Source organism: Brevibacillus sp. NRS-1366, from assembly GCF_050467985.1.
Genome location: NZ_JBITPN010000011.1, coordinates 114,851 through 230,193, shown reverse-complemented (window position 1 = coordinate 230,193; position 115,343 = coordinate 114,851). Strand labels below are relative to the sequence as shown.

General features: G+C 48.5%; 96 protein-coding genes and 1 riboswitch (2 of these 97 running past the window's edge). Of the genes, 73 read left to right on the top strand and 23 right to left on the bottom strand.

The annotated features are described in order from the left end of the window. The 4 genes from ACIFQN_RS06610 to ACIFQN_RS06595 form a co-directional block, all read left to right on the top strand. A protein-coding gene (locus tag ACIFQN_RS06610; RefSeq protein WP_429832254.1) for an efflux RND transporter permease subunit crosses the window boundary here: on the top strand, positions 1-135 show its 3' end. Its footprint begins 2,958 nt before the window's first position; 135 of the gene's 3,093 nt are visible here — the last part of the coding sequence; its start codon lies beyond the left edge, outside the window; it ends in the stop codon at positions 133-135. 120 nt (positions 136-255) lie between these two features. Then, entirely contained in the window at positions 256-1,350 is a 1,095-nt protein-coding gene (locus ACIFQN_RS06605) for a nitric oxide synthase oxygenase (RefSeq protein WP_429832283.1), read from the top strand. Positions 1,351-1,473: 123 nt separating this feature from the next. After that, complete coding sequence (locus ACIFQN_RS06600) at positions 1,474-2,061, top strand: RNA polymerase sigma factor (protein WP_429832253.1); 588 nt, start codon at positions 1,474-1,476, stop codon at positions 2,059-2,061. Continuing rightward, positions 2,027-2,962, top strand: coding sequence for a hypothetical protein (locus ACIFQN_RS06595; RefSeq protein WP_429832252.1), 936 nt, complete (start codon positions 2,027-2,029; stop codon positions 2,960-2,962). Before ACIFQN_RS06600 ends, ACIFQN_RS06595 begins: the two co-directional genes overlap by 35 nt. A gap of 60 nt (positions 2,963-3,022) precedes the next feature. Here ACIFQN_RS06595 and ACIFQN_RS06590 read toward each other — a convergent pair whose 3' ends face one another. Continuing rightward, on the bottom strand, positions 3,023-4,675 hold the full coding sequence (locus tag ACIFQN_RS06590; protein WP_429832251.1) for a family 10 glycosylhydrolase: 1,653 nt from the start codon (positions 4,673-4,675) through the stop codon (positions 3,023-3,025). A gap of 192 nt (positions 4,676-4,867) precedes the next feature. Here ACIFQN_RS06590 and ACIFQN_RS06585 point away from each other — a divergent pair, with 192 nt between their 5' ends. Next, entirely contained in the window at positions 4,868-5,821 is a 954-nt protein-coding gene (locus ACIFQN_RS06585) for a lipase/acyltransferase domain-containing protein (protein WP_429832250.1), read from the top strand. Positions 5,822-5,885: 64 nt separating this feature from the next. Here ACIFQN_RS06585 and ACIFQN_RS06580 read toward each other — a convergent pair whose 3' ends face one another. From ACIFQN_RS06580 to ACIFQN_RS06565, 4 genes are all read right to left on the bottom strand, one after another. After that, positions 5,886-6,527 carry a YHYH domain-containing protein gene (locus ACIFQN_RS06580; RefSeq protein WP_429832249.1) on the bottom strand — a complete coding sequence of 214 codons (642 nt, stop codon included), beginning with the start codon at positions 6,525-6,527 and terminating at the stop codon, positions 5,886-5,888. 119 nt (positions 6,528-6,646) lie between these two features. Further along, on the bottom strand, positions 6,647-8,386 hold the full coding sequence (locus tag ACIFQN_RS06575) for an SH3 domain-containing protein (RefSeq protein ID WP_429832248.1): 1,740 nt from the start codon (positions 8,384-8,386) through the stop codon (positions 6,647-6,649). A gap of 14 nt (positions 8,387-8,400) precedes the next feature. After that, complete coding sequence (locus ACIFQN_RS06570) at positions 8,401-9,336, bottom strand: hypothetical protein (protein ID WP_429832247.1); 936 nt, start codon at positions 9,334-9,336, stop codon at positions 8,401-8,403. Further along, entirely contained in the window at positions 9,333-9,482 is a 150-nt protein-coding gene (locus ACIFQN_RS06565) for a hypothetical protein (RefSeq protein ID WP_429832246.1), read from the bottom strand. Before ACIFQN_RS06565 ends, ACIFQN_RS06570 begins: the two co-directional genes overlap by 4 nt. A gap of 186 nt (positions 9,483-9,668) precedes the next feature. Here ACIFQN_RS06565 and ACIFQN_RS06560 point away from each other — a divergent pair, with 186 nt between their 5' ends. The 11 genes from ACIFQN_RS06560 to ACIFQN_RS06510 all read left to right on the top strand — a co-directional run bounded on the left by ACIFQN_RS06560 (position 9,669) and on the right by ACIFQN_RS06510 (position 29,422). Beyond that, positions 9,669-11,462: a vWA domain-containing protein gene (locus ACIFQN_RS06560; protein WP_429832245.1), complete on the top strand. Its 1,794-nt coding sequence runs from the start codon at positions 9,669-9,671 to the stop codon at positions 11,460-11,462. Between the two features lie 13 nt (positions 11,463-11,475). Next, a complete protein-coding gene (locus tag ACIFQN_RS06555) occupies positions 11,476-14,865 on the top strand; it encodes a tubulin-like doman-containing protein (protein ID WP_429832244.1) in 3,390 nt (1,129 codons plus the stop codon). Between the two features lie 13 nt (positions 14,866-14,878). Next, positions 14,879-17,227, top strand: coding sequence for a hypothetical protein (locus tag ACIFQN_RS06550; protein ID WP_429832242.1), 2,349 nt, complete (start codon positions 14,879-14,881; stop codon positions 17,225-17,227). After that, positions 17,224-18,504 carry a vWA domain-containing protein gene (locus ACIFQN_RS06545; protein ID WP_429832240.1) on the top strand — a complete coding sequence of 427 codons (1,281 nt, stop codon included), beginning with the start codon at positions 17,224-17,226 and terminating at the stop codon, positions 18,502-18,504. The genes ACIFQN_RS06550 and ACIFQN_RS06545 overlap by 4 nt, the downstream gene beginning before the upstream one ends. 16 nt (positions 18,505-18,520) lie before the next feature. Beyond that, the gene (locus ACIFQN_RS06540) at positions 18,521-19,156 is read left to right on the top strand and encodes a beta-mannanase (RefSeq protein WP_429832239.1); all 636 of its coding nucleotides are present in this window, start codon (positions 18,521-18,523) and stop codon (positions 19,154-19,156) included. Positions 19,157-19,168: 12 nt separating this feature from the next. Further along, on the top strand, positions 19,169-20,434 hold the full coding sequence (locus tag ACIFQN_RS06535; protein WP_429832238.1) for a TRAFAC clade GTPase domain-containing protein: 1,266 nt from the start codon (positions 19,169-19,171) through the stop codon (positions 20,432-20,434). After that, on the top strand, positions 20,434-22,944 hold the full coding sequence (locus tag ACIFQN_RS06530; protein ID WP_429832237.1) for a hypothetical protein: 2,511 nt from the start codon (positions 20,434-20,436) through the stop codon (positions 22,942-22,944). The genes ACIFQN_RS06535 and ACIFQN_RS06530 overlap by 1 nt, the downstream gene beginning before the upstream one ends. A gap of 268 nt (positions 22,945-23,212) precedes the next feature. After that, positions 23,213-24,970: a hypothetical protein gene (locus tag ACIFQN_RS06525; RefSeq protein ID WP_429832236.1), complete on the top strand. Its 1,758-nt coding sequence runs from the start codon at positions 23,213-23,215 to the stop codon at positions 24,968-24,970. Beyond that, positions 24,951-28,295: a hypothetical protein gene (locus ACIFQN_RS06520; RefSeq protein ID WP_429832235.1), complete on the top strand. Its 3,345-nt coding sequence runs from the start codon at positions 24,951-24,953 to the stop codon at positions 28,293-28,295. The genes ACIFQN_RS06525 and ACIFQN_RS06520 overlap by 20 nt, the downstream gene beginning before the upstream one ends. Positions 28,296-28,323: 28 nt before the next feature. Beyond that, positions 28,324-29,202, top strand: a complete 879-nt coding sequence (locus ACIFQN_RS06515; RefSeq protein ID WP_429832234.1) for a macro domain-containing protein — start codon at positions 28,324-28,326, stop codon at positions 29,200-29,202. A 76-nt stretch (positions 29,203-29,278) separates the two neighbouring features. Then, the gene (locus ACIFQN_RS06510; RefSeq protein WP_429832233.1) at positions 29,279-29,422 is read left to right on the top strand and encodes a hypothetical protein; all 144 of its coding nucleotides are present in this window, start codon (positions 29,279-29,281) and stop codon (positions 29,420-29,422) included. A gap of 183 nt (positions 29,423-29,605) precedes the next feature. Here ACIFQN_RS06510 and ACIFQN_RS06505 read toward each other — a convergent pair whose 3' ends face one another. Next, positions 29,606-30,418: a helix-turn-helix domain-containing protein gene (locus ACIFQN_RS06505; RefSeq protein ID WP_429832232.1), complete on the bottom strand. Its 813-nt coding sequence runs from the start codon at positions 30,416-30,418 to the stop codon at positions 29,606-29,608. Positions 30,419-30,581: 163 nt separating this feature from the next. On the opposite strand from ACIFQN_RS06505, the gene tynA reads away from it, so the two are divergent. The 6 genes from tynA (at position 30,582) to ACIFQN_RS06475 (ending at position 38,930) form a co-directional block, all read left to right on the top strand. Then, complete coding sequence (tynA, locus tag ACIFQN_RS06500; protein ID WP_429832231.1) at positions 30,582-32,888, top strand: primary-amine oxidase; 2,307 nt, start codon at positions 30,582-30,584, stop codon at positions 32,886-32,888. A gap of 39 nt (positions 32,889-32,927) precedes the next feature. Continuing rightward, positions 32,928-34,400, top strand: a complete 1,473-nt coding sequence (locus ACIFQN_RS06495) for an aldehyde dehydrogenase family protein (protein ID WP_429832230.1) — start codon at positions 32,928-32,930, stop codon at positions 34,398-34,400. A 521-nt stretch (positions 34,401-34,921) separates the two neighbouring features. Further along, complete coding sequence (locus ACIFQN_RS06490; protein WP_429832229.1) at positions 34,922-35,500, top strand: sigma-70 family RNA polymerase sigma factor; 579 nt, start codon at positions 34,922-34,924, stop codon at positions 35,498-35,500. Then, entirely contained in the window at positions 35,490-36,461 is a 972-nt protein-coding gene (locus tag ACIFQN_RS06485; protein ID WP_429832228.1) for a hypothetical protein, read from the top strand. Before ACIFQN_RS06490 ends, ACIFQN_RS06485 begins: the two co-directional genes overlap by 11 nt. 206 nt (positions 36,462-36,667) lie before the next feature. Further along, positions 36,668-38,038 carry an MATE family efflux transporter gene (locus ACIFQN_RS06480; RefSeq protein WP_429832227.1) on the top strand — a complete coding sequence of 457 codons (1,371 nt, stop codon included), beginning with the start codon at positions 36,668-36,670 and terminating at the stop codon, positions 38,036-38,038. A 145-nt stretch (positions 38,039-38,183) separates the two neighbouring features. Continuing rightward, complete coding sequence (locus ACIFQN_RS06475) at positions 38,184-38,930, top strand: DUF4097 family beta strand repeat-containing protein (protein WP_429832226.1); 747 nt, start codon at positions 38,184-38,186, stop codon at positions 38,928-38,930. Here the strand turns inward: ACIFQN_RS06475 and ACIFQN_RS06470 are convergent. Then, positions 38,917-39,648 carry an ABC transporter transmembrane domain-containing protein gene (locus tag ACIFQN_RS06470; protein ID WP_429832225.1) on the bottom strand — a complete coding sequence of 244 codons (732 nt, stop codon included), beginning with the start codon at positions 39,646-39,648 and terminating at the stop codon, positions 38,917-38,919. The two genes, ACIFQN_RS06475 and ACIFQN_RS06470, sit on opposite strands and share 14 nt — an antisense overlap. Before the next feature lie 901 nt (positions 39,649-40,549). Here ACIFQN_RS06470 and ACIFQN_RS06465 point away from each other — a divergent pair. The 15 genes from ACIFQN_RS06465 (at position 40,550) to ACIFQN_RS06395 (ending at position 55,868) form a co-directional block, all read left to right on the top strand. Further along, complete coding sequence (locus ACIFQN_RS06465) at positions 40,550-40,720, top strand: hypothetical protein (protein WP_429832224.1); 171 nt, start codon at positions 40,550-40,552, stop codon at positions 40,718-40,720. A 231-nt stretch (positions 40,721-40,951) separates the two neighbouring features. After that, a complete protein-coding gene (locus ACIFQN_RS06460; RefSeq protein WP_429832223.1) occupies positions 40,952-42,556 on the top strand; it encodes an ABC transporter substrate-binding protein in 1,605 nt (534 codons plus the stop codon). Positions 42,557-42,642: 86 nt separating this feature from the next. Then, on the top strand, positions 42,643-43,575 hold the full coding sequence (locus ACIFQN_RS06455; protein WP_429832222.1) for an ABC transporter permease: 933 nt from the start codon (positions 42,643-42,645) through the stop codon (positions 43,573-43,575). Between the two features lie 17 nt (positions 43,576-43,592). Next, complete coding sequence (locus ACIFQN_RS06450) at positions 43,593-44,444, top strand: ABC transporter permease (protein ID WP_429832221.1); 852 nt, start codon at positions 43,593-43,595, stop codon at positions 44,442-44,444. Further along, the gene (locus ACIFQN_RS06445; protein WP_429832220.1) at positions 44,441-45,412 is read left to right on the top strand and encodes an ABC transporter ATP-binding protein; all 972 of its coding nucleotides are present in this window, start codon (positions 44,441-44,443) and stop codon (positions 45,410-45,412) included. The genes ACIFQN_RS06450 and ACIFQN_RS06445 overlap by 4 nt, the downstream gene beginning before the upstream one ends. Continuing rightward, a complete protein-coding gene (locus ACIFQN_RS06440; RefSeq protein ID WP_429832219.1) occupies positions 45,409-46,404 on the top strand; it encodes an ABC transporter ATP-binding protein in 996 nt (331 codons plus the stop codon). Before ACIFQN_RS06445 ends, ACIFQN_RS06440 begins: the two co-directional genes overlap by 4 nt. 119 nt (positions 46,405-46,523) lie before the next feature. After that, the gene (locus ACIFQN_RS06435; RefSeq protein ID WP_429832218.1) at positions 46,524-47,936 is read left to right on the top strand and encodes an MmgE/PrpD family protein; all 1,413 of its coding nucleotides are present in this window, start codon (positions 46,524-46,526) and stop codon (positions 47,934-47,936) included. After that, a complete protein-coding gene (locus ACIFQN_RS06430) occupies positions 47,906-49,183 on the top strand; it encodes an aconitase/3-isopropylmalate dehydratase large subunit family protein (RefSeq protein ID WP_429832217.1) in 1,278 nt (425 codons plus the stop codon). Before ACIFQN_RS06435 ends, ACIFQN_RS06430 begins: the two co-directional genes overlap by 31 nt. Further along, positions 49,183-49,683: a 3-isopropylmalate dehydratase gene (locus tag ACIFQN_RS06425; protein WP_429832282.1), complete on the top strand. Its 501-nt coding sequence runs from the start codon at positions 49,183-49,185 to the stop codon at positions 49,681-49,683. Before ACIFQN_RS06430 ends, ACIFQN_RS06425 begins: the two co-directional genes overlap by 1 nt. Before the next feature lie 125 nt (positions 49,684-49,808). After that, entirely contained in the window at positions 49,809-50,564 is a 756-nt protein-coding gene (locus tag ACIFQN_RS06420) for a purine-nucleoside phosphorylase (protein ID WP_429832216.1), read from the top strand. A gap of 59 nt (positions 50,565-50,623) precedes the next feature. Next, entirely contained in the window at positions 50,624-51,703 is a 1,080-nt protein-coding gene (locus ACIFQN_RS06415; RefSeq protein ID WP_429832215.1) for an isocitrate/isopropylmalate family dehydrogenase, read from the top strand. After that, positions 51,700-52,752, top strand: a complete 1,053-nt coding sequence (locus ACIFQN_RS06410) for a s-methyl-5-thioribose-1-phosphate isomerase (protein WP_429832214.1) — start codon at positions 51,700-51,702, stop codon at positions 52,750-52,752. Before ACIFQN_RS06415 ends, ACIFQN_RS06410 begins: the two co-directional genes overlap by 4 nt. Positions 52,753-52,754: 2 nt before the next feature. Continuing rightward, positions 52,755-53,465, top strand: coding sequence for a class II aldolase/adducin family protein (locus ACIFQN_RS06405; RefSeq protein WP_429832213.1), 711 nt, complete (start codon positions 52,755-52,757; stop codon positions 53,463-53,465). A 50-nt stretch (positions 53,466-53,515) separates the two neighbouring features. Beyond that, a complete protein-coding gene (locus ACIFQN_RS06400; protein WP_429832212.1) occupies positions 53,516-54,367 on the top strand; it encodes a MurR/RpiR family transcriptional regulator in 852 nt (283 codons plus the stop codon). Continuing rightward, a complete protein-coding gene (locus tag ACIFQN_RS06395; protein WP_429832211.1) occupies positions 54,354-55,868 on the top strand; it encodes an aldehyde dehydrogenase (NADP(+)) in 1,515 nt (504 codons plus the stop codon). Before ACIFQN_RS06400 ends, ACIFQN_RS06395 begins: the two co-directional genes overlap by 14 nt. A gap of 424 nt (positions 55,869-56,292) precedes the next feature. Here the strand turns inward: ACIFQN_RS06395 and ACIFQN_RS06390 are convergent, their stop codons facing one another. After that, complete coding sequence (locus ACIFQN_RS06390; RefSeq protein WP_429832210.1) at positions 56,293-56,886, bottom strand: PadR family transcriptional regulator; 594 nt, start codon at positions 56,884-56,886, stop codon at positions 56,293-56,295. Positions 56,887-57,153: 267 nt separating this feature from the next. On the opposite strand from ACIFQN_RS06390, the gene ACIFQN_RS06385 reads away from it, so the two are divergent. The 4 genes from ACIFQN_RS06385 (at position 57,154) to ACIFQN_RS06370 (ending at position 60,910) form a co-directional block, all read left to right on the top strand. Next, the gene (locus ACIFQN_RS06385) at positions 57,154-58,107 is read left to right on the top strand and encodes an ABC transporter permease (RefSeq protein WP_429832209.1); all 954 of its coding nucleotides are present in this window, start codon (positions 57,154-57,156) and stop codon (positions 58,105-58,107) included. Beyond that, positions 58,104-59,048 carry an iron chelate uptake ABC transporter family permease subunit gene (locus ACIFQN_RS06380; RefSeq protein WP_429832208.1) on the top strand — a complete coding sequence of 315 codons (945 nt, stop codon included), beginning with the start codon at positions 58,104-58,106 and terminating at the stop codon, positions 59,046-59,048. Before ACIFQN_RS06385 ends, ACIFQN_RS06380 begins: the two co-directional genes overlap by 4 nt. Then, positions 59,042-59,800: an ABC transporter ATP-binding protein gene (locus ACIFQN_RS06375; protein WP_429832207.1), complete on the top strand. Its 759-nt coding sequence runs from the start codon at positions 59,042-59,044 to the stop codon at positions 59,798-59,800. The genes ACIFQN_RS06380 and ACIFQN_RS06375 overlap by 7 nt, the downstream gene beginning before the upstream one ends. A gap of 111 nt (positions 59,801-59,911) precedes the next feature. Beyond that, positions 59,912-60,910 (top strand): siderophore ABC transporter substrate-binding protein, encoded by a 999-nt coding sequence (locus ACIFQN_RS06370; protein ID WP_429832206.1) that lies wholly within the window; start codon positions 59,912-59,914, stop codon positions 60,908-60,910. 195 nt (positions 60,911-61,105) lie between these two features. Here ACIFQN_RS06370 and ACIFQN_RS06365 read toward each other — a convergent pair whose 3' ends face one another. From ACIFQN_RS06365 to ACIFQN_RS06335, 7 genes are all read right to left on the bottom strand, one after another. After that, positions 61,106-61,981, bottom strand: coding sequence for an ABC transporter ATP-binding protein (locus tag ACIFQN_RS06365; protein WP_429832205.1), 876 nt, complete (start codon positions 61,979-61,981; stop codon positions 61,106-61,108). 585 nt (positions 61,982-62,566) lie between these two features. Further along, positions 62,567-62,866, bottom strand: coding sequence for a YxcD family protein (locus ACIFQN_RS06360; RefSeq protein ID WP_429832204.1), 300 nt, complete (start codon positions 62,864-62,866; stop codon positions 62,567-62,569). Further along, positions 62,854-63,303 carry a hypothetical protein gene (locus ACIFQN_RS06355; protein WP_429832203.1) on the bottom strand — a complete coding sequence of 150 codons (450 nt, stop codon included), beginning with the start codon at positions 63,301-63,303 and terminating at the stop codon, positions 62,854-62,856. Before ACIFQN_RS06355 ends, ACIFQN_RS06360 begins: the two co-directional genes overlap by 13 nt. Before the next feature lie 117 nt (positions 63,304-63,420). Then, positions 63,421-64,755 (bottom strand): FAD-binding oxidoreductase, encoded by a 1,335-nt coding sequence (locus tag ACIFQN_RS06350; RefSeq protein WP_429832281.1) that lies wholly within the window; start codon positions 64,753-64,755, stop codon positions 63,421-63,423. A 129-nt stretch (positions 64,756-64,884) separates the two neighbouring features. Continuing rightward, complete coding sequence (locus ACIFQN_RS06345) at positions 64,885-65,547, bottom strand: methionine ABC transporter permease (RefSeq protein WP_429832202.1); 663 nt, start codon at positions 65,545-65,547, stop codon at positions 64,885-64,887. Continuing rightward, positions 65,547-66,584: a methionine ABC transporter ATP-binding protein gene (locus tag ACIFQN_RS06340; RefSeq protein WP_429832201.1), complete on the bottom strand. Its 1,038-nt coding sequence runs from the start codon at positions 66,582-66,584 to the stop codon at positions 65,547-65,549. Before ACIFQN_RS06340 ends, ACIFQN_RS06345 begins: the two co-directional genes overlap by 1 nt. A 70-nt stretch (positions 66,585-66,654) precedes the next feature. After that, positions 66,655-67,485, bottom strand: coding sequence for a MetQ/NlpA family ABC transporter substrate-binding protein (locus ACIFQN_RS06335; RefSeq protein ID WP_429832200.1), 831 nt, complete (start codon positions 67,483-67,485; stop codon positions 66,655-66,657). A 127-nt stretch (positions 67,486-67,612) separates the two neighbouring features. Further along, a riboswitch (SAM riboswitch) is annotated at positions 67,613-67,715 on the bottom strand. Between the two features lie 210 nt (positions 67,716-67,925). On the opposite strand from ACIFQN_RS06335, the gene ACIFQN_RS06330 reads away from it, so the two are divergent. The 20 genes from ACIFQN_RS06330 (at position 67,926) to ACIFQN_RS06235 (ending at position 89,414) form a co-directional block, all read left to right on the top strand. Continuing rightward, positions 67,926-68,282 carry a DUF2294 domain-containing protein gene (locus ACIFQN_RS06330; protein WP_429832199.1) on the top strand — a complete coding sequence of 119 codons (357 nt, stop codon included), beginning with the start codon at positions 67,926-67,928 and terminating at the stop codon, positions 68,280-68,282. 320 nt (positions 68,283-68,602) lie between these two features. Then, positions 68,603-69,676: an ABC transporter substrate-binding protein gene (locus tag ACIFQN_RS06325; protein WP_429832198.1), complete on the top strand. Its 1,074-nt coding sequence runs from the start codon at positions 68,603-68,605 to the stop codon at positions 69,674-69,676. Positions 69,677-69,760: 84 nt separating this feature from the next. After that, positions 69,761-70,693, top strand: coding sequence for a nucleoside hydrolase (locus ACIFQN_RS06320; RefSeq protein ID WP_429832197.1), 933 nt, complete (start codon positions 69,761-69,763; stop codon positions 70,691-70,693). Between the two features lie 26 nt (positions 70,694-70,719). After that, the gene (locus ACIFQN_RS06315; RefSeq protein ID WP_429832196.1) at positions 70,720-71,541 is read left to right on the top strand and encodes an ABC transporter permease; all 822 of its coding nucleotides are present in this window, start codon (positions 70,720-70,722) and stop codon (positions 71,539-71,541) included. Positions 71,542-71,546: 5 nt separating this feature from the next. Next, positions 71,547-72,335 carry an ABC transporter permease gene (locus ACIFQN_RS06310; protein WP_429832195.1) on the top strand — a complete coding sequence of 263 codons (789 nt, stop codon included), beginning with the start codon at positions 71,547-71,549 and terminating at the stop codon, positions 72,333-72,335. Positions 72,336-72,350: 15 nt separating this feature from the next. Then, positions 72,351-73,412: an ABC transporter ATP-binding protein gene (locus tag ACIFQN_RS06305; protein WP_429832194.1), complete on the top strand. Its 1,062-nt coding sequence runs from the start codon at positions 72,351-72,353 to the stop codon at positions 73,410-73,412. Between the two features lie 17 nt (positions 73,413-73,429). Next, complete coding sequence (locus tag ACIFQN_RS06300; protein ID WP_429832193.1) at positions 73,430-75,139, top strand: adenine deaminase C-terminal domain-containing protein; 1,710 nt, start codon at positions 73,430-73,432, stop codon at positions 75,137-75,139. A 465-nt stretch (positions 75,140-75,604) separates the two neighbouring features. After that, positions 75,605-76,960: an MATE family efflux transporter gene (locus tag ACIFQN_RS06295; protein WP_429832192.1), complete on the top strand. Its 1,356-nt coding sequence runs from the start codon at positions 75,605-75,607 to the stop codon at positions 76,958-76,960. Positions 76,961-77,204: 244 nt separating this feature from the next. Further along, positions 77,205-77,882: an MgtC/SapB family protein gene (locus ACIFQN_RS06290; protein WP_429832191.1), complete on the top strand. Its 678-nt coding sequence runs from the start codon at positions 77,205-77,207 to the stop codon at positions 77,880-77,882. Between the two features lie 20 nt (positions 77,883-77,902). Beyond that, on the top strand, positions 77,903-78,127 hold the full coding sequence (locus ACIFQN_RS06285) for a hypothetical protein (protein WP_429832190.1): 225 nt from the start codon (positions 77,903-77,905) through the stop codon (positions 78,125-78,127). A gap of 13 nt (positions 78,128-78,140) precedes the next feature. Then, positions 78,141-79,529 (top strand): class II fumarate hydratase, encoded by a 1,389-nt coding sequence (gene fumC, locus ACIFQN_RS06280; RefSeq protein ID WP_429832189.1) that lies wholly within the window; start codon positions 78,141-78,143, stop codon positions 79,527-79,529. Between the two features lie 343 nt (positions 79,530-79,872). Continuing rightward, positions 79,873-80,001: a hypothetical protein gene (locus ACIFQN_RS06275; protein ID WP_429832188.1), complete on the top strand. Its 129-nt coding sequence runs from the start codon at positions 79,873-79,875 to the stop codon at positions 79,999-80,001. Further along, positions 80,002-80,874 (top strand): hypothetical protein, encoded by an 873-nt coding sequence (locus tag ACIFQN_RS06270; protein ID WP_429832187.1) that lies wholly within the window; start codon positions 80,002-80,004, stop codon positions 80,872-80,874. It begins immediately after the preceding gene. Between the two features lie 47 nt (positions 80,875-80,921). Continuing rightward, the gene (locus ACIFQN_RS06265) at positions 80,922-81,491 is read left to right on the top strand and encodes a hypothetical protein (RefSeq protein WP_429832186.1); all 570 of its coding nucleotides are present in this window, start codon (positions 80,922-80,924) and stop codon (positions 81,489-81,491) included. Between the two features lie 182 nt (positions 81,492-81,673). Then, complete coding sequence (locus ACIFQN_RS06260; RefSeq protein ID WP_429832185.1) at positions 81,674-82,366, top strand: response regulator transcription factor; 693 nt, start codon at positions 81,674-81,676, stop codon at positions 82,364-82,366. Next, complete coding sequence (locus tag ACIFQN_RS06255; RefSeq protein ID WP_429832184.1) at positions 82,356-83,468, top strand: sensor histidine kinase; 1,113 nt, start codon at positions 82,356-82,358, stop codon at positions 83,466-83,468. The genes ACIFQN_RS06260 and ACIFQN_RS06255 overlap by 11 nt, the downstream gene beginning before the upstream one ends. Positions 83,469-83,579: 111 nt before the next feature. After that, positions 83,580-84,473, top strand: a complete 894-nt coding sequence (locus ACIFQN_RS06250) for a D-alanyl-D-alanine carboxypeptidase family protein (protein ID WP_429832183.1) — start codon at positions 83,580-83,582, stop codon at positions 84,471-84,473. Then, positions 84,466-85,026: a VanZ family protein gene (locus ACIFQN_RS06245; protein WP_429832182.1), complete on the top strand. Its 561-nt coding sequence runs from the start codon at positions 84,466-84,468 to the stop codon at positions 85,024-85,026. The genes ACIFQN_RS06250 and ACIFQN_RS06245 overlap by 8 nt, the downstream gene beginning before the upstream one ends. Before the next feature lie 422 nt (positions 85,027-85,448). Next, entirely contained in the window at positions 85,449-87,224 is a 1,776-nt protein-coding gene (recQ, locus tag ACIFQN_RS06240) for a DNA helicase RecQ (protein WP_429832181.1), read from the top strand. A 213-nt stretch (positions 87,225-87,437) separates the two neighbouring features. Next, positions 87,438-89,414, top strand: a complete 1,977-nt coding sequence (locus ACIFQN_RS06235) for a bifunctional metallophosphatase/5'-nucleotidase (RefSeq protein WP_429832180.1) — start codon at positions 87,438-87,440, stop codon at positions 89,412-89,414. A gap of 79 nt (positions 89,415-89,493) precedes the next feature. Here ACIFQN_RS06235 and lplT read toward each other — a convergent pair whose 3' ends face one another. The 4 genes from lplT to ACIFQN_RS06215 form a co-directional block, all read right to left on the bottom strand. Next, on the bottom strand, positions 89,494-90,684 hold the full coding sequence (gene lplT / locus ACIFQN_RS06230; protein WP_429832179.1) for a lysophospholipid transporter LplT: 1,191 nt from the start codon (positions 90,682-90,684) through the stop codon (positions 89,494-89,496). A 1-nt stretch (position 90,685) separates the two neighbouring features. Further along, the gene (locus tag ACIFQN_RS06225; RefSeq protein WP_429832178.1) at positions 90,686-92,797 is read right to left on the bottom strand and encodes an AMP-binding protein; all 2,112 of its coding nucleotides are present in this window, start codon (positions 92,795-92,797) and stop codon (positions 90,686-90,688) included. Positions 92,798-92,905: 108 nt separating this feature from the next. Next, complete coding sequence (locus tag ACIFQN_RS06220) at positions 92,906-93,544, bottom strand: response regulator (RefSeq protein WP_429832177.1); 639 nt, start codon at positions 93,542-93,544, stop codon at positions 92,906-92,908. Positions 93,545-93,569: 25 nt separating this feature from the next. Then, a complete protein-coding gene (locus tag ACIFQN_RS06215) occupies positions 93,570-94,940 on the bottom strand; it encodes a sensor histidine kinase (protein ID WP_429832176.1) in 1,371 nt (456 codons plus the stop codon). Between the two features lie 269 nt (positions 94,941-95,209). Here ACIFQN_RS06215 and ACIFQN_RS06210 point away from each other — a divergent pair, with 269 nt between their 5' ends. Beyond that, the gene (locus ACIFQN_RS06210) at positions 95,210-96,967 is read left to right on the top strand and encodes a methyl-accepting chemotaxis protein (RefSeq protein WP_429832175.1); all 1,758 of its coding nucleotides are present in this window, start codon (positions 95,210-95,212) and stop codon (positions 96,965-96,967) included. Between the two features lie 368 nt (positions 96,968-97,335). On the opposite strand, the gene ACIFQN_RS06205 is transcribed toward ACIFQN_RS06210, so the two are convergent. Together ACIFQN_RS06205 and ACIFQN_RS06200 are read right to left on the bottom strand one after the other, a co-directional pair. Beyond that, positions 97,336-99,516 carry a histidine kinase dimerization/phospho-acceptor domain-containing protein gene (locus ACIFQN_RS06205; protein ID WP_429832174.1) on the bottom strand — a complete coding sequence of 727 codons (2,181 nt, stop codon included), beginning with the start codon at positions 99,514-99,516 and terminating at the stop codon, positions 97,336-97,338. Then, on the bottom strand, positions 99,494-100,186 hold the full coding sequence (locus ACIFQN_RS06200; RefSeq protein WP_429832173.1) for a response regulator transcription factor: 693 nt from the start codon (positions 100,184-100,186) through the stop codon (positions 99,494-99,496). Before ACIFQN_RS06200 ends, ACIFQN_RS06205 begins: the two co-directional genes overlap by 23 nt. 185 nt (positions 100,187-100,371) lie before the next feature. Between ACIFQN_RS06200 and ACIFQN_RS06195 the strand changes: the two genes are divergently transcribed. Both ACIFQN_RS06195 and ACIFQN_RS06190 read left to right on the top strand, forming a co-directional pair. Beyond that, a complete protein-coding gene (locus ACIFQN_RS06195) occupies positions 100,372-100,995 on the top strand; it encodes a class I SAM-dependent methyltransferase (RefSeq protein WP_429832172.1) in 624 nt (207 codons plus the stop codon). Positions 100,996-101,019: 24 nt separating this feature from the next. Then, the gene (locus ACIFQN_RS06190) at positions 101,020-102,552 is read left to right on the top strand and encodes a DEAD/DEAH box helicase (RefSeq protein WP_429832171.1); all 1,533 of its coding nucleotides are present in this window, start codon (positions 101,020-101,022) and stop codon (positions 102,550-102,552) included. A gap of 203 nt (positions 102,553-102,755) precedes the next feature. Here ACIFQN_RS06190 and ACIFQN_RS06185 read toward each other — a convergent pair whose 3' ends face one another. Both ACIFQN_RS06185 and adh read right to left on the bottom strand, forming a co-directional pair. Further along, positions 102,756-103,097 carry a DUF779 domain-containing protein gene (locus ACIFQN_RS06185; RefSeq protein WP_429832170.1) on the bottom strand — a complete coding sequence of 114 codons (342 nt, stop codon included), beginning with the start codon at positions 103,095-103,097 and terminating at the stop codon, positions 102,756-102,758. Between the two features lie 4 nt (positions 103,098-103,101). Further along, a complete protein-coding gene (gene adh / locus ACIFQN_RS06180; protein ID WP_429832169.1) occupies positions 103,102-104,622 on the bottom strand; it encodes an aldehyde dehydrogenase in 1,521 nt (506 codons plus the stop codon). 241 nt (positions 104,623-104,863) lie between these two features. Between adh and ACIFQN_RS06175 the strand changes: the two genes are divergently transcribed. The 9 genes from ACIFQN_RS06175 to ACIFQN_RS06135 form a co-directional block, all read left to right on the top strand. Next, positions 104,864-106,597 carry a sigma-54-dependent Fis family transcriptional regulator gene (locus tag ACIFQN_RS06175; RefSeq protein ID WP_429832168.1) on the top strand — a complete coding sequence of 578 codons (1,734 nt, stop codon included), beginning with the start codon at positions 104,864-104,866 and terminating at the stop codon, positions 106,595-106,597. Beyond that, positions 106,594-108,456, top strand: a complete 1,863-nt coding sequence (locus ACIFQN_RS06170) for a sigma-54 interaction domain-containing protein (RefSeq protein ID WP_429832167.1) — start codon at positions 106,594-106,596, stop codon at positions 108,454-108,456. The genes ACIFQN_RS06175 and ACIFQN_RS06170 overlap by 4 nt, the downstream gene beginning before the upstream one ends. 190 nt (positions 108,457-108,646) lie before the next feature. Further along, on the top strand, positions 108,647-109,723 hold the full coding sequence (locus ACIFQN_RS06165; RefSeq protein ID WP_429832166.1) for a tartrate dehydrogenase: 1,077 nt from the start codon (positions 108,647-108,649) through the stop codon (positions 109,721-109,723). A gap of 21 nt (positions 109,724-109,744) precedes the next feature. Further along, positions 109,745-111,169 carry an aldehyde dehydrogenase family protein gene (locus ACIFQN_RS06160; RefSeq protein ID WP_429832165.1) on the top strand — a complete coding sequence of 475 codons (1,425 nt, stop codon included), beginning with the start codon at positions 109,745-109,747 and terminating at the stop codon, positions 111,167-111,169. Continuing rightward, on the top strand, positions 111,166-111,936 hold the full coding sequence (locus ACIFQN_RS06155; protein ID WP_429832164.1) for an SDR family oxidoreductase: 771 nt from the start codon (positions 111,166-111,168) through the stop codon (positions 111,934-111,936). The genes ACIFQN_RS06160 and ACIFQN_RS06155 overlap by 4 nt, the downstream gene beginning before the upstream one ends. 84 nt (positions 111,937-112,020) lie before the next feature. Continuing rightward, a complete protein-coding gene (locus tag ACIFQN_RS06150; RefSeq protein ID WP_429832163.1) occupies positions 112,021-113,088 on the top strand; it encodes a TRAP transporter substrate-binding protein in 1,068 nt (355 codons plus the stop codon). Between the two features lie 63 nt (positions 113,089-113,151). Next, positions 113,152-113,619, top strand: a complete 468-nt coding sequence (locus tag ACIFQN_RS06145; protein WP_429832162.1) for a TRAP transporter small permease — start codon at positions 113,152-113,154, stop codon at positions 113,617-113,619. A 7-nt stretch (positions 113,620-113,626) separates the two neighbouring features. Further along, positions 113,627-114,901, top strand: coding sequence for a TRAP transporter large permease (locus tag ACIFQN_RS06140; protein ID WP_429832161.1), 1,275 nt, complete (start codon positions 113,627-113,629; stop codon positions 114,899-114,901). A gap of 16 nt (positions 114,902-114,917) precedes the next feature. Then, positions 114,918-115,343, top strand: partial view of an FAD-binding oxidoreductase gene (locus ACIFQN_RS06135; protein ID WP_429832160.1) — the 5' end (the start) only. It continues 939 nt past the right edge of the window; 426 of the gene's 1,365 nt are visible here — the first part of the coding sequence; the start codon lies at positions 114,918-114,920; its stop codon lies beyond the right edge, outside the window.

Sequence of the window (115,343 nt, the reverse complement as noted above, 5' to 3'; positions counted from 1 at the left end):
ATCATTTCTGGTCTCTTTTTTTCGACGATATTTACCTTGGTCGTGGTTCCTTCGTTCTATACGGTCATGGAGCAACGACGGATGAAGAAAAAGGAGAAGCGAAATCAAAAGCTGGCAAAGAGTATAGAAGGTTAAACGCTGAAGCTCATGGTTGGCGTATGAGGAAAGTGGCCAGGTAAAAGGTAATTTTATAATGAGGGTATAAAGTCTTCTAAGACATTAGCGAAGCACCGTTCAGCTGGAAAAGAGGGTATGATGGAGCATAATCAACTGATAGAGGCGGCGGAACAATTTATCCGTACATGTTATAGCGAGCTTGGCAAGTCGACCGATGAGGCTGAGCAGCGTCTGCGAGAGGTGCGTCATGAGATTGCGTTACACGGCTATTATGAACATACAGATGAAGAGCTTCGTCACGGCGCAAAAATGGCCTGGCGCAACAGCAACCGGTGCATCGGCCGATTCTTTTGGGAATCGCTGCAAGTGCTGGATGAACGGCAGCTGGAGACAGAAGAAGAGGTGGCACAGGCGCTTCTACGGCATATCGAATTTGCTACCAATGGAGGGAAGGTACGCCCTACTATTTCCGTTTTTGCACCGTACAGGGACGATCGCCCACAAATATGGCTCTGGAACCATCAGCTCATTCGGTATGCCGGCTACGAGACGGAATATGGCATACTGGGTGATCCCGCCTCCATCGAGTTGACCAAGCTGTGCGAGAGCCTGGGCTGGAGTGGAGCAGGAACCAATTACGACGTACTGCCGTTAGTCGTGCAGATCGGGGAGAGACGGCCGCAGTTTTTTGAGATTCCGCCTGAGCTGGTTATCGAGGTAGACATTACCCATCCGGAAATTGCGGGCTTTGCTGATCTGGATTTGAAATGGTACGGTGTTCCGATCGTCTCTGACATGCGGCTTGAAATTGGCGGAATCGATTACCAGACAGCTCCCTTTAACGGCTGGTACATGGGGACGGAAATCGGTGCGCGAAACCTGGCTGACGGGCAGCGCTATAACATGCTGCCGAGGGTGGCAGAGATCATGGGTTTGGACACCAAAAGAGAAGCTACATTATGGAGAGACAAGGCACTGGTGGAGCTGAATGTTGCGGTCCTGCACTCTTTTAAAGAACACGGAGTATCCATCGTCGATCACCATACAGCAAGTCAGCAATTCAAACGGTTTGAAGAGCGAGAAGGGAAATGCGGACGAGCAGTTACAGGCGACTGGACCTGGCTCATTCCCCCAATCTCACCGGCAGCTACGCACATTTTTCATAGCGCGTACGACAACAAAATGGAAACACCGAATTTCTTTTATCAAGACAGACCCAGTTTGTTCAAATAAAGCCTGGACCTGCTACAAGGCGTTGCAAAATGTTGCGAATGAGAGTTCGTGACATTTTTTTTTTGCCGTGATGTCACACAAAGGGGGATCTGGAACGTTATACCAGTTGAAAGGAGGGAGAGCGTGGACAGAAATGAAATAAATGAACTCCTGGATGCGATTATTCAAGGCGCGGAAGACCGTTATGGTGAAATCATGCAACGCTTTCAAGTGCCCATTTTTCACTACTGCTATCACATCTTGGGAAATAGATACGAAGCGGAAGACGCAACCCAAGAGGTCTTTATCAAGGCTTACCGCCACATCCCAAAATACAATCGGGATATCCCATTCGCTGCTTGGCTTTATAAAATCGCCTATCATCATTGCATTGATCTCATTCGAAAAAAGAAATGGCTGCGCATTTTGCCATTTTTGGAGGTCACGAGGCAAAATCAGTCAGACATCGAGCAGCATATTGAAAACGTCTATTTCAGCGATGCTGTCTATCTCGCCATGGCTACACTTTCTGTAGAAGAGCGGACGCTTCTCCTATTGCGGGGGGTAGAGGAAAAGACTTACGACGAAATTTCTTTGATCATGAACAAAAATGCAGCAAGCTTACGCAAGAAATTCGAGCGCACGGCAGCCAAGTTCCGGTCCGCGTATTCTCCGCCAGAGAAGGGAGGGGTGACGCATGAAGATTCCGAACGAATCGCGCGCGAGTATTAAAGAGCTATTTAACGACCCTCGCATCCCAGGGCAAATCGACGTCACCACTTCGGTCATGGCTAGAATTAAACAAAACAAGGAGGGCTTTTTCGTGAAATACAAAGTGAGTATTCTGGTTGCGATTGGGCTGTTCGCCAGCATCACTACAGGCTATGCGGCTGTCCATTATTATCAATTGAAGAATCCGCAGGGGGATGTCATTTATCAGGAGAAGGATGTATCCCAGTCAACCGTCAACACCGTGCAAAAACCTGATTCCGAGATGGAGGCATTTCTGAAGAAGCGTTGGGAAATCGAGGATAGACTGGAGCCAGGTACTGCTGTTGCTGCCTATATTGTTCCTCATAATCCGAATAAAAGGGTCATTACCATCACCAAGCCTTTTGAATATGAAACATGGGCAGCATTGCAAGAAAAGGTTGCCAAGCAGGCGATTGTCCCTAAAGCGCTGCCAGGTGGCTTTGAGTTTTTGAACGGGAAAGTCGAAACAGGCGTTAAGCGAGAGTACAGCAAAGAGGCGCTGTATCAGCAGGCAGAAAATAATAAGAAAGAGTATGTTGAACAGCCATTAGAGAGAACAAATGAAATGGATTACGTAGATGCAACCTATCAGGCCGGTGAGCGATACGTAAATGTCCACATCTCCAATTTTGACGATGCTGTAGGGAACACGGTCTATACGGCGAACCTCGACAAACAAAAAAAGGAAATAGTGAAAGTGGGTCAACTAGAAATTTTATATACAGAGGAAGATCGGGGAGACCGGGTTGACAAGGAAATGGTGTGGGTCATGGAAACCGCAGGGAAACAAGTACAGTATCGGGTATCCTCGAGTGGAGCGGTTCTGAACAAAAATAATGTGGAGAAGTTTGTCAAAGCCTTTTTACCTGCTACCAAATAAGAAAAATACCCCTCTTGCCGTAGTTTTAGTCTGCTACTGGCTCGAGGGGTATTGTGTTTTTTACCGATTGTAGTAACTGCTGAGCGCCTGGAGAAGTCCTAACGGATTTTTCCGCAAGTCCTTTGCGCTAAAGAAGACGCTTCCTTGGACTTCCGGGTGCAGGGTATTGTAATTCAACTGGTTGATAATCTCCTGGGCGTTTTGCCAGCCAGCTTCCGCAGTTCCCAGTTTATAAGGTGAATGTCCGATATAGAGTTTGACATTCGTTCCCCGCACTTCACTCGACCACCACGTTACGAGCTTGTCGTATTGGGCAGGAGCAAAGGAGAGGCTCCAGTAAATTTGTGGTGTCACATAATCCATCCAGCCCTGCCTGATCCAGGTTCGCACATCCGCATACATGTTGTCATAGGCGGTGACTCCGGCTTTGGTGTCGGAGCCTGTTTGATCGACAGCGATATTACGCCATACCCCAAATGGGCTGATTCCGAACTGTACGTTAGGTTTGACGTTTTTGATGGATTGATTCAATTGTTGAACGAACGAATTGATATTGTCGCGGCGCCAATCGGCTTTTGTCGCGATTTTTTTACTGTTGTAAGCCTTGAACGTCGCATCGTCATTAAAGGCTCCATTGGATGGATAGAAGTAATCATCCAAGTGAACGCCATCAATGTTGTAGTTTTGTACGACTTCCATTACTTCAGCGATGATTTGCTGACGTGCTTGTGGAATACCGGGGTTGATATACAGCTTGTTGCTGGAATTGACGATCCAGTCAGGATGTAACTTGACTACATGGTTAGCGGCCAACTGATCTGTCTTGGCGTCCGTATTGGCACGGAACGGATTAAACCAGGCGTGGAATTGCATGCCTCGTTTATGTGTTTCCTCTACCATGAAAGCAAGCGGATCATACCCTGGACTTTTCCCTTGAGTACCGGTCAAGTACTTGGACCAAGGAACCATCGAAGAAGGGTACAGGGCATCGGCGGAAGGCCGTACCTGCACGAATACGGCGTTCATGCCCATGGTCTGCAGCTCATTTAACAGTTGGATGTATTCTTGCTGCTGTTTGGCCTGATTTCCATAGGAGCCAGTGGAAGGCCAGTCAAGATTGAACACTGTCGATACCCAAACACCGCGCAGAGAGCCATTAGTTATGACTGGTGTGCCGGGAGTTCCCGAAATGTCTGCCGGGGCACCACCAGAGTCATTGGTTTCTCCGAGAATGTCCTGTGGAGGAGGCGGCGATACGACAGCTACATTTCCCGTCAGCAAGGAAATCTTGCGAGTCGACTGCTCCCAGTTGACCTGCAGGCCCAATTGCTCGGACACAAAACGGAGCGGAACCATGACTCTTCCCTGCTTGTTCTGCACAGAAGCATCGAGCGGAATGCGGCTATCGTTTACCAGAGCAGTCTTCTGGTTAATGGCCATGGACAACACGGTACTGTCTTTCAGGATCGTTGCTGTCTGGGCTTTTTGATCCCAGGAAACCTCTGCTCCCAGGCTTTCGCTGATGACTCGCAGCGGAACCATCGTAACGTTGACCTTGGGAATTATGTACGGAGCGACGTCACTTTTGATTTGTTGCCCGTCCAAATAGATGCTGATGCCAGGAGAAGTCTCGGCAGCCTGCACGGACATCCCCATTGCTGGGATACATAGTACGAACATAAGCAAAAGCATAGACCACTTGCGCACCTTCATTTTGCGAATCCTCCGACACGTATTATTTGCTGAAAAACTCTTGCTAAGCGTTAGACGTTTATTATATCGCTTTGTTTCGGTAGATTGGGAGGATAATTGTATGAATTCGGTAGATTCGGGTCAAAGAGAACCACCCAAGCTTTGAGGGAATAGGCAAAGACAAAGAGCAATTTCACGGAGAGGAACAAAAGAATGGATACCTATCTCCAAGAAAAAGTACCTATTGTCTTTGTTCCGGGGTTGTTTGGCTCGATGAGCAATCAGATTATTCCGGGGACAGGAAATTGGAATTTTGGGTTTGCACGAATTGCCTATGAACCGTTTATCCGCATATTGGAGCAGATGGGCTATCGACGGGGCGAGCAGCTGTTTATTGCCTTTTATGACTGGAGACAGCCAATCGCATATTGCGCAGAACAGTATCTCATCCCCACTATCGAATGGGCAAAGCAAATAACCGGGTCCAGCAGAGTGAACCTGATTTGCCACAGCATGGGAGGGCTTGTATCGCGGGCCTATGTACAGGGCGACAACTATAAGTGGGATGTAGATCAACTGCTTATGATGGCTACTCCCAATGCGGGTTCACCTGTCAGCTACTGTTACTGGGCGGGAGGAAAGCTTCCTCGAACCGTTTCCCCCAAAAAGAATGTGGTCGAGTTGTACATGAATGTATATTTAGCCTATTTGGAGCGCCGGCTCCCGCGAGACAAGGTCGAAGCAGTACAAAAGCATTTTCCGAGCTTGCTTGATCTGGTACCTGGTGAGGCATACGGTGATTATTTGCTGGAAAAAAGAAATGGGATTGAAGCATTCGTTCCCTATAGCAGCATGGTTGTCCAAAATCAGTTTTTGGATCATTTAAATAGCCGGATGGAAGTGATTTGGGAAAGAAATATTGAGGTAACGCTCATTGCGGGGATTGGCCAACAAACCATTCAATATTTGCAGACCGTTCCTTCCGTGTCTCCTAAAAGATGGGTGGATGGAAGGCCGATCAGTGCGGTCAACAGCAATGTCGGTGACGGCAATGTGATGGCTACCAGTGTTTTAGCCATGATCGGCGAAAAATATGTTGTGCAGGCTACCCATCTGGATATTTTGTATAAAAGCGAAGCCATTATCAGATATAAGCTGCAGGCTTAATGACAAAAGGCTAACCACGCAGAATATCGCGGTTAGCCTTTTGTGATGGAGAAAAGGTGGGGATTTAATAGGCAACACTTTTTGAAACAAAACCGACTAACACATTACCATTGGCATCTTTAGTTGATCCGTAATACCAGTCACCACTCTCTCCAACGACCTGGACAAGGGTGTCTTTTAGGGCATAACCTCTACCTATGCTTTCAGAGGAAGCTGTTGAGAAAAAGTATCCCTTCTCGGCATGAATTTTGACAGCCTTGGGAGTAATGGAAGAGTAGGTAAATAGCAGATTTCTCGATACATATCCTTGATCGAGGGTGACAAAATCGGGAAGATTTCCGGTGTCTTTGAGCTCGAAGCCATACCACAAGGTTGCGGTTACAGTTGAGTCAGCAGAAGGATTGGAATAAACATTCGTATTATCCACAGCTACGATTGTTTTCTTCGGGAGTACGACCTGCGGCTGTGCCTTTGGGGTAGACGGCTTTTTGGGAGCAGGGGTTGAAGTAGTGCTTTTACTCCCGGAAGAGCTTCCACCACCGTTATGATAATGATACTGTCCGTACTGCAAACCCCATTTTTCGCAATTGGTTCTACAGGTATGCCCTCCATTTGCATCTGTTCTTCCAGGATGGGCCTCGATCATTTGCATGGGTAAGAAGAATAGAAGCAGCATGAGTGCAAGGAAGCTGGTGATTTTTTTCATGGACATCCTCCTTTTTGAGATTCCCATAATTATACCAGTAGATTCCATTTATGTAAGTCTGTTTGTCTTCTGAAGCGAAAGAGTAAACCTCGCGACAAGGGAGCTTTTTCCGTAAACGGCTACTGGGTGCGTATCCAGCCATCTTTTCCGTCATATTCAATCTGGTACCAGCCATTCAGTTCGGTTACAACCCGCATCGAGCTATCAGAGGTGGGCTGACCAATCATTTCATACTCTTCCCCAGGTCCAGCGTACACAGTGATTTGGTGTGGCGCCTGGCCATCTGGCGGGGGACCTGATGGGGGATTCCCTGATTGCCCGGCCTCATCTGTCTCTGTTGCATCTTCCGTGGTGGCTTCGCTGTCGGCAATCTTGCTATCGTAAACAAGCCCCGATTCGTCCAAGGTGAATACGGCGAATTCCTGCTCTCCCTTGCCCACGGCATTCTTTACGACGACATGTCTAGAGTCTATTACAGTAAATTCGTCTGCCTCCAAGGAAAAGCGTTTCTCAATAGCACCTTTTGAAAGATCGGGAAGAACTCCTATGTAAGAATGCAAGCGTTCCTTCCCAGTCGCTTCTATCATAATTAGTGGAGCTTCTTTCTCGCCGAGCTTTTCCGAGTTGCTGGCTTTTGCTGATTTCATGTCCACTTCACTCAAAGCTTGATCCAGATAGAGGAGGGAGTCATCAGGCATTTTTGCAGCAAAATAGAGACGTTGATCAGCTTCGTCCAGCCCAAATGCGTACAGTTTAGCTCCCCAACGTTCGGTTCCAGAGAGGAGAGAAGAGAACGTTTTGTCCGGATATTTACCTTTTAGCAGACGAGCCGGGTCATAGGCCAGCCACTGCTCTTCCGCGCCAGAAATGAGCTTCGAAGTGTCCATGAGAGCGTTTAGTTCCTGATAGAGCTCAATCGCCTTTGTAAACTGGCGAGAGCGGATATGCTGCTCGGCTTGCTCGATACGGCTTTCCAGGTGGCGAGTGATGGCCATAAGTACGGCGGAGTCACTCGGCAGTACGTCCTCGATCTTTCGATAAGCGATTGCCTGTTCAATAAAGGCGGTCAAATCCTTTTTATGAATCGATTGATTGATCTCGCTCTGTGCGAAGCGTTCCAGTTGCGTGACGAGCCAATCTGCCTTTATGCCAATCTCTCGATAGACGCGCAAGCTTTTGGCTGTTTGGGCTACGACATCTGCAAAAGGATGGGATGCTGTCAACATGCGCAGCTTGGTCTTTTCATAGTGCTGAAACAAAGTGGCGAGCTCGCTCTGTTTCTTTTTCGTGCCTCCGAAATACTCATCCGGGATCGTGACGAGGGTGCGAATAAACGATTCGTTCTGGTAATTTTCCTGTGCTAGATTTGCCTTGGACTGATCTTTGGCGTCTTGCAGGGCGAGTTTGTAGTAATCAGCCCATTCTTTTTCCATGCCGAGATGACTCGACAACTGTTGAAAATAAGTTGCCAGCTCGCCCTGTTGTTTCTCGTGGTTTTGGCGCAAGGCTTGATAGCGTTCATAGGTTTCTAGCACTTGTGAATCTTGCTTTGCAGAAATCGCCGAGCGCGCTTCCTGCAGGAGAGCTTCGAGCTGCTGGCGGGTAGCCGATAGCTGGAGCATCAATGAATTCCACTGCTCATCTCCATAGGAAATAGCCGTGATGTCATTGGCTGACGAAAAAAGCTGCTCTGCCTTGATCAGGTTCTGGGCGTTGTAATATTCCTGGGCCTGCTCATACAAGGTCATTTTTTTATAGCCCAGACTTACTTTTACAAGAGCAGCGATCAGCGCAATGGAAAACAGCACGAGCAAAATATTCCGGGCCCAAAGCGATTTTTGATAGGAAGAGATCGTCATGAGAGGCTTCTCCTTCACATTACTCCTTTAAAATCAGGGTCAAAGGCATAATGGGTATCTACTCTTTTTTTCGCAGCTTCGTAGAGTCGTTCCCAGCCTTCGTGACGATGCGTGCGCGCCATTTTCGCCAGACGCAGCAATCGCTCGCGCGGCAGGTAATCAATAAACTCGATGATAAGCTCCTGATATTGCTCTACATACGTTTTCATGCGAAGGGCAGCGCCTGCCACCTGTCCGATTAATTGTTCGCCATTCTCCAATAGCAGAATTTGTGCCTTGTAGCGATTGACGTAATCCAGCACTGCTTTTTTTACCAACCAGGGTTGTACCTTGACCACTTCGCGCAAATATTCCATAAAATCTTTGTCATATGTCTGCGGAACCAACGTATCTAGCTCCAGCTCCATGTCCTTGCGCAGTACGTAATGATTGAGAAACATGATCTTGCGGATTTTGATTGTATCCGACTGAATAAAATGTCCGATTTCTCTTGTTTTCTCGTAGGCGTCCTTGATCCGTTCTTCTTTCACGTCAGCGCCGATTTCTTCGAGATGACGAAGCAGCGATTTTTTGATTGCCTCTTGCTCAGCTGTGAGAAAGCGCAGAAACTGCGCGTCTTTTTCATAGGAGCCGTACTTTTTTTGGATGACGAAAAATAGAACAACCAAGAGGGCGCCGATGCCAAATGCGAGAGAAAGCTGCAACAGGGTATCGGCAGAAAGGACCGCCAGACAAATGAATAACCCGAGCAAGAGAAACCGGGTCTGGACATAGCGGCGTGTGACTTTTGACGAAAGCTGACGAATGGGCGTATAGGCTCTCCCACAGTCCTCGCAATGCGTGTCCCATAAAACATGATACGTATGGCATCGTTTGCAGGCTTGAATGCGTTCGAAGGTATGGGCAGTTTTGCGACTTTTACGGAATTGGACACCGGTTCTTTTTCTCATGGTCTCTCCCTCTTTTCATTCAGCAAGGCATGAAGGTGCTGATCGATCTCAGGATTGGAGAGATTGCGCTGTTTCAGTCGAAGCAGCTTGAAAAAACGGCCTGCTATTAGTACGAAAGCAGCAAAAAGAAGAAAGTAAGTTAACATAAAAATTCTCCCAAATGAAAGTGTCGAAACCTGTAACAAAGAATCATGTGGTATCGTATTACGTGTAGGGGCAATTATCTATTTCTTTTTACTACTATATACCCGTAAATCTTGTGGTAATAGTGGCATAGTCTTACTTTCTTTGCAATAGTTCTCAAATACTGTGCGTAGAGGGGTTCTGGAAATATGTTACGATTCCAAGTGTTGTGTCGATACGTAGTGTGTCTAGCACTACTGCTGGTAACCGTCATCTCAGGCACCCAACATGGTTTTGCGCAAACCAGCGGAAGCAACATGGATGCCGTACTGGTCGTGGATGTCAGCAATTCCATGACTCAAAGTGATAAAAACAAGGTAAGCAACGAAGCGATGAAAATGTTCGTCGACATGACCTCGATACAAGCGAACAAGATCGGCGTCATCTCCTATACCGACAAGATCGAGCGAGAAAAGGCGATGATCCAGGTCAACTCAGAGCAGGATAAAAACGATATTAAGGCATTTATCGACAGTCTGCAAAAAGGAGCATACACCGATATTTCCGTCGGGGTAGAAGAAGCAGTCAAAATTCTGGATGCAGGACGCGATCCAGCGAATGCGCCGATCATCGTGCTCCTGGCTGACGGGAACAACTTTTTGAACAAGGCGTTTACTCGAACCCAGGCCGATTCTGATCGAGATCTGGCGGAAGCCGTCAAGACAGCTCAGTCAAAAGGCTACCCGATCTACACGATTGGCCTCAATGCCGACGGACAGCTAAATCGCAGCACGCTTCAGCAGATTGCGGCAGACACCAATGGTAAATTTTTTGAAACAAGCACAGCGGACAAGCTCCCGCAAATATTGAGTGAAATTTTTGCCAATCATTTAAAACTGAAAGTTGTCCCAATCAAAAGCTTTACCTCCAATGGACAAGTACAGGAAGTGCCGATCTCCATTCCCAATGCGAGCGTCCTGGAGGCAAATATTTCGATCATGTCGCAAAAAGCGGTGGAAGTGAAGCTGACAGGCCCGTCTGGCAAAGAAGTGACGCTGCCTTCTGATCAGGCGCGGCTCTCTCGGTCGAATGCGTACACCATGATCAAGCTGGTGAGGCCGCAGCAAGGCGATTGGAAGCTGCAAGTAAAAGGCGTGCCAAAGGAAAAGATTGATATCAATATGATCTTTAACTACGATCTGCAGCTTGCGATGGAGCCGGTAACGACCAAGAGCTTCAAGGCAGGGGATGTCGTTCCAGTAAAGGCAGCGCTGGTTACGGGCGGGCAAAAGGTAGCGAGCCCGGATATCTACAAACAGATGAAGGCGACACTGCTCGTCAATGACAAGACTGACAACAAAACAAATGAGATTGCCCTGAACAATACAGGCAGCGGATTTGAAGGAAGCTTCACAATCCCGGCTGACCATTCGTATGAGCTGAAAGTAAAAGCGGAGGATACGAGCTTTTATCGCGAGACGCCGGCCCTTTTAGTCGATGCCACCCAAGGTGCAGGGGCAGGTACGACCTCGCCTCAACCACCAACTACAGGCGATCCATCCGCTGAATCGAAACCATTTCCATGGATGACCGTAATAGGAGGTACCGCACTTCTTATTCTCATAATTGGAGGAGGCTTGTACGCACTCTCGCTCTGGCGCAAGGCGAATAAAGGCTTCGCCGGTCAGATCGCCATCGAAATCGTGGATGAGGATACAGGCGACAAATCGAATCCGCAGTACAAAAAATTGAATGCTTTTAAAGGAAAGGTAAGATTGCATCAGCTCTTGCAGCTCGCCCCTGAGTTTGCCGAAACAGAGAAAGTTATCTTTTTGCCAGGGAAAAACGATACGCTGATCATCGAAAATCGTTCGAGTTGCCGAATTGAAAAGGCAGGACGCGTGTTGGATGTCAGCCGTGGCAAGGAACTCAAGAAAAACGATCGAATCAAGATTTCCCTAACCAATGTAAACAAGTCCGTTTTTGTAGACTACATCGTCTAGGAGTGGATCATTTATGAAAGCAGTCGTAAGAGAACATATTCAGCAATTGGATGTATCGCTAGGCGGAGGGATCGTCAGCGACAAGATTCGCGTAGATACGATTGACAATCCGATGCTCGTCATCGGTTTGGGTGGGACGGGTATTGATGCCCTGCTCCGCTTGAAATATCAAGTGAACAGACGCTTCAAGCTGCCGGTAGATGCGCTTTCGAAAAAGCGGAAGGAAAAGCCGGACAATATCGAATTTATCGCGTTTGAAACCAATGAACATGATCGCAATAAAAAATACAAGGGCATCGGACTCGATCCAGTCACTGAGTTTGTCCTGTTGTCCAATCCCGAAATCGGGGGCGTATTGCAAAACCGGAGCATCCTGGAGCCATATATCACCGATTGGCTCTCACCAGAGCTGACGATTACAGACGGAATTAGCGGTGCATCCGGGGTACGTCAGGCAGGACGTCTGCTCTTGTTTACGAAGATCACGCAGGTTGTCCAAACGATTGAGAAAAAGATCAAGATGCTCTGCGAGGGCACGAATAAAAAGCTGACGGTCTTCCTTTTAAGCGGTCTTTCCGGAGGAACGGGCAGCGGTTGCTTCCTGGACATCGCTTATATCGTGCGCGGTATTTTGGAGCGCGACTTCGGCAGCGGCGGAGTGGACAAGGTCAATACACTGGGCTACCTGTTTACGCCAGACGTTAACTTGTCGAACAAAAGTCTCAGCTCCCATACGCGTGATTACATCATGAAGAACGGCTATGCAGCGCTGAAAGAGCTGGACTACTGGATGAATGCAGACGAGCGCATGGAGCGCTTCCGTCAGCAGTATGGCAATGTACTGACCGTACAATCGCCGATGCCGCCATTCAATCTGTGTCATCTGATTTCCGCGACGAATCTCGAGGGCAAGGCTTTGGAAAATGCCTACGATTACTGCATGAACGTCACGGCGGAAAACATCACCAACTTCATGGCGAGCGAGGAAAAGCGCTCCGGCGAAGAATTCGCGATCCATGACTATATCAGCAATATCCGTACGAATATCAACCAGATGCCAAAAGCATATGCGGCTAACTATCAGTACAACGTCATCGGGGCTTCTTCCGCTGTCCTACCCATTGAAGAGATGACTACTTATTTGGCGTACCGCCTGTTTAAGAAAATGGAGAAAATGTTTACCGTCGCCCCTACTCAGGAGGACGCAGAAAAGTTTGCGCGCAAGCTGGGGATTGATATCGACTCCATCTCGCGCAAGTTTGAAGAGCGCGTTCCTGAGCCGTTGCCTGGCTATGAAAACAGTGAGCGACTGAACTATAGCAATGTCATTTCCCAGCAGGTCGTAAGCATCGATCACGAGCTGGAGCAAGGCTATCTGGCCAAAGCACGGGAAGCTTATATCAAGTGCAAGAAGCAGACACCAGGAGATATGATCTCTGTATTTGGAGAAATGATTACACGTGTTTTCCTGCATCCGCAGCAAGGGCCATTCTACGCATCTCGTCTGATTCATTCGGACAAAGGCTATTGCCTGATGAAAATGATCCTGTCTTACGTGGAGAGCCTCAAGGCCAATCTGGAGAGCTTCCCGCGCGAGATCGAGGGCGCACGTGAAAATGCGAATGAAAAGCTGGGGGATGCCCGCAGCGCCTTTATCTCCAAGGAGAAAAAGAAAAACCTCTTCATTGAAGCGAAAATCAATGAGTATCAGCTTCTCGCCGATCAAGAAAAGCTGGAGCAAATGATTGAATTCTACGAAGAGCTGCACCGTTTGCTTAATGCGGAAAACAATCGAATTTACAACGTGTTCACGGAAATTTTGAATACGCTGAACCAGATTTTCGAACAAAATGGCGACATTCTGATCAACGGTGGAGAAGAGAGTGACCGTACCGGTAACAAGACGTATTACTGGAACATCGTCGGCGTACCTGATATTGCCAAAGTCATCGGCAACATTTTGGAGCAAAAAGAAGCAGACGATTTGATCCGCGACTTCACGAGCGAGCTGCTCCGCCATTCCGATCAGTGGGTGAAGGAGCAGGAGCTGGATATCGTGAGCTCGATTTCTGAATTCCTGTCAGAGAAGTTCGGAGAGCTGATCACCAAATCAATGGAAGAATTCCTCGTGATCAAATACGGTCAGGACGAGACGCTCGATCGCATCGTGGAGCGCAAGATTGCGAGCAAACTGGACGAAGAGGCGATTCCGGTCTTTCACCTCAGCAACAACCTGGGCAACATGCACTTCCCGTCCTGGGGCTTCGTATCTGTACCGTTGAAAGCTCCAGCTATTTTGAAAGGAATTAAAAACTATCAGGATACGGCTATCAGTGGGTCGCGCTTTACTGTAAAAGAGAGCGAGGTCAAAAACCGCATATTCTGGCTGAATACGAAAAATGGGATTCCGCTGTTCGTTTACACACCGCTGAAAGTATACGAGGAAAGCTACGAGCGCACGATTCTGGAACGCGAAGGGATTGGTCGCCACCTCGTTCAAACGGAAAAGAACAACTGGGCGTACCTCCCGTCGCCGATTCCCGAAAAATCATGGGGAGACACATACCAGAACGACCGGATTAAAGCATACAATGCCAAGGTGCGCCGCTTGTTCGACGTCGCGCTCGGCTACGGAAGCATCCGGGAAAAAGGAAGCGACAGCAAAACAAGCAGTCGATATGAATGCGTCATTACCAAGCCGTTCTCCGTTGCTGCCTTTATGGCGAAATATCAGGAGCAAGGCGATGTATCCAAGCTGAGCCCAGGCGAGATCAAGCGTGCACTTTCCGAGCTGAAGGGCTTTAGGAAGGACGGTTTGGAGCAAGAATTTACCCGTGATGTATTCGGCAGTATTAATGAAGATATGGCAAAGGAAAATCTGATTCGTTATCCAGAACAAATTCGTCTGATCGAAGAAGAGGTGCGCAAATACCAAGAAATCGAGGCGAAAATTGCGGAGCTGGAGCAAATCGTAAATGCTATTTTGGGCGAGGAAGAGCTGGTTACCCGATTTATCGAGGCACTCTACACAGACACGATTGTGAAACGTGGTGCGCTCTACGTCTATGACAAGGACGAGGAAGAAGAAGCGTGGGAGCCGTTCGTCAATTTGATGAAGGTAAACAAGCACGTGGAATTCGCTATCTATGAAAAGTTCCGCGGATTGGATCACAAGAGCATGGCTGCCCTTCAGCGCAAGGCTTCGCGCCGCAGTGACGCGTTTGTCTCTGCCGAGGATACAGAAAAGCTGGTTGCCAAGCTCGAGGAGATTGCTGCTGCTCTCCAATCGGTGAAGAGCGATCTGGAGTACGACCGTGATGAATTCGTCAACGGAGAAGAGCTTTACCAGTTTTACAAAAAAGTGTGGTCAAAAGTAAACGATATGCGCAAGACGCTGCAATAAGACAGGAGGAAGCATGAGGGATTTGATTGGAGAGTTTGCGACCCATTACGTTACGGATTTGGAAAAACAACTGGATAGCGGAAATGGACAGCCAAGCATTCAAAACCCTGTGCTTTTCCTCTTTCTTGGGGATAAAAGCGTGGAGGCACTGCGAGCTGTTTGTGCCAACAATGAAAAAAGCTGGCAAAATAGTCACGGTGTCCTCTACGTACACGCCTACCAAGATGAAACATGGGAGCATCCCCAAGTGCTTGGTTGCCGCCTGCCCCGTCCAGATACAAACAAGCAGACGATGCGCGCTTCGATTCACGAACGTTTCTTGCAGGATGAACCGTTCAAAATGGAACTGAACAAGGCAATGAAGCTGGCTAGTGTACGGGTAGCCGAAATGGGCAAGCTGTTTACCACCTTTCAGCAGGTAAATATTGCTGTAGTGACCCGCGCCGACGACCCCGCTGCCATTTTGTTGCCTGAGCTGACCTTGCTGCTCAAAAGCTACTTGGGTGAATTGTTTAAAAACGTGTCGGTCGATTTGTATGTCCTGCTTCAGGAAAAGAACAGCGGAGAGGCATTTGGCTTTTCGGCTGCACTGGGCGTCAGCTTTTTAGAGGAGATTAACCGTTACCAGCGCAGTGATTACCATTTTTCTGAAAATCTGCTGGTGACGGAGGATCTCGTCAAGCTGCCAGTCGAGCATAAGCATGCACCGTTATTTTCATTGGTCTATCTGCTCAGCGACAAAACGGAGGATGGCTTGTTTCTCGAAGCCGGCATGCAGGAAAATTATGAGCTGATCAGCAAGCTGGTACTATTAAACAACAAAAAAGCCGAGGATGAGTTCAATGAGAACAGCGAGGGCTACAACAAGCTGCAATTCATCCGAAGTATTACGGTAGATACGGGTCAAACGACTTTTGCGACTGCCGGCTTGTCCAAAGTGAAGCGACCTACGCATGCGATTGCGTTAACGGTGCTCTCAGCCGTCTTTGATCGGTATTGGGAACGGCTAAAGGCTGGGGAGAATCTCCCGAAAACTAAGGCAAGGGAAAGGCTGGGGCTCACCGCGAACGATTTAGAGCGTAAAATCAGGTCGATCATGCCAGAGGATCATACACTTGAAGAAATGATCGGGTTGATGACATCGGGTGTAAGCTACAGTGAGCTTTCCGGTATGAATCTGAGGGAAGCAGAGCTCGCTTTGTTTGACGGTAGCAGCCAAGCTTTTTTTGAAACCAATGTTGCACGTGGGGCCAGACAGCGAGTAGAAAGCCTCGCCATACGGGAATCGCTAGCGCACCTGATCCAACGAGAATGGATTGATGACGAGCGATTGGGACTTTATGCCGCTTATCAGTTGACGAGCGAGCAGGCAAGCGGAGCGAATCTTTTGGAAGAGCTGCGCACAGGTATTCGGGAGACTACACGTCAACTAGAGTATACAAAAGCTGAACTGGATGATATCTACCTAGAGCGTGTAGATCGACAGGAGATTAGAGTTGGCGGTTTTTTCACAAGAGATAAAGAACGCGTCAGAACGTTTGTCCGTCATTTGCTTCATGTGGTGTACAGCAAAAAGTTCGAGCTGTTGGAGTGGGAATTGACGCTTGCCCTCCTCTTGCACTTAGAAAAGCAGGTTGAGAAGCTTCACAAGCAGATTGGACAGCAGGTAGAAGAGCTGGAAGCCCTACAGAAACAGCTTCGAGAGAATGCACAGAAAAGTGTCAGGGAAGCATCCGACTATCTCGGCAAAAACATGGACGAATACTATGAATCTGTCGTGAGCGAGACGATCCGGTCACTGGAAGCGCAGCGAGGGACCGGATTCTATCTGGAATCAAGGTATATCGGCAATGGCTCTCTCCTTTTCCAAAGCGGAATCGTTGGATTGGTAGAGCGTTTATGCCAGTTTTGCCGGACTGAGATTCTTACCCGTTCGTCATTTGCCTTGTCCTTTGAAGCGGAGCTGCTCGCACGTGCCAATGTCGCTGCTGCTTATGAGAACAGGACCGTATTGACCAAGGAGGACTTGTTCCAAGACCTGGATCTTGCCCTCGAAAAGCGCGCTGCGGTCCACATTGAAGTCTTTCATTTCCTGCAAAAACACCGCTATGAGGAAAAGTATTTGTTTGCTGATATCCACAATGACTTTGTCCAGTATGTTCTGCGGTCAACAGAGGGAGGGCGAACCTACAAGCTGGGCTGTATCCACGAGGAGCAAAAAAGTGGAATTGAAAAAATCAACCTGATGGGCGGATTTGGCACGGAAGACCTGATGTTTTACCGCAACAACAAGAAATACCATGCTTCCTATGAGGAGAGCGGGTTTGTCTTTCACCGCCGGGGAGGGGATGAATCGTCATGAGTCAAAGAAAGCTGAGTCTGCTCATGGTTTTATGTAGCCTGGTGGGTGGCGTAATTGGATTTTTAGTGGGAGAAGTGATTCTGGATCAATTAGCTGGTGAGCTTCCGCAATGGGCGTTAATGGGTCTTTATTTTGGTCAATATGCCTTTTTCGTAGGATTGATGTGCCTGATCGCGGAAATGATTTCGCCACGACTAAACGGATTCGGATGGAAGCAGCGTTATCTGGGGTTCTCCTGGAAAATGCTCGTACCAAGCACGCTGGTGATGGTCGGGGTCGCTTCGATGCTGCTCCAGCTCCTGTACGGCTCGCAATTTCAGCAGGCAAGTGGTGCGGGCAATATCGTCATGGTGCTGGATACGTCGGGCAGTATGAGTCAATCTGACCCGGATAATCAATTGTTCAAGGCAGCGGCAGACATGGTCCAGAAAATGGACAGCGACATGAAAGTTGCCGTGGTGACCTTTAATGATCAGATAGACGTATTGCAGCCTTTGGTGGCGCTTAACAGTAAATCGGTCAGAGATGAAGTGGTCCAAAAGCTGCTCAATCATACAGGAACGGATGGAGGCACCCGGATTGGCCTTGCGCTGCAAGCAGGCTTGGAACAGTTGCAGGCATCCAATCAAGTGGAGAACAGTACTATAGTGTTGATGTCTGATGGCTATAGCAATTTGGATATGGCCAGTACACTGGCTCCCTTCAAACAAAATCATGTCTTGATTCATACGGTGGGCATGAGTAAGATCGATGCGGCAGGAACCCAGCTGCTCGAACAGATTGCAGCAGAAACAGGGGGCCAGTATTTCAATGTCGAGCACGCCGACCAGATGACAGGAATTTTTGGCCAGATTTACGATATGAGCAGACAAGACCGTACCTTGGTATCGGAGCGGACGGGTGCGACAGAGGAAAGCCTCTTTTACACGATTTTGCGCGTGGTTAGCCTGCTTATTATTGGAGGGCTGCTCGGGTTGGCATTGGGGCTGATTTTTGACAATCGCCATCTGGCAAAAAGCTTTACGATTGGCGGAGCGGTAGCGGGTTTGCTCGCTGGTCTGGTATTGGAGATGGGCCTTATGTCCATTGATTTGCTCGACATGGTGGTGCGCTTGATTGCTTGCGCCCTGTTGGCAGTTGTTTTAACGATCTTTACGGTTTTCTTCCCAGCTTCGGCAAGTGGAGGGTCCTCTTTTCAAAAGCGGATGCTTCCAGGAAGAAAAAGCCCGCGCGCTCTGGAAGCTGGTAATCGAAACAGCAAGCGGTTTGATTTGTAAGGGAGCATGATGAGTCATGATCAATAGGGAAGAAACGCAAGAGAGATTAATCAAGGATGTCACATGCCAATACCAGGGGAGCGAGTACGTGCTCAACTGGTATTGGGCAGAGAATGTTCCTTGTGTCTATGTGCACAAATCCCCATTCGACAGCCCGTTTGACTTGACCGCGATCGACGAGGGTCAGCTAAAGCTGTACACCCGTGAGGAATACAAGGTGCACAAAGGCTTGCGAGAAAAGACGGAGGGGATTGGACGCTCTACGTACCGGATTTTCCCCTGCCGGCTTCAAAATGGCAAGCCAGTGCTGTTGATTCCGAGCGGCGAGGCGCACATCATCCATGTCAGCACCGGAAAAGCCAAAATCATCTATTCCTTCAAGCGGGGACGCAGTTGGTTCAGCTCGTATCAATCCTTGCAAATCCGCATTTTTTCAGAGATTCCGATCCCTAAGGATGTGCTTTGCTACGTCAAAAAAGAAGGATCACCCCCGACTCACAAGGATGATGGTACCAGGTACGCCTTCATCCGCGATTTGGAGCCTGGAGTCAACCTGATGCCAGAGATCGAGGTCAAGAAAAAGGACGTCATTCGGCTCTTTTTTACGGATGGAAAAAAGTACGGGGAACTGTACGAATTGATACCCGAATAGGAGGGGAGCGCCATGCTGACTTTTTTGAAAAACATGTTTGAGAAGAAGCCGCCAGTGAAGGAAAGACTTCCTTTTTACGATATTGTCTGCCCGTACTGCTTTGCCAAATTCGAGCCGGATCAGGTCGTCTTTCGTGCAACCCATCATCGTCAGGACGACGAGGATTATGCCTTGCAGGAGGACGAGATTCTCAATCAGTACAGGGATAAATTCGGGCTGGATGCCATTGACGAGCTGGAAGCGATTATCGACCCGGAATCGATTCCGCCCGAGAATCATCTGTACGTCGATCATGTACTGGCAGGCGTGACAGATCGTTATGGAATGGTGTCCAAGCGCAGACTGTGCCCGAAGTGCCATAACGAGCTGCCCATCACGGCGGGGAAAGCGCCGAGCAATATCATTTCCATTGTAGGCGCTTCCCAGGTAGGCAAGTCTGTCTACATGACTTCCCTCATCCATACGCTGCAAAATACGACCGCCAATCATTTTGATGCTGCATGTATGCCGCTCAATGCGCAAATCAGTCGAAAGTTCCGCGAGAATTACGAAGCCCCTTTGTTTGAACGGGGACAACTCCTCGATTCCACGCAAAAAGAAAAGCGGCAAGAGCCGTTTATTTTTCAGTTCATTTTCAAAGACAGCGAAAAGGCACCGCTGATCCTTGTCTTTTTTGATGTAGCGGGTGAAGGGATGGTCGATCGGGAGTATTTGGAGCTGTATGCCGCGCATGTGAAAAATTCATCAGGCATTCTGTTCCTCGTCGATCCGCTGCAAATAAAGACGATTCGCGATCGGGTCATGCTGCAGGCTGGCGATGAGCCAGGCGAGTTTACGGCCAGATACGATGAGCCGCGCGAGGTAGTCATTACGCTGTTTGAAAACTTCATCGGCTATCAGGAACAGAGCAAGACGCACATTCCAGCGGCTGTTGTCCTGACCAAGAGCGATATGCTTCATCTGATCAAGGAAGAGGACGGCGAATACATCAAGTCCAACAGCAATGTTTTCCGCAATTTTGTCCATGAGCAATATTTGAATACGACGGAATTCGAAAACATCAATGGAGAGATCAGCCGCTTCATTGAGAAAGTCGATCGACCTTTTAAAGACGCACTGGAGGTTTACTTTACCAACACGGCCTACTTCGCTGTATCCGCGCTGGGAAGCAATCCGATTAACCAGAAAGTAAGTGGTGTCGTGACGCCGATTCGGGTCGATGAGCCGTTTATCTGGTTAATGCATCAACTGGATTACATCGAGGGGAGGGAGCGGTAGTGAGCCGTCAGCCCATTTTGCAGCAGTTCTACACCCGCGGGCGACAGGGGATTTTCCGTTCGAACGAAGGATACGATACTGTCGCCAAATCGCCAGGGCTGGACAATACATTTATCAAAAAGACGCTCCATCCGTTTTGCGTCTACCATGCGCCACGAGAGCTGCAAGAAAGAGCGGAGGGAGATCTGTCGCTCTATCCAGAGGCGCTCGTCTGCTTTCACACTGATTCAGGCGAGATGGTGCTTGGCAGAAGCGTATTTGTCGGGGCCGACTTTACGGGGCAGCGTAACACATTTTTCAGCCACAATTACGTCATTCCCACCGAGCGGCGCGATGAGTTCATCAAAGAGCCGAGCAAGATTTTTGGGGTACGTGCCTTTGCCCGCCAGCATGATGATTCCATGGGTAAAGAGCTGCCGTCTTTGGAAGCTCTACCGCAAGAGCCTGTTTCTTTAGGCGATCGGAAAAAGTGGCTCTCGCAGCTGGGCGTAGACGAACGGATTTTCAAGCAGCTTTTGTATGCGGTGATGTCATCGCTCTCGGTAAAAAAGAAAGTGTTCATCAGTCTGGATATTGAGGTCAGCGGGTTGTCATCTATGGCTTCCGGTCTGTTGGAGATTTTGTATAGCTGCCTGCCTTATGAAATGCGCAGGCATTTTGGCTTTCTCACTTACAGCAATGAACCAGAGAGCAAAAAGCATATCCATGTCATGTTCGTCGAAAAAGGGAGCATTCGATCTGGAGGCGGACACAGCGACAAGGACTTTTTGTTTGATTTGGGCCTTGGACGCATCCATAATGTTGACCTGCAAGAGGGAGTGCATGAGTATCTCGACTTTGCATGGGAATTCCTGAACGATTCGCGCATCCTCACGTCGTTTCATTCCTTTTGCGAGGAAGTGCTTGCCGGGGCTGACACCTCAATTACGCTGCGCCTTGGCACCTATTACGAGCTATGTGCCCTCTATTTGCTTGAAAAAGGGCGGATGTCCGTCTATGACCGAAATCGCGCAGGGGTTTGGCAGGCGCTGAACAGCTATCTGGCGCACACGGGATTGTCCCGCAAGCAGCGTTTGCTCGATCTGCAAAGCGCGCTGTTTCGCGTGGAGGCAGAAGACCTGGCTACGAAAAAGCTTCCGGAGGGCGCGACGATCCAACAGATGATCGAGTCATACGGGGCAACCAAGCAAAACAGCCTGCAAATGGAGCTCATCCGTTATGTGATGGATGTGCTGATGAAAGCAAAAGCCCTCCGGCAGAGCGGCTACGTGGCAGAGGTGTACAAGCATTTGTCCAACAATCAGGATCTGTTTGGCTTTATGATGCGGTCGATTGTAGGGCATAAGCAGCTCGCAAAGCCGTTGTTTGAAGATTATTTGGGTGAGCGTCTGGCTGCTGTGACCGAGATAGGTCAGCTGCTGCAAGAAATCAAGTTCTGGACAGAAACGGCTCCGCAAGCACTGCGAAATCCTTTTTTCATTACGGCAACGATCGAAAAGCTGCTGAGCCTGTTCGTTCGTGAAAGGCAGAAGCTGGACGTAGCCATTTCGAATCATCAGTTTTTTGAAAATCTGGACGGTACACGCGGATACGCGGAGGAGCTGTTGGACGAGCTGGACAAGTCCCTCTTGAAGCAGCTTGTTTTGGACTCGCTCACAAAAGAAGATTTTCAAAAAGTTGTCGCTCTGTTGGAGGAGAAGCCGCAGAGCTTTTTCGGGACACTGGATCTGGAAAGTCGCCAGAAGCAGGAGCTGATCCTCAATCTGGCGTTGCTGCTTGAGCAAAAAAGCACGCCCCACCCGGCAGAGTTTTTCCGCAAATGGGACCCGGATGAGACGGAGGCACAGCAGCGCATCATTCAAAACATGCTCGGCACTCCCCTGGACAAGGACAGCTTCCCACTGGTGGCGCTCGTCTTTTATCGGGACGATCAATTCGGTCAGGAAGGCTTTCACTTTGCAGAAATGCTTTCTTATGTCCAGCAAAATGGCGGAGAGGCTGTTGTACATGCGTTTGTTCAATGGACGATGACACAGCGGATGTTTTTTGAAGGTAAAGACATGATGCCTGCTTACCGACAAGCACTCAAACAGTTCTTCCTGGAGGACAAAGGGCGCAGATTGCGGAATAAAGAATGGCGAAAACGCTGGTCTGCGATTCGAAATGCTGATTTTCGCAGGCTCTTGGAGGAAGTACGGAGTGAAACAGCAAACCCGTTTGTCAAGCTCTTTCAGAGCAAAGCGTTTATGACCTCAGGACTAATCGTCCTGGTGGCTGCAGGTACATGGGGTGGCTACATGTTTTGGGGACAAGCACCAAATAGGGAGGGAGCAAACGGGCAAGACCCATCTGCTTCAGGGACAACAGAGCATGTGAGAGTTCCTGCAGCGACTGTATGGATTCCAGCGTACCGTCTTATGATGGACCCGCAAATCGAACCGGTTGTCGGCTCTGCTCCTATGAACCAAGTAAGCACACCTGATAAAACAGCCAAACCAGCTACGCCATAGAAAACCGCTTTCGATGTGGTTTTCATATAAAATGTCACAGTTTTGAACATGATATGTCATAGGTTTTCAACTTTAATATGTTATATGACTTATACCCTGTAACGGCCTAATATATACTGCTACAGGGTTTTTTCGTGTTCAAAAATAGTATGATCATAGGGGAAAAAGGAAGAGCATGATATACAAGCTATATTTATTTTGTTTTCCGTCAATGCTATTATAGTAATAGTAAAAATATGGAATTGTCTAGCGTGGGGAGGGAACTTCGATGGCGATATCGGTCATCCCGATTGAACAGTGCTTTGGGGATGAGGGCGAAAGCGTAGTGCCTTCTTTTGACTTTCTGGAGATTATGGATCCAACATTTCGTCTACTGCGCATGCAGTGCAAAGGGGATGTATTCGCGAATCCTGAGTTGGGGGTTCGAAATGCAAGCATTTTGCATGCAGAGAAATGCAGGGAGGCTCTTAAGTTGGCGAGAGTCCATAGAGCCGATATCTTCGTCACACCCGAGTACGCAATCCCGATCCAGTTGATAGACGAAATCATTGGTACTCCGGACTTGCAACCGCATCCGAATAAGCTATGGTGCCTGTGCTCTGAAGGGGTTCCCTGGGAGACATTCGAGAATAAGTTAAATGAATGGTCGGATCATGCTTATGTCGGCAAAAAGGTTTTAGATGGAGCCTATATCAAAAACTTTGCCGGTTTCATTCTGTATATCTTTCAATCCAAACAAGCAGACAAGCTCTGCATCGTACCGCAACTAAAGCTTCAACCGATGAGAGAAGACCTGTTTGTTTGCGAGGGGGATGGACTCTCTCGAGGAGAGAACGTCATTTTCTTTGGCAATCAGAAACCGAATCAGCTTGTATCCGTCATTTGCGCGGATGCTTATCATCCAGGCATAAAAGACTCAAGCATTTTTTACCCAAGGGGCAATGAGCGGAAACTGATCATTTTGCATCCTCAGCTGAATCCCGCCCCGCGAAACGGAGAAATGGCAAGCTTGCGGAACAATCTGTTTAGTCAGGAATGGGGGGACTCCACTGTCTATATCACCGCCAATTGGGCCGCAGGCAGCACCATTTTCCCGGAAAGACGGCCAGGAGAAAAACATGCGGTTCAAAATCCGTGGTCAGGTATCTATCGCAGATTTTTCAACTATGGGGACGACCAGTGGGCAGAAAAGCTGCGCAGCATTCGAAACGAGAACGTAAAGCATGGACTGGGCTTTGCGTTTGAGAGATATCGGAAATATAAAGTGTGGTTCGCGCATAAGAATGAACATCTTCAGTTGCTTGTTGTCCGCAAGCCATATGGTGGTGGACCATCCATTGTGAAAACGTCGGGTACGGTACAAGCAGTCAAGCTGTACTTGCCTAATGAGAGAAACGATGGATGGGAAGCTTCGACCCTGCATTTTCAAACCGCCTTGCCTGACGGATTGATGCTAGAGGCCACGGATGAATTTGCCTATCCCATCCATGCAAGCATCGAAGAGCGGGACATCTTTTTTGGACTTTGCCTGGGTCATTTGGAAAAAGGGGAGCTCACCATGTCTGCGTCTGAACAAAGCTCCCGGATTAGCTATCACATCGACGATGCCTGTGAGTTAGGGAGGGCACGTCAGGCGGACAGGGTGGCGAACCTAATCAAAATTTTGAAAAATCCCACAACTCTTCCCGCCCAGCTCCGAAAACTGCAAGGAAAGTATACGTTTGCGTTAGCCAGGCGAGCTCCCTTCAACTTGCTCCCAAAATCGGGGAATGAAAAGAGTGGAGCCCTTGTGTGCTATGTGGAGAGAGAAAGTGAAATGAAAGAGACGGCGGAGCGGATTTTGCGCGAGATACCGTACGGTCATGCCTGGCTGGAAGATTTCATTTGTATCTTTTCCACAAAAGACGTAACGGGGGAAATTGCCCACTACCCTCATGTAAGCGACGAATTCACCAAGCCTGACCGGGTAGAAAATCGGCCCGAATTTTCTCATGGAGGTGTTTCTATTGAACAACCGTTTGATTAAGCTCATTCGTACTTGCGGTCTAAACTTTGTCCGGAAACACCATTTTTGGGGCGAGGTTTATGAAGCGACGCATAGATGGCAGGGGGTTACACTTGGCAAATACATTTTGATCCCGATGGCGTTGGACGACTTTCTAGGCATTACGGCCAATCATCAGGAATATGAGAAGTTTGAGGAGCAAGTGCTGGCTCCGTTTTACTTTCAATTGAAAGGGGACTGGAGCTGGAATCTGTATTTGTGCTTGATATTGGAAGAGGAGGACTTGAAGCAAGTACCGCTTGAGCGAATGGTGCGAGTGGAGCGGGGAAAACGATACGGCAAGAAGCTGATCGTAGCCTGGGCCGATCTTGCCAAGCGGCTGCCGACAGCAAAACTGCCGACTCGCATGGATGGACAAATCGCTGCCGACCCTCTCAAGGAGTGGGAACAGGCTTTGGCTCCTGCCGGTCTTGGATTTTGTCTGCAGGATTATCGTGAGGCTCTCATTGAACAGTATCTGAACGATGCGATGGAGTCGGTTCAGCAGGATCACTATATGGAAACAATGACAGATCTCCCGCAAAAGCCGACGGGCCCGATTCGAACATTGCATTTTGGGGAAGAGTACCGTTCGCATTTTTTGTCACGAGCGCCATCTTTGGAGTTTGCTCAAGTCAATTTGTTGTCGGGTCCGAATGGGATGGGAAAAACCTCTGTGCTAGAGTGCATCGAGCTGGCATTTACCGGGGCGATCCAACGGAATTTGCTTTCTGATTCGGAAGTGAGAGAAACATGGGATGGACAAATGACTTTTATGGGAGATGGTCGGGTATTCTCGGGGATGCCTTCCGAACTGGAAAAGAAAGAGCGGGAGATCGCGTACTACAGGCAGAGAGTAGCGCCTAAAGCGCGAAGTCAGATCAATCGCATGTTTCATCAGTATAATTACTTTTCTTCAGAGGCCGTCCATCAATTTTGCTTTAACCATGACAATCCAATCGATTACCGGACTGCTTTTGCCCGTGTGATTTACGGTGAACAGTTAGAGCGTGTAGAGAGAAGATGGACACAGTATAAAGAGGAAGTGCAGAAAAGAGCCAATCGAATTTCGCGCACGCTGGAAAATCTGGAAGCACAGCTTGGCGAGCAGCAAAACGAACAGACACAAGAAACCGAACTGATGAGAGCCAGAGCTGCCGCGAAACGAACCGCGATTGCGAAATGGATGAAGAACTGCAACTATGCCTACCCCATTTTGGAGGAGGACGCCACTCTGGCTGAGGTCGAAGCATGGCTGCAGCATGTGGAGCCTCGACTGACAGAGCTGGAGATCGTGAGTCGCACTCTGATCCATCCGGAATTGGGGGATATTCAGAACGGCAGCCAGGTACATTCAGCGTTGGCCGCCAACCAAGAGGAACAGGCCAGCTGTCAGAACCAAAAGAACGAACTAACCGAACTGCTGAAGACGGTTTCGTCTACGGAGGAATTAGCGGAGCAGCGGAATGCGTTGTCCATTCTCATGACGGATCACGAGAAAAAACGTGATCGGTACCTTCAACTAGCCTGGGAGCTTCAAAGCAAAGTGGAGCTGTTTGATCAAAGCAGTTCCCGTGATCGCAGGAAATGGGTCCAAAAGAGGTTGGCGGTTCTTCAAGAGGAATGGATGGAAGTGGAGGCCTTGCATCGCCTGTACGGAGATCTGACGGATGTACAGATTGAGCGTGCAGATGGCAATGAAGCCAGAAAACAGATAGACGAAGCAGAGGCCCAGTGGGAGCATGCGAAGCAGCAGTATCAAGAAGCGAGGGTGCGAACAAAGGCCCAACAGGAACGCTCTTCTTTGTTGCAAAGGCTTGCTTCGGAAATAAAGGCGGAAGGTCGGCGCTACCTGGAAGCCAATCCGGAAGAATCCCGATGCCCCATGTGCGGGCATGATCATGCGGCATCGGAAACACTGCTGCATGCCATTGAAAAAGGAATCCATGCGGACGACGAATGGCTTACCAAACTGCTGGAAGTGGAAGAGGAATTCAGAGTACGCTTGCAGGGCCATCAACAAATCTATGAAAACGCCAAAGAACGCTATCGTTTATGGACTCGATTCCAGGACTTGCATGCTTATCTGTGGGCACGTAAAGACCGCTTGGCTTTGGATGAAATCCCGGAAGCCTTTGAACTTCCTTCCTTGCAGCGCTTGCTGAAAACATGCACCGAACAACTGGAACGAAAGACAGCAGAGCGTCAACAGCTTGAGCAGGAAGCGCAAGAATTGGACCGTCGAGGTTTTGCATTAAAAACGATAGCTGAGCTGGATGCTCTTCTGGAGTCCTCGCAGCTCGCATCCGTTCGTGTAGAGCTTGGGCCTGAGGCGACGGGGCCGCAGCTGGTGCTTGGACTGGAGAAGAGAGCGGAGTGGCACCAACAGGAAATGGAGAAGGCTCGTGAAGAATCCGCAATGGTTGAAGGGTTGATTCGACAAGCAGAGAATCACCGCATCGAATTAACAAGACGGATGGAAGAGCTTGCAGAACAGGAGAAGGAGCTTTCTCGCATCGGACAGCATCTTGTGTCGGCCGAAAAAGCATATGAGCGGTTGCGCGAGCTAAACGTTCACATCAGTTGGGAGCACTCATGGCGTGATTGGCGCTCTTATCTGGAACAGTTGATTGCGGAGTGTTCGAGGTTGATGGATATTCTCAGGCCGCGCTTACTGTTGGAGCAACAAGAGGGTAGAGCATTGGAGCTGAAAGAGCAGATCAAGAGCGAAAAGGAACGGCTCAATCGCTGCCATCGCGCGCTGGACGTGCTCTCGGGACTGAAACAGCTGGCAGCATACGGAGATGAATTTGTCCGAAGCAACTTTGAGGCGATCAGTCAACTATTCGTAGCGTTGCATGCACCGAATGAATTTGAATCGCTCCAATGGAATGAAAACAACCAGATCGTTGCCAAGCGAAAGGGACACGCCTTGAGCTGCACAATCAATCAGATGAGCACGGGTCAGCGGACGACTGTGATCCTTGCCGTGTTTTTCGTGATGCATCTGGTCATGGATACAGCGCCGAAGTTGCTCATGCTTGATGAACCGGTGGCTAACATGGATGAGTTGAATGTGTTAGGATTGCTTGACTTTTTGAGGCAGATCACCATTACAAACGGAACCCAAATTTTTTTCACGACAGCGAATCCGCAGGTCGCCACCCTTTTCCGGCGGAAATTCAGTTTTTTACAGGAACACTTTCAGGCGTTTCATCTACAACGTTATCCGGAAGGGCCGGTTCGGATTAAAATTCAGTCCTTTGTTCCTGACAAGGAACGGGCGGTAAATATCCAGCAACTATAGGCTGGGGGATGGAAAGGAGAACTTTTCTTTGAGAAAACGAATAAAGGTCTTCTTTTCAACGCATGCGTGGAAGTATTCGTTTGTGATCAAACGTTTTCTGATCCACTGGATCGCGACGTTTTCTGTCGTGTGGACCTTTACCGAATTTGCTGGATTTTTCTTCGAAAGAGATGGTGCCCCGTGGAAACCGCCTGTTTGGGTAGTCCTAACCTTTGGGATTGTACTAGCAATCTGGATGAGTCGTCCGAGACTTACCCGAACAGTCAAACTGCCGGACAAGGACATCACATTGCGAATTACCGTTCATGATATCTTCAAAGTGGGTGATGGGGCTGTCATCATTCCGTCAAATTGCCTCTTTAAACACGATCATCTGGATGAGGGAGCCATACTAGCTCAGCTTCAGAGCAGGTTTTACAACAATTCGAAGGCCTTTGATTTGGCGTTGGAAAACGCACTCAAGCATGAGCCACATGAAACGGTTCCCCTACAAGGTGATCAAGTAATGAGTTACCCAGTAGGAACGGTTGCCCGTCTTGAACTTCAATCCGCGAAAGTGAAGGGCGCGTATGTAGTTGCTACGGCTGAACTAAATGAGCATGGCAGGGCCATACCGAATCGTGAGCAATTTCGGTATGCATTACAAGCCTTGTGGGAATATATCGGCAAGCGAGGCAGAAAAGAACATTTAATCATCCCGGTAATGGGGAGCGGAAGAAACCGTTTGAATGTGAACCGTTTTGAGCTCATCCACGATATTGTAAATACTTTTATGCGTGCAGTGGAAGACTGCAAATTCAGCGAGAGGCTCACCATCGTCATTCATCCTGATGCCTTTATGCGAAATCGGTATGATTTAGATGAGATGGAAGAGTATTTGCGTTATGTTAGCAAGTTTGAGGTTTAAACCAACACATTTACAATCAACAGGTGCGAGACGGCTGCACAAGCAGGATTCTTGATGGTGTGAGGAGGAGACAGGAATGAAGGTTGCAACTGGTGTAGAAATGATTACGTTAGAGGCAGAAGCTTTTGGCGGCAAAATAGCGATCCATCCGTCCCGGTCCCGCAAGCGACGCTGGATATGGACATTGCGCTTGAGTCCCTTAAAAAGCTGCAGGGCTTAGAAATTAAGACTGTGATTTGCTATCACGGGGGCATCTGTCAGGATAACGTGGAGGGGCAAATACAAAGCTTGAGCAAATCATGACAGAAGAAGTCTACGGCCATTAGATACAGATACAGGCACCCACTGCGAAAAGCGGGCAGGGTGCCTTTTTTTCATAAAAACTTTCCGCGAAACTCCGCAATTATTTGGAAATAAGTGGGGGCTGCATCAGCATGACAATTTGCATGGGGGTGAACAGGCTAAAATGCTTGAAATCTTTGATGAAATGGGCCTGATCGTAGTAGCCGTGTTCGCTTGCGAGCGTGCCGGAGGTAGTCGTACGGTTCATCATGGACGACAAAGTATTTTGAAAGCGAGTAATTCGGCTGTATTGTTTTGGCGAGAGTCCGAGCGTCTCTACGAATTTTTTTCGGATGTAGCGGGTGGAAAAACCGATGTCCTCTGCTAACTGATCGATGGTGACATTCCCTTTGGATTGGTAGATTTGCTGCAAACAGTAGGAGAGCCATCCAAACGGTTGCTCAGTCAACAACAGCTTGGGCAACAAAAAACGTTCAAAATGGGCAATTCTCTCCGAAAACGATGCTTTTTCCGCGATGTCATCAACGAGGCTGCTGACGCCGTGAACCACATCTCCCAAATGAAGCTGTCTGTCGATCAAATCTCGGAACGGAGAAGGAGAAATATGCAAGCTTTGCAAAGGGGTGAGACGAATCCCGAAATACGTGGCTCCTGCATAAAAGGGAATACTCTCTCCTTGCAGGATGGTACCACAGATCAAAGAGTGCGGTCGCTTTGGATCACAGCAGATGAGCACGTCTATACAGCCATCAGGCACGACACGAATCGCGTCAACGGTCTTGCCCGTGACGTACTGATAGTAAAGAACTGTTTGGTCCAGGTAGGAGACGAGCCTCTCTTGATAGCTGCTAGTCTCCAGCCGAAAACCGTATTGGACAGGCGGCAAATTGGCAGCAATTTCAACGCGATTCATTCATCCATAACCACCTTTACAAAGTCGTCGGGTAACAAAATAAGTACTTACCACTAGTATGAACCAAACGGGAGAAAACTGATAGTTCCGAATTTTACAATACAGGCCCCGGAACTTGCCCATAAAATGGACGTGCAAAGAGTTGAAATGGGGGGGATCTTTCATGCAGCAAAAAAAGACGAACAGAAAGATGCTACAAAAACAGATCATGATGTCTACAGCGGCGCTCGGAACTGCTCTGACATTCGCATTGTCGCCATCAGTTCCATTTGCCGAAAAGGCCAACGCGCACGGAGGAGAGGCGGAATACCTTCCTCTTAAATCGATGGTCGAGGAATTCGGCGGAACCGTCTCCTGGGATAGCAGCACGCAGACAGCGCAAATCAAGAGAGAGGGAACCATTGTCATGCTAAAGGCCAATCAGGCAGAGGCAAGGGTCAATGGAAAGACTGTCCAACTGGAGGCTCCTGTCGTCAATAAAAACGGAACACTCTACGTATCCCATCACTTCCTCAACGAAGTATTTCAGTCACAGTTGGATCAGACGGTCTCGGTCCAAAAGGAAGAGCATCCTCTCAATCCACTGACTGCCGAAGAAATCAATACCGTGGTGAACGTCATCAAAGCATCCGAATCCTATAAAAAGAGCCTGCGTTTTACGCAAATATCGTTAAAAGAACCTGATAAAGCCAAGGTATGGAGCTGGGTGTACGGGCAAAAGCAAGCATTCGAGCGGTCAGCGAATGTGGTCATGCTAGACGGAAAGAACGTCATCGAAGGCGAGGTAGATCTCGTCACGAAAAGGCTCGTCTCCTGGAAGGAAATAGAGGGGGCACACGGGATGGTCATCCTGGATGACTTCCAGACCGTGCAGACAGCCATCGAGGAAAGCCGAGAGTACGCGGATGCTCTCAAAAAGCGGGGAATCAACGATGTGAAAAAGGTGGTCGCCACGCCACTCACGGTCGGATACTTCAATGAGGCAGACGGTTTGAAGCAAGATTTGCGGTTGCTGAAGGTCGTCTCTTATCTGGATGTGGGCGACGGAAACTACTGGGCGCACCCCATCGAGAACCTTGTAGCAATCGTAGACCTGGAACAAAAGAAAGTCATCAAGATCGAGGACGCAGGAGTGATTCCGGTACCGTTGAAATCGACCCCGTATGATGGACGAAATCAGCAGGTCAAGCAGACGGTCAAACCACTTACCATCACAGAGCCGCAAGGGAAAAACTACGTGCTCGAGGGTAACACCATTCACTGGGGCAACTGGGATTTCCATCTACGTCTCGATTCCCGAGTAGGCCCTGTGCTCTCTACGATGACGTATAACGACAATGGCACCAAACGAAAAATCATGTATGAAGGATCTCTCGGCGGCATGATCGTTCCTTATGGCGATCCGGACGTGGGCTGGTATTTCAAAGCGTATCTGGATTCCGGTGACTATGGAATGGGTGTATTGACGTCCTCCCTGCAAAAAGGGACAGACGTGCCTGACAATGCTCAGTTGCTCGATGCCACCATTTCCGACAATGATGGCAACCCGTACACCATTCCAAAGGCTATAGCCATCTTTGAGCAATACGCTGGACCCGAGTTCAAGCATCAAGAAATGGGCAAAGACAACGTGAGCCGAGAACGCCGCGAGCTGGTCGTTCGCTGGATCAGCACGGTGGGCAACTACGATTATATTTTTGACTGGATCTTGTCTCCGAACGGAACGATCAAAATCGATGTCGGCGCGACAGGTATCGAAGCTGTAAAGGCAGTCAAATCGTCTACCATGCACGATGCGACTGCTAAAGAAGATACCCGCTATGGTACGCTGATCGACCATAACATTGTGGGGACGACCCACCAGCACATTTACAACTTCCGACTCGATCTGGACGTGGATGGCGAGAGCAATGTGCTGACAGAGATCAACCCACAGATTGAGAAAAATACGGCAGGCGGACCGCGCAAGAGTGCAATCGTAACCGAACAAAAAACGGTCACTACCGAGCAGGATGCCATCCAAAACTTTGATCCTTCGACCATTCGTTTGCTTAGCAATCCAAATAAAGAGAACAAGGTAGGCAATCCGGTATCCTATCAAATCATCCCGTATGCAGGTGGAACGCATCCAGTAGCAAAAGGAGCCATGTTTAGCAAGGATGAGTGGTTATATAACCGCGTGAACTTCATGGATAAACAAATCTGGGTGACGAAATACAACCGAGACGAGCGATTCCCTGAGGGGAAATATCCGAATCGTGCCAAGACGGATACGGGTTTGAAAGAGTTTACCGCCAATAATGACTCGATCGTGAACACAGACAGCGTCGTTTGGATGACGACAGGCACGACCCACGTCGCCCGTGCGGAGGAATGGCCGATCATGCCTACGGAGTGGGTGCACGCGATGCTGAAGCCATGGAATTTCTTTGATCAGACTCCAACCTTGGACTTGCCTGAGCAAAAGTAATTCCACGCTAAATCAATCAAAGAATCGGGGGAGATAAGGATGGCACAGAACTACCAATTGTTCATTGATGGAAAATGGGTACAAGCATTGTCAGGCAAGACCTTTGATTCGCTCAATCCTGCTACTGGGGAAGTAAATGGTGTGGTAGCAGAAGCTGGAGCAGAAGATGTCGATCTGGCTGTAAAGGCAGCCCGAAAAGCTTTTCAAACGGGACCATGGGCAGAGATGGCACCTGGGGATCGCGGTAGACTGTTGTATCGCGCCGCTCAAAAAATGTGGGAGAAGCTCGATTATCTCGCAGAGGTCGAATCCAGCGACAACGGTTTGCCCATCAACGAAACCAAGTACATCGCGATGCCTGCTACGATAGATGTACTCGAATTTTACGCGGGGCTGGCGAACAAAGTGCAAGGTGAAACGCTAGCCTCCCCAGGCAATCGATTCAACTATACGTTGCGTGAGCCAATCGGCGTCATTGGTGCCATCGTGCCTTGGAATTTCCCACTCATGCTGGCGATGTGGAAGCTGGCTCCAGCACTGGCGGCTGGGAACACGATCGTCATCAAACCGGCGGAGCAAACCCCGATCAGCATGCTGGAATTAGCGAAAGTCTTTCAAGAGGCAGGCATTCCCGATGGCGTTATCAACGTCGTACCAGGCTACGGCGCGGTAGCGGGGGATGCATTGGCAGCGCATCCGGACGTGGACAAGATCGCTTTCACCGGTTCGACAGCGACAGGCAGATTGATCATGCAGGCAGCGAGCAAGCATCTCAAGCCAGTATCACTGGAGCTTGGCGGCAAATCTCCGAATATCGTTTTTGCCGACGCTGAACTCGAAGACGCAGTGAACGGCGCACTCTTCGGCATCTACTTTGCCCAAGGACAAGTGTGTGCCGCTGGATCTCGTCTATTCGTGCAGGATAGCGTGTACGATCAATTCCTGGATGCATTCTGCAAAAAGGCGCAAACCATCCGGGTAGGAAATCCCCTGGACCCGATGACGCAAATGGGACCACAGGTGTCGATGACGCAACTGGAACGAATCGAGCATTATGTGGAGAAAGGCTTGGAAGAGGGAGCCAACCTCGTTCTGGGAGGCAAACGAAATCCGCAGGCAGGGACGGGGTACTACTTTTCCCCAACCATTTTTGAGAACGTCACGAATGACATGACGATCGCGCGTGAGGAAATATTCGGACCTGTCATTTCCGTCATTCGCTTCAAGGACGAGGAGGATGCAATCAGGTTGGCCAACGACACGACGTACGGATTGGCTTCCGGTGTCTGGACCAGCGACTTGAAGCGGGCACATCGCATGGCGCGTGGCTTGCAGGCTGGCAACGTTTATATTAATACGTACAGCATGCTCGACAGTACAACTCCATTTGGCGGCACCAAACAAAGCGGTTTCGGTCGTGAACTAGGGATGCAGGCGATGGATATGTATACCCATACGAAGAGTGTCTGGGTCGACTTGGGCAAGCAAGGGTTGAACTGGTACGGAGTTTAGAATTCAAAAGGCCTTTAGCTGATGACCACCCGCAGAGTGTAAACATTCGCGAAGTCGTTCTTGCGCCGGCTCGTCAACAGGCTTATATGATTCAGAATCAACCTGAGTAAGGTCACGGGGCTGCCGTCTGTATGACGGTGGCCTTGCTGCGTTTAAGCCTTTTGCATTAACCAGAGCCCTTTGATACATAAGGATTTTTCAGGCATAAAAAAGGGACTTCACCCAACTTGGAGAAGTTTTTCCAAACCCAAAACCCCAAGAACGGAGGAAGTCACCTTGCATATTCTCCAAGATTGCGTGATCGGCTTCCAATTATGGCATAGTTGTGAAAATAGATGTAAAGGGTGATCTTCGGCGCTATTGCAGCCACTCCATATCCATGAGTACAATTCGATGCTCAACGAAAAGAACACTTGATAGAGGTTTTTTACATAGCAGAAAACCGAATGTTGCAAGAAAAGTGAACCTAAGAGAGCGGTGGGAGCCAATATATCATGTAAGACCTGAATGGAGGCCGGCCAATGAAAGAGATAGACGTAAAACCTTGGCTCATCCGGATGCGCCAAGGGGAGGAAGAAGCATTTCAAGAAGTCTATCGAGTGACTCGAATTTATGTCTACAACTTGATTTACTTTTTGGCGCCACACAAACAAGATGTAGACGACATCATGAGTGAAGTGTATGTGGAGTTGATTCGAAGCTTCGACAAGTACGATGCTGAGCAATCCTTTACTGCTTGGTTTAACGGCTTGATTGTTCGGCAGGTTCGCAATTGGAACCGAAGCATTTGGCGCAGATTTCGCCTGCTGGAGAGAGTGAAGGAAAAAGGGTACGAAGCTCCTGTCGCTGGATTGGAAGATAAACTGGAGGCCATTAGCGATCAGTTGGAGGTCATGCCTGTCGTGGAGCAATTGTCTCAAAAACTGAAGGAAATTGTCGTGCTGCGTTACTATCAAAACTGTTCCCTGGAGGAGATTGCTGCGATGTTGCAGATCCCGCTCGGAACTGTAAAATCGAGACACCACTTGGCTATGAAAAAGCTAAGAGAGCATTTTGAAGAGCGTACGAATAGAAGGGAGGCTTCTTTTCATGTTCATTGAGAAAAAGCTGAAAAAAGAGTATGAATGGGCGGCAGGGGAGCTCAAAAGCGATCCGGCGTTGGATAACAGAATCAAATTTGCTATCAGGCAAGAGCTTGCGGGCGGAAAGCAGCAGAAAAAAGGGCTGCGCCCGAAACTGACCCATGTGGCTGCAGTGTTCGTCCTGCTTACTGGCTTTGGTTTTTCAACTCAAACCTTGCTGTACAAGGTAGACGAGGGCGCTGTGCATATGGAGGTGCAAGCTCATAAAGAGTTTGCATTAACGCGGATCACCCCTGAAGAAATCCGCCGTGAGCTGACAAACGCAGAGAACACGCTGGCAACAGGGGAGACGGCCGTCGTTTATTTTGCTGAACTAGCAAAAGAAAAGCATCCGATCTTTCAGCAAAATCCAGTCATCGGGGTAGAAAAGCCTGAAGTCGTACTGGATTGGAAACAATGGAATGCTGTCCATGAAAAAGCTGCTCCCTTGCCATCAATGCCGAAGCAGCTATCTGACCACTTTGCATTCCGTGAAGGAAAGCTGGGTACGCCTTTTGGAGTAATGGTCGGGCAGGAAGGATATGAGTGGTTGCAGGAGCTGCAAGCAAAAAGCAGGGAGACAGGGAAGAGTGTCGTATGGAAAGTGGTTCCGAAAACAGAGTCTCCCATCGATGCATATACGACCCTCTATCAAAACGAGCAAAACGAACGGATCTATGTCACGGTAGAGGTGCTTCCAAAAGACCAGGTGAATGTACAAGTGAGTACGCCTGAAACGACAACGTATGTACCGGTAGAGGTCAATGGGAAAAAAGCGCATTACACGAAAAATGACCAATTCTTGTTTAGCGAATCCCATCAGTACCAAGAGCTGTCCTGGGTAGGCAAAGCTGGAGAGCAGACGATCATGTATCGTGTGGCGTCCGATTCGCCAACTGTTACCAAGGCGATGCTGCAGCAAGCGGCGAGCCAGTTTTAAACAAGCCACTTCTAATCAAGTAACACCGGGTGATTTGCCCGGTGTTTGTTTCTTTTCCATTGTTTCTCCTCCGATTCGCCTTTTTTCGCAAATGCTTCATGAATATCATGTAAAGAAAAGGCCAAGTCTCTACAAACCTGAGGAGCTACGGTGTAAAATGATGACGCTAATGTAAATCAGGGCATCCCGCCAAGAAAGGTGACACCATGGAAGCAACACTCGCAAAGCAACAACAGGGACAGCAGGAAGCCAAACAATTCAATTTGTTTGCTTTGACGTGGCCCATTTTTTTAGAGCTATTTCTTTTTACGCTCATTGGCATTACCGATACCTTCATGCTAAGCGGTGTTTCTGATCAGGCTGTTTCCGCGGTTGGCGCAGCTAATCAGTTCATTTTCATCGCGATTCTCGTTCTGGAAGTAGTGGGGAACGGAGCGTCGATTGTAGTCGCTCAATATATCGGCTCCCAAAAAATGCAAGACGCGGCAAAGGTCGGTGCGATTGCTGTTACCCTGAACCTCATCATCGGAATCGTGATGAGTGCAGGATTTGTCTTGTATGGGAATGCACTGCTGCAGAGTGTGAATTTGCAAGGCGAAATTTTGATGATGGCTCAGTCGTATACAGCGATCGTAGGCGGAGGGCTTTTTCTCCAAGCAATCATCAATACACTGGCAAGCATCATTCGTACGTACGGCTTTACGCGAGAGAGCATGTTTATCTCGCTGGGAATGAACATCATTCACGTCATCGGGAATTACTTGCTCATCTTCGGCCATTTTGGGTTCCCGGCTTTGGGTGTCGAAGGGGCAGCGATCTCTACGGTAGTGAGCAGAGGACTGGGCTTGCTCATTTTCTTCTGGGCGTTTTATCGTCTGATTGAGGTCAAGGTAGAGCTCAAAGATTACGTAACGCTCACGAAATCGTATGTCAGTAAAATTTGCAGAGTGGGAATTCCCTCGGCATTTGAACAAATTACGTATCACGCCTGTCAGTCAGTTTTTTTGTACTATGTGACCTTCCTGGGTGCAGCGGCACTAGCTTCAAGACAGTACGTCCTCAATATCTCTATGTTTATTTACTTGTTCAGCGTCGCAATTGGCATGGGGACCGCGATCATCACCGGGCGCCTTGTCGGGGCCGGCAGACGAGATGAGGCATACGGACGCGTATGGAAAAGCTTGCGTTGGGGCCTCGTCTATACCGTTGTCATCAATACACTGATCATTATTTTTCGTGAGCCGATCATGGGACTGTTTACAAAAGACCCAGATATACTTCGCATCAGTACACAAATTATCCTGCTGAGCATTTTGCTCGAGACAGGAAGGGTGTTTAACATCGTCCTGATCAATTCGCTCCGGGCAGCAGGTGATGCACAGTTTCCCGTCTATATGGGATTGATTTCGATGGTTGGAATTAGCCTTCCACTCGGGTACGTCCTCGCTTTTCACGCGAATCTGGGGTTGGCCGGCGTCTGGCTGGCAGTGGCTGCAGATGAGTGGATACGTGGTATCGTCATGTTTTTCCGCTGGAGAAGCAAAGCGTGGGAGCGAAAAACGCTCATCGATCCGTAAGCAGCGATTGCTCCAAAAGTCTGTAACAATCTGCCCCCTCCGTCCACAGACGGACTGGAAAACAAATCCAGGGTCTGATGGCTCACCCGATCATGCATGCTACACTAGAACCAATCAACATCAATGAGGGGCAAGGGAGAAAAAGATGAAACGTTGGATAGGAGTAGGATTACTGCTAGCGGCAATGGGCCTTGCTGGCTGCAGCAGCATGGAGATGGTTGAGGAAAAGAGACATTTGGAATTACCTTTGGAATCCATTGAAGCACTAGATATTCAGACAGAATCAGGCGATTTGGTTGTAAAAGGCGACGATCAAGCTACCGCAATAAAGGTCGAAGCGACGATAAAAAAATCACAAAATATCGCGGCAGAGGACATTATCGTTACGCTCGAAAAAGAAGGAAATACTGCAAATCTGGTTTCAAAAACGAGTGGCGGATTCGGGATTCGCTACACGGATATTGATCTGACGGTTACGATTCCCTCCAATTTAAAGGTTTCGATAGCCGACGGTTCAGGAGACATTGACATTTCTCATCTTGCAGGGTCGCTCACTATCGAGGATGATTCAGGTGATATTTCGATAACGGATGTCACGGGTGAAGTGGAGATCGATGACCAGTCAGGTGACATCAAGATAAATAATGCGACTGCACTCAAACTGATCCATGATGAATCTGGTAACATCTCCCTCGAGGATACAGGCGGGGATGTGGAAATCCAGGATGAGTCTGGGGATTTGAGAATAACCAAGCACAACGGAAGCCTGACCATTTCGGATGGGAGCGGAAATATTGACATCGATAAGGTCAGTGGAGATGTAACGATTTTGGAAGATGGCTCCGGTGATCGGAAAGTGAAAAATGTAAGAGGGTCGTTCACTGAGAAATAGTACATGAAAAAACCGTTACCTGTTGGGTAGCGGTTTTTTCATGCGCTACGGTTGATTTCCCGGCACCTGAGGACCCGACCAGAGCAGTCACAGTGCCTGGGGCCATCCGCAGATCAAAATTACCCAGGACCGGGATTCCAGCTTGATAACCAAAGGTAACGTGCTCAAACTCCACCTGTCCACGTAGCGGAGGCAGCGCGAAGGCATTTTCCTTTTCCGTAATGCTGGGCTTGGTGTTCAAAATTTCAGAGATGCGATCATACGCTGCTGCTGACTGTTGGATCAAGTTGATCATGCGGCTTAGCTGGCGTACTGGCGTTTGGAGCAGACGCAGATAGGCGAGATAAGCAACGATGGCACTGATGCGGGTAGCAGCCAGGCTGGCCTGTACGGATCGAAAAGAAGAGCGCATTCGTTTGCCAACTTTTCTGGTAAACAAAAACAGAAGCGAGAATGTGCACAGCATCAATAGCGGATTCACATACAGCATGTAAAATGCAATCGCCAAAAACGTAAACAACTCCGTGATCATTTGCAGCATCCCAGAGGAGACGAGCTGCTGGAGGATGCTGACATCGCCCGTGATGCGGGACATCAAGTCACCTGTCCGATTTTTATCGAAAAAGCCCATGTCCTGCTTTTGGATGTGCTGGTACAATTCATTGCGCAGCCGATTGATCGTATGTTGACCGACGTAGGAGAGCAAGTAACTGCTCAATACTTTATTATCTTCGAACAAATGTTTTTGATTGAATGGGTAGAGGTGTAACAGGGTCAGTGTACATCCCGAAAGTCAAACAGTTTGTTTTTAATAACTTACCTAAGCAACACCCAAAAAAGGAAATTAATCCAATTTTTTGGATTTTAGGAGATCCTACCGGAAATGTTCAGAGGAAACATCGCTTCGGTATGCGTGTAAACTCCTTTCTGTCGTTGTCACATAGGACATTCGACAATCCGGAGACTACACCTATCAGGGATGAATGGATTCGCCTTGAGGTGGATGTAGAGGGAGGCTAATCTTATTCGGAATGAGTGACTAATAATTTTCGGAATCGACTTTTTGAAATACGCGAAATTCGCTGAAAATTTGGGAAAGGGTGTTGATAATAAATGAAACAAATGTTATTATCTGAACAAGCAAAAGAAATAAAGTTTCATATCTTTGATTCAATGTGATCCTCTAACCTAGCGTCAGCATGGTAAACAAGTAAATCAAATCACAGAAAAGACACTGTTTGTCGGAATTGAAGTAGGCAGTGAAACACATTGCGCCAGGGCTATTAATTACAGAGGCGTAGAGTATGGGAAGCTGCTGATATTCAATAACGATGCAGAAGGGTTTGCAATGCTGGAAGAATGGGCAGGGAAGCTAGCCGGATACAATGGCTTCAAAGATATATAGAACTATCCCTGTCGGAAGGGGGGTACAAGGAATTACGAACAGCCATGGAAAGCCGATGGCGAATCATGAAGGCGCTTTCGGCAAACAAAAACAGGATCAGCCGCTGGATTAGTACCAAGGTATTTAGGGACTGGATTGGAAAAACGAAAGGCTTGATATCTGCGGAGAATGAACTGCAAATGCTTCTTGAGGATTATAGGATTATGAAAGCAAAATGCGTCAGTATGAAAAAACGATGGCATGGATAGAAAGCCTGGCAAAAGAGATACCGGGGTTCGAGAAGATGCTTGAAATCAAAGGAGTAGGCTTGATTTCGACGGCAGGGTTTATCGGAGAAATAGATGATGTAATCGATTCTCACACCCGAAACAGATTCAAAAGTTAAGTTAGCGGGATTAAGCCTAAAAGAGAACAGCTCTGGAAAGCACAAGGGTGAAACGACCATATGTAAACATAGAAGGAAACATAATGACGCAGTTTGTTTGGTATACGCAGCATCAGCAATAATTGTGCAGTAATTCATTATCTGCCCAGAAGGCTTGTTACAAGAAGAGTGAAAATTTGGAATTAAGTGAGGGAATGAAAGAAAAACCAAGATTTATTAGGGGGGAAGAAAATGAAACAAATGTCGTTCATAAAAAAAATCTTCTGTCTGCTGACGGCTCTTACTATGGTGATAGGCTTGTTCGGTTGCAGTACACAAAATACAGCTCCATCGGTCGGGGAAAGTACGAAGAAAGAAGCCGGAAAGTCCATTGTTGTTGGTGTTGCAAACCTAGGCGCGGAGCGTTTGGATTATTCCATTCCTTCGGGCTATACCAACGAGAATATTAGCAGGCTGCTGTACACGGATTACGCTGTAAGGGATGCCAATGGCAAATACGATCCTGAGCTGGGCACTGCAAAATCCTGGAGTAGCAACAAGGATTCCACAGAGTGGACACTGGTTCTCGATAATGGCGTCCTTTGGCACGATGGAACCGAAATGACCTCAGACGATGTGATCTTCGGGGTGGAACGCATGAGTAACCCCGAAATTAATAAAGAGGTTTCTGTTTCTGAATTCTACGATGCCTTGAAATCCTACACTGCCGTTGATAAGTATACGGTAAAGTTCGTATTTTCTCGTCCATTTCCCCTGTTTCTTTACTATATGCACTCTGTCCCCGCTATGCCGAAGGCACATATAGAAAAGGTGGGCAACGAAACATTTACTAAGGCTCCCATCGGAAATGGACCATTCAAGTTTGTCTCCCAAAAGCTGGGGACAAACGTCGAGTTTGAAGCTTTCAAGGATTATTTTCTGGGCGCGCCTTCTGTTGACAAACTTACTTTGCGCATCATCCCGGAATCCTCTACAATGATCGCTGCTCTCAAAGCGGGTGAGATTGACGTGGCAGCCTCAGTTCCAAACTCGTCCGTTGCTGAGCTGCAGGCAAACGCAAACATCAAGGTGCGCAGCATCAACACAGGGGCACAGGGTGTGTTTGTGTTCGGTGAACGGCTCGACCCCAATTCTCCTTTTTCAGATGTGCGCGTAAGAAAGGCGATAGACCTTGCAATTGACCGGGAAGGGATTTCCCAAGCGCTTTATAGTGGCCAGGCAACACCCGCGCTGCCTTTCCCTGATAGTGCGGATGCGTTTGGTATGCCCAAGGACGTAAAGCCCACAGCATATGATCCAGAGAAGGCAAAAACGCTGCTGGAAGAAGCTGGTTTTCCGAATGGATTTCAGACACCGATACGTATCCATGCTTACCAATCTGGTTCCACTCCCGGTCTGATTGAATCCGCACAAGCCGTTGCTACCAATCTGGAATCCATCGGCATCAAGACGGAGGTTGTTCTCCACGAAGCAGGCCAGTACATCCCCGAGTATATCAAGGGATCTGTGGATGGACTTGCGATGTTGGGTGTATCGCCTAACGCTTATGATATTGGCACCTCTAATTTTCTCTGGGCTGCCAATGGAGATGGCCTCTCCTGGATGACGGACGCGGATACGTCCGAATTGTGGGACAAACAGGTGTCGGAGGGGAACCCGGAACTCAGAAGAGCAGATATCGAAAAAGCAGTGCAGATCATGATCGACAAAGTGAGCTTTGTCAACCTGGTCCAGATTCCTACGTTCTATGCCTATGGTCTAAGCGTCGCCGATTACACGAAAAATAACACGCAAACGGTATTCACCGACGGTATTTTCTACCTGAAACTGAATTGACCGTATGTGGCCCGCTTAAGGGCGAGGCGGGAGGAAATTGAAGGTTTGGTAAGATTCAAAAATTACTAAAATTCGGAAGGTACAATATGACTAGGTTTATTATCAAACGCGTCGGTCAAGCGCTTATTACCATGTTCCTTGTATGCTTCATTGTCTTTTCCATGGGACGTATTTCTGGCGATCCCACTGTATTCATGCTGGGGGCAAACGCCTCCGACGTCGACCGCGCCGCGCTGCGGTCGCAACTCGGTCTGGATCAGCCGTTGCCCATCCAATTCTTCAGCTATATCGGAGGTATCCTGAAGGGGGATTTTGGGACGTCATTGTATTGGAAAATGTCTACTCTTGAAATCTTTGGGCAATTTTTTCCAATGACGCTGCAACTTGCGCTCGCTGCAATCATGTTTGCCGCAGTCGTAGGTATCGGATTCGGTCTTCTGTCTGCGCTGAAGCCTTTGGGGACGGTTGACAGGATGACGATGGGGCTTTCCATGATGGGGCAATCCATGCCAACATTTTGGCTTGGAATCCTGCTGATCCAGATCTTCAGCCTGGCCATGGGTTGGCTACCGACGTCGGGATATGGTTCGTTTGCGCACATCATACTTCCGACCATTGCATTAGGCTGGTTCTCCACCTCGTCGATTATGCGCATTACCCGGTCGTCCATGATCGAAGTGCTTTCCGCAGAATCCATCAAGCTATGTCGAACGAAGGGACTGTCGGAGTTTCAGGTGATCTGCAAACATGCGCTGAAAAATGCAATGCCCCCTATCCTTGCGATCATTGGTGTTCAATTTGGCTATCTTCTAAGCGGCTCGGTGGTCACGGAAAAAATCTTTGCATGGCCCGGCATCGGCTCGCTCGCTGTCCAATCGATCGCCAACAGGGACTTCCCGTTATTGCAAACCATTGTGCTGCTTGGATCCGGCTTTGTCTTACTGATTAGTTTGATAACGGACATTCTCTATGCCACGATCGATTCCCGGATTAGCTATGCGGAGGGAAAAGATAAATGAAGGGGGACGGGAAGGGCTTGTTTAGAAACAAATACATCACTTTTATGAGTGGCATTTGGTTTCCAGTGATCATGTTAAGTTTGGTTTTATTCGCCAGTATTTTTGGCGACTCCATTGCCAAATATTCACCAACCGAAGGCAGCCTGCGCACTACGCTGATACCGCCCGCTTTTGTTGCGGGCGGCAGCATGGAGCATTTACTTGGTACTGATAATCTGGGCAGGGACGTATTCAGCCGGTTGTTGGCAGGCACACGTACAACCGTACTGGTGGGTGTGTTTGTGGTGTTGGTGGCCGGAACAATCGGCACCGTGATAGGGGTATTGGCTGGTTACTGTGGGCGCGCGGTCGACACCGCGCTCATGCGCCTGACGGACGCCGTTCTGTCTATCCCTTATATGCTCATCGCCCTATCTCTGAGCGTTGTGCTCGGACCAGGTGCGGAAACGGTGGTGTTTGTACTTGGTATTACGTCATGGGCCAACTACGCTAAGGTGGTCCGGGTGGAAACCATGCGGCTGAAAAATCAGGATTTTGTAACGTTGGCGAAGCTGTCGGGCGCAGGAACGGTCCGGGTGCTTGCGCGCCACATTCTTCCCAATTTGGTCAACACCATCATCGTTATGGCGACCCTACAGCTTGGAATGGCGATAATCCTCTCCGCATCCCTGAGCTTTCTAGGTCTCGGGGCCGCTCCGCCCAGCTCCGAATGGGGGCTGATGATGTCGGAAGGGCGCGACTATATAGCAACTGCGTGGTGGCTGACCACTGTGCCCGGTATTGCGATATTCTTGACCGTGCTGAGCGTGAATGCACTTGGAAATACATTAAGAATCAAAATGGATCCGAAAAGGATGGTGTCAAGATGAACAACGAACCGCTGATTGAAATCGAGCATCTCACCGTAGAGGCTGATTTGGGAAGGCGCAAGGCGATCCTGATCGAAGACCTGTCCTTTTCTATCAACAGTGGTGAAATCGTGGGAATTGTAGGAGAGTCGGGTTCAGGCAAAAGCATGACTGCCATGGCAATTATGGGCCTGCTTCCTCCGAATGTGCGGGTGACAAAGGGCCGAATCCTTTATAGAGGACAAGATCTGCTCAAGATGTCCAAGCGCGAGCTGCGCAAGCTCCGCGGCTCCGAGATCGGATTGATCCTGCAAGACCCCTTAACCTCTCTAGACCCGCTGTTCCGTGTGGATTCGCAAATCAGAGAGGTGCTTCGCGAACACCGCGACGATGTAAAAGACGAACGGGAAGAGGTCGTGAATCTGCTTCGCAGCGTATCCATACCAGATCCTGAACGGAGGAGCCGCCAATATCCACATGAACTCAGCGGAGGAATGAGGCAGCGTGTGGTGGGGGCAATTGGTATGGCGGGAAATCCAAGGCTGCTGATCGCAGACGAACCCACTACCGCCCTGGATGTGACGGTACAGGCAGGTTTTCTGCAGCTTTTGGAAGATCTCAAAGAGGAAAAAGGGCTGACGGTCATGATTATCAGCCATGATTATGGCGTGATTAACCGCGTTGCGGACAAGGTGATCGTCATGTATGCCGGTGCGGCCGTGGAACAGGGAAGTGTACGCGAAGTCTGGAAGCAACCTCAACACCCTTATACCAAAGGTTTGATGGATTCCCTGCCCCGACTGGGCATGCGTCTGGATCGACTGTACTCCATTCCCGGTGCGCCACCCATTCCGGGCGAAAAGATCGATGGTTGTCATTTCGCACCTCGGTGTGATAAGGCGTTGGATCGCTGCCATAGAGAAAGGCCCGACACAATTGACGGGAAGACCACGTTTGTTAGATGTTTTTTAAGCGGAGGTGCGCAGTGAGCGGCAAAGAAAGAGCGGTTGCATATGAACTGACCAATGTGTGCAAGGAATTCCACGTCAAGGGCGGAAAAAACAAAACAGTTAAAGCGCTGAAAAATGTGACGTTGACCGTTTACCGGGGCGAGTCCTTCGGCATTGTCGGGGAGTCGGGCTGTGGAAAAAGCACACTCGTGAAAACCATGCTTGGGTTATACCATCCAACTTCAGGGCAGGTGTGCTACGACGGAAAGGATATCAACTGCGGCGATAAGTCTGTGAAAAAGCAACTGCATAGCGAAGTACAGGTTGTATTTCAGGACCCGTTTGCATCGCTCAGCCCCAGAATGAGGGTTTGGGAGATCATTGCGGAGCCATTGATCGTGAAGGGCGGAATGAAAAAGAAGGAGCTGCTTTCCCGCGTGGAGGAGCTGCTTCAGCTGACGGGGTTGCCGGCCTCGGCCGCTATGAAATATCCCCACCAGTTCAGCGGCGGACAGCGGCAGAGGATCGCCATTGCACGTGCGTTATCCGTCATGCCGAAATGCATCATTCTGGATGAACCGGTTTCCGCGCTGGATGCCTCGGTTCGGGCACAGGTGCTGAATCTGCTGAAGGACCTGCAGGCCCAGTTCGACTTGACCTATATCATCATCGCGCATGACCTGGAAGTGATGGAGCATGTATGCGACCGCATCGGAGTCATGTACCTGGGGCAGCTGATGGAATTAGCCTCGTGCGACCGCCTCTTTTCCGAACCGTTGCACCCTTACACGCAAAAGCTGTTTGATTCGATACTTACTATCGATCCCGAAGCGCCGAAAAAGAGGGTGGAGATCGGAGACATCCCAAGCCCCATCGACACGCCCAAAGGCTGTCCATTTTCTACCCGATGCGCCGCTCGTTCGGAAGCATGCTCTGCTGAGCCCATTCTCTCGGAGGTAAGACATGACCATTATGCTGCCTGCGTGCAGCTGGAGAAATATAACAGAAGTAATATAACAGAAGTAATATAACTGAAGGAGTAAAAAATGAAGCTAAATGATAGACCTTCCCCGTATTGAAGCTCGAACGTGGCAAGGTAGCACACAGCGTGATCGTCTGCGGTGATAGAAAAATGGCATGGACCGTGTAAATGACGTTGCGCTGGAAGCGATCATCGAGGCTGGTAAAACGGGAGGTATTTATGAATAAATTCATTCACGAAATTGTTACTTATACAGAAGCGTTCCGGAGTCAAGAAATGAATGACGCAACTCTGGTCCGTGCGAAGCAGCTCGTCCTGGATACACTGGGGGTTTCCGTTTCCGGATGGAAAGAGCCGTCTATCGCTAACATCTATGCGGCGATGGACGTCGGGAAGGACAAGGTCAAGGAGGCCACGGTATTCGGTATCGGCGGCAAAGCGTCCCTGGAGCACGCGATCATCTGCAACGGAGCGCTGACAAGGGTCCAGGATTATATGGACGTCTATTATGACATGGATGCAAGTCATCCCAGTGAGTTTATCCCGTTTGTATTGGCTTGCTGCGAAGCGTGGGGCTTGTCCGGAAGACAGGCCTTGCAAGGAATCGTCCTAGCCTATGACCTGCAGGGCTGGTTTACTGAGAACACGCTGTCTAACCGCAACGGCTGGCACTATGCGACGATTGCGAACGTTGTGGCATCGGCGGTCCTGGGGTTGCTGCTGGATATGAAGGCTGAGTACATTGCAAACACAATTGCCATCAGCTCCTCGACCAATCTGACCACGTTGGGCACTGGTCCGCAGACGGACATGAAAACACTCACATTTTCTCTAACAGTGAAGAACGTCCTGCTTGCCGCACGGCTGGCGATGAATGGATGTACTGGGCCTCAGGATGCCGTGGAAAATGTGTTAGCCGCCACAGGGAATTCCGACTGGAAAAAGGCGGATCTGCGTCCACAGAAACCTCGGATCCTCAACACAACCATCAAGGCGTATCCAGTGGAGTTCATGGCTCATAGCGCGCTAGAAGCGCTGGAAAACATTCTGCAGCGTGAATCTGTAGACCATGAGGAGATCGCCCACATCCAGATATTGGTCCATCAATGGGCTACATGGATCGCGCGGGAAGTATCTTACGACCCGCGGAACAGGGAGGAAGCGGACCACAGCCTGCCTTATTGTATTGCGGCGCGGCTTGTGGCGGGCAAACTGGATCAATCACAATTCCAGGACAGGTACTGGGAAAACGACAGTATTCGAAGACTTATGAGCAATATTGTTGTGCAAGCGGATGACGAATTGGAGGCGCTGTATCCTGCTGCAAGGCCGGCAGTGGTGGAGATTACGCTAAAGGACGGCCGCGTACTTTCGGGACGGGTGGATCATCCGCTCGGGGATCGCAGCAATCCAATGAGCAACCAGCAGATCCAAGAGAAATTTTTAACGTGTGTTTCGGAATATATGGACAAGGAACAGGCAGAGCGTATCATACGCTGCGTGGGTACTTTGGAGCATAGATTCGTATCTGAACTGATGGAGTTGATGGCATGGACGGAAAAGCAATCCCTCGCGCAATGACAATGGCTGAAAAGGTGCTGGCTGCCGCCGCTGGATTGGGTGAGGTACGGCCAGGGCAATTTGTTACGGCAAAGGTGGACCGGCTGATGATCACCGAGTGTTTTCCGCTTGTCTACCGGCATCTAGATCAATTGGACATCCGGAAACTGGCGGATCCGGACTCGGTTACAGTAGCCTTTGATCATGAAGCACCTCCCTCCACAATACAGGCCGCGACGATGCAAGCACAGTCCCGTGAACTTGTAGAACAGCTTGGAATTGACAGCTTTTTTGACATCAACTCCGGCATCGGCCATGAGCTTGTCGTGTCGCACGGGCTGTGCCGTCCGGGGCATCTGTCTTTGGCAACGGATTCCCACGCATGTATGTACGGTGCGGTGGGCAGCGCGGGGTGCGGCATCGGCTTTACCGAAGGAGCATGGGTACTCGCAACGGGACACCTTTGGTTTCGAGTGCCCCATTCGATAAATGTCATACTACACGGCAGTTTGTCGCCTTTTGTAACATCCAAGGACATCGCGCTATTTCTTGCAGCACAATACGGAACAGACTTCGCCAACTACCAAACCATAGAATTTAGCGGCGAACTAGCCCACTCGCTCACCATCTCTCAGAGAATGACTCTTTGCAATATGGGAGTAGAGCTCGGAGCCAAATTCGCTTTGTTTGCGGTAGATGAAACAACACAGGCGTATTATTCGGCGCGCGGGCTCCCATGCGAGCCGTTTGGACCGGATAAAAACGCAACATACGCGCGGGAGATCACCGTGGATGCAAGCAAGCTGGAGCCTCAGGTTGCACTGCCAGGGGACGTGGGCAATGGCGTAAACGTCACAGAAGCCGCCGGAGTCCGCATCAATCAGGTGTTTATCGGATCGTGCGTCAATGGCAAATTGGATGATCTGAGGACGGCGGCACAGCTGCTCAAAGGCAAGAGGGTGGCTAAAGGCACGCGCCTTTTGATCTCCCCGGCTTCCGCCGAAATTTATCAGCAGTTACTGCACGAAGGGGCGCTGGCGGTCTTTGCTGAAGCAGGCGCTGTGGTTTCACCACCCGGTTGTGGTCCATGCCTGGGGGGCCACCTTGGTCTGCTTGCGCCTGGCGAAAACTGCCTGTCCACTGGAAACCGCAACTTCAAGGGCAGGATGGGCAGCCCCCAAGCAAATATCTATCTGGCTTCTCCCGCGGTTGCGGCAGCTGCCGCTGTCTCGGGAAGGATTGCCGATCCAAGGGAGGTTTTTGCGTGATGGAAGGGGAACGAAGCAAGGTATGGCTGTTTGGCAACAATGTCAACACGGATCTGATGTCACCGTCCTACACATGGAACATGGAGTGGGAGGAAGCAAAAAGGCATATCCTGATAAACCATGAGGGCTTTGCATCAGGCGTGAAGCCTGGCGACATCATTGTGGCGGGAGGCAACTTCGGCTGCGGCTCCAGCAGGGAGGCGGCGCCTGCAAATCTGCTGAAGCTGGGCGTAAAAGCAGTGATTGCCAAATCCTTTGCCAGGATATTTTTCCGCAACAGTATAGCGCTAGGGCTGCCGGTCATGATTTCTGATGAGGCTGCGGATGTGCTCCAGGACGGCGACCATGTAGAGTTGCAGGTCGCCGAGGGTACAGTGACCCGCGAAGCCCCGTATCTACAGCTGCAAACGGAACCGTATTCCGAGGAACTACTAGAGCTCATCAACGGTGGAGGGCTGATTGCACGCCTGAAGATTATGAAAGAAAAAGGACTGGTATAAACAGGCAAGCTGCAAAACAATGCAAGCGTTCTTCTGGCGAGCGACCGAAGCTTTGCATTCTCCCTGATGCAGGCCACTTTGCTGCCTGTATGCATCTGTAAAAATATAACATAAGGAGTAAAAAAATGAACCTAAATGAGACACTATCCCCCGTATTGAAGCTCGAACGCGGCAAGGTAGCACACAGTGTGATCGTCTGCGGTGATCCAGCCCGGGCCCTTCATATTGCTCAAAGGCTGGATTCTTTTGAACAGGTCGCGGCAAGGCGCGAATATGTCGTCTATACCGGCGAGAAAAATGGCTGCCGGATCACCGTCGCCGCCCACGGCGTCGGCGCTGCGGGCGCTGCGATCTGCTTTGAGGAATTGATTCGTTACGGTGCGGGCAAGATCATCCGGATTGGTACCAGCGGCTCCTATGACGACACTCAGAGCAAAGGCGACGCCATCATCGCCACGGGTGCCACTGCTGAGGACGGCGTAAGCAATGCCCTTGTGCCAGCTGGCTTCCCTTGCGTTTGCAATGTGGATTTGGTTCAGTCGCTGATGGCGAAGGCGAAAGGCAAAATTCAATATCGGAACGGCATTGTCAGAACCACGTCGGCCTTCTATCCTGGCGTACTGGACCACAAGGTCGAGGTATGGGCCGCAGCGGGTGCAGTTGGCATCGAAATGGAACTGGCCACGCTACTGGCGATTGCTTCCATTCGCAGGGTGAAGGCGGCGGGAATTTTCGTGATTGACGGCTTTCCGCTTCACGATAAATCCATGGAAGGACACGATCAAAACAATGAGATTGTGAAAAATGGCATGGATCGTGTAATTGACGTCGCGCTGGAAGCGATCATCGAAGCTGATAAAACGGAAGGTATTAATGAATAATTTGATTCACAAAATTGGTACTTATACAAAAGCAGGAAAAAGAAAGGACAGGTATAAGCATGCAAGTTGCAAAACAAAACAAGCGTTCTTCCGGCGAACGTCCGAAGCTGTGCATTCTCCCGGGGGAAGGCGCTGCGGCGGAAGCCATGCTGTCCTCTGTGGCGGTGCTGGACGCGCTACAGCTGCCGCTGGAAAAAGACATGCTGGATGTGCGTACAATGACCAACGAAGAAATGTATCGCCACATGGACAGCAGTCATGCCACATGGTTTGGAGCGATGGCAGACGGCGTGAATCTACTTGGCTATCTGCGCTGGACGCGAGGCACCTATGCCAATGTGCGCCCCGTACAGTATCGTGAGAACTTCAATTCCCCCTTGAAGCACCCGGAGAACATTGACTTTATGGTAATCCGCGAGAACCTGGAGGATCTGTATCCGCCCAGAGAAGGCGACGTGGCGGAGCTGAAGGAAATCGCCGCGGGGCATCCCGAATGGAGTAAGCTGGAGGATGGCATTTACGCCTTGAAAGTCATCTCCGAAAAGAATACACGGAACGTTGCGCAATTCGCAGCAGAGCTGGCGAGAAAGCGAAAACAAGAAGGGCATCCCGGCAAGGTTACTATTGGCGTGAAGGATAATGTACTCAGAAAAAGTGACGGTTTGTTTCGCGACGTGGCTATGGAGGTACTGAGCGCTTATCCGGATATCGAAGTGGAAAAGTGTATTGCGGATGCGCTGTTCCACCGCATGGTGCTCAACCCGCATTCGTTGGACGTTGTGCTTCTGCCAAACATGCTCGGCGATCTGCTTGCAGACGGCGCGGCCGCGATGGTTGGAGGACTGGGCCTGGCTCCCAGCGCATGCATCGGGGACGACTACGCATACTTCGAGCCTGTCCATGGTACAGCTCCCGATATTGAGGGGAAGGGAATCATCAATCCCACGGCAACATTGCAGGCGCTTGCTATGGCCATCGATTATCTGGGTTTTTCCAACGAAAGCGCGCAACTGAATGCGGCCATTGAGGCAGTGTATCGGGAGGGCAAGGTATTGACACCCGACCAGGGCGGAACCAGCGGCACAGACGAGTTCTGCGCAGCTGTAATTAAAAACCTGAAACGGGGTGAAGAGATATGAGCCAATTTAATTCTTTATCAAGGGCGGATACCGGGCTGGCCGAGTTTTTACGCTATGAAAATGTTGCCTGGTTCGAGGACGGAGTTGTCAAAATACTAGACCGGCGAGTATTTCCCACGGAAACACGTTATGTGACCTGCAAAACCGTAGAAGAAGTGAAAAACGCCATTAAGGACATGGTTACCCAAAGTGGTGGCGTGAAGCTGGCTGCTTTTCAGGCATTACGGCTACAGGCGCACCTGATCGGTGGAGCCAAGGATGCGACAGCTATTGCTAGTCTGAGAAAAGCGGCAAACATTGTCGCAAATGCAAGGCCTACAACCGCGCCTCAGATGGAGCGGATGCTGGGTGTTATCGTAGATAAGATCGAAGAATGCGAGGACGGTGTTCCGCTGGCAGTGGCTACAGATAATGCCGTGCTCGCCGCGATGAACAAGCGGTATGAGGACTTTCGAGTGATAGCGGGGCACATTGTGGATGCACTTCCCAACCGTCCACGAATTCTCACGCACTGCTTCGCGGAACTGCTGCTGGGCTTTGTGCTGTTGCTGGCAAAAGAGAGAGGGTTGTCGCCGGAGCTCATATGCACTGAAACACGTCCATATCTGCAGGGAGCTCGTTTTACCGCCACGGTTGGCATGCAAACCGGTGTACCCGTTACCCTGATTACTGATGGCATGCCTGGAGCGATGATGACGGCAGGAAAGATTGATGCTTTCATAACAGCGGCAGATGTGATTACCATGGATGGGTTCGTAGCCAATAAGGTGGGCACTTATCAAATTGCAACACTTGCTAAAAGGCATGGGGTCCCTTATTATGTAGGCGGTTTTCCTTCTGGGGCGCATTCCTCGGGGAATGATATCGTTGTGGAGCAGCGCAACCCGGATGAAGTACTGATGGTGTTGGGACAGCGCGTTGCACTGGCAGGAGTTAATGGATATTACCCCGCTTTTGATGTGACGCCGGCTGAATTGGTCACGGCAATTTCCACGGTAGAAGGGTTGAAAAGGCCAGATGAATTGATGATCAAGAAGGAGGCCAATTAAGTATGCAGCCGAAAGGAAAAAGAGACGAACTGGACGCAATCTGCCGGGAGGTCATTCTCTTCAGCAAACGCATGGCTGCGGACGGCTTGGTTGTCGGCACATCCGGCAATGTGAGCCGCCGTAACGGAAACTTGGTTGCCATCACCCCCAGCGGTGTGGACTATAACGACCTGGAGCCGGAGGATATTTGCCTTGTGGATACCGGAGGAACCTGCATCAGGAGCAAAAAAGCGCCCTCCTCGGAGTTGCAGCTCCACTTGCAGGTGTATGACTCTTCTCCGGCCCAGGCGGTTGTGCATACGCATTCTCCTTATGCCACGGCATTGTCCACGGTGAGCGACCATGTGCCGCCAATTCATTACATCACCATGATGCTAGGCGGGAAGATCCCCGTGGCGTCCTACGCCACCTTTGGCACGACGAAACTGGCGGACAGCATTCGCGAGGCGATAGCGGGTACTAACTCCATCCTGTTGCAGAATCATGGCTTGGTCACGATCGGGAAGGACCTTTCCATAGCATATGAACGTGCCGTTCAGTTGGAATGGATGTGTAAGGTCTACTTGATCGCCAAGACATACGGCGAACCCAAAATCCTCACCGACGGGGAACTTGGCGACGTGGCATTCAGACGGGAGGAGCTTATTCGGTATCGCGCAGATTTTCGCGCTGTGGATAAGCTTGACAAGTATTTACAGGATACTGGATGCTAATATAATTATCATATGGAGTGCTGTCTACGGTGTAAAAGAGGGGGTTGCATTTGAAGGAAAAAGAATTATTGCCGGATGAGCCGGTTATCAGCGGCGCGATAGCACGTCTGCAAACGGTGATCGATACGTTGCCCAAACAGGAAAAGAAAACGGCAACGTTTGTGCTAAACAATTTGCAGACGTTTGCAGCAAGGTCGATCCAGGAATTGGCGGCGGCGGCGGGCGTTAGTGAAGCCACATACATTCGGCTGTCAAGGCGGATCGGTTTTAAAGGTTTTTCCGATTTCAAGCGAAGTATCATAGCTGATCTCGCTTCGTTTTCCGATCCGGTGTCGGAAGTGCTGGAGACTGACAGCGCGGAGCTTGTGCTGGAGAAGGTGCTTCGCTCGGATTCCCAGTGGCTGAATGATTCCTTGAAGGTGATCGATCCGGTTGTTTTCGAGCAGATCGCTTGCCTCATCCTGAAAGCAGAGAATATCGTCATTTGGGCAATCGGCGCCAGCGCGCCGTTCGGCCTGTATTTGCATCAAAGACTCATGCGCTTCGGATTTGTGTGCACCCTTATGTCTGATCCGTACGAAATGGAAGTGCAGTCGAGCGTGCTGAGAAAGGACTCGCTGATCATCGCGATTTCCAGAACCGGCTGGCCCGACATGCTGATCAGCGCCTGCAGAAAAGCGAAAGAGCGGGGTTGCACGATCTGCGTGATAACGGGTCAGCGGGATACCAAGCTAACACAGCAAGCCGATCATGTGCTGTTAACCGCTACAAGGGCAATCAGACCGGAAGTCTTGACGTCGGGAATCGCCTTTATCTCTTTGTTGGACGCGCTATATATCGAAATTGCAATTAAATTAAAAAGAGGAATATTGAGAGAGGGGGAAAAGGATGATAACGGGTAAGCACTATATCGGTGGCGAATGGGTGGACGGAAGCGGAACCTTTGTCAACCAGCCGACTGTGGGGGAGCCGGATGTGTTCTCATCGGGGACGGTAGAGCTGGTAAACAGGGCAGCCACTCTTGCACAGGCTGCATTTGGGGAGTACGCTAGCTTGTCCAGAAACGAGCGAGGAATTTTTTTAGAAACGATTGCGGAGGAAATCGAGGCGCTCGGAGAGTCCCTAATCGAAATGGCGATGAAAGAAACGGCCCTGCCTAATTCGCGGCTGATTGGCGAACGAGGGAGAACCGTAAACCAACTGCGGCTGTTCGCCTCCCATATTCGACAAGGCGATTATCTGGACCGCAGACAGGATGAGGCGCTGCCTGAAAGACAGCCCGCTCGTTCCGATCTGAGGCTGATGCAGGTGCCCATCGGGCCCGTGGCCGTATTTGGAGCCTCCAACTTCCCATTGGCTTTTTCCGTCGCCGGCGGCGATACTGCAGCCGCCCTTGCAGCGGGCTGCCCCGTCGTAGTAAAAGGTCACTCTTCTCATCCTGGAACATCGGAACTGGTTGCGCAAGCGATTTGCGCTGCTGTAAAGAAGTGCGGGATACATAAAGGAGTGTTTTCGCTGATCCAGGGGGGGAACCGCGCCGTGGGAACGGCGTTGGTACAGCATCCTAGTATTAAGGCGGTCGGATTCACCGGGAGCAAGACGGGCGGGCGCGCGTTGTTTGACCTGTGCGCGCAGCGGGAAGAGCCCATTCCTTTTTTTGGAGAGCTGGGAGCTGTAAATCCCCTGTTTGTCTTGCAGGGAGCTGCAGCCAGCAGAGCTGAGAAAATCGGGAAGGAATGGGTTCACTCGCTGACACTGGGCGCGGGGCAGTTCTGTACCAATCCCGGCGTGATAGTGATTTGCGATAATGAAGACGCAAAGACATTTATAGACAGTGCGGTATCCGAAGCTAAGAATATAGCGGCACAGACTATGTTGAATAATAGTATCGGTGAAGCATACTGCGTTAACAGCAGGGCGGTTGCGGAATGCCCGGGAGTGACGCAACTGTTCGGAACGCTTGAAAACACACAGAGGGTTGCAACGCCTAGACTATTCATGGCCTCAAGCACGGTCTGGAGGAACAATCGGCCGCTTCAGGAAGAAGTATTCGGTCCATTAGGTCTGATCGTTCTTGTAAAAGACAACGAAGATTTGTTGCAGTTTTCCGCGGAGCTACAAGGGCAACTGACTTGTACGTTGCATATGGAGCCATCGGATTTCTCGTTTTGCAACAAACTTGTGCCGATCCTAACCAATAAGGCCGGTCGTCTGATTGTGAACGAATATCCGACGGGCGTAGAGGTGTGCGACAGCATGGTGCACAGTGGACCATACCCCGCCTCCACAAATTTTGGTGCTACGTCGGTTGGCACAATGTCCATCCGCAGGTTTCTGCGCCCCGTTTGCTTTCAGAATTTTCCCGGTGGGATTTTACCGAATGACCTCGCCGATTTGAAATGAGTATCGAGTCGAATTAAGCTTGCTTGGATCCAGACAAAATGTAAGAAGGATTTCAAAAATGCGACAGGGACAACCCCTTCAGAACACCGCGAACAATTAAAAAAATAAAGTTGTGCAAGAGTGAATAAGCTTTCAAAACTTTTATAGATACATTCTCTCAAATTGAACCCATTTTAGGGTTCGACTTGGAGACTAGTTTGCAGCCTTAAGCTGCTTGACAAACCTTATCCCACTTATTATTAAGATTTGCCGCTAAGCCAAGAAACCCGTATATGGTAAATGCGGGTTTCTATTTCATCATGGTTGAAAATGAAGGCTGTGGAGTGTTGGTGTTTTTATCAGCATTTTCATTTTTTATATTAGTTCTGATAACGGGTAGGTTAATTAACCCGAAAACATAATATCCCGGGCTGATTGTACGTACTCATTGCTCAGTTCCCTCACCGAAGTGACCATCCAGCTTATGCCGTACTTTTTTTACAAAATAGAGTAGGCGAGCAAGCTTTACGGGATCGTTCTCCGCTTCCTTTTGAAGCTGCCGTATCGTCTTAATCAACTCGTTTAGCTCATGATTCAGCTCGATACCACGGCCTTGGAGATCATGGGCCATATGTTCCTGTGAGACATCGGGCTTTTCCTCTGCCTGTCTTTCCTGTAGAAAGAGCCGGCCTGCTTCTGTAATGGAATAGGTTTTTTTGCCACTGATTTCTTCTGATTGGACGAGCTCTCGATCCTCAAGCATTTGCAGGGTTGGGTAGATGGATCCAGGACTTGGCGAATAAAGCCCGCCTGTTTTTTCCTCCAATCCTTTCATCATCTGATAGCCATGCATAGGATGGCTGGACAAGAGCTCTAGGAGTGCATACTTGACATCGCCTCTGCCAAAGTACCGCTTTCCCCGACCTCCGTGTCCGCCATGACGATAGTAGCCATGGTCTGTTTCATCAAAACCTTTGCGATGAAACGAGTTATTTGTACCATTCCGATGAGAAAAGCGCGACAAAAAATGGTTGTGCATGGGACTCCCACCTTTCAATACGATATATCGAATTTAAATTAAACGATATATCGTATTCTGTCAATAGGCTGTCTCACTATTTGTAATCGAAAGAAATTTAGTCGACTAATAAAAAAAGTCTTTAATAACCAATTAAGAAGTGCTAATATAACAACTGTAAGCGTAATTGAGAATGAATCTCTTTATTACTGAGAATGAATCTCTTTATTACTAATAAGGATAAAACGATACGTAACTCCTTCGAATCAAAGGAAGAGTAGGGAAGCGATGAAAAAGAGATATTTAGTCGTAGCACTCATTTTATTATCTATAACGTCCTTGTTTATCGGCGTGAAGGACATCTCGCCTTGGGAACTGTTCAATCTTACAGACGATAAGGTGCAGATCATGTGGATCAGCAGGATTCCTCGCCTAATCAGTATCATCATTGCCGGGATCAGCATGAGTGTTGTCGGTCTGATCATGCAGCAGCTAACACGGAATAAATTCGTCTCGCCAACGACGGCAGGTACAGAAGATTCCGTCCGATTCGGGATTCTGGTTTCCTTGATGGTATTTTTCGATGCTAGTCCTTTTGTGAAGCTGCTTGTTGCGTTCGTATTCGCACTGCTTGGAACCTTTATCTTCATGAAGATTCTCGACAGGATCAAGTTCAAGGATTCCATTTTCATCCCGCTGGTCGGTTTGATGTTCGGGAACATCGTAGGCTCGATCACTACGTTTTTCGCTTATAAATACGACCTCATCCAGAACATGTCCGCTTGGATGCACGGTGACTTCTCATCCATTATGAAAGGCAGCTATGAGCTTCTGTACATAAGCATCCCGTTAGTGATTATCGCGTATCTGTTTGCAAACAAGTTTACGATCGCAGGGATGGGAGAGGAATTTGCCATCAATCTCGGCTTGAACTACAAGCAGGTAGTTAATATTGGTCTGATCATCGTCGCCATGGTTTCTTCTGTCGTAATTCTCACGGTCGGTACCATCCCGTTTCTCGGCCTGATCATTCCCAATATTGTGACGCTCTATCTGGGCGACAATTTGAAGAAAATCTTGTCTCATACAGCGTTGCTGGGTGCTGTATTTGTACTGTGCTGTGATATTCTGGGGCGCCTGATCATCTTCCCGTATGAGATTTCGATTGGCTTGATGGTTGGGGTAGTCGGCAGCGGAATATTCGTGTTCTTACTCATGAGAAGAAAGGCATATGAACGATGAAAGCTAAGCTCGGTGTCCTGGCGGTAGTCGCCATTCTCTTAATAGCCACATTCATGCTGATTGATGCCGGCGGCAACTGGGATTATGTCTTGCCGCGGCGCTTGAAGAAAATCCTCGCCATCGTCTTGACCGGTTGTATTATCGCTTTCTCAACGATGGTCTTCCAGACGATTACCAATAACCGGATTTTAACGCCCAGCATCATTGGCTTGGATTCGCTGTACATGTTCATCCAGACCTTTGTTATCTTCGCATTTGGTTCTACGAGCATCACCTTGCTGAACAAAAATTTGAATTTCCTGATCTCGGCGGGTTTGATGGTGCTCTTTGCCATATTGTTATACAAGTTCCTGTTCAAAAGGGAAGGACAAAACATTTACTTCCTGCTTTTAATCGGTTTGATTTTCGGTACGCTGTTTAATAGTCTCGCCACGTTTATGCAGGTGTTGATTGATCCGAATGAGTTTCAGGTTGTTCAGGACAAAATGTTTGCCAGCTTCAACAATGTGAATACCGACCTGCTCGTGATCAGTTTCATGATGGTGATCGCGATTGGGATTTACTTTTGGCGGTATTTGAAATACCTGGATGTGCTGTCACTGGGCAGGGATCAGGCGGTTAATCTGGGGATTGATTACGATTTCGTCGTCAAGCGCTTCCTGATTGTCATCGCGCTTCTCGTATCGATTGCCACAGCATTGGTCGGACCTATTACATTCTTGGGACTGCTCGTCGCCAACGTGGCTCATCAGTTTATGAAAACCTATCAGCATAAATACTTGCTGGCAGGTTCAGCATTAATCAGTATCGTTGCTCTCGTAGGTGGTCTGTTGATTGTAGAGCGTGTGTTCACGTTCTCCACAACGCTCAGTGTCATCGTCAACTTTATCGGTGGAGTTTACTTCATCTATCTTCTGCTAAAGGAGAATAAATCGTGGTAGAAGTCCGGAATGTCTCAAAACAGTATGGTAGCAAATACGTCGTGGAAAATGTCTCTGTGAAAATCGCTAAGGGAAAAATCACGTCCTTTATCGGACCCAATGGGGCCGGGAAGAGCACCCTGCTGTCCATGATCAGTCGTCTGCTCGCGAAGGATCAGGGAGAGATTTTTCTTGAGGGGAAAGAGATCAGTCAGTGCAAGAGCAGTGATCTGGCGAAAAAAATTTCCATCCTCAAGCAATCCAACCATATTACGGTTCGGTTGACGATCCGGGAGCTGGTCAGCTTTGGACGATTCCCGTATACACAAGGGAACCTGACAAAAGAGGATTGGCGGTATGTTGATGAAGCTATTCGATATCTGGAGCTGGAAGACATTCAGCACAAGTATTTGGATCAATTGAGCGGCGGTCAGCGGCAGCGTGCCTATATCGCTATGGTTGTAGCTCAAAATACAGAGTATGTCCTTTTGGATGAACCGCTCAACAACCTGGATATGAAGCATTCTGTCCAGATTATGAAGGTGCTCCGGCGCCTCGTAGACGAGTTGGGAAAGACAGTAGTGATTGTGATTCACGATATTAACTTCGCTTCCTGCTACTCGGACTTTATCGTAGCCCTAAAGGATGGGAAGGTCGTGAAGGAAGGCCCTACAGAGGAGATCATCAACTCATCGATCTTAAAAGACGTCTACGATATGGATATCCAGATAGAAGACATTGACGAAAACAAAATTTGCGTGTACTTTGCGTAAGCTCCATCTTCCTTTCGTTAAAATTATTTTGATGGCAAACAAGGGGTACTCATCAACAGGAGAGCTATCAATAATTTTATATATTTTAAAATATATATAGAGGTGATAGAAGTGAACAAGAAAGTAATTATGCTGTTCATGGCAGTGCTGTTGGCAGTCTTTACTGCTGCATGCGGATCGAATAGTGTCGCGCCTGCAAATCAAACGCCAGCCGCTTCCACGGACGCTGCTAAAACTCAGGAAGCAGCAAAAGAATCAGAAGAAATTACAATCAAGCATAAATTGGGCGAAGCCAAATTGAAAAAGAATCCGCAAACCGTTGTAGCTTTTGACTATGGTGTTCTGGATTCCTTGGATAAACTAGGCATCGAAGTAACAGGTGTAGCGCAATCCAGCATTCCTCCTTATTTGGCAAAATTCAAAGATGCAAAGTATAAAAACATCGGTAGCCTAAAAGAGCCTGACTTCGAGAAAATCAATGCGATGAAGCCAGATGTCATCTTCATTTCCGGCAGACAACAAGATGCTTATGAAGAGCTGAACAAAATTGCTCCTACGATCTTCTTGGGCGTAGATACTTCCAAGTACATGGAATCTTTCACAGCGAACATGAAAACATTGGGTACCATCTTTGGCAAAGAGACGCAAGTAGATGAAGAATTGGGCAAAATCAATGACTCCATCAAGCAACTGAACGAAAAGGCTACAGCGAGTGGTAAAAATGCTCTGATCATCCTGGCGAACGAAGGAAAAATCAGCGCATACGGTGCCGGCTCCCGTTTTGGAATTCTGCATGACGTATTTGGCTTTACTCCTGTAGACAAAAACATCGAAGTATCGACGCATGGCCAAAGCGTATCATTTGAATACGTTGTGGAGAAAGACCCGGACTACCTCTTTGTCGTAGATCGCGATGGTGCTGTTGCAACAAACAAAGATGCGGTAACTCCTGCGAAGCAAATAATCGAAAACGACTTGGTTAAAAACACCAAGGCATTCAAAAACGGCAACATCATTTACCTCGATGCGAACTACTGGTACCTGTCTGGCGGCGGATTGGTTTCCACAGCGAATATGGCTGATGAAGTATTGAAAGACATCAAGTGGTAAGAAGCCAAAGCCTTTTCAGCGCATAAAATGAGAGCATAATAGAAGAGCAGCCCAGGGCAGTAAGTATGCCTTGGGCTGTTACTTTTTTGCAGAAAAAACGCTAGCTTGTGGTATTTCTCGGTATACGAAAAGACCATTCTCATGCGTGGCAATCATGAGAATGGCCCGTCTTTTAACGTGAGCGATGTTGTATGTTTAGTGAGTACCAACAAGTCTGCGCTCGTCTGCCTGTTCGGTCTCAACAGATGTACTGACTGTACTAGTGTCTGTTTGCCCGTTCTCTATGGCACTGGTCAATTCATACGGCATGCAGAGAGGTACGCCAGTTCGAGGATCGATCAGAATATCTGCTTCAATATTGAATACTTTGCGCAGCATATCGGGTGTCATGACCTCGGCAGGGCTGCCCTCTGCTACGACAGTACCGCGCGAGATCGCGACCATGTGCTGGGCATAGCGTGTAGCATGGTTGAGATCGTGAACAACCATGACGATCGTACGGTTCTCTTCTTCGTTCAGCTTTTGCAGTAATTTGAGAACTTCAAGCTGATGCGCCATGTCGAGGAAGGTTGTCGGTTCATCCAAGAACAGAATATCCGTGCCTTGAGCCAAGGCCATCGCGATCCATGCACGCTGGCGCTGACCGCCGGACAGCTGGTCGACGGGACGGTCATAAAAATCCATCATACCGGTCATGGTAATCGCCCATTGAACGATCTCCTTGTCTTCCTTGGTCAGAGAACCAAAGCCTTTCTGATGTGGGAAGCGACCATAGGTTACGAGCTCAGAGACAGTTAACCCGTCTGGAGCAGTAGGATTTTGCGGGAGGATCGCCAGCTGCTTGGCCACGTCTTTTGTCGATTGCTGATGAATCGATTTGCCATCGAGAAATACCTGTCCGCCAGTCGGCTTCATGATTCGTGCCAGCGTTTTGAGGATGGTCGACTTCCCGGACCCGTTCGAACCGACGAGAGCGGTAATCTTACTGGAAGGAATGCTAATATTCAAATCTTTAACAATGGAAAGCTCGCCATAACCAATGTCCAGCTTTTGTGTATATAAGCGTTCCAAAATGGGTCAACTCCTTTATAGGAAGGTATGTATTTGAAAAGAGCCACACAGAAAATGATAATCATTTTCATTTAAGTATATAACGGAAAGGGGGCATTATTCAAGACTCGCAGGGCAGCGTGTTAAAATTTTTCGACTTACAGGGATGTGTACGTGCTTCACAATATAGGGGCTTCCTGGCTTCAGCTTTCCGATATGCTTAACAGATGCTTCAGTGTCCTTATATTAGTGGGGGGCGGTATAAAAACGGTCGGTCAGCCTCATTGTGATATTGCCTCCAACGATGTAGAAATGGTCTTAAAAAAGCTAGGGAGAAAAGAACAGCTAGTGAGAGGAAAAAGGAGAAACATGCCATTAGCGTCCACCTCTGAGACGTCCCTAGAATCGGCTACTTTTGACGTGGTTTCGCTTTTTTCGTGGAGCCGGACAGGAATGACCCCCATGGAGTGTTCCAAGAATCTGGAGCGTTTTCTCCTTTTTCCTCTCCTCCACTAAAGTTCGATTATCTGGTTTCATTTTTTCAACAAAAAAATAGCCAATGTGCCCGTATAGGGAGCACATCGGCTATTGGGTTACAAGTGTAAATTAACTCTGATACGTGACATAAGCGACGATGCCTTCTTCGTCATCGAGTACCAGCTCAATCCCCGCAGAATAAGGGTTACGCTGCATCTGCGTCTCCAAATAGTAGCGAATCGCTTCGATCAAATTAATCTCAATGAAAACCTGCTTACGATCCATTGCGTATACTTCAGCGGAAAAACCGTATTCTTCATCCCACATGAGCTCGACTGAGACATCCTGTGGCTGGATTTGCTTTTTGCTTGCTACGTGCAAGCAGACGGCGTTGATTAATACTTGTTCGGAGATTGTTATCTTTTCCATGTGTTCAATTCCTGTTTCTTCTCACGCTGGGTTTTGAAGTACACGAAAATTTTGCGGATCAAGACAATCACAGCTACAATCGCCAGCATATTGATCAAGAAGCCAAAGATTGCGCCCAGAGCACCCATGTCACCAAACAGTCCGCCAAACAGCATGCCTGCCAGACCACCAACCAGAAGACCTTTCATGAATCCACCACTCATGAATCCGCCGCTTTTGCTTGGAGCAGCAGTTGCAGGCGTACTGGTAGTACCTTTATTTGTAGATGCATTTACATTCGAATCGGGTTTCGTAGGCGTTTGTGTATTCGTAGGAGCCGTATTAGAGTTAAACGATTTTTTTCCGGATTTATAGCCTTTTGCATCGGCATGATCGGTAAATCCGCTTGGTGCGAGTACGAGCATTACGGCAACCAACAGCATGATTAGTTTTTTCATGTGATTTGTGTAGCCCCTCTCTTATTGTATTCCTTACACATAAGTGTACACGAATATATGGTCATTTTCCACCAAACTTTCCGTGAACAATGTTAGAATGGAAGCTTTATGGAAAAATTAATCAAACAATTTTCCTGGATTCAAGATGCCGTTTGGGTCAAACTGCTGTTTAATCAGCTTCATCAAGGGCAAGGTATCGGGATGTTCTTTCTGGAGATACTTCTTTTTCCCAATGCCGATCCCGTGTTCACCCGTGCAGGTACCGCCCTTTTTCAGGGCATATTCGACAATCCTTTCATTTACTTCCTCGGCTATTTGAACTTCCTTCGGGTCTTGCTTGTTGAACATGAGGGTCGTATGGAAATTGCCGTCCCCCACATGCCCCAATACACCTCCAGTAAGGCCGCTCTCGTCGATGACGGTGCGTGCATAGACTACTGCATCGCTTAGTTCTGACAGGGGGAGGCATACGTCCGTCAGCATCATCTCTTTCCCCGGGTAACCGTGCTTGAACGCATAGGCCAAATGATGGCGAGCCTCCCACAGCTTGGCTCGTTTTTTGGAATCCGTTTCGACTAAAAAGCCCTCACATTGATGTTCCTCCAGCAATTCATGGGCAAAGGAAACATCGTGTGCCAGTGCGGCCTCATTGCCATGGAATTCGAAAAACAGCGTAGGCTGCTCAGAATAATCCGTGTCGCTGTGTACATTCACTTGTTTGATGGATGCACTGTCGACCAGTTCGACGCGGGCAATGGCTAGCCCGGCAGAAAGCAAGGAAACAGCTCCATCCACGGCAGCTTTCACAGTAGGGAACGTAGCACGACCTGCGATAATCGTCTCGGGAATGCCGTAAACCCGCAGCGTAATTTCGGTAAAAGCACCCAGGGTGCCCTCCGAACCGACAAAAAGACCCGTGAGATGGTAACCAGAAGAGGATTTGGCAGATAATCCGCCCGCATGGATGATACGGCCGTCTGCCATGACAACCTCTAGATCGCGTACCTGGCTGCGCATAATCCCGTAGCGTACGCTCGTAGTCCCACTCGCATTCGTTGCTGTCATTCCGCCAATGGTAGCGTCGGCACCCGGATCGACCGGAAAAAAGAGCCCGAATTTTTTCAACGCCTGGTTCAATTGGTTACGTGTGACCCCTGGCTGGACCCGAACAAGGAAATCTTGGGGACGGATCTCGATGATTTGATTCATCTGCGAAAAATCAAGAGAGATGCCACCTTTTAAGGGTATGCAATGTCCCTCAAGGCTAGACCCCACTCCAAAAGGTACGACTGGTATGCTTCTTTCGTTGGCATATTTCATGATGGAAACAACTTCGTCAGTAGAGGCAGGGTAGACAACGACATCGGGCAAAACCGGGGCATGGTGGGATTCGTCTTTACTGTGCTGCTGCAGAGCTGTCTCGTTAACGGTAGCGCGATCATCTGCTGTCATCTTCTTCAGGTCTTCCAATAACGAATCGGGGATGGCGTTCAAGGCAAATTCCTCCTGTAAAATTGAGTTTCTTCTATAAAATAGGAACAAAACCTCTAACAGCATGACAATGTTAGAGGTTCAAAAGGATTACGCGCTTTTTTTCAATTTTCTAGCTGCCCAGTTACCGAGCGATTGAATCAATTGTACCAGAACAACAAGTATGATGACGGTAATGATCATCACTTCAATATCCCATTGCTGGTAGCCATAACGCAGAGCCAGGTCACCGAGGCCGCCCGCACCTACTGCTCCTGCCATTGCGGTTGCCCCAATCAATCCAATGGTGGCAATCGTCAGACACAAAACGATGCCAGGACGTGCTTCACGAAGCATGATGCGGTAGATAATTTGCGTCCGAGAAGCACCCATAGCCCGATAGGCTTCAATCACACCGCGATCGACGTCAAGAAGTGCGGTTTCCATCAACCGTGCGATGTACGGAGCCGTGTAGACAATGAGGGGAACGATCGCCCCTTCGATCCCGATAGAGGTGCCTACGACTAATTCCGTAAAGGGAATGATGGCGACCATCAAGATAATGAATGGCAAGGAACGGACGATGTTGATGATCGTGTTCATGCTGTGATAGATAAATTTGTTGGGAAACAAGTGGTTGCCTTGCGTGATTACGATCACTATCCCTAATGGAATTCCGATCAATGTAGCGATAAACAGGGAGATTCCGACCATGATGACGGTCTCCTGCAGCGATTGCCCAAATACGGGAATCATCTCTGTCAAACGATCCATTACCTCATTACCTCCTCTCGCGTCACGACATCTACGTTGTAAACGGCATCCCGCAAGAAATGGATTCCGTCTTGGACGGCTTGTTCCTCACCGGAGATGTGCAAAAGCAAAATGCCTAGTGCCGTTCCTTTGATCGAGGTAATCGAGCCGTACAATAAATTGGTGCTGACCGGAAAGCGTGCAGAAAGCGTTCCGAGGACGGGATCAAGTGCAGCATCTCCGCGAAAAGCGACACGTAAAATCTTTGCGGCAGGCCCAGTCTGTTTAATCTTCGTCAAAATTTCAGCAGGTACTTCGTCGTCAAAAATGGTTTTAATAAAATTGCGGGTGGTCGGCTGCTGCGGATTGCTGAAAATATCGAGAACCGCCCCTTGCTCGATGACGTGACCGTTTTCCATGATGGCGACGTGGTCGCAGATTTTTTTGATCACTTGCATTTCATGCGTAATCAACACAATGGTCAGGCTGAATTTCCGATTGATATCCAAAAGCAGCTCCAGGATAGAATCGGTAGTCTGTGGGTCGAGCGCTGAGGTGGCTTCGTCACAGAGCAGAATTTCTGGATCGGTAGCCAGGGCACGAGCGATGCCGACGCGCTGTTTTTGTCCGCCTGACAATTGAGAAGGATAGGAGTTCGCCTTGTCTTCCAGGCCCACCAGTCGCAGGAGATCTTCTACCTTTTGTTTGATCACATCTTTTGGCACCCGGTTCATTCTGAGAATCTCTGCCACGTTGTCAAAGACGTTGTAGGAGGACAACAGGTTGAAGTGCTGAAAGATAATGCCGATCTTTTTGCGCGCTTGGCGCAGCTCTTTTTCTTTCAACGCAAGCATATTCTGACCATTTACAATCACAGTGCCGCTAGTCGGTTTTTCCAGCAGATTGATGGTGCGAAGCAGGGTGCTTTTCCCCGCTCCGCTAAAGCCGATTACCCCGTAAATCTGGCCTTTCTCCACGTTCAGGGATACGCCCTTTAACGCTTCGACCTGCTTGCTTCCAACGTTATACGACTTGTGGATATCGGTTAGCTGTATCATTTTCTGGCGTCTCCTTGCTGTTCGAGAATGTCGGTCGCTCCTCGGCGAACAGGCCTCGATATGGGTTTTTTTACCAGGATGGGAGCACAGAACCTTCAAAGCGTTCTTCGATGAATTTTTTTACTTCTTCCGAGCGGTAAATATCAACAAGCTTTTTGTAAGCAGGATTATCTTTGTTTTTGTCATTTGCAACGAGAACATTTACATAGGGAGAATCAGATGTTTCTGCAAAAATGGCATCCTTTTTAGGGGAGTAGCCTGCTTCCATCGCAAAGTTGGTGTTGATGCTCGCTGCTTCTACGTTGTTCAGGGAACGCGCCAGGAATGCTGCTTCGAGCTCTTTGAATTTCAGGTTCTTCGGATTTTCTACGATGTCCAATGGAGTCGCATTGTCGCCTGCGCCATCTTTGAGTTTGATCAATCCTGCCGCCTGATAGAGCTGCAGGGCGCGTGCGCGGTTGGATGGATCGTTTTGGATACCGACAACGCCGCCGTCTGGAATCTCTTCTACTTTCTTATGCTTAGTGGAGTAGAGACCCATTGGGTAAGTCACGGTTTTTCCGATAATCGTCAGATTGGTTTTGTGATCTTGATTAAACTTGTCCAGGAAAGGGATCGTTTGAAAGCTGTTTATGTCCAGGTTGCCTTTATCAAGAGCTTGATTAGGCTGCACGTAGTCGTTGAAGACGACAACTTCCACATCGAGACCTTGTGTTTTTGCGACTTCTTTTACTTTGTTCAAAATTTCTTCGTGTGGACCGCCAGTAACGCCTACCTTGACGCTTGTTTGCTCAGCAGCGCCAGAAGCTGGCGTCTGGGCGGCTTCCTGTTTACCTCCGCAAGCGGTAACCAGCGAGGCAGCAAGCAGCAGTGTAGTGAGTAATAAACCTGTTTTTTTCATTTGAATTTCTCCCCATTCCATAATGTTTATATCTATTTTGAAAAGTGAAAACGAAAGGAAAAAATAAAAACCTCTTCCGAGAATAGAAGAGGTTAAACCGTCATTATTAAACAGTTGTAGGATACCTCTCTTATCTTCCGGAATGTTTTCCGCTGGAATTGGCACCATATCTATTTAGATAGGTTGCCGAGGTATCATAGGGCCAGTCCCTCCACCTCTCTTTATAAGAGAACGCTTTATTCAGTTGAAAAATATAAATCCTGATTAGGATAGTTGGATTATATCCCGCGTTTTTAAACCTGTCAAATGTTTTTAGAAAATAATTAACTTCAGTGAAAATGATTAAATTGGTCAAAATACGAATGATAACTTGATTGAGGACGAGATCATATGTATAATGGGAAAAAACAAACCTGATATATGCTCTCACAGGTGATGTCATGACACTATTGGATACGAATGAATTCAGAAAAAAGCTGTCTGCGATTTATAATGAGATAGCGAAAGAGTTGTTCGGGTTTGGAACGACTTTACTGAGAGTAACGATTGAGAATCAGATGATTACCTTCTATGCCAAGCATCGCCGTTCTCCACGCTCTGCTGCGTTGGAGGGTGAGGCCCCAGCCCTCAAGCTCGAGGTCGACTTCCGAATGTCGCTTCTATATAAGAGAAAGCTTCGGGAACGATTGGAAGAGGAAATGGGTCTGAACATTGAAGCTGTCTTGAGAGATTACGACGCTGCTACACAGCTTGCGATTACGAATGTTATTTTAGTGGAATCAGAACTGAATACCTGACCAAAGCAATTTGGATTTTCTCTTTTGATCTATCTTAAGGGAAGACCATGAGCTTTTGGCAAAACGGGTGTCGCTTCTCTTTGTTTACGAGGAAAAGTGCTCTTGTTTAGAATGAACGATTCTAATCAAGGGTACTTTTCCTTTTTTTATTTAACAAATATTTCCTTTTTGAAGGGTGTGGTTGATGAATAGATAAGGGCAAAGAGTGGAACAGTAGGGGGTTTATCAAAGGTTGCAGGCTGCATAAAAAAAGAAAGTCGTTGAATCCTAACAAATGGAAGGATAAGGCGCGACGATACTTGATATGGAGGACTATCAAAATGAAAAAATTACTTAAAGGAATCCTTTCCTTTTCTGCACTAACGCTCGCACTTGCAGGATGTGGCAGCAGTGAACAACCGCAACAAGGCGCTGCTGGTGGGCAAGCCAAGGGTGAACCGACAAAGCTGGTTATCTCGACATGGGGTTTTTCCGAAGACTTCTTCCGCAAAGAAGTATATGAACCGTTTGAAAAAGAGCATAACGTCAAAATTGTTCTGGAAATCGGGAACAACGCAGAGCGCCTCAATAAAATCCGCCAAGGCAGCTCTGACGTCGATCTGGTTTATCTTTCCGATTATTATGCACAGCAAGGTATCGACAATGGCGTATTTGAGAAAATCGACCGCAGCCGCATTCCGAACCTGAATGAAATCTACGATATCGCCAAAGCTCCATTGGGTGAAGACTACGGCCCTGCCTATACGATCGGACAATTCGGGATTGCCTATAATCCGAAGCTCGTCAAAACCGAGATCAAAGACTGGAGCGATCTGTGGAATCCAGAGCTGGCAGGAAAGCTCACGCTGCCAAGCATCACCTCTACGACTGGCCCGATGATTCTCGACACTGCATCGAAAGTAGCGGGCAGCATGGAATTCAACGAAGACCAGGCTTTTGCCAAAATGAAAGAAGCCAACAAGAGTGTAGTCAAGTACTACGACAAAACATCCGAGTATGTAAACATGTTTAGCCAAGAAGAAATTGCAGTTGGACCGATCATGGAAATGTACTTCAAGGATATTCAGGCTGCAATTCCTGAAGCGAAGTTTGTAGCGCCGACAAGTGGTGGATATGCTGTAATGAACACCGTGAATATCGTAAAAGGTAGCAAAAACAAAGAGCTGGCAGAGGACTTCATCAACTATCAATTGAGCAAGGAAGTTCAAGAAAAAGCCGCTAAAGCAAAAGTAGACTCTCCAGTAAATACCGCTGTTAAGCTTACCGATGAGGAAGCAAAAGGTGTGACTTATGGCGAAGAGACAATCAACAAGCTGCAAAAGCTGGATATGAAATTCGTCAATGAGCATTCCAAAGCATGGATTGATCGTTGGAACCGTGAAATCACTCAATAAACTAGCTTCAATCGGACAAGGGTATAAGTGTTTGATTTATACCCTTGTTTTTTTCCGTGATACAAACGAAAAGGAGGCCCACACTTGAAGCAAAAAATCATTCTTGATGTGGATACCGGTATTGATGACGCCCTTGGGATCATGCTTGCAGTGAAAAGCGGCCAGTTTGATCTCGTCGGAATCACGACAGTCAATGGAAATGTCTCGCTGGGGAAAGCTACTGAGAATACGTGCAAGATTCTAGATTTGCTGCAAATGGGAGAGCAGATTCCGGTCATTTCCGGAGCGCCACAGCCGCTGCTCCGTCCTGTTTTTTTCGAGCACAGCGTCCATGGCGAGGATGGATTGGGTGGCGCACTGCGCAACGTGGAAATCAGCACCAAGCCGTCAATAGGCTTTGCACCAGATTTTATCATTGAACAAGTGCGAAATCAGCCTGGGCAAGTGACACTTGTCATGACAGGTCCTTTGACCAATTTGGCGCTGGCTGTTAAAAAGTGCCCAGAGCTCGCCTCGCTCGTAAAAGAAGTCATTTTTATGGGTGGCGTCGTCAAGGAGCATGGAAATGTGACCCCGGTAGCCGAGTACAACATGTATGTAGATCCAGAGGCGGCCAAGGTTGTGTTTCATGCCGGGTTTCCTGAATTAACACTGGTTGGATTGGATGTTACGCGAAAAGTACTGCTGAACGAAGAGCATATTCGCGAGCTTGGCGATACATCGATTGGACGTTACGTGAAACAAAGCACCTCAGATTATTTACAGCGCTACTTTGAGCGAAATGGTGTACGGGCTTGCGCGATGCACGATCCTTTGGCTGTAGGAGTGGCGTTGTCCAAAGACCTGGTGACGACGAAAAAGCTGTATGTCGATATCGAGACCAGAAGCGAATTATGTGACGGACAAACGGTCTGTGATTTTCAAAACCGGTTGAAGAAAGAACCAAACATGAATGTCTGTCTGGACGTGGATGCCGATGCATTCTTTGTGCGTTTTATCCGTGCGTTGAAAGCCTGACGATACCGTGAACAGGAGTTAATGGAATGAAAAAAAAGGGTCTTTATCTATTATTGCTGCCTGGCGTGTTGTTTTTGACGTTGTTCATGGTCATCCCGATCGTGCTCACCATTGCGTCCACCTTCTATAAAGAAGGTAGCTTTACTTTGCAAGGATACCTCCAGTTTCTTACCGACAAGTATTTTATGAAGATTTTGCTGACCACGCTGCAAGTGAGCCTGGTGACTACCATTGCTTGTATCTTGCTCGGGTTTCCTGCCGCTTATTACATTTCAAAGCTGGGGCCGCGTAAAAAAGGCATCCTGCTCGCTTTAGCGATTTTTCCACTGTTGACCAGTTCTGTCGTTCGTTCATTCAGTTGGATGATTATTCTTGGAAAAAAAGGGCTTTTAAACAGCTCCCTGATTTCAATGGGATTGATTGAAAAGCCATTGGAAATATTGTATACCCCGACCGCGATGATGATCGGTTTGATCCATTTGTTCCTGCCGTTGATCATTATTACACTGGTTGGCGTGATGGAAAACATTGATCCGGATTTGATCAAGGCTGCAGAAAGTCTGGGAGCGTCCAAGTTTACGGCGTTTCGCAAAGTCATTGTGCCGCTGAGTGTTCCAGGCCTGATCATCGGCAGCATCCTCGTTTTCGTGGGCAGCTTGACTGCCTACACGACGCCTGCCCTTCTGGGTGGTAAACAGCGGGTGATTTCGACGTTTCTTTATCAAAATGCGATCACGCTCAATGACTGGTACATGGCCTCGGTTATTGCCACGATTATGATTGTGATTACTTTTGTGGTGATCTATGTGATGAACAAATTGGCTACGAAATTAAATCCGAAGGGGTAGAAGCTATGCAGGAGAAAAATCGCGGGTTGGCCCTGTTTACGCTTCTCGTATTTCTGTTTTTGCTAGGGCCGCTCATTATCATATCGTTTACATCATTTGAGCCAGGTACCGTTTTGAAATTCCCTCCGGAGGGTTTTTCCTGGCGATGGTACGAAAACATTTTTAAAGTGGAAATGTTTTTAACTACATTTAAAACATCCATGTTTGTTTCGTTGATTGGCAACCTCCTGGCGCTCGCTTTGGGAATTCCGGCTGCCTATGCGCTAAGCAGATTTTCGTTCAAAGGGAAGGCAGCGCTCAATGCGATCTTTATTTCACCCGTACTGATCCCGGGGATTGTAATGGGCTTTGCGATGCTCAAGTATGTGATTGTCGTGTATCATTTGCCAATTTACGCGGGTCTGTTGGTTGGCCATACCGTTCTGATGCTGCCTTTTATCATTCGGGTCGTAGCATCCAGCCTGTCCAACTTCGACTTCGCGATCGAGGAAGCAGCGCTTAGTCTCGGCGCTGGCCGTTTGGCAACATTCTTCAAGGTGGTGTTGCCCAACATTCGATCCGGCATCATCGCTGCTATTCTGATTGCTTTTCTGGAGTCGTTCAATAACGTAGACATCTCTGTTTTCATGACAGGGCCGGGGGTAAGTACACTGCCGATCCAGATGCTAACGTATGTGGAAAACAACTTCGACCCTACAATCGCTGCCATTTCGGTGCTGCTCATGATCATTACGGCTATTCTCATGTTCATCATTGAACGTCTGATGGGGCTTTCCTACTTTACTAAACGATAACGGAGGCATCAAACCATGGCATTGCTCACGCTGGAAAACGTATCGGTTGCCTATGACAATCAGTACATTTTGAAAAACTTCAATTTGAATATCGAAAAGGGACAGCTCATTTCCCTTTTAGGGCCGAGCGGTTGCGGGAAAACGACGACACTGCGTCTGATCGCTGGTTTTCTGGAAGCAAAGGATGGACGCTTCTTGTTTGACGGCAAGGATTATACGCGTGTTCCGGTCAATAAACGGAATTTCGGATTTGTGTTCCAAAGCTATGCGCTGTTTCCTCATCTTTCCGTGTTTGATAACGTGGCGTTTGGCCTGCGGCTGCGCAAGGCAGACGAGACGGAAGTAAAAAAGCGCGTGCATCAAATTCTGGACGTCGTGAGTCTGGGCGGATTTGAAAAGAGGTTTCCCAAAGAACTTTCCGGCGGACAAAGACAACGTGTGGCGATTGCGCGGGCATTGGTGATTCAGCCTGACCTGCTTTTGTTCGATGAGCCTTTGAGTAATCTGGATGCCAACCTGCGGATCAATATGCGCGTCGAAATTCGCCGTATTCAGCAGGAGCTGGGCATTACCACTGTATACGTGTCCCACGATCAGGAGGAGTGCTTCTCTATCTCCGATCAGGTAGCCATTATGAACAAGGGAATTATTGAACAGCTGGATGATCCCGCAACGATTTTCAAATACCCGAAAACAGAATTCATCGCGCGTTTTATCGGTTTTACCAATTTCATTGAATTTGGTGAGCGGACAGAGCAGAACGGGGAGATCGGCCTCCGCGTTGGTGACCATCACTTTGTTGCGGCTAAAAACCCGGGTACGGCAAATCCGTCCGGGAAAAAATGCGCGATGCGGCCAGACGATCTGCTGGTAACGACAGAAGAGGTTGTCGATCAGGGCATGAACCAGCTAAAAGGCAGTGTAAAAGTCAGCACGTTCCTGGGACGCAGCTATCAATATGTCGTTGAGACCGATTTGGGCGATTTCACGGTCAATCAGGAGATGGAGACCCCCTACAAGAGCGGCCAAAAAGTCAATCTGCTATTTCCAAAAGACAAAGTGGTACTGGTGGACTAAAGACAGGAGGGTTTTTCGTGAAAGTCGATTTGTTGATTCAAGACGTTCAGGTCTACAACAGCTATTTTAAAAAGTTTATCAGGGGAAACGTAGCTGTTCTGGACGGGAGATTCCTATATATTGGGAAGCGTGATACCGAGACATTCGAAGCTGACGAGCTGCTAGCGGGAAACGGGCGCTACATGATTCCCGGTTTGGTAGACATCCATCTGCATATCGAGAGCACGATGGTGACGCCAGAGACGTTTTCCTATGGCTTAATCCAAAACGGAGTGACGACCATCGTGCCAGAGCCGCACGAGATGGCCAATGTATTCGGTATCGAGGGGATCAAGGAAATGATCCGCGCCAGTCGTGACTGTGTCGTTGATATGAAGTACGCGATCCCAAGCTCGGTACCTGCGACATCTATGGAAACCACCGGTGGCTCTGTCGAGATTCCCGATATGGACGAGCTGCTTCGCGCAGAAGAAATCATTTGCCTGGGCGAAATCATGAACTATGTGGATATCATCAAGGATCCGGATTGCAAGACCAATCAGATTCTGGAGCATATTCGCAAAGAGTATCCAAAGCTTGTCATTGAGGGACATTGCCCGAAGCTGCTCGATCTTGATTTGCATCGCGTGATTTACGCGGGGGTCGACTCTGACCATACGCATCAAACGCTGGAAGGCATGGAAGCGAGAATCGCAGCGGGCATGTTCCTTGAGATTCAGGAAAAGTCGATGACCGAAGAAGTCATGAACTATTTGATCAACGAAGATGTTTCAGAGCATTTCTGCTTTGTGACAGATGACGTGATGACCGATTCCCTCTACAATCGCGGCCATCTCAACCATATTGTGAAAAAGGCGATTCAAATGGGGATGCAGCCGGAGCGGGCGATCTATGCCAGTACGTTTACGCCAGCCAGACGGATGCAGATGACAGACCGCGGAGCAATTGCGCCGGGCAAGATAGCTGATTTCATGCTGGTGTCCGATCTCTCTGAGCTGACGATCGAGCAGGTGTACAAGAACGGAAAGAAAGCTTTCGACGCGGGCGAGGAATACCGTCAAGTAGTGAAGCCAAAGCAGTTCCCGGCTCATTTTTATGAAAGCATTCAGCTCTCGCCTTTATCCGAAGAGGATTTCCGGGTAACCGTGGATGCGCCTGACAACCGTTATCCGTGCCGAGTCATGCTGGTGCAGAACGGCTCGACCTTCACAGAAGACCATCGAGGCATTGTAGAAGTAAAAGAAGGACAGCTATGCTGGGAAGAAAGCCCGTATGGGTTGATCACGGTTATCGAACGCTATGGAAAAAATGGCAATCGCGGCTACGGGCTGATCAGCGGAGATACGATCAAGCGTGGAGCCGTCGCAACGAGCTACTCGCATGACAATCACAATCTCTTGGTCGTCGGTCACAATCCACATGACATGATGATCGCAGCCAATGAAGTCATCCGCAACCAAGGCGGCTTTTACGTTGCCTGCGACGGAAAAGTAATTGCCAGCCTCCACTTGCCGGTAGGCGGCATCCTGACAGAGGAACCACTCGAAAAAACGGCAAAAGAAGTAGAACAATTGCGCAGAGCGATGGAATCTCTCGGCTACGATCACTACAACCCGATCATGTCCATCAGCACACACTCCCTGCCGGTCAGCCCTGCTTTGAAAATCACTGACCTAGGCTTGATTGATGTAAATGCAGGAAAAGTAGTGCCTTTGCTGTTGATGTAGAAAAAGTGAAGAAGTGGAAAAGTGAAGATGTAGGCAAGTGAAACGGGTAGAACCCGGGAGAAAAATCCCGGGTTCTTTTCATATTTTTTCTTCCCGTGACGCCCTCACACCCAAACGGAATATATCTAAGGCTGGTGAGAGGAAAAAGGGGAAAAAAGCGAAGATCTTTGGGGACCAGCCGAGGCGGAATGGAAAAAGAGAAACACGATTTTAAGCGTCCACCTCTGAGAAGCTCCCTGACCGGCTACTTTGGACGCGGTTTCTCTTTTTTCATGGAGACGTACAGGAATGACCCCTCAGCAGGGGACCCAAGAATCTGGAGCGTTTTCCTCTTTTTCCTCTCCTCCCCTACAGCCCACACCATATTCGATTTTTCCAAATTCTTTCTTTTTGCTGAATTCCCCCTGCTTTTGCTATATTATTATTTCGTATGTTCCAAGTCACAAAGCGTAAGGAAGTAAAAAAATGAACGAAACCAAATCATTAAAAGAGAAGTGGCGCCAGTTTCTTACTGTCTTACTTCCCATTCTCATATCGCAGCTAGCTCTTTTTTCCATGACATTTTTTGATACGATCATGTCTGGGCACGCCAGTCCGACAGATTTAGCGGGAGTGGCAATCGGGTCTAGTTTATGGGTACCTGTACAGTCTGGACTGACTGGGATTTTAATGGCAGTAACACCAATGGTAGCCCAGATGCTTGGAGCGCAGCGTAGAGATCAAGTTCCTTTTACGATCATTCAAGCGTTGTATGTTGGTATCGCCATTTCTATTGCCGTTATCCTTTTCGGAGCTTTGGCTTTGAACCCTGTTCTGAACATGATGCAGCTGGAACCGGAAGTGCGCGAGATTGCCATCGGCTTTTTGCACGCGATTGCGATTGGAATCATTCCGTTGTTTCTTTATACGGTGATCCGCTGCTTTATTGATGCGCTGGGCGAGACTCGGGTGACGATGATCATTACCTTGTTTTCCCTGCCGATCAATGTCTTGCTCAACTATGCATTTATTTTTGGCCATTTCGGATTGCCCCGCCTTGGCGGTATTGGAGCAGGCTACGCTTCTGCGATTACGTACTGGTGCATATTATTGATCAGCTTGTATGTCGTACAGCGTGTGCATCCATTCGTAGAGCTCGGGGTGTTTACCAAGTTTTACCGCGTCTCTTTTGCCGCTTGGAAAGAGCTGCTCAAGCTGGGACTGCCTATCGGATTCTCGATCTTTTTTGAAGTGAGTATTTTTGCTGCGGTGACGCTCTTCATGAGTGAGTACAGCACCGTTACGATTGCTGCTCACCAGGCGGCGATGAACTTTGCGTCGTTTATTTATATGGTACCGCTCAGTATTTCGATGGCCTTGACGATTGTGGTCGGTTTTGAGGTAGGTGCCAAGCGATTCCGCGACGCTCGCCAATACAGCTATTTGGGAATAGGAATCGCCCTGGTCTTGGCGCTTTTGTTCGGCTTGGGATTGTTGGTGTTTAATAAGCAGGTAGCTGGATTTTATACCACAGACCTGGAAGTATTGGAGCTTGCCCAGCATTTCCTGATGTATTCGATCCTCTTCCTGATCTCCGATGCGGTGGCTGCGCCGATCCAAGGTGTTTTGCGCGGGTATAAGGATGTAACCATCACTTTTATCGTTGCGCTCGTTTCCTACTGGGTAATTGGTCTGCCGCTGGGTTATGTGCTTGCGAAATTCACTTCTCTGGCGGCTTTCGGCTACTGGATTGGCTTGATCACCGGTTTGGCAGCAGGGGCGATCTTCTTGTTTGGTCGTCTGCTCTCCTTGCAAAACCGAATGGTGAGAGCCCATTCGTAGTAGAAATCGAAGTAAAAACCAAAGGCTATGCGGAAAATCCCTGGTGAGAGGGGTTTTCCGCTTTTTGCATGAAGAAGGAATGGGGTGCTTACAATAAGCAAAGATGCTTTTTAGACGGCGAAAGCCTATCTTTTTGCCTGTATCTAAAAATTTCTCTCCTATTTTTAGAGGAGAGCGTATATACTTTCTATAATAGTTGATGGAAGAAAAGCTAACATGAAGATGAAGAAGGGAGGAGAAATCAATGGCGTATGATTTTTTGGTGAAGCTGGGTGTCGCTATGTTTTTAGGGTTGTTGATCGGAATGGACCGACAGTTAAAGCATAAGCCGCTTGGCGTAAAGACAAGCATGGTCATTTCTGTAGCAAGCTGCCTGATTACGATCGTTTCTATCGAATCTGTCCATCGCTTCTCCTTGCCCGGACATACCAATATGGACCCACTGCGCTTGGCAGCCCAAATTGTAAGTGGTGTCGGTTTCCTCGGAGCAGGTGTGATTTTGCGGCGAAGCAATGATGTAATTTCCGGCTTGACCACTGCTTCCATGGTATGGGCGGCGTCTGGGCTGGGCATTGCAGTAGGGGCTGGGTTTTATTTTGAAGCGGTCACTGCGACGATCCTGATCATCCTGGCGATCAATCTGTTTCCTTGGATTTTGAGGTGGGTAGGTCCCAGTTCCTTGCGTCAACGCGATTTGTCGATCAAAATTGTGGTGCAGGGCGGCAGCAATCTCGATGACGTGTTCAAACAGATTAAGCACTTGGATATGCAAGTGAAACGGGTAAAAGTAAAAGACGTGGAAAACCATCAGCAAAAGCTGGAGATGATGATAAGCGCGTCTGAAGAAACGTATACCACCGATATTTATACCCTGTTAAAAGAAGTAGATCATGTCATTTCCGTAGAAGTAGAAAGCAGGTAAAAGAGAGCCAAAAGACCGAAATGAGCCAAGAAGAAAGGCGTTTCGGTCTTTTTGCACTTTGCGCAGTCTTCTGGCTTGATAATAACAATGAAAATCATTATCATTTTATTGAAGGATTGATTCCTTGCAGTTTTCATCCTGAAAAGGGAAAAGGTGGACATGATAAAGAAGGAATTCAACAAGTACCCGGTGGAGGACCTGTGAATGAAGCCTGTCACAAAGCGAGGCAGCTACCCTACGTTTAAGGAGGATGCGGTCATGGAATTCAGAATCGAGAAGGACACTTTGGGGGAAATGAAAGTCCCAGCGGATAAATTATGGGGGGCGCAGACGCAGCGCAGCTTCCAAAACTTTGAGATTGGCGAAGAAAAGATGCCGCTCACGGTGATTCGCATGTTTGCCATCCTGAAGAAAAGTGCTGCACGCGCCAATCAAAAGCTGGGTAAGCTGGATGCCGAGAAGGCTGAAGCGATCGTGGCAGCTTCGGACGAAGTGATTGAGAGCAAATGGAATGAGCATTTCCCACTTGTCGTTTGGCAAACTGGCAGCGGTACTCAGTCCAACATGAATGTAAACGAGGTCATTTCCCATCGAGCCAACCAATTGCTCGAGCAAAAAGGCAGCGCGGCGCGAATTCATGCCAACGATGACGTGAATAAATCGCAAAGCTCCAACGATACGTTCCCCACAGCCATGCACATGGCAGGTCTTGTGGCGATTGAGGACCAAGTACTGCCTGCTCTGCACATGCTTCAGCAAACCTTGCGACAAAAGAGCGACGCCTACATGGAGATCATCAAGATCGGCCGGACTCATCTCCAGGACGCGACTCCGCTGACGCTTGGACAGGAAATCAGCGGCTGGACACGGATGCTGGAAAAAACGGAGAAAATGATCAAGGAAAGCAGTGAATACTTGCGTGAGCTGGCTATTGGCGGTACAGCAGTCGGAACCGGCATCAATGCACATCCTCGCTTTGGAGAGATGGTGGCAGAAGAAATCAGCCAGGCAACAAATAAGAAATTCGTGACTGCACAAAACAAGTTCCACGCGCTGACGAGCCATGATGAGCTGGTACATGTTCATGGCACTTTGAAGGCACTGGCAGCAGATTTGATGAAGATTGCCAATGATGTGAGATGGCTGGCAAGCGGTCCGCGCTGCGGCATCGGAGAGATTGTCATTCCTGCAAATGAACCAGGGAGCTCGATCATGCCTGGAAAAGTAAATCCAACGCAAAGTGAAGCCATGACCATGGTCGCCTGCCAGGTAATGGGCAATGATGCGACGATCGGGTTTGCGGCGAGCCAAGGGAACTTTGAACTGAACGTGTTCAAGCCCGTCATCATCTACAACTTCCTGCAATCGGCAAGACTGCTTGCAGATGCGATGAAATCCTTTAACGACCACTGCGCCATTGGAATTGAGCCAAACCTGTCCGTCATCAAGGAAAACCTGAACAACTCCCTGATGCTGGTCACTGCACTCAATCCGCATATCGGCTACGAAAATGCGGCTGCAGTAGCCAAGCTCGCCCACAAGGAAGGCATTACGCTCAAGGAAGCCGCGATCCGTAGCAACCTGCTTACAGAAGAGCAATTTGACCAGGTAGTTCGCCCCGAGCAAATGATTCATCCGAAAGAATAAGAAGTGTAGCGATCCGCAGATGTATAGCAGCCGCCTTTCCTACCAGCCGATGGTCTCCATGCCATCGGTTTTGTTTATACTATCGGAAAGTATAAAAATTCTAAGGATGATAGAATACGTGCTACTTTGGAATTAATCTAATACTTATCTTCTGCATTGTCACTGAAGGAAGCTACTTCCGGTGGGAAAACATAGGTCAAATAGTATTGCCAGAAGAATAAGACCACCCATGAACATAGTAATTTATTACCATTTTACAATATTATACAATGTATTAACCGACGCATTGTTTACATATTTGGTAATATATAGTAGAAAATACAAAAACCAAGGAGATGTATCCGTGAAAAAAGCTTTGTTTGTGCTACTCTCTGCTGTAATTGTTTCCGCTACTGCCCCAGTCTCAGCTCTTGCAACTGATCATGACAATCTAAAGCAATCAAAAAGGTTTACTTCAGTAAAAAGTGAATGAATGGCAGAAGGATTTTTTAATGAAGATGCCGACCACTATGCCTATGTGAATGAGCTTGTAAAAAACATGGAGGAAAAAGGCGTTGAGTTTTCTCTAAAAGAAAATGAAGTTGAGGACTTAAGTGATGAATATGTAAACTCCCACCCGCGTGAGTACAAAGAAAAAATACGCAATTTAGACAAATTAGCGTGGAAAAAAGAATTAATAGCACTAGCAAAGCAACAAGAGAGGATGAGTGAAGTCCAGAAAAAAATTGATAAAGATCGAAAAAAGGGAAATTTAAAAGACCAGTATGAAGTTCAATTTTCTGATGGTACCATTTTTAAAGTGAACTTTAATACTTCCGAAGTAGATCCTGAAAGGGCCAAGGAACTAACTAAAAATCTTGCTTTAGCTGAATTAAGACCTCATAAAGCTGGTCCATGGAATGGCACCACGTATATTGATACATTAACAACCCCAGACAAATCAGGAAACTATAGTAGTGGCACAACTTGGGAGTTTAGACAAAACTCAAATATTTCAAAGGTAGGAATTGCCCATCATTTTTACTTGAATAACAATAATACACCTGGTGATATAATGGATGATGCTGTGAGTACAAATACATCAGCAACACAAGGCTCGGCAGCAGGTTATGGCATAGTTGAGGTTGTAGAGGAACCTGTTGTTAACGCGTTTACTTACGCTAAGGGAATTTCAAATTACATCCAATCTTACAAACCGGCAAAGGCTACCGTATCTCAATCTTTCTCTGCTGCATATTTAGGATTGTCTATCAATGCAGGTGCCAAAGCAAGCTGGAAGCAATTCTCAATTAGTGAAGTCGAGGGACCAGGCATTTGTTACATGTTTGCTGCAACTTACAAATAAGAGTGGGGGACAACCCCACTTTTATTTTAAGGAGGATATCTAATCGAATGAGAATAAGTAACATATGCTTAGTGGTTCTGTTTATTTTTTTGATAGGATGCCAAGATAACGCAATAGAAAGAAAGACAGAGTCAATTGTTTTTGAAAGTACAGAAAAAAATCTGGTTTCCATAATAAATCAAAAAATTAATGAGAAATTCGGTGTCAAAATTGAAGATTTTAAGGTAACAAAGCTATTACATATTGAAGACAATACTTTTGGTCAAATTATATTTAGGACAAACGGAACTGAATATGAAGGTTCAATATATGCAAAAGAAAACAATGGTGTCTGGGATATAATTAATATGGAGACATTAGAAATGGATGTAAAGGCTCCATTTACTAAATTACAAGTAGTTGGTGACATACCAAATTCAGCAACAAATTTCCACATAATAAGTGGAATAGTTAATGATGAACGAATAAAATCAATCGAAATAACGTATCCAAGTAATGAATCTTCAGTAATTATGATTGATGACTATAAATCCTATTTTGATGTTAAACTCGGTGTGCGAACTTTCAGTAAAGTGATTGCTTACGATGAGGAATTCAATGAAGTAAGTTCATACTAGGTAGTTTCATGTAAGGATAATTAAATCCTGCATATACAAACGAGGGTGGGGTTGTCGCTCCTTTGCATATGCAGGATTTATCTATTTTCTGTTAATCCCAAAGGAGCAAAGCAATATATACCTCTTTAAACTTTCTTTAGGATTATTTGCTATAGTGAGGCTACAAACAATACGCTTCGGAGGTGACGGAGATGAGGATTCTGATCGTGGATGATGATAAAGAAATTGTGGATCTTTTGGCAATATATTTGGGCAACGAGGGCTATGAGGTCGAGAAGGCATTTGACGGCTTGGAAGCACTGGAAAAGCTGGCGCAAAAAGAGATGGATCTCGTCATTTTGGATGTGATGATGCCCAATCTGGATGGTATCGAGGTAACCAAACGAGTACGGAAAAACTCGCAGATTCCCATCTTGATGGCGAGCGCCAAGACGAACGACATGGACAAAATCATGGGACTGATGACAGGCGCAGACGACTACGTAGTGAAACCGTTTAACCCACTCGAAGTGATTGCCCGGGTCAAATCTCTTTTGCGCAGGGCCAATTACAGTCACAAGCATAAGCAGGAAGATGTGATTGAGGCTGGTCCGCTCATCATTGACAAGCGAAGTCATGTCGTCCAAACCAAGGAAGGCATTCCGATTAAATTGACCGCGCTCGAGTTTTCCGTCCTGTTCCTCTTGGCGAGCCACCCGAATCGAGTCTTCAGCTCCGAAGAGATTTTTGACCGCTGCTGGAAAATGGAGAATTACGTATCCTACAAGACCGTGATGGTGCATATCAGCAATCTCCGAGAAAAGCTGGAGAAAGCGACGAGCGGGGAAAAGGTGATTCAAACGGTCTGGGGGGTAGGCTACAAAATTGAAGCTTAAGGCAAAGGATTTCCTGCGCATCCTGCTCGACCTATTGCTGAGCCTGCTGATCTTTTATGCTGTCTTTCAAACAGCAGCCTTTCTCGCCAACAATTATTTGTACAACATCCCGGAAATCAGAAATTATGTCTGGCTACTCAGGCGCAACTTCGGAACAGATTCTTTTAAAATACCGATCATCTTGCTCGCTACCGGCTTGTTTACGGCGTGGACCTTCGTACGCATCCGCAAATATATGGAGCAAAAGCAGATGGAGCAGATTATATCCGAGCTGCATTACATCGCAAAAGGGAATTTTAACCACAAAATCTCCATTCGCCCCACTGGCAGTCTTGGAAATGTTGTCGATAGCATCCATGCACTGGTCAAAAGCACGCTGGATGCGATGGAAGAAGAGCGTCGGCTGGAGCAGTCCAAAGATGAGCTGGTCACCAATGTTTCCCACGATTTGCGAACGCCGTTGACCTCCATCATCGGTTATTTGGGATTGATTGAACAAAACAAATACCGTAATGAGGAGCAAATGAAGCAATACACGCATATCGCATACGAAAAGGCCAAGCAGATGAATGTGTTGGTCAGTGACCTGTTTGAATACACCAAGGTACGAAATCGCGGGGCGAATTTGATCCGCACCAGTTTTGACTTGGTTGAATTAGTGGAACAAGTCTGTGTAGGCTTTCGCGTAGCTGCCCATGAAGTGGGACTAAGTATGCGGGTAGAAACGCCGGATCAGAAAATTGAAATGGTAGGAGATACAGACAAGCTCGTTCGCGTGTTGGAGAATCTCATTTCCAATGCCATCAAATACGGCCGGGATGGCTCTACCATTGTTGTTCGCGTGTTTCATCACGAGCAAGGTGTGGCTTTTTCGGTAGCAAACAACGGTGCGCCGATACCAGAAGCTTCTTTGCCCAATTTGTTTGAACGTTTTTATCGGGTAGAAACATCGCGGTCCCAAGAGACAGGGGGCTCTGGACTCGGACTTGCCATTGCCAAAAGCATTATCGACCTTCATCAGGGCAGTATTTCTGCCGAGAGCACGAATGAGTGGACGACCTTCACGGTATGGCTGCCGCTCCATTTCTCACCCATTTCATAAATCCTTTACTTTTTCTTTACCTTTCATTTTGGTTTTGTTTATTCCATAAGTCTATCCTTACGACATGAAGGAAAGATCTGTGTTCATGTAGGTATGGGAGGGCTTGTTTTTATGAAAAGGGGAACACTGCTGCTGCTCTTGCTGGCTTCCGTCGTTGGTTTTGCATTTTTTCGTAATGAAATTCCAGTGGAGGCTGACTTGGCGGATGGACAACTGCTAATCAAAACGGAAAAGAAGGACATAAACCTCGATGCACGGGCAGCAATTCTGCTCGATGGCCAAACGGGTGAAGTAATGTATAGCCAAAATGCGGATGCGCCTTATCCGGTGGCAAGCATGTCAAAAATGATGACGGAATATGTGCTCCTGGAAGCGATCAAGGAGCAGAGAGTGGATTGGACAGACGAGATTCCCGTCTCCGGGAATGCCAGTGCAGCGGGGGGAGCCAAAGTGAACCTCGTCGAAGGAAAAACGTACCCGCTCAGGGACTTGTATGAGGCGATGGCAATCGGTTCTGCGAACAATGCTGCTGTGGCAATCGGGGAATACTTGGCAGGCAGCACCTCTGCATTCGCTGAGCAGATGAATCTAAAGGCAGCGGAACTCAACCTGAAGTCATCACTTTTTGTAAATGCGACGGGCCTCGCTTATGACTATGGGCAAAATCAGATGACTGCCCGAGAGGCAGGAATGCTCGCCTATCATTTAATCAACGATTTTCCTGACATCGTGAGCTTAACAGCTAAGCCGTATGTGCGATTGTCTTCTACCAAAGAAAAGGTGCAAAACACGAATGTAATGCTGCAAGCCGGTGACCAAACGATGCGGGTAGAGGGGCTGGACGGGTTAAAAACAGGTTTTACGGACGAAGCTGGCTATTGCTTTACAGGAACGGCGAAACGAGGAGACAAGCGTCTGATCGCTGTCGTTATGGGCGCAGAAAGCGACGAAGCCCGCTTTTTGGAGACCAAGAAGCTGATGGAAATGGGGTTTGACATTGAATAACGGGAGAAACCAATACGTATCCACAGTGATGCTGGTCTTACTGAAATACGCTATCTTCGCCCTTTATTTGTTTATGGTCATAAAGGTTCTGCTTCTGAAGTTCGGCCACATGGACATAGACTTGCTGCTTCATCATTGGCAACAAGGCATACGCGATCCGAATATTGTCCTGGAGCGGTTGCGCAATCGAGGCAATCTGGTACCTTTCCACGAAATTCAAAACTATGTAGTTGCCATTCGTGAAACCGGTAGCTGGCACAGTTTCGTCAATCTAGCGGGAAATGTGATCGCATTTTTGCCGCTAGGCTTTATGCTGCCACTTCTTTTTGCAAAAAGGGTCCGGTCATTAGTCAAAGTCGTGTTCCTTTCGTTTCTGTTTAGTTTAGGCTTGGAAGTGACCCAGCTCGTGACCAGTTGGGGCACCTTTGACGTCGATGATATCGTGCTCAACACAACAGGAGGCGCTCTAGGGTACGGGTTTTACCTGTCATACCGGCTTATCTTTTGGTGGAAGTCGAGGAAACCACAGACACTTATCAGCGAGGCTCACTAGCGTCCACCTCATTCAAGACAAAAAGTACCCTTGATGTGCTTTTTTAGTAGCAACGCTTCACGAATATCTTTCAAAAGAATGCACAAGAGAAAAGAAAAGCTGGTAGAGGAAAAAGGAGAAAAAAGCGAAGATCTTTGGGTCGCCGACCGAGCCGTAATGTAAAAAACGAAACACGCTTTTAAGCGTCCACCTCTGAGATGCTTCTCAGACTGACTACTTTGGACGCGGTTTCTCTTTTTACATGGAGGCGGGCAAGGATGTCCCACAGCAGGGGACCCAAGAAGCTGGAGCGTTTTCTCCTTTTTCCTCTCCTCCACTACAGTTTGATCATCCAGCACTTCCCCTTGTTTTGTCTCAATACCTATGAGTAAACTAGAAAATAACCATTGATAAAACATTTCGGAAGAGAAGGTGAATTCTCTTTGCTCTATAAAGCGGAAGAAGTCCTGCAAAAGTATTTTGGTTACCAATCGTTTCGGGATGGACAAAAGAAAATCATCGAGAGTCTCTTGGATGGACATGACACCTTGGGCATCATGCCAACCGGTGGCGGAAAATCAATCTGTTACCAGGTCCCCGCCATGCTCTTCGATGGGGTGACGATCGTCATTTCCCCGCTCATTTCTTTGATGAAGGATCAGGTAGACGTACTGGTCAGCATGGGGATTCCGGCTACGCAGATCAACAGCTCGCTGGATTATGGAGAAGTGCGTGAGCGGCTCAGGATGGCGGCGCGCAAAGAGTACAAGCTATTGTACATCGCACCGGAGCGTCTAGAATCCGAAGCTTTCCAATCCCTGATTCAAGATGTGCCGATCTCGTTCGTTGCCGTCGACGAGGCGCATTGTGTCTCCCAATGGGGTCACGATTTTCGACCGAGCTATCTAGAGATCACGCGCTTCTTGCACTCATTGCCAAAGCGCCCGGTAGTCGCTGCTCTGACCGCGACGGCGACGCCAGAGGTAACGGAGGACATCCGCAGACAGCTAGCTTTGAGAGACGAGCGTCTCTTTATCACCGGATTTGGCAGAGACAATCTGCTTCTGTCCGTGCGAAAAGGAGAGAACAGGCGAGCATTTATCCAGGAATATTTGCGCGCGAATCGTCAGCAAGCCGGAATCATCTATGCGGCTACGCGAAAAGACGTGGATGCGCTGCATGCTGATTTGCAAAAACGCGGATTCGAAGTAACCAAATACCATGCCGGTCTGTCAGAAGAGGAACGCGCACGCAATCAAGAGGCGTTTCTATTCGATGACGTCCGTACGATGATTGCGACCAATGCGTTCGGGATGGGGATCGACAAGTCCAATGTACGTTACGTCATTCATTACAACATGCCGAAGAATTTGGAAGCGTACTATCAGGAAGCGGGGCGTGCCGGACGCGACGGAGAGCCGAGCGAATGCATTCTCTTGTTCCAGCCCCAGGATATTCAGACCCAGACCTTTTTCATCGAGCAGAACCAATTGCTGGAGGAGCGCAAAGAACACGAGTACAAAAAGCTGTACGCGATGATCGACTACTGCCGGACTCCACGCTGTTTGCAGCAATACATCGTGCAGTATTTTGGGGAAACCGACGCCGCAGAGTGCGGACAATGTGGAAACTGCACGGATGAGACGGAGCTGGCAGATATCACTTTAGAGGCACAGAAGATTTTTTCCTGCGTCAAACGGATGAAGGAGCGCTTCGGTGCAGCGCTGGTGGCGCAAGTGCTCAAAGGCTCCAAGAATAAAAAGGTAACACAGTTCAGCTTTGATCAACTGCCTACGTATGGCTTGATGAAGGAATACAAGGAAAAGGAAATCGCAGACCTGATCCAGCTCCTGATCGCAGAAGGGTATCTACAAGTAACGGAGAGCCAGTATCCGATCGTGAAGCTGGGTGAGCGGGCGTTGCCTGTCCTTATGGGTGAGGAGCGGGTCATGCAAAAAATCGCCATCCGCCCAGTACAGCTGACCGAGGACGACGAGCTGTTCGAACGATTACGCAGCTTGCGCAAGGAAATCTCGCAGCGCGAAGGTGTTCCTCCCTACGTTATTTTCCATGACAGCACCCTAAAGGAAATGAGCAGTCTGTGCCCGACGGATAAACAAGCGATGCTGGGGATCAAGGGAGTCGGTGAGTCCAAGTTCGATAAGTATGGCCAACTCTTCCTAGAGTGCTTGCAAAGCTATGCAGCAGTAAAGCCGTGACTCTCGCAGTCACGGCTTTTTTCCATTCCAGCAATCACAGGTTCATATGTAAAATTCACAATAGTTATCCGATAGTATGACTGCTATAGTTAGACAGCAAACCAATTTTTACTAATGGCACGAAAAGGGGGATGTCTTATTTAGCGTAGGGGGACATGTTGCGATCAGGAATCGTAAGGTCACTGACACATTTAGAGAAATAGAGGGGAAATAATGAAAAAAACAAGACGTATGGGGAAAGTTCTATCAAGTATAGCCCTATCGGCAATGGTACTGGGCAGTGCTATCATGGGGGCGCCAGTGTCGACGAAAGCCGCAGAAGCACCTACCAAAATCACGCTGCTGGGTACCTCTGACATTCACGGAAGGTTCATGCCATGGGATTACGCCCTGGATGGTCCGAATCCAAATGGCAGCCTGACGCAGCTATTCACGATGATCAAAGAGATTCGCAAAGAGAATCCGAACACCGTGCTCTTGGATGCGGGAGATTCTATTCAAGACAACTCCGCAGAGCTGTTTAACGACCAGCCAGAGTCGCCGATGATGGTTGCGATGAATGAGATGGGCTATGATGCTTGGGCGTTTGGCAATCATGAGTTCAACTTTGGACTGGATATATTGGACAAAATCAGCGGTCAATATAAAGGTCCGGTACTGGCGGGCAATATTTACAAAGAAAATGGCGAGCGCTTCTTGCCAGCCTATACGATTATTGAGCGTGCAGGAGTCAAAATCGGGGTCATTGGAATGGATACGCCAATGATTTCAGACTTTGAAAAGGGAACCGATCACCTGGATGGTCTGGTAATCAAAAATCCAGTAGAAGAAACCAAAAAAGCAGTAAAAGAACTGGAAGGCAAAGTAGATGTCATGATTGGCCTCATGCATATGGGGATTGAGAATGAAAACGGCATTCCTGGCACGGGTGTAGCAGACATCGCCAATGCTGTACCGGAATTGACTGCTATTTTTGCCGGACACATGCACAAGCTGGTGAAACAGGAAGAGATCAATGGCGTGTTGATCACCGAGCCGGACAAATATGGCACACACCTTTCACGCATTGACCTGACTTTTGAAAAGAAAGATGGCAAGGTCGTGCTGACCAAAAAAGAAGCGACCGCACTCTCTGTAAAAGGAGCAGACGGTACGCCAGCCGTATCCGATCCAGAGCTGGAAACCAAGCTGAAGCCGTTCCATGAGTTTGCACGTGCCGACGCCAACATCGTGGTTGCAGAGCTGAAAGGCATGGATCTCGTGCCTAAAAACGAAATTGAGGGTATTCCACAGGTGCAAATTCAGGAGACACCGCTATCTGACTTTTTCCATGAAGTGATGCTCTATTACAGCAAGGCAGACGTAGTTGCCCACCAGATCGACAATGACAAGGCCAAGCTCGATGTAGGTCCAATCAAGAAAAAGGATATCGCCTACAACTATCAGTATGCGGGCGGCGAGATCACTGTTTACAAAGTAACTGGAAAAGACCTGAAAGACTACATGGAGTGGGCAGTTGGCTACTTCAACTCCACTCGTCCTGGCGACGTAACCGTGAGCTTTGACAGCAAACGTCGGGCCTCGAAATACAGCACCAATGATTTCTTTGGCGGTGTGAAATACGAGATCGATTTGACCAAGCCATACGGCAGCCGCATCACCAACCTGCGCAAGCTCGATGAAACGGCAATCAAACCAGCTGATACGCTGAAGCTCGGGATGAACGCTTACCGGATGGAAGCTTTGCAGGCAAAAGGTGGCGCTCTGGAAGGCCGCAAGTTTGAACAGCTATGGTCATCCAAAGAAAATACCGCTTATGGTGAAACAGGTGGAACAATCCGCAACCGTGCCATCGCCTACCTGAAAGAAGTGAAAAAGGGCGTATACGAACCAAAAGTCCAAAACAACTGGAAAGTCATCGGTGTCGATACGACTTCACCTGAACGGAGTGACGTAGTCGAGCTGATCAATGCGGGCATCCTGAGTGTACCGAAAACAGAAGATGGCAAGTACACCAATATCGCTTCGATCAATCTGAAAGATGCGATCACCAAAGAAGAAATGACTGCACTGTCCGAAAAAGCCAAGGTAGACCAGGCTAAATTCGCTACTGCAAAAACAAAAGGTGAGTTCTACCATCAATTGAATCAAGCGAGAAAAGCTGCAGCTGCTGCAACACCTAAACCGTAAGCTCCTCGCGTCCAAATACAGCTTAGATATAACCAAGAAAGCCGTGACTCTAGCAGTCGCGGCTTTTTCTTCTTCAAGGTTACCCTGCAATCCGTTTCCGATATTTTGCCAAATACAGCAAGAATACCAGAAGTAACAGACCTTGGCCTACGATCGCCCCAGAGATGGAGATCCCTGTATAAACGATCAGGTAGTAAATGCCAGACCCAACGGCCATCAGCAGGTTTTCGATAAAATTTTGGATGGCGATCGTTTTTCCTGAGCCCACCATTTTCTTGCCTTCCTCTTGCAAAACGGTATTCATCGGGATAATGAATACGCCTCCCATGAAGCCGACCAGCAGCAAGAGAGCGATGGCGATGGCTGTCACGTGAATCCATGGAAACAGCACAATGATTAGGAACATTCCGAAACCAAACGTAAGGGAACGAGTAAACTGCGCCAACGGGACCAGCTTGGGAGCCAGGAATGCTCCGGCGATAATTCCAATCGAGGTCGTAGCCAGAATGAGCGAGACAGAAAAGCTCTCTGGGTTGATGCCCAGGGCGATGGGAATCCAAGCAAGAACAGCCACACGCAGTACAGCGGAGCTCATCCAAAAGGCACCGGTGCCTATCAGGGCAAAGCTGGTTTCAGGACGACCCATCAATTGCTGAAAGTCGATGAAAAAGCGACGTGCCTCCGCACCGTAACGAATGGACAGGTTGCCTTTCATACGCGGGATAAAAAAGGTCAGAGCCAGTGATAGCAAATAGATGAGCAGGCAGATTGCTGATGAAAGCAGAGGCGCTGTCATGGAGGCAATCGCACCGCCGCCGCCGATTCCTGTCAGAATGGCAAAGATCGTGTACGCTTCGATACGTGCATTGGCGTGGAACAGCTCATCTTCATTTCGCGTCAGCTCTGGCAAAATGCCGTATTTGGCAGGGGAGTAGACGACAGCGCCGACTCCGACCGTGAAGTAGCAGAGCATCAAGAACAGAATGCTGGAGTGGTCAATCACGAACAGCAGCAGAACACCGAGTGCTTTGATCAGGTTGCCGATTACGAGTACAAATGATTTGGGATGCTTGTCGGCAAAAGGGCCTACCAATGGAGCTAGAAAAATATAAGGAAGAAAGAATGAAATCGAGACAAGTGCGAGCATGGCGGGAGAAAAGCCGTTCTCCCGCAGCAGATGAGCAATCACAAACAAAATCATGTTGTCGGCAAAGGCCGATAGGAACTGGGTGAAATAAAGGGCTTGCAGTGGTTGTAGTCGTATCTTCACGTCATTTTCCTCCACTTTCAGCCAGTTGTTTTAGGCTGACATAATCCGTTTTTCCGCTACCGAGAAGCGGGAGTGCCTTGATTACTTGCAGGGAGCCGGGAATGAGCAATGGTGAGTATTGTTTCTCGGTCAAATAGGTTCGCAACTGGCTGAGAGCCACCGCTTCATCGGTCGTAAACAGCAGGACGCGTTCGCCTTTTCGCGGGTCATTGATCGTGATCGCAGCGAATTCAGAGTGTCCGAAGCATTGCATTGCCAGCTCCTCGATCAGATTGAGGGAGACCATCTCTCCACCGATTTTGGCAAAGCGCTTCAAGCGAGACTGGATGCTGATAAAGCCATCTTTGTCTGCCGTAACCAAGTCTCCTGTGTGGTACCACTCCTCGGCCGGAATAAACCCATGGCCGTAAATCAAGTATCCTTTCATGACGTTGGGTCCTTTGACCAACAGCTCTCCGCCTTCTGCGATGCCGTTTACAGCATCTAGCTTGTAGGACATTCCAGGCATTAAGCGTCCGACTGTTCCCGGTTTGTTGGCAAGAGGGGTATTGAGTGACAAGATCGGAGCGGTCTCAGTTGCACCATAGCCTTCAAAAATCCGCACGCCGAACTTTTCCATCCACAGCTTGCGTACGTCGTCCTTCAGCTTTTCAGCGCCTGCGAAGACATAGCGCAAGGAGTAAAAGTTGTAGGGATGTGCCATCCGACCGTAGCCCGCCATGAAAGTGGAGGTACCGAAGAGAATGGTCGCATTTTGATCGTACACCAGCTCTGAAATGGCTTTGTAGTGCAGCGGGCTGGGATAGAGATAGACGGGAATGCCCTTGACGACTGGTAATAGCGTACCTGCTGTCAGTCCAAAGCTGTGAAACATCGGCAAAGCGTTGAAGAATTTGTCACGGGACGTGATGTCGATGACAGTGGTCACCTGCTGGATGTTTGCGTACAGGTTGGTATGTGTCAGCACGACGCCTTTTGGTTTGCTTTCACTGCCGGAGGTAAAGAGAATCAGCTCGTTGCCACTGGCAGGAGACGATTTTTGTTTCATCAGATAGCGAAAGAGTGCCGAGATTTTGTCGAGGGCAGTGGCAGACGCCTTTATATCCTCTAGGTAAATAATTTTCATATGCGGTGTAAGACCCGCGATAATGTGCTCCAGCTTTCCTTTTTCGATGAACACCCGCGAAGTCAGGATCGTGTCGAGATGGGCGGTTTCACAGCAATCAAGCAGCGAGCGAATCCCGAGCGAAAAGTTGAGGATTGCCGGTGTTTTGCCGATACGGAACAAGGACAGCAAAGTAATCAGATGACCTACGGAATTCGGGAGAAACAGTCCGACTACTGGTTTGCCAAGCAGTGGGGACTGCAATTTGTTGCCAAGCAGGTAACTGCCGATCAAGAGTGTCCGGTAATTGATTGCCGATGTTAGATCTTTGGCGATTTCCACGTTGGCGCCGTTGAGACGAGATGCTTCCAGCACTTCATCAAACAGATTGACGTTTTGCTTCATGCGGCTTTGGAACAGCTCCTGCTGCAAGGTTTGCAGGATGCGGTCATTGGCTGCGGCTTTTTGCTGACGCATCGAGAGGGTGACGTCCCGCTCGATTGTGAAGGGCGTACCGATCGTCATGGTAACGTCGGGAAACCAGAAGAGGCGCAGCTTCCCTTTCAAGTACGAGAAGACAGAGCGCTCCAGGCCTTGGATGGCTACGGGATACACGGTTGCGCCTGTTCGTAGAGCCAGGTAACCAACTCCACTGTAGATTTTCATCAGGCTGCCTGTGGTAGTGATGCGTCCCTCGGGGAAGATCACCAGTGTTTCCCCGCTCCTGATGATCCTTAGCATGTGACGGATCGAATACGGATTCAGCGGGTCAATCGCGATGTGCTTGCGGAAGCGAAGGAAAAAGGCAAAGCGCTTGGCGATCTGGGTGTTGACCACAAACGTGGCCCCTTTTGGCAAGCAAAAGGACAAGAGGACAGCATCCATAAGCGAAACGTGATTTGGAATAATCAGCGATGGCTGCGAAAGGTCGAGTTTGTGGAGACCGTTGATGCGAGGACGGAACCAAAGCATCAGGATCATTTTCAGGAAGGCATGAATGAGAACCATGTGGACCACACCCCTACGAAGGATAATTGCGTTGCTCTATAGCTCTCATTCTAAAGTGTGGGGGGTATAAAAAAAGTACCAACATTGATTGGTACCTGGTAATAAGACCTAGAATAGCTTTTTTTGGCTTGCTTTTGCGGCAGCTTCCTTGCTTGTTTTGACGCCCATTTTTTTCAGGATGCGGTTGATGTGGTTTTTGATTGTGCGCTTGGTGATGTGAAGCGTTTGCTCGATTTGTGTCTGGGTTTGCCCTTGATGGATGAGCTGGAGAATGTCTTTTTCAGCAGGTGACAGCAGCTTTTGATTCTCCTCGTTCTTCATTCGCAAAAACTCGTTGCGCAGCGCAGCCGCCGCAGTGGGATGTATCGCGGACTGGCGATTGTGGGCAGCGCGAATCGCATCCGGTATCTCTTTGAAGCTGCTTTTGCTGATGTAGTTGACGGCACCGGCAGAAAAAGACTCGACAATCACATTCTCGTCGGTCAGTGAGGTGAGCATGATGATTTTACAGTCGGCTTGCAGCTCGATGAGTGCGATCGCTGTTTCAATGCCATCCAAATTGTTTTCGGTCAGATTGATATCCATCAGCACAACATCGGCCTTGGCGGGCAAAAAGCGCTCGATGGCCTCGTCTTTGGTGCCAGCTTCGCCGACCACAGCAATATCCGGCTGTTTGTTGAGGTAGTCGACGAGTCCTTTGCGCCATACAGGATCATCTTCTACGATAAAAACCGCAATGGAGTCCATAATGATAGCCGCCTCTTTCGTTGATTTAGGATGCAACCAGTCGCTTTTTGGGGAAGAACAGAAACACGGTGGTTCCTTTGCCTGGCTCACTGTAGATTTCAAGCTGTCCCTGATGCTTTTGCATGACATTGTAACAGTAAGAGAGTCCCAGGCCAAAGTTCTGCCCGGTCCTTTTGGTAGAGAAAAAAGGATCCAGTACATGCGGCAGGTTCTCTTTGGATATGCCTGTTCCCGTATCTGCTACGGCGATGACAAGATGCTTGTTTGATCGAAATAACTGCAGACGAAGGGTCCCTCCTGTTTTCATCGCCTCTAGGGCGTTCATGCACAGGTTGGTGAAGATTTCCCGCAGCTGTACAGCATCACAGTACAGTCGCAGTGTTTCGTCCAGCTCGCTTTCCACGTTTACTTGTTGCTTTGTGGTGTAGGGAGTGAGCGTCTGGATGACTTGGGTGATGATTTGGCTGGGAAAACAAGTCGCTTCGCGCAGTTCGACATCACGGAGCTGTCCCTGGATACGATTCATCATATTCAGCATGTGCTGGGATGATTGCAAGAGCACGAGCGCGTCTTCTTTTAGTGCAGGCTGATTCGTCTCTTCGGCAAATGATTCAATGCGATCGGCATAGAGTGAGATTTTCCCTGCTTCGTTTTTGATCGTGTGGTTAATGATTTGCGCACCAGATGTAAGCGCGCGCAGCGTACTGTCCAGACGCTTCTTTTCGACGCGGAGACGCACGCCGAGAAAACCGTATTTCAAACTTATGGCAACAATCAGAATGAACTGGATCGCAACCACCAGCATGTTGTAGCGCCACGCCTCGTAATCGTTCTGGATGCGCATGACGTAGATGAAAATAAAGACGAAAAACAGCGGAACGATGATCAATACATTAGTGAAAAAGCTGTTCTTCTTCACGAGCGGATCCTTTTCCTTGCGGTACTGTACGATGAGAAGCGTGCACGCAGTCAGGAAAAAGGGAATGATCCAAGCGACCATAATCCAGTAGTTAAAGGACAGGTCTGGATAAATCGGCGTAATCACAAGCATCAAAAGAGGCATGAGCAGGGCAGCGTACTGTACGATTTGCTTCACTTTACGTGACAAGGACTCTGACGAATGAACAGCAAACATGAAAAACGTATAAGGCAAACCGGTCTGGCACACAAAAGATGCGCTGCGGCTCAGGAACAACAAAATCTGATCCGAGCCCGGATATATCGAAAGGGCATCTTTCCACAAGGGAAGCACGGTTTCATCAATCACGGCAGAGAGGAAGCCACCGCCACCAACAAAGGCAGTCGCGCATGCCCAGCGGATCGAGGTTCGTTTCGGGTCAGTGAATAAGACCAAAAGGCCCAGTGCCCATATGGTAAACAGTATGAAAACCATCATGGTAGTAATTCTCCTGTCAGTCATGATAGATCTATTATACCGTACACATGCGGGGGAAGACGGATATTTCATCATCTACCAATGAAAAAGGTTAATTTTTATTCGAATAGGAAAGCAATACAATTTGGTGTATGAACCATTTTATTGCTGTATATTCTGAATAATCATATCTATTCGTGTTTAAGAAAATCGCCTATGATGGTAATCGAGTGTGAAATAAGTACTGGGTATTTTTGATTTGGGAACAGGCGTAAAGGAGAAGCGAGCGGATGAAGGCATTCATGAAAAACCACCTGATTGTTCGGATTTTATGTGTCATTATTGCAGTTCTGATTTTAATTGCTGTCGGTAATGTTACAACACAGGTAGTGCAGACCAGATCAGCCGTCGAGGACGGGATCAACAGCTACAATATGCGCATCGCAGAAAGCTATGCGGCTGGTATGCAAACAGATCGGTACACACAATTTTTGCAGCAACCGCAGGAAACAAATCTGTACTGGTCGCTGAGGCAAGAGCTGGATGTATTCCGTACACAAATTGGTGCGCGTTACGTATATTTTGTGCGATTTGATGAGAACCGTAAGCCGCGAATCATGATTGACGGTCGTCCACCGAAGGACCCGGATGCCTCTCCTATTGATGAAGTGACCGATATGCCTCCCGAAGCCGTACAAGCGGTAATGGCCGGGAACAAGGCTAGTTCACCGATTATCGAAAATCCGGAATATGGAACGTACTTATCGGCATACGTGCCTGTTATAGAGGCCGGTGGCAAAGTCATTGGTGCGCTCGGGATTGATACGGATGCTGCTGTATTTGAGCAGCTAGCAGCCAACGTAATCTGGAAAAGCATCCCTTTCTACATTTTGCTGCTAGTAATCACACTCGTGGCTATCGGCGTGATCGTATGGTTCGTCCAGCGTGCATTGCGCCCGCTGCATACCGTGAGGGCGAGTGCCGAAAAAATGGCTGTAGGTGATTTGGCTGGTGCGAGTGTTATTCTGCGGGCTCAGCCTGTTCGCTCAGAGGACGAGATTGGCACTGTTTATAAAGCGATGCTGTCCATGTCACAGAATTTACATTCACGTGTACGCGGCTTGGTCGTCAATATGGACAAGACCTCTGATCAATTGGTCCTATCGTCCAAGGAGTTTGCGACAAGCGCCGATCAGATGCTGGTGATGGGCGAGAGCATGAACGAAACTGTGAAGGTCATCTACGAAGGGGCCAATACCCAAAAGAAAAGCGCAGACGACAGTGTGGCCGCTATGGAAGAGATTGCGCAAGGCATTACCCGAATCGCTGGATCATCGGCTACCGTATCAGATGCTGCGATTCAAGCCGTAGGTATCGCCCAGTCAGGCGACACAGCTATGAAGCGGATGAATAAGCAAATGCGAGAGATCTCTTCTTCGGCTACGCAAACCTTGCACATGGCGAAACAACTGAAGTCATATACAGACGAGATCGAAAACGTCGTAAGCTCCATCCGTGGCTTTACCGAACAGACCAAGATTCTCGCTCTGAATGCGGCGATTGAAGCGGCCAGGGCCGGGGAGCATGGTGTCGGCTTTACAGTCGTTGCCAAAGAAGTCAGCAAGCTGGCGGATGCATCCGCTTCGTCTGTGCAACAGATTACAGCTCTGCTCGGCAATATCAGCTTGGAATCGGGAAAAATCAGTGGGGAGATGGAAGTCGTTACAGAGGAAATAGAAGCAGGCGTACAGCTTTCCCGAGAGGCGGAGCAATCGTTCCTGCACGCCGTTAAAGCGTTTCGCCTGGTGAGTGACCAAATTATGGAGGTCTCAGCAACGACAGAGCAGTTGTCCGCAGGCTCTGAGGAAGTGGTCGCTCAGGTGAACAGTATCGCGCAGGTCGCCAGCGGGGTTACGGAGCAGACCCATCAGATACGGTCCATGACGACCAGACAGCTCGACATGATGAAACAGGTACATGATGCCTCCACCGTCCTGAGTAGCAGCACGCTGAACATGAGACAGGCCATCCAGCAAGTAAACGTTTAGTTGGAAAAGTGCGACCATGGCGTTAGCGGCAAAGCCTGGAGACGAAGTTAGTTACACAGCATCTTTGCTTTTCCTGCAGTTTTTCAATCTTCTTTGAGACTGCTTGATGAAACACGAGAATGAAATAAAGCTCGTGCGAGGAAAAAGGAGAAAAAAGCGAAAGGTCTTTGGGACCCCTACCAAGGATTCATTCCAAAAACGAAACACGCTCTTAAGCGTCCACCTCTGAGAAGCCCCTTGAATCGGCTACTTTGGACGCGGTTTCGTTTTTGGAAAGGAGCCGACTGGATGACCCCAGAGAAGGGGCCCAAGAAGCTGGAGCGTTTTCTCCTTTTTCCTCTCCTCCACTACAGCTGGATTTAAGAATCTTACGACTTGTGAAACACAACCGTCACCTTAAAATAATCGCCATCAATCTCAATAGACAGCTTGCCGCCCTGCAGCTCAACGATACTTTTCGCGATAGCGAGCCCAAGACCGGACCCTTCCGTATTGCGGGATTGATCTGCTCGTTTGAATCGTTCGAACAGCTCTTCGGCATCAAAATTGATTTCATAGGCAGAGACATTTTTGATCGTAAGGATGACCTGATCTTGTCGCTCAAACAGGTCAATCAGGACACGCGTGTTTGGCATCGAGTATTTCAATGCGTTGCCGATCAAGTTTTCAAAAACCCGCCATGTTTTTTTGCCATCAAGAGGAGCGTAGATTTTGGCCTGCTCCGTATTGACGCGGAAGGTGAGCGAGGACTGCTCGATCTTATCGCTGAATTCCGCAATAGATTGATTGAGCAGTGCCGCTACGTTTACCTCCTCGATGTTCAACTCGACGGAGCCGCTTGCCATTTTTGCAGCATCGAATAGATCGTCGATCAGGATACGCAGCCGCTCCGTCTTTCTTTCCAATACATCGACGTACGATTTGATTTCGTCTGCCGACAGGTTCTCTCGCTTGAGGAGATCGACATAATTGACGATCGAGGTAAGAGGTGTTTTTAAATCATGAGAGACGTTGGTGATCAATTCCGATTTGAGCCGCTCGCTTTTCATCTGATCTTCCATTGCATGCTTGAGGCCTTGCCTGATGTTGTTGAGTGAGTGAGCGAGCTCCGAAAGCTTGCCTTTGCGTATTTTTTCAATGGAGGCATTCATATTTCCGGATGCCATTTCAGATGCTCCCAGCAAAATGCGATTCATTAGTCCTATGCGGCGCAGAACGTACGGGAAAACGACCACCATGTAGAACATGCCGTACAAAAAGCAGAGGACCAGCAATTCGCCGATGCTTTCTATCAAAGCAACAAATGCTAATGCAACGCTCATCCCAAGGCCGATGGTCAGGATGAACAACGTGGCGACCTTAAAGAAGACGCCTTTATTGGCGAAGCTTTCCTTAAAGAGGACGCGTTGTCTGAAAAGAAGACTTCGCTGCCATTGCTCTTGGAACGATTCGGGTTGTTTGTACATGTGCCAGCCATCGAGTAATTGGAGCAGCAAATAGGCAGTAAAGACAGAAACCATCGCCAGCGTAAAGAAATGCTCGATATCGATCGGCAAGAAGAAAAAGCGCATATTCGAGATCATGAGCAGGTAGGTAATGCCTACAGGGAACAGCAAGGCAATCCGAATGTCCAGCGGGATACGCCTAAACATTGCCGAGCATTTCATTACGATCGGGTGCTGAGCGGTTTTCATCATGCTTCCATACCATGCGAGCAGAGCCGAAATAAAGAGCGTGATGGTCAATAAGGCACATTCCTTCAAAAGGCGATCTCTGATGGAATCATAATAAACAGCATCTGCTTCAATCTGACTATACCCTTTGGAATTGACAGGAACATAAAACACGCCATGTAATTGATTCAGCTGGAAGGTGCGGTTAATGTCTGTGTACTCCCCGAATTTTGTATAGGTGTTTTGCGGAAAGGTAATGGAGAAGCGGGCATTCTGGTTGATCTCGGCTTCTGTGGGCTCATGATCCATATTGGTATACACTTTATTGGTCTTTTTATCGGTCACATAGTAATGGAACGAACCATTTCGAAGGGCAAGACTTGTTTTGCGTTCCTCGTAATCCCGATCCTTATTGGCGACGATCTCGTTCACCTGTTTTCTTTGCGCGGCTGCTTCTTTATCCAAAGCTGCCTTCCTGCGGTTTTCCTGTTCTGCTGTAAGTCTGGCCACCTCTTCGGTCTGACCTGCTTTTCTGGCTACCTCTATCCGTGGCGCGTACTCTTGTGAGATATTATCCTCAGCTTCCTGGAGCGCTTCCTCCCACTGCGGTTTTAGCTGTTCGAGTGTCTCTTTCCCCAGCTTTTCTTCAAGAGTCTTTTCTTCATACCCTGCATAATCAACGTGCACCGTTTTTACCAGCTCGGCAAAATCTCGCATCTCCCAGCGAAAACCTGAGCTTTGAAAGTAATTGTCTTTTTGCAAGTATTCCCGATTGTGGTAGAGATCGGCCGCAGTCAGTAAAGAGAGTGAAACGCTGAGAACAAAGGCGATCAGCGCCAGTAACGAGTAGCGGCTATTTTTCGATTTTGTATCCAATTCCCCATACCACCTTTAAATATTTCGGTTCCTTCGGGTTGATTTCAATTTTTTCACGAATGCGCCTGACGTGAACAGCGACTGTATTTTCCGCATTCAAATAGGGTTCTCTCCAGACCCGTTCATAGATTTCCTCGATTGAAAATACCCGACCCTTGTTTTCCATCAAAAGCTCTAATATCTTGTATTCGGTTGCGGTTAACCGTACCTCATTGTCGTCCACGGCGACGGTTTTGGTACTCTTGTTCAAGGTTAATCCACGCACTTGAATTTCGTCCTCAGTGACTTTGTAGGTCCCCAAATTGGTATAACGGCGCAGTTGGGATTTGACTCGCGCTAATAGTTCGAGAGGATGGAAGGGCTTGGTTACATAATCATCAGCCCCGATGTTTAATCCCAAAATTTTGTCGGTATCCTCGGATTTTGCGGAAAGCATGATGATTGGAATGTTCCTTTCTTGCCGAATCTTGAATGTAGCTGTGATCCCGTCCATTTTTGGCATCATGATGTCTAAAATAATGAGATGGATTTCTTCTTGTTCCAAAATGGCCAAAGCCTCCAAGCCATCTCCTGCTTTGTGTACAATCATGGATTCATTTTTCAAATAAATTTCGATTGCGTCTCTGATTTCAGCCTCGTCGTCGACAACGAGGACATGGTAATTCGTCATGCTTTTTTTCCCCACCTTATGAATGCATTCATGATACTATTTTAACGGCAAGCTTTAACAAAACAGCTTAGAAAACTCTTACAAATTTCTTAACGTGTAAGCTTGCCTTACCTTTTCACTGATTGGGAGAATAGGTATGATCCTATAGGGGAATGAGGTAAGATGTGATCAAGTAAACAAGAAAAATGGTGATCCGATTGCTTGAATGGACGGGAGAACGAATCATTCCCAAGCTTTTAAAACCTACCAACGGCATGCTCCTGGAGCATATCGCCAGATACTATTTTGCCACTCCCTACATCAGGGGAAGAGTACTGGATATCGCATGTGGGACAGGCTATGGCTGTCATATGGTAGCCAAGGAGCGAAAACGTGAGCTCACACATCTGATTGGCGTAGACATTGATGAGGAAACCATTTCCTACGCGAATCGGGAGTACAACCACCAAAAGATTACGTATCAAACCGGAAATGCGATTGACCCTGAGCTTCCCGAGCAGCTTGGACAATTTGATACCATACTCAGCTTTGAAACGATTGAACATGTGGAGGACGACCTGCTTTTTATGGATAATCTGTACCGGATGCTAAAACCGGGTGGAACGCTGGTCTTGTCCAGTCCATTTGGCAGGGGAAGGGGCATGCAGACGAGTGAGCCGTTTCATGTTCACCAATTGACACCAGAGGAATTCGCCGAGCTGTTTGCCCGCTTTTCCGAGGTAGAGATTTACTATCAGCGAGGCGTTACTTTTGAAAAGCCGCGTGATGGCGTACGTTACTTTATTGGAATGGCTGTCTGCACGAAATGAGACAAGCTCCCAATGGAATGAGAAATGGAGATGGCGAAACTGGCTGACTTTTTGAGACTGGGCATACGCAAGGAACTGCAAAAAACGCTACTGGCAAATGGGATTACCGAACCGACCCCCATTCAGGAGAAAACCATTCCTGTCGTACTCGCAGGAAAAGATGTAATTTCCCAAGCGCAGACGGGAACGGGGAAGACGCTTGCCTTTGTTTTGCCGATTTTGGAGCAGGCTGATCCGCAGGCGACGCACGTGCAGGCATTGATTTTAACGCCTACCCGGGAGCTGGCTCTGCAAATCACAGCCGAAGTAAAAAAGCTGACAGCTAATCTGGACGATATTCACGTCTTGGCTGTGTACGGCGGACAAGACGTAGATCGGCAAATGAGAAAGCTGCAGGGCAAAAAACAGGTAGTGATCGCGACACCTGGACGTCTGCTCGATCATATGAGACGTGGCACGATTGAGCTATCGAGTGTTTCGACATTTGTTCTCGACGAGGCAGACCAGATGCTGCATATGGGGTTTCTGCCCGAAGTAGAGGAAATCATCGGCAACATTTCGGCAGATCGCCAAACCTTGCTGTTTTCCGCAACGATGCCCTCGCAGGTGCGTTCCCTCGCCAAGCGCTTTATGAAGCAGCCGGAGGATATTCGGGTGCAGGGCAAGCGCATCACCCTCGAAGACATCAAACAGATCGTCGTAGAGACGACGGATCGGGCAAAGCAGGCGACTCTTCGGGGGCTGCTTGATGAGCAACGACCGTTTTTGGCTGTCATTTTTTGTCGAACAAAGCGCAGAGCGAGTACATTAAATGCTGCCCTGCAAGGATATGGCTATGTATCAGACGAATTGCACGGCGATTTGTCACAGGCGAAACGCGAAGATGTGATGAAGCGATTCCGTGAGGCCAAGATTCAGTACCTGGTCGCGACAGATGTAGCCGCACGCGGTCTGGATGTAGAGGGAATCACGCACGTATTCAACTACGACATTCCTGAAGATGTGGACAGCTATATTCACCGAATCGGCCGTACAGGTCGTGCCGGAGAGCAGGGGATAGCCTTTACCTTAGTGGCTGCGAAAGATCGCATGCTGCTGGAGATGATTGAAAAAGGAATAAACCTGTCTCTCGAACGGCGCGGGATGGAAAATGAAAAGCAGACCGAACAAAAATCACGGAACCGGCAGCAGAAGCCAGAGGCTAATCAATCTAGTGGGCGAGATCGTAGAGGAGAGCAAAAAGGTCGTTCCAAAGGGAGGGTCGATGAGCGCAGAGATCGGGGATTTGGGCGGAAGCGTGATGGTGACGACCGGCGACCTGGTGGAGATAAATCTGATTATAAGGCAAAAGGCGGACCAGGGAAGACTGGTGGCATAGAGGGCAAGGCAAAGGGCAATGATCGCAAGGGGAAGGATAGCACCCGCAAGCAAAGCAGTTCCGCTGGCAAGCCGGCTACTGCGCAGCGCAGCGCTACTCGTTTTGACTCCAAGCCAACTAAGAGGGCAAACGCCACTTCTACCGGGCGTCCAACTAGAAAAAAGACGAGACAGCGATAAGAAAACCTCTATCGTGGCCTCCTCAAGGAGGAGCGACCGCGTATTAGTGGAAAGTTTCACCGAAGTAATGCCGGGAGCGAACGCTGAGGTACCTTGTCATGCGCTCCAGAATTCATAAGCGGTCGCGCTTATAAATTCTTATACGTTAATACAAGAAGGACCGTTCCCCACCTGTAGAGGTGAGGGAATGGTCCTTTTCTTGCTCAAGAATCAGAAAACATGCGTGAACGAGTGAGAAAGCGTACGCCCTCTGGACCTTCGAGCGAAAACATGCCGCCACGTCCAGAAACGACATCGATGATGAGCTGAGTATGCTTCCAATACTCGTACTGAGCTTTGCCCATATAAAACGGGCAACCACCAATTTCGCCCAGCAGTACATCCTGATCACCGACGAGAAACTCTCCAAGCGGGTAACACATGGGAGAGCTGCCGTCGCAGCAGCCCCCCGACTGGTGAAACATCAGGTCACCGTGTTTGGCCCGAAGCCGTTCGATTAGTTGCAGCGCAGCCTCTGTTGCGAGCACTTTTTCCGGCTGGTCCATTTGATTAAAAGAACCCGAGTGCCTGGTCGCTGTAGCTGACCAGCAGGTTTTTGGTTTGCTGGTAATGGGAAAGCATCATTTTGTGGTTCTCACGACCGATACCAGACATTTTGTATCCGCCAAATGCTGCGTGAGCGGGGTATGCGTGGTAGCAGTTGGTCCATACCCGACCTGCCTGGATTTCACGACCAAAACGATAAGCAGTGTTTACGTCGCGTGTCCATACACCTGAGCCCAAGCCGTACAAGGTGTCGTTCGCGATAGAGAGAGCCTCTTCTGCATCTTTGAAGGTCGTAACGGAGACGACTGGACCGAAGATTTCTTCTTGGAAAATACGCATTTTGTTGTGTCCTTTGAAGACGGTAGGCTGAATGTAGTAACCGCCCTCAAGATCTCCGGAAAGCTCAGCGCGTCCGCCGCCGATCAGGCAATCCGCTCCTTCTTGTTTGCCGATATCGAGGTAGGAGAGAATTTTTTCCACCTGCTCCAAAGAGGCTTGAGCACCGATCATGGTATCGGAATCAAGCGGATTGCCTTGTTTGATGCTGGCTACCCGTTTCAGGGCACGCTCCATGAATTGATCGTAAATGCTTTCGTGAATCAGCGCACGCGATGGGCATGTGCAAACCTCCCCTTGGTTGAGCGCAAACAGTACAAAACCCTCGATGGCTTTATTGAAGAAGGCATCGTCTTTGGCACACACATCAGGGAAGAAGATATTTGGTGATTTGCCGCCCAACTCCAATGTAACCGGAATGATGTTTTGGGAGGCGTATTGCATAATTAGACGGCCCGTTGTCGTTTCGCCTGTAAATGCGATTTTGGCGATGCGGTTGCTGGAGGCAAGGGGTTTGCCCGCTTCCAGACCAAAGCCATTCACCACGTTAACGACACCAGGAGGTAGCAGGTCGCCAATCAGCTCCATCAGCACCATAATGGAAGCTGGTGTCTGCTCAGCAGGCTTGAGGACGACGCAGTTACCTGCAGCAAGAGCCGGAGCCAGCTTCCATGTCGCCATCAGCAGAGGGAAGTTCCACGGAATGATCTGTCCAACGACTCCTAGTGGTTCATGGAAGTGGTAGGCTACCGTATCATTATCAATTTCAGCGAGAGAGCTATCCTGAGCGCGGATGGCACCTGCAAAATAACGGAAGTGATCAATAGCGAGAGGGATGTCAGCAGCGAGTGTTTCACGTACAGGTTTTCCATTTTCCCACGACTCCGCAACCGCCAAGAGTTCGAGATTGGCTTCCATGCGGTCTGCGATTTTTAAGAGAATGTTAGAGCGACCTGCTGCAGAGGTGCGGCCCCAAGCCGTTTTGGCTTCGTGTGCAGCATCGAGAGCCAGCTCAATATCATCTGCTGTAGAGCGAGCGACCTCGCAAAATACCTTGCCTGTGACAGGAGAGACATTTTCAAAGTATTCACCCTTCACTGGCGGAACCCAATTTCCTCCAATGTAGTTTTCGTAGCGATTTTTGAAAGTCACCTTGGATCCGGCTTGGCCGGGCTGAGCATAGATCATGCGAGCGCCTCCTCTATTATCACTTACTGTTGTACGTCCATTTCTAAAAGCAAATCCCGTACCAAAAGTGAAAAATAGGAAATGACTGCGTTTTCGCGAATAAGTAAGGAGGGAGTTGTTCTGAAATAGGTCATCATGTGTTCCAAAGTGGAACAGACGAAACAGTTCGATTCAGCAACCAACGAAAAAAAGCTGTTCGTGCTATACTGAGAGTGAATGATTTTGGGGGGAGGGAAGAGTGTTGTCGACGATTGTACAGCAATCTTGGAAACGCTGCCAGGAATCTAGCCTCAAAGCCACGGAGAAGTCCAATGACCAAATCATTTCTACCAACCGGATCAAAGAAATCATTCAGGAAAATCACCCTCTGATCCGCGAGAGCTTTCCCCTTTTTAATAAACTGGCTCCTTTTTTATTGTCGACGGAGCATATCGCCTTGCTGTCCGATCGTGATGGCAATATTATTCATACGATTGGAGATCCGATTTTCGCTAATCAGGCGCAAAAGGTACAACTGCAGATCGGGGCCAATTGGACTGAGAATAATAAAGGAACGAACGCGATCGGAACCGCCTTGATCGCGCAGCAGCCCATCCAGATTCAAGGTGAACAGCATTATTTTTTAGAGAACCGTTTTCTGACGTGCTCGGCTGCACCGATTTTCTCCCCTACCGGAGAATTGCTGGGCGTCATAGATATCAGTACGCGAAAAGAATACTCGCACCCATTCGCTTTGACCATCGCCTGCATGATTGCGGAGGCTTTGCAAAATCGCTTGATGCTTGCCGAAGCTGAGCGCGTCATTGCTCTCCCTACTTCTTCATCGCTATCTGCTATGGGGAATAGTCTGCCGCTCGTTGGCCTCGATCGTGATGATCGGATTGTCAGTCTCAACGAATTGGCGAAGCAGCAGTTGGGGGCAGAAGCAATGGGAACAACTCTGCAACCAGAGGTGGGGTGGACTGCTCGAAAAGTGCAGGACAAACGGAAGCGAATCTGGTCTACGTCCGCTACTTCTCAGTTAAAACCGTATCCACGGCTCGCGGGATCATGCCCCCTCTTTAGTCAAGCGAAAATGCTGGGGCAAAAAGCAGCGTATGTTGATTTCCCGGCATTGATTATAGGTGAGAGCGGAACGGGAAAAGAATTGTTCGCTCAAATGATCCATGAGACAGGCCCGCGTGCTGAAGAGCCTTTTATCGCGGTAAACTGCAGTGCAATATCGGAAAATTTAATCGAGAGTGAATTGTTTGGCTATGAAGGTGGAGCGTTTACAGGAGCCCAACGCGAGGGCAGGATAGGCAAGTTTGAAGCGGCGAAAAAGGGAACGATTTTCTTGGACGAGATTGGGGACATGTCGTTGCGGGCCCAAGCGGCTCTCTTGCGGGTTCTGCAGGAAAAGGTCGTCACGCCTGTGGGCAGTAACCAGTCCCGTCCTGTTCACGCCAGAATCATTGCCGCTACGCATCGGAATTTGCCAGAAGAGATCAAGGCGGGACGTTTTCGGGCTGATTTGTACTATCGCCTCAAAGGGGTTTCGATTCAGCTTCCGCCACTGCGCAAAAGAAGTGATCTGATCCAGCTTGCGGAGCATTTGATCAAGCAGATTGCCCAGGAAGAGCCACTCGTCTTGTCCAGGGAGGCAAAGGCTAAGCTGTTGTCATACGCATGGCCCGGTAACGTACGAGAGCTCCTGGGGGTATTGATGCAGGCGACTTTTTTATCGGAGACTTATGAGATCAGTGAACAGGACATTCAGTTAGAGGGGCTTGTGGATGTCGGCGTGTCTACAGCTTATGACCAAGAGATTCTTTCTTTGCGGGAAACAGAGCTGGAAGCGATAAAAAGAGCCTTGTACACAAGTGGAGGAAATGTGAGCAAGGCGGCAAAAATGCTCCAGATCGGGCGAAACACCTTGTACCGCAAAATGGCGGAGTACGACCTTTCATTGCCAATGAATCAGGGGGATATATGATTGCCTTATACAGGCTAGATAAAGAGTTGGAGAAAGAAATGGCTGTTCTTTTGGAGAAGAGCGGTCAAAACATTGGCTTTTTCTATTCCATTAAATCCATTTTGGATCAGATGATGAATCCGTTTGTCGTCATAACAACAGAACGCTACACAGAAGAATTGGAATCCTTGTCGCTTCCTGTCGTTTCTTTGTCCATCGACATGAACGATGTAAAAAGGGCATGGGAAAAACGGCGAGGGGAAGAACAGTCAGTCAAAAAGCTCGTAGTCGTGTGTGCTTCTCAAAAAGAGAGAGAATGGCTGGAGCTTGAGCATGCCTTGAACCCGGATGTCGTAGGAAGCGATTGTTTATTTCGTTGTCAAGAAGACTTACGGGCGGACCATGATTACGGCAACAACGTATATATGATACCTGTCTGGGACGTGAGTTTCTTGTCAGCCATGCCGCCAATCTCAGATCGACAGCTCGTTTCACCCTCCGTTGCCACCTTGCGTAGAGCTGTACAGCAAGCGACATCTTTGGTCACGTACACAAAGGATCGGCTACGGGAGAAGCATCTCATGGAAGCGGTCGTCAATTCGGCTCATGATGCCGTGATTGCAGTCGATCGCTTGAGCCACATCACTCTGGTTAATGAGCATGCCAAATTATTATTGGGACTCTCTGGAGATGTTCTGGGCAAGCCGATCACGGACTATATTCCCCATTCGGACATGCTGCGCGTCTTGAAGACGGGGCGGCAGGAACTGGGAGAGGTAGCAACGGTTTTGGACAGATCCATTGTCATCAACCGCATTCCGGTCATTGTGAAGGATCAGGTCGTGGGTGCGGTTTCCAACTTCAAAGAAATCAGTGACATACAAAAGATGGAGATGTCGCTTCGGAAAAAGCTGCACGACAACGGCCTGGAAGCAAGGTATCGTCTCGACAGCATCATTGGCACGTCAACGAAGATCATTGAAACGAAGGAACAGGCAGCCTTATTTGCAAAGACCCATGCAACGGTGTTAATCACGGGTGAATCAGGGACGGGAAAAGAACTGTTTGCCCAAGGCATCCATCTGGAGAGTGGGCGAGCGCTTGGACCGTTCCTCGCTGTCAATTGTGCGGCGCTGCCGGAGAGCTTGCTGGAAAGCGAACTATTTGGATATGAGGACGGAGCTTTTACGGGTGCCAAAAAAGGCGGAAAACCTGGATTGTTTGAGCTTGCACATGGAGGAACGCTGTTTCTGGATGAAATCGGAGAGATGCCACTGCGGATTCAGGTCCTTTTGCTCAGAGTGCTGCAAGAGCGGCGCGTCCGCCGTGTCGGTGGGGAGCGAATTATTCCTGTCGATGTGCGGATTGTAGCTGCGACCAATCGCGATTTGGCCGAGGAGATTGAAAAGGAGCATTTTCGAGCCGATCTCTATTACCGCATTAATATGTTAAAGCTCGATGTGCCCCCTTTGCGCGAGCGTTTGTCAGACATCCCAGTGCTTGTCGCGAGCATGGTTCAGGAAATAAATGAACAGCATGAGCAAAAGGTGGAAGAAATCGACGAGGGACTCTACGCCATGTTTCAATCCTACCACTGGCCGGGAAATGTGCGGGAGCTGCGCAATGTCGTTGAGCGAATGGTTTTGCTGGCAAAGGGAGGAAAGCTCGATAAAGAGGATGCTTCTTTTTTATTTGCAAAGAAAAAAACTACGCCTACCCACAGCGTGCCCGCAGCGATGGAAGGGCAAAAAGATCCGGAAGCGAAGAGGATTGAAGCTGCTTTGCAGCAGGTGAAGCATAACAAAACATTGGCGGCGAAGATTCTTGGAATCGACCGAACAACCTTATGGCGAAAAATGAAGCAGTATCATTTAGAGTGAACAAAGTGTTGCAACAAAACGTTGCAACACTTTGTTGTGTTGTGTAGAAGAATGTCAAAACGTGGTTTTTATTCGCTTGCTATGAAAGCGTTTTACCGGGTCGTGCTGCGAAGAATGATTTGGCATCAAATGTGCAAGAGGATTCAAGGTAAAATATCAAACAATTTAGACCATTTTAGGGGGGAGTCGATTGCTTCATTATTCGATCGCTGTGATCCCGGGAGACGGAATTGGTCCCGAGGTAATGGATGAGGGATTGAAGGTATTAAAAGCAATAGAAGAGAGCCATGGAGGCATTCGTTTTGCCAGCGATGTGATGGATTGGAACTGCAAGTATTACCTCACACATGGCAGAATGATGCCGGAAAATGGACTGGATACATTGAAGGATTACGATTTGATTCTGCTTGGTGCAGTGGGTGCGCCCGAGGTGCCTGATCATGTCTCGGTCTGGGAATTGATATTGCCAATCCGCCGTGCGTTCCAACAGTATGTAAACCTTCGTCCGGTAAAGCTGCTGCGAGGGTTGGAGAGTCCCTTGCGCTACAAGGAACACGCTGATCTCGATTTTGTGGTGGTCAGGGAAAATACAGAAGGCGAATACTCCAATATGGGCGGACGCATGCACCAAGGGACGCCATATGAAATGGCAGTCCAGAACAATGTATTTACTCGGTACGGCACAGAGCGCATCCTCAAATACGCGTATTCTTTGGCGGAAAAGCGGCCGAGAAAGCGACTTACCTCCGCAACGAAATCGAATGGAATCAATCATTCCATGCCGTTCTGGGATGAGATTGTCAAGGAAGTGAGCCGTGAGCATCCGGGAGTCGAAACGAACCTCTATCACATCGACGCGTTGGCTGCCTATTTTATCACGCGACCAGAAACGTTTGACGTCGTGGTGGCTAGCAATTTGTTCGGGGACATCTTGACAGACTTGGGAGCTGCGATTGTAGGCGGGCTTGGTCTAGCACCTTCTGCCAATATCAATCCCGAGCGCAAGTATCCATCAATGTTTGAGCCGATACATGGATCTGCGCCAGACATTGCTGGTAAAGGCATAGCTAATCCGATTGCCCAAGTATGGAGTCTCGCCATGATGATGGATCATCTCGACTTGCCAGAAATCAGCGCCGTGATTATGAACGCGATTGAGCAAGTTCTGCTGGATGGTAAAGTGCTGACTCCTGACTTAGGAGGCAAGGCATCGACGAAGGAGCTGGGAGACGAGATCGTTCACCACATTTATACAAGTAACAAATAGAAAACGAGGAGGAAGAGGAGAATGGAAGCGAAATCGTATGACTTGTACATCGGTGGAGAATGGGTAAAAACAGAAAACTCCATTCCCGTTTTCCACAAATACAATGGCGAGTGTATCGCACACATTGCCCGCGCAGAGCAGCATCATGTGACAGAGGCAGTAGAAGCAGCCTGGAAGTCTTTCAAACAGGATACGTTGACGCCATTTCAACGCTATAAAATCTTGTTGAAAGCGTCTCAACTGATGGAAGCTCGTCGTGACGAGATGGAGCTGTCTTTGATTCGCGAAGTCGGAAAAACACGCAAAGATGCGATGAATGAGCTGGATCGGACCATCAATACGTTGCTTTTGTCAGCAGAAGAGGCGAAAAAAATTCACGGCGAAATGGTCCCGCTGCAATCGACAGAAGGCTCAGAGAACCGTCTGGGCTTTACCATTCGCGTGCCAAAAGGTGTAATCGGGGCGATCACTCCGTTTAACTATCCGCTTTTGCTCAGCACACACAAAATAGCCCCCGCAATCGCTGCCGGGAATACGTTGGTGGTCAAGCCGGCTACCGTTACTCCGATCGCTACCTTTCTCTTGTTGGAGGTTCTGGAAGAGGCAGGCTTGCCTAAAGGCTACATCAACGTAGTAACGGGAGCGGGCAGCCAAGTAGGGGAATGGTTACTAGACGAAGAACGCATCGCCATGTATACCTTTACCGGGTCAGGCGAGGTAGGGCGTCATATAAAAGAGCGCAGCGGCATGCGGCCTGTCGCACTGGAGCTGGGCAACAATTCGCCGAATATCGTTCACTTGGATGCCGATCTGGAGCTGGCAGCACGCCAGACGGCAGCGCGCAGCTTTCACAATGCCGGTCAGGCGTGCATCGCCGTTCAGCGTATTTACGTCCATGAAGCGGTTATACAGGAGTTCAGTGACTTGTACATTGCGCATGTCAATCAATTAAAGGTAGGCAACCCGGAAGATCCGAATACCGATGTTGGACCCATGATCAGTGAAAAAGAAGCGATCCGTACCGAAGAATGGGTACAGGAAGCAATCAGCCAAGGAGCCCAGTCCTTGTTGCCTGTAAAACGCGAGGGAGCCTTGTTCTACCCTGCTGTTCTGGTCAATACAAAGCCGGAAATGAAGGTCGTGTGCCGGGAAGTTTTTGCTCCTGTGGTGACGATCATCCCTTATAGCGACCTCGACGAGGCATTTGCGCAAGCGAACGATTCGGAGTACGGTCTGCAAGCCGGAATTTTTACGCGAGATCTAAATATCGCCATGAAAGCAGCACGCACCCTTGAGTATGGCGGTGTCGTGATCAATGACGTGTCGACCTATCGTAACGACGTCATGCCGTATGGTGGAGTCAAAAACAGTGGACTTGGCAAGGAAGGGCCTCGCTATGCAGTCGAGGAGATGACCGAAGAGAGGATGGTGGTCATTAATCTATGACCGGACAACTATTGCAAGGGAAAACCGCGATTGTGACTGGCGCAGCATCTGGCATGGGAAAAGCCATCGCCAAGCTGTTCGCTGATCAAGGGGCAAATGTCGTGTTGGCTGACCTGAATAAGGCAGCAGCAGAGCAAGCAGCACAGGAGCTTCCTGAAGGGAAGGGGCAAGCTGTACAGACAGACGTATCGGATGATCAAAGTGTTGCGGCACTAATCAAGGATACGGTGGCAGCGTTTGGATCTATCGACGTGCTGGTCAATTGCGCGGGCGTTCCCCAAGCATTTACGCCAATTGAAGAACTGTCGCTCGAACAGTGGGATAAGATCATGTCGGTTAATACGAAATCGATCTATTTGACAACGCGTCATGCGGTCCCGCATATGAAAGCAGGGAAAAAGGGAAGCATTATCAATATCGCCTCGATTGCCGGAATTCGTGCAAGACCGGGCCTGAATGCTTATTGCGCTTCCAAAGGTGCGGCGATCATGCTCAGCAAGGCATTGGCTATCGAGCTTGCCCCTTATCAAATCAGGGTCAATGTCATCAACCCTGGACCAGCCGAAACACCCATGCTGGGCAAGTTCATCAGTGGAAATGAGGCCGAAGTGGAGGCGGGTAAAAAAGATATTTTCATCAGCAGCGTTCCATTGGGGACTCTCATTCAGCCGGAAGATATCGCTCAGGCGGCATTGTATTTAGCTTCTGACCTGTCCAAAATTGTCACAGGCGAAGTGATGAATGTGGATGGCGGAAGAGGGATCTAGCCAAACGGAAGAAATTTTCATATTATTAAATGAATTTAAAAACCAACTAAAATTACAGAAATGGACTCAGGGGGTATCACCAAGATGTCACGAAAAAAATGGGGATTTTTACTTTCCGGCTTTATGTCAGTTTCTTTATTGTTGACAGCATGCGGAGGGGGCGGCGGGCAGGCTGCCCAGCCTTCCGGTCAAGGGGGCGGACAACCAGCTGCTCAGACAGAAGCACCAAAGAGTGACGGACAAACCTATATATTCAAAGCGGGCCACTCCTTAACCGAGGATCACCCTTATCACCTGGCATTGAAAAAGATGGCCGAAGATGTGGACAAGCGTTCAAGCGGAAAAGTCAAAATTGAAGTATATCCGCTGAGCCAGTTGGGTGCTGAGCGTGAATTGACAGAGGCGCTTACGTTTGGAACGGCTGATATGTCTATTACCTCGACCGCGCCGGTTACCAACTTTTATCAGAAGCTCGGCGTGCTGGACTTGCCTTTCCTGTTTGAAAGCCGTGATCAGGCATACAAGGTTCTTGATGGTAAGGTCGGTCAAGATATGCTCAAAGATATGGAAAGCGCTAATCTGGTTGGTCTCGCTTGGGCTGAAAATGGTTTCCGCCACATCACCAATGGAACAAAAGATATCAAGAAGCCAGCAGATGTAGCAGGAATGAAGATCCGCACCCAGGAAAACCCGATTCACCTCGCTGCATTCGAAGCACTGGGAGCAAAACCAACACCAATGGCTTGGACGGAAGCTTTGACTGCACTGCAGCAGGGTGTAGTAGATGCACAGGAAAACCCGGCAATCGTTGCTCAGACGTACAAGCTGTACGATTCCAAACAAACGCATATGTCCTTGACTGGTCACGTATACTCCGCGGCAATGATTTTGTTCAGTAAGCCAGTGTGGGACAAGCTACCTGCTGATGTTCAACAACTGATTGCTGAAGAGGCAAAAAAAGCGGGTCAATACGAGCGTGAGCTGATGATCAAAATGGAAGAAGAAGCGATTTCCAATATCAAGGCAAAAGGCGTAGTCATTACGGAAGATGTAGACAAGCAAGCATTCCGCGATGCGATGAAGCCTGTGTACGACAAATTCTCCGGTCAGTTCGGCAAAGAGCTGGTTGATGAAATCATGAATACGAAATAAATGGAGGAAGGGAGAAGAGCAAATGCTTTTCTCCCCGCTTTTCCCTGCGAAAGGAGAAATCGTGTGGGCAACATCATTTCCAAGATAAACAGTCTTACCCGTCTAATCGTCATCGCCCTATTAGCTGTTATGATCGTCGCCGTTTTCCTGCAAGTCCTTTTCCGCTTTTTTTTGGATCAGCCGCTTGCCTGGACCGAAGAGCTCGCTCGTTATCTCTTGATATGGATCACTTTTTTAGGTTCAGCTTATGCGATGGCCATCAAAGCACATATTGGAACGGAGTACATCCAGAAGCACTTGTCGCCATGGATGAACAAAGTAGTTCTTGCGGTGGCTGCGGTGCTTAGCATTTTCTTTTTTATTGTCATGGTTTATCAGGGGTATCTCTTGGCTGCCAGAAGTATGACTCAGACATCCCCCACTCTGCTCGTTCCCATGGGCTATGTCTACATGGTGATCCCGATCAGCGGTGTTCTGCTCATCATGAACGCTCTCCATGTAACGTGGAAAGATATCACTGGGAAGGAGTGAATCTATTTTGGGTACCATTTTATTTTTGACACTGTTGGTTCTTCTGATCATCAATGTGCCAATTGCTGTAGCATTGGGGCTATCAGTAGTCGTAGCCTTTATGGTAGAGGGGAATATTCCGCTCTTGGTCGTCATCCAAAAAATGTTCAATGGGACCGATTCATTCCCGCTGATGGCAATCCCGTTTTTCCTGTTGGCTGGTAAGCTGATGGAAACAGGAGGTATTTCGGCTAGATTGATCCGGTTTGCCAATACGATTGTTGGCAATCTACCAGGAGGACTAGCGATTGTAGCGGTTATCGGATGCACCTTCTTTGCTGCCATTTCCGGTTCTTCAGCAGCAACTACTGCAGCGGTAGGTGGCATTTTGATTCCGCACATGGTAAAAAAGGGGTATGATGTCCGTTTTTCCTCTGCGCTGCACGCAGCGGGTGGTACAATCGGTGTCATGATTCCGCCAAGCGTGCCGATGGTCTTGTACGGAGTGGCAGCGAGTACCTCTATTAATGATCTGTTCATCGCCGGAATCGGACCGGGGATTCTCGTAGCCATTTCGCTCGTCGTTTATTCATTCTGGATTAGCAAGAAAAATGGCTGGGGCGGAGGAGAGAAGCATTCTCCGGCTGACATTTGGAAGGCTTTTAAAGACGCAATTTTGGCAATTCTCATGCCTGTTATTATTCTTGGTGGAATTTACGGCGGTATTTTTACTTCTACTGAAGCCGCAGTTGTAGCGGTGATCTATGCACTGGTTATTGGTCTGTTTGTCTACCGTGAAATTAAATGGAAAGACCTAGGTGAAATATTTACCGGCTCGGCTACCATGACAGCGGTCATCATGCTGATCATCGCCACAGCCAATGCATTCGGCTTTCTCATGACTAGGGAAAATATTCCTCAGGAAATTGCCCAATTCATGCTGGGGATTACCGATAGTACGATTATTACGCTTTTGATTATTAACGTGTTGCTCTTGATTCTGGGAACATTCATGGAAACGGCGGTCACCATTATTCTTCTGACACCGATCTTGTTACCAATTATTACAACATTAGGCATTAATCCTGTGTTATTTGGGGTCATCATGGTAGTCAACTCCGCTATCGGTATGCTCACGCCTCCTGTTGGGATTAATCTTTTGGTGGCAGGAAAAATTGCCAAGCTGTCTAATACGGAGATTGAGAAGGCAGTTATACCGTTTCTCATTATCATGGTTGTCGATTTATTGCTCATCACATACATTCCGGAAATCAGTCTGTTTTTAGTGAACTTGAGTAAGTAACGGAGGGGAAGGGAAAATGGACTATGTACAAGAGTTGATAGAACTTCTAGGCGAAGAGCGGGTTACCACCAACCCGACGGTTTTGGAGCACCACAGCCATGACGAATCGTACCATGCACCGCGGCTACCCGATGTCGTTGTGTTTCCGCAGAGCGCGGAAGAGGTTAGCCAGATCATGAAGCTGGCAACCGCCAGACACATTGCGATCACTCCGTTTGGGCTGGGGACAAGTCTGGAGGGTCATGCGATTCCGTATGAAGGCGGGATCAGCATGGACTTTTCCTTGATGAATCAGGTTCTGGAGGTTCGGCCTCAGGATTTTCTCGTGCGGGTCCAACCCGGAGTCACACGTACACAGCTCAATAAAGAACTGAAGAAGCACGGTTTGTTCTTTTCAGTAGACCCGGGTGCAGATGCGACACTTGGCGGGATGGCAGCAACC

Excerpts from the sequence above, each read along its gene's own strand:
- ACIFQN_RS06605 (WP_429832283.1), top strand. The coding sequence starts at position 256 with ATGGAGCATAATCAACTGATAGAGGCGGCGGAACAATTTATCCGTACA.
- ACIFQN_RS06595 (WP_429832252.1), top strand. The coding sequence starts at position 2,027 with ATGAAGATTCCGAACGAATCGCGCGCGAGTATTAAAGAGCTATTTAAC.
- ACIFQN_RS06590 (WP_429832251.1), bottom strand. The coding sequence starts at position 4,675 with ATGAAGGTGCGCAAGTGGTCTATGCTTTTGCTTATGTTCGTACTATGT.
- ACIFQN_RS06585 (WP_429832250.1), top strand. The coding sequence starts at position 4,868 with ATGGATACCTATCTCCAAGAAAAAGTACCTATTGTCTTTGTTCCGGGG.
- ACIFQN_RS06580 (WP_429832249.1), bottom strand. The coding sequence starts at position 6,527 with ATGAAAAAAATCACCAGCTTCCTTGCACTCATGCTGCTTCTATTCTTC.
- ACIFQN_RS06575 (WP_429832248.1), bottom strand. The coding sequence starts at position 8,386 with ATGACGATCTCTTCCTATCAAAAATCGCTTTGGGCCCGGAATATTTTG.
- ACIFQN_RS06570 (WP_429832247.1), bottom strand. The coding sequence starts at position 9,336 with ATGAGAAAAAGAACCGGTGTCCAATTCCGTAAAAGTCGCAAAACTGCC.
- ACIFQN_RS06565 (WP_429832246.1), bottom strand. The coding sequence starts at position 9,482 with ATGTTAACTTACTTTCTTCTTTTTGCTGCTTTCGTACTAATAGCAGGC.
- ACIFQN_RS06560 (WP_429832245.1), top strand. The coding sequence starts at position 9,669 with ATGTTACGATTCCAAGTGTTGTGTCGATACGTAGTGTGTCTAGCACTA.
- ACIFQN_RS06555 (WP_429832244.1), top strand. The coding sequence starts at position 11,476 with ATGAAAGCAGTCGTAAGAGAACATATTCAGCAATTGGATGTATCGCTA.
- ACIFQN_RS06550 (WP_429832242.1), top strand. The coding sequence starts at position 14,879 with ATGAGGGATTTGATTGGAGAGTTTGCGACCCATTACGTTACGGATTTG.
- ACIFQN_RS06545 (WP_429832240.1), top strand. The coding sequence starts at position 17,224 with ATGAGTCAAAGAAAGCTGAGTCTGCTCATGGTTTTATGTAGCCTGGTG.
- ACIFQN_RS06540 (WP_429832239.1), top strand. The coding sequence starts at position 18,521 with ATGATCAATAGGGAAGAAACGCAAGAGAGATTAATCAAGGATGTCACA.
- ACIFQN_RS06535 (WP_429832238.1), top strand. The coding sequence starts at position 19,169 with ATGCTGACTTTTTTGAAAAACATGTTTGAGAAGAAGCCGCCAGTGAAG.
- ACIFQN_RS06525 (WP_429832236.1), top strand. The coding sequence starts at position 23,213 with ATGGCGATATCGGTCATCCCGATTGAACAGTGCTTTGGGGATGAGGGC.
- ACIFQN_RS06510 (WP_429832233.1), top strand. The coding sequence starts at position 29,279 with ATGAAGGTTGCAACTGGTGTAGAAATGATTACGTTAGAGGCAGAAGCT.
- ACIFQN_RS06505 (WP_429832232.1), bottom strand. The coding sequence starts at position 30,418 with ATGAATCGCGTTGAAATTGCTGCCAATTTGCCGCCTGTCCAATACGGT.
- tynA (WP_429832231.1), top strand. The coding sequence starts at position 30,582 with ATGCAGCAAAAAAAGACGAACAGAAAGATGCTACAAAAACAGATCATG.
- ACIFQN_RS06495 (WP_429832230.1), top strand. The coding sequence starts at position 32,928 with ATGGCACAGAACTACCAATTGTTCATTGATGGAAAATGGGTACAAGCA.
- ACIFQN_RS06490 (WP_429832229.1), top strand. The coding sequence starts at position 34,922 with ATGAAAGAGATAGACGTAAAACCTTGGCTCATCCGGATGCGCCAAGGG.
- ACIFQN_RS06485 (WP_429832228.1), top strand. The coding sequence starts at position 35,490 with ATGTTCATTGAGAAAAAGCTGAAAAAAGAGTATGAATGGGCGGCAGGG.
- ACIFQN_RS06480 (WP_429832227.1), top strand. The coding sequence starts at position 36,668 with ATGGAAGCAACACTCGCAAAGCAACAACAGGGACAGCAGGAAGCCAAA.
- ACIFQN_RS06475 (WP_429832226.1), top strand. The coding sequence starts at position 38,184 with ATGAAACGTTGGATAGGAGTAGGATTACTGCTAGCGGCAATGGGCCTT.
- ACIFQN_RS06465 (WP_429832224.1), top strand. The coding sequence starts at position 40,550 with ATGCGTCAGTATGAAAAAACGATGGCATGGATAGAAAGCCTGGCAAAA.
- ACIFQN_RS06460 (WP_429832223.1), top strand. The coding sequence starts at position 40,952 with ATGAAACAAATGTCGTTCATAAAAAAAATCTTCTGTCTGCTGACGGCT.
- ACIFQN_RS06455 (WP_429832222.1), top strand. The coding sequence starts at position 42,643 with ATGACTAGGTTTATTATCAAACGCGTCGGTCAAGCGCTTATTACCATG.
- ACIFQN_RS06445 (WP_429832220.1), top strand. The coding sequence starts at position 44,441 with ATGAACAACGAACCGCTGATTGAAATCGAGCATCTCACCGTAGAGGCT.
- ACIFQN_RS06435 (WP_429832218.1), top strand. The coding sequence starts at position 46,524 with ATGACGTTGCGCTGGAAGCGATCATCGAGGCTGGTAAAACGGGAGGTA.
- ACIFQN_RS06430 (WP_429832217.1), top strand. The coding sequence starts at position 47,906 with ATGGACGGAAAAGCAATCCCTCGCGCAATGACAATGGCTGAAAAGGTG.
- ACIFQN_RS06425 (WP_429832282.1), top strand. The coding sequence starts at position 49,183 with ATGGAAGGGGAACGAAGCAAGGTATGGCTGTTTGGCAACAATGTCAAC.
- ACIFQN_RS06420 (WP_429832216.1), top strand. The coding sequence starts at position 49,809 with ATGAACCTAAATGAGACACTATCCCCCGTATTGAAGCTCGAACGCGGC.
- ACIFQN_RS06415 (WP_429832215.1), top strand. The coding sequence starts at position 50,624 with ATGCAAGTTGCAAAACAAAACAAGCGTTCTTCCGGCGAACGTCCGAAG.
- ACIFQN_RS06410 (WP_429832214.1), top strand. The coding sequence starts at position 51,700 with ATGAGCCAATTTAATTCTTTATCAAGGGCGGATACCGGGCTGGCCGAG.
- ACIFQN_RS06405 (WP_429832213.1), top strand. The coding sequence starts at position 52,755 with ATGCAGCCGAAAGGAAAAAGAGACGAACTGGACGCAATCTGCCGGGAG.
- ACIFQN_RS06395 (WP_429832211.1), top strand. The coding sequence starts at position 54,354 with ATGATAACGGGTAAGCACTATATCGGTGGCGAATGGGTGGACGGAAGC.
- ACIFQN_RS06390 (WP_429832210.1), bottom strand. The coding sequence starts at position 56,886 with ATGCACAACCATTTTTTGTCGCGCTTTTCTCATCGGAATGGTACAAAT.
- ACIFQN_RS06385 (WP_429832209.1), top strand. The coding sequence starts at position 57,154 with ATGAAAAAGAGATATTTAGTCGTAGCACTCATTTTATTATCTATAACG.
- ACIFQN_RS06380 (WP_429832208.1), top strand. The coding sequence starts at position 58,104 with ATGAAAGCTAAGCTCGGTGTCCTGGCGGTAGTCGCCATTCTCTTAATA.
- ACIFQN_RS06360 (WP_429832204.1), bottom strand. The coding sequence starts at position 62,866 with ATGGAAAAGATAACAATCTCCGAACAAGTATTAATCAACGCCGTCTGC.
- ACIFQN_RS06355 (WP_429832203.1), bottom strand. The coding sequence starts at position 63,303 with ATGAAAAAACTAATCATGCTGTTGGTTGCCGTAATGCTCGTACTCGCA.
- ACIFQN_RS06350 (WP_429832281.1), bottom strand. The coding sequence starts at position 64,755 with ATGACAGCAGATGATCGCGCTACCGTTAACGAGACAGCTCTGCAGCAG.
- ACIFQN_RS06345 (WP_429832202.1), bottom strand. The coding sequence starts at position 65,547 with ATGGATCGTTTGACAGAGATGATTCCCGTATTTGGGCAATCGCTGCAG.
- ACIFQN_RS06340 (WP_429832201.1), bottom strand. The coding sequence starts at position 66,584 with ATGATACAGCTAACCGATATCCACAAGTCGTATAACGTTGGAAGCAAG.
- ACIFQN_RS06335 (WP_429832200.1), bottom strand. The coding sequence starts at position 67,485 with ATGAAAAAAACAGGTTTATTACTCACTACACTGCTGCTTGCTGCCTCG.
- ACIFQN_RS06330 (WP_429832199.1), top strand. The coding sequence starts at position 67,926 with ATGACACTATTGGATACGAATGAATTCAGAAAAAAGCTGTCTGCGATT.
- ACIFQN_RS06325 (WP_429832198.1), top strand. The coding sequence starts at position 68,603 with ATGAAAAAATTACTTAAAGGAATCCTTTCCTTTTCTGCACTAACGCTC.
- ACIFQN_RS06315 (WP_429832196.1), top strand. The coding sequence starts at position 70,720 with ATGAAAAAAAAGGGTCTTTATCTATTATTGCTGCCTGGCGTGTTGTTT.
- ACIFQN_RS06310 (WP_429832195.1), top strand. The coding sequence starts at position 71,547 with ATGCAGGAGAAAAATCGCGGGTTGGCCCTGTTTACGCTTCTCGTATTT.
- ACIFQN_RS06305 (WP_429832194.1), top strand. The coding sequence starts at position 72,351 with ATGGCATTGCTCACGCTGGAAAACGTATCGGTTGCCTATGACAATCAG.
- ACIFQN_RS06295 (WP_429832192.1), top strand. The coding sequence starts at position 75,605 with ATGAACGAAACCAAATCATTAAAAGAGAAGTGGCGCCAGTTTCTTACT.
- ACIFQN_RS06290 (WP_429832191.1), top strand. The coding sequence starts at position 77,205 with ATGGCGTATGATTTTTTGGTGAAGCTGGGTGTCGCTATGTTTTTAGGG.
- ACIFQN_RS06285 (WP_429832190.1), top strand. The coding sequence starts at position 77,903 with ATGAGCCAAGAAGAAAGGCGTTTCGGTCTTTTTGCACTTTGCGCAGTC.
- fumC (WP_429832189.1), top strand. The coding sequence starts at position 78,141 with ATGGAATTCAGAATCGAGAAGGACACTTTGGGGGAAATGAAAGTCCCA.
- ACIFQN_RS06270 (WP_429832187.1), top strand. The coding sequence starts at position 80,002 with ATGGCAGAAGGATTTTTTAATGAAGATGCCGACCACTATGCCTATGTG.
- ACIFQN_RS06265 (WP_429832186.1), top strand. The coding sequence starts at position 80,922 with ATGAGAATAAGTAACATATGCTTAGTGGTTCTGTTTATTTTTTTGATA.
- ACIFQN_RS06250 (WP_429832183.1), top strand. The coding sequence starts at position 83,580 with ATGAAAAGGGGAACACTGCTGCTGCTCTTGCTGGCTTCCGTCGTTGGT.
- ACIFQN_RS06235 (WP_429832180.1), top strand. The coding sequence starts at position 87,438 with ATGAAAAAAACAAGACGTATGGGGAAAGTTCTATCAAGTATAGCCCTA.
- ACIFQN_RS06225 (WP_429832178.1), bottom strand. The coding sequence starts at position 92,797 with ATGGTTCTCATTCATGCCTTCCTGAAAATGATCCTGATGCTTTGGTTC.
- ACIFQN_RS06220 (WP_429832177.1), bottom strand. The coding sequence starts at position 93,544 with ATGGACTCCATTGCGGTTTTTATCGTAGAAGATGATCCTGTATGGCGC.
- ACIFQN_RS06215 (WP_429832176.1), bottom strand. The coding sequence starts at position 94,940 with ATGATGGTTTTCATACTGTTTACCATATGGGCACTGGGCCTTTTGGTC.
- ACIFQN_RS06210 (WP_429832175.1), top strand. The coding sequence starts at position 95,210 with ATGAAGGCATTCATGAAAAACCACCTGATTGTTCGGATTTTATGTGTC.
- ACIFQN_RS06200 (WP_429832173.1), bottom strand. The coding sequence starts at position 100,186 with ATGACGAATTACCATGTCCTCGTTGTCGACGACGAGGCTGAAATCAGA.
- ACIFQN_RS06195 (WP_429832172.1), top strand. The coding sequence starts at position 100,372 with ATGGTGATCCGATTGCTTGAATGGACGGGAGAACGAATCATTCCCAAG.
- ACIFQN_RS06190 (WP_429832171.1), top strand. The coding sequence starts at position 101,020 with ATGGAGATGGCGAAACTGGCTGACTTTTTGAGACTGGGCATACGCAAG.
- ACIFQN_RS06185 (WP_429832170.1), bottom strand. The coding sequence starts at position 103,097 with ATGGACCAGCCGGAAAAAGTGCTCGCAACAGAGGCTGCGCTGCAACTA.
- adh (WP_429832169.1), bottom strand. The coding sequence starts at position 104,622 with ATGATCTATGCTCAGCCCGGCCAAGCCGGATCCAAGGTGACTTTCAAA.
- ACIFQN_RS06170 (WP_429832167.1), top strand. The coding sequence starts at position 106,594 with ATGATTGCCTTATACAGGCTAGATAAAGAGTTGGAGAAAGAAATGGCT.
- ACIFQN_RS06160 (WP_429832165.1), top strand. The coding sequence starts at position 109,745 with ATGGAAGCGAAATCGTATGACTTGTACATCGGTGGAGAATGGGTAAAA.
- ACIFQN_RS06155 (WP_429832164.1), top strand. The coding sequence starts at position 111,166 with ATGACCGGACAACTATTGCAAGGGAAAACCGCGATTGTGACTGGCGCA.
- ACIFQN_RS06150 (WP_429832163.1), top strand. The coding sequence starts at position 112,021 with ATGTCACGAAAAAAATGGGGATTTTTACTTTCCGGCTTTATGTCAGTT.